Here is a 115,343-nt window from a genome sequence, read left to right on the forward strand (position 1 = left end):
TCTCGATCTCAAGCAGGATCATCGTCTCGCTGCCGAGGAATGCGGCGCTGACCAGGCTGGTCACTTCGGCGGCGGAGAATGGCCCGAGGCCGCCGAACCGCCGCTCCGCCTCTTGCGCCAGTCCGTCCAGCAGTTCGAACCAGCCGCGCAGGTCGCGGCGCACCGCCTTGGCGATCTCGGGGCTCGACAGGCTTGCCGCGATCATCTCGTGCAGGATCCGGACATAGCCGGACGCCAGATCATCGTCGAGGAAATCGCAAGCGCGCTCCCAGCGCTGCCACAGCGGCATCGGTGCCGCAAAAGTCTCCGCCTGGCGTTTCAGCAGGCCCTCGTTCAGATGGTCGAGCAGGGCCAGGAACAGCCGTTCCTTGGAGCCGAAATGGTAATGGATCTGGCTGAGCGGAACGCCGGCGATCTCGGCAACGCGGCGCGTCGACAGATCGGCGTAGCCGCCTCGATGGAGGCACAACTCGGCGGCTGAAATCAGTTCGGCGCGCGTGTCGCGCTTTTGCTTGTTCTGCGGTGGGGTAACGGCTTGGGCAGCGTCCGTCATGCGGTGTGGCTGCCGCTGTTAGCGGTGCAATCTGGGCGGATCATAGCTTCTCCTGTCCGGGGCTGGACGTCCCTCCACTCTATCTCGGTCGAGCGACCGATCAAGTTGACTCGCTAGAAAATTTATGGTTTTTGACGCTGAATTCGGTCGACCGACCGAATCCTGATGCTTGCATGGAGGGCACTCATGGCGGGCGTAATCACCCTTATCTACGGCGTTGCCGCATACCTGATTTTTCTCGGTTCGTTTCTCTATGCGGTCGGTTTCGTCGGCAACATGGTTGTGCCGAAATCGATCGATTCCGGAGTCGCTGGAAGTCCGGTCGAAGCCGTCATCGGCAATGCACTGCTGCTCGGCCTTTTCGCCGCCCAGCACAGCATCATGGCGCGGCCGGTTTTCAAGCGCTGGTGGACACGGATTGTCCCGCACGCGGCCGAACGCAGCACCTATGTGCTTTTGGCCAGCCTCATCCTGCTGCTGCTCTACTGGCAATGGCGGCCGATTCCCGGTCTCGTCTGGACGGTCGAGAACCCGGTCTGGGTCGCCGTCATCCATGGCGTGTTCTGGCTCGGCTGGGCGGTATTGTTGACCAGCACCTTTCTGATCAACCATTTCGAACTGTTCGGCCTGCGCCAGGTTCTCGCCGCTTTGCGCAAGAGCGAACCGGCGCCGCCCGTGTTCAGGACGCCGCTGTTCTACAAATGGGTCCGGCACCCGCTCTATGTCGGCTTTCTCCTGGCCTTCTGGGCGACGCCGTCGATGACATGGGGCCATCTTCTGTTCGCGGCGGGCAGCACCGGCTACATCCTGCTCGGCATCTTCCTCGAGGAACGCGATCTCGTCGCGATGTTTGGCGATCAGTACCGCCTCTACCGCAAGCAGGTGGGAATGCTCATTCCCTGGCGCAAAATGGCTGGATAGGGCCGATGCGTTGCCGACCAGCCGATTAGGCTGGTAGGCCGGGCCTGGGCCATCAAGGCGCGCTGGCCGCAGTGAGGTGTTCAAATCTCACAACAACGTTATTATCCCCCATTCGTTGTCACGCCGAGTGTCTGAATTGAACGCGCGCCCCGTCTGCGCTTGATGCGCCTTTCTGCCTGTGCGATAGGCACTCCAAAGCAGAAAATCTTTCGGAGAGCGCTGACATGGCGGGTGGACAGGGCCTTATGGCCGGCAAGCGCGGCCTTATACTGGGCGTCGCCAACAACAGATCGATTGCCTACGGCATCGCCAAGGCCTGCGTCGACCATGGCGCCGAGATCGCGCTGACCTATCAGGGCGAGGCGTTCAAGAAGCGCGTCGAGCCGCTGGCTGCGGAATTGGGCGCCTTTGTCGCCGGTCATTGCGATGTCACTGATCCGGCGAGCCTCGACGAGGTGTTTGCCAATGTCGCCAAGCATTGGGGCGGCAAGCTCGACTTCCTCGTCCATGCCATCGCCTTTTCCGACAAGGACGAGCTGACCGGACGCTATGTCGAGACGACGCGCGACAATTTCCTGCGCACCATGGACATTTCGGTCTATTCCTTCACCACCATCGCCAAGCGCGCCGAAGCGCTGATGACCGACGGCGGCTCGCTGCTGACGCTGACATATTACGGCGCCGAAAAGGTCATGCCGCATTACAACGTCATGGGTGTCGCCAAGGCCGCGCTCGAAGCCAGCGTGCGCTATCTCGCCGTCGACCTCGGCGGCAAGAAGATCCGCGTCAACGCCATCTCGGCCGGGCCGATCAAGACCTTGGCTGCTTCGGGCATCGGCGACTTCCGCTACATCCTCAAGTGGAACGAATACAATTCGCCGCTGAAGCAGACCGTCACCCAGGAAGAAGTCGGCGATTCCGCCGTCTATTTCCTGTCGGACCTGTCGCGTGGCGTCACCGGCGAGGTGCACCATGTCGATTCCGGCTATCACGTCGTCGGCATGAAGGCGGTCGACGCGCCGGATATTTCGACCGTCAAGGAATAGTTCTGCCGCGGTTTCCGCCCGCCTGTCCTGATTTCCGGAAGACCTGATGGTTCCGCTCGTCTACATCGTGCGCCATGGCCAGACGCAGTGGAATGCCGAGTCGCGGCTGCAGGGCCAGGCCGACACCGATCTCAACGCGCTCGGCCGCGAGCAGGCGACCCGCAATGGACGGCGGCTGGCCGAACTGATCCAGAACCCTGAGGATTTCGACTTTGTCGCCAGCCCGATGAAGCGGACGCGCGAGACGATGCAGCGGCTGCGCTTGGCGATGCAGCTCGATCCCGATGGCTACCGCACCGACCCGCGTCTGGTCGAGGTGCACTTTGGCGACTGGCAGGGCTTTACCTATGCCGAACTCGATGCGCGGATGCCGGGCTCGGCGAAGGCGCGACGACGCAACAAATGGAATTTCCAGCCGCCGGGCGAGGGCGCCGAAAGCTACCAGATGCTGCTCGAACGGGTGAAGCCGTGGTTCGACGCGCTCGACCACCAGACGGTCTGCGTCACGCATGGTGGCGTCGTGCGGACCCTGTTTCGGATGGTCAAGGGTGTTTCCGAACACGAAGCGGCAAACCTGGAAGTGCGGCAGGACCGGGTGCTCAGGCTGCAGGACGGGCGTCTGGATTGGCTTTAGGTTCGAGCAGATAAACAGGACGACTGTCCTGTTTATCCGTGCAGGGCTCCGCCGAGCGGCAAGACCCTGTTCGGCGTCGGTCTTATTCGGTGTCGGGCAATTCCATGTCGGTGACGACGTTCTCGCCATTCGTCACGTCATAGGCAATCACGACATCCATGCCCGGCTTCAGCGAATCGAGATCGGTCTCGGCGTTGAGCTTGAAGGACTTGCCGTCCTCCAGCGTCAGCGTCAGTGCGTCCTTGTCGACCTTCTTGATCAGGCCTTCGGTCTGGCCGGCATAGGCGGCGGTGGAAATCAGCAACATGGCGGCAGCAGCGCCAATCAGGGTACGCATCGTCGTCCTCTTTGTCATTGCGCCTGCACGGATGGCGGCGAGCTTTCAACGGGCGGATGGAAGAGAGCAGAAACCAACCGAATGTGTCAAAACTAAAACCGCCGGATCACAGTTTGACCGCTGTGGAAAACGCCAATAGAACGCACCTTTGATCCGGTCCGCTGCCGGGCAGGGCTAAAATTCATGTCTCACAACACGTTCGGCCATCTCTTCCGCGTCACCACCTGGGGCGAAAGCCATGGCCCGTCGCTCGGCTGTGTCGTCGACGGCTGCCCGCCCGGCATCCGCTTCACACGGGCCGAAATTCAGGCCGAACTCGACAAGCGCCGCCCCGGCCAGTCACGTTTTGTGACGCAGCGCCGCGAACCGGACGAGGTGAAGGTGCTGTCCGGCTTCATCCTCGACGAGGACGGCGAGTCGATGATCACCACCGGCACGCCCGTCTCGATGCTGATCGAGAATGTCGACCAGCGCTCCAAGGACTATGGCGAGATCGCCCGCCAGTACCGTCCCGGCCACGCCGACTACACCTATGACGTCAAATACGGCCTGCGCGACCATCGCGGCGGCGGCCGTTCTTCGGCCCGCGAGACCGCCGCTCGCGTGGCGGCCGGCGCCTTGGCGCGCAAGGTGGTGCCCGGAATGGTGGTGCGCGGCGCGCTGGTCTCGATGGGCGAGAAATCCATCGACCGCGCCAACTGGAACTGGAATTTCATCGGTGACGCCGAAAACCCGTTCTTTACCCCCGATCCGGCGTCCGTTCCCGTCTTCACGCAATATCTCGACGGCATCCGCAAATCCGGCTCCTCGGTCGGCGCGGTGATCGAGATCGTCGCCGACGGCGTGCCAGCCGGCCTTGGCGCGCCGATCTATGCCAAGCTCGACCAGGACATCGCGTCCGGCCTGATGTCGATCAACGCCGTCAAGGGCGTCGAGATCGGCAACGGTTTCGAAGCCGCGCGCATCACCGGCGAACAGAATGCCGACGAGATGCGCATCGGCAATGACGGCAAGCCGGTCTTCCTGTCCAACAATGCCGGCGGCATTCTGGGCGGCATCTCGACCGGCCAGGCGATCGTCGCCCGCTTCGCCGTCAAGCCGACCTCGTCGATCCTGACGCCGCGCAAATCCATCGACAAGGACGGCAACGACGTCGACGCCATGACCAAGGGCCGCCACGACCCGTGCGTCGGCATCCGCGCCGTGCCGATCGGCGAAGCCATGGTTGCCTGCGCCATCGCCGACCATTATCTGCGGCACCGGGGACAGACAGGCCGGGGATTAGGCAGTAGGGATTAGGCAATAAGCCAGCCCGTACTTCCTTCCCTAACTCCTACTGCCCAACCCCTATTCCCTGCGAGCGAAGCGAGCCAATGCCATACGATCAGAAGAAAATCGTCGAAGCCATCCGCGCCTTCGAGCGCGGCGAGATCGTCGTCGTGATGGACGATGACGGGCGTGAGAACGAGGGCGACCTGATCGTTGCCGCCGTGCATTGCAGCCCGGAGAAAATGGCCTTCATCATCCGTCACACCTCCGGCATCGTCTGCACGCCGATGCCGCGCGAGGAGGCCAAGCGGCTCAATCTGCAGCCGATGGTCGCCGACAATGATTCCGCCCACACCACGGCCTTTACCGTCAGCGTCGATTTCAAGCATGGCACCACCACCGGCATTTCGGCCGAGGACCGCACGCTGACCGTGCGCAACCTGGCCAACGGCAATGTCGGCGGTTCGGATTTCGTTCGCCCCGGCCACATCTTCCCGCTGATCGCTAGGGAAGGCGGCGTGCTGATGCGTTCGGGCCATACCGAAGCCGCGGTCGATCTCTGCAAGCTTGCCGGCCTGCCGCCGGTTGGCGTGATCTCGGAGTTGGTCAATGACGACGGCACCGTCAAGCGCGGCCCGCAGGTGGCGAGCTTTGCCGAGGAACACGGCCTCAAGCAGGTCTCGGTCGCCGACCTCATCGCCTACCGGCAGCGCAAGGAAACGCTGGTCGAACGCGTCGCCTGCTCCGAAATCGACACACTCGGCGGCAAGGCACAGGTCTTCACCTACACGCTGCCCTGGGATTCCATGCACCATGTCGCGGTCGTTTTCGGCGACATCCGTGACGGCGAGGACGTGCCGGTGCGGCTGCATTCGGAGGATGTGGTGACCGACGTGTTCGGCACCAGCCACCGGCTCGACGCCATTATGAAGGCGATGGGCGAACGCAAGCGCGGCGTCATCGTTTACCTCCGAGAGGGTTCGGTCGGCGTCGCCCATCAGGAGCGCAACCGGCCGATGAGTGCCGACCGTGAGGACCACGAAGAGGCCCGCCGCCGTGAGAACGAGTGGCGAGAAATCGGCCTCGGCGCGCAGATTCTCAAGGATCTCGGCATCTCCTCGATCAATTTGATCGCCTCGCGCGAACGCCACTATGTCGGGCTTGAGGGCTTTGGCATTCATATCGCCAAGACCGAGATTTTCTAGGGGACAGGGGGCGGTCGGATGAGCTTCGAGGCCTATCTCAATTGCTTTGAAGATGGCGAAGAGAGCTACTTCCCCACATCGATCGTCGAGGATGCCTTCGCGCCGTTCGTCACCAGGCGTGAACCTGAATTCACCTGCTGGGTCGTCGCCTATGACGATGCGTCGTCGGCCGACCTCTATCTCAATTTCGACCCCGGCGATGCCTCGCGATGTTCAGGCTTCACCGTCGCGCGGCCGCCCGACGATCCGCGCCTCTACGAAGCGCTGTGGAAAATCCTGCGTGTCACCAGCTCGGTCGTGTATTGCGCCGGAGAATGTCCGCCGATGGTCGGGCGCGCTGAAACCATACCCCATCTGAACCCGGATATGGTTGAGACACTGGGAAGTCCTGTTGTCGTTCTCGATGGAAACGAGATCCGCAAGAGGCTTGAACAGTCGTAGGGAGCCGCGCTCCTTTGGAGAAGCTGCGTCCGATCCGCGTTCCCGACCGGACGCTTGTGCGTTTATTCCGCGGGAACGGCGGCTGCACCGCAGCCGTCCAGCTCGCAGGCGCGGGTGGCCAGGCTGCGCTGGCCCACCAACACCGTGACCAGTGCGATAGTGCCTGAAACCACCGAGACCCAGAACCCGTTCCTGGCGCCGAACTCATCCACCACCGCGCCGGCGGCAAACGAACCCAGCGCCATGCCGATGCCGATGCCGGTCATCACCCAGGTGATGCCTTCGGTCAGCATCGCTTCCGGCACGTGGCGTTCGATCAGGCCGAAGGCGGTGATGAAGGTTGGCGAGATCGCCACGCCGCTGATGAAAACGGTCAGCGCCAGCAGCGGCACCGTGTCGGCGGTGAGCGGCAGCAATGTGCCGAGCGCAACGAGGGCGACCGCGAGGGCCAACTGGCGCTGCAGCGGCGCTTTCAGGTTGAGCGCACCGACGACGAGGCCGAGCACGAACGATCCCAGCGCATAGACGCCGATGACGAGGCTGGCGGCGCCCGGCTGGCCGAGTTCCTTGGTGATCGCCACCGTGCTCACTTCCGTCGTCGCGAAGGTGGCGCCGACGAAGATCAGGGCGAAGGTGATGATCTGCACCGGCCTGAGCCGGATTGCCGAGCCGCTCGAGACATGATTCACCGGCCGCACTTGTGGTTCGGTCGAACGCTGCAGGATGAAGGCTGCCGAGCCAAGGGCGAGGAATAGCGTGCTGACCAGGACACCGGCTTCCGGGAACAGAGCGGCACTCAAGCCCACCGACAGCGATGCGCCTGCAATGTAGACGAGTTCGTCCGCCGCCGATTCGAAGGCGAATGCGGTGTTCATCTGCGGCCGGCCGCGAAAAATCTCGGTCCAGCGCGCGCGCACCATCGCCGGCATGCTGGGCATGGCGGCGGCCGCCAGTGCCGACACAAACAGCGTCCACACCGGCCAGTCCTGATTGGCTGCGGCAATCAGCACCGCGAAGGCGAGCACGGTGAGGATGGTGGTCGGAACCACGATCCGCGTCTGGCCGAGGCGATCGACCAGCCGTGATATCTGCGGCGCCACGAAAGCGTTGCTCAGCGCGAACGTCGCCGAGACAGCTCCCGCCAGCCAGTATTCGCCACGTGTCTGCGACAGCATGGCCACGATGCCGATCGGCGCCATGGCGATCGGCAGCCGCGCGAGGAAGCCCGCGGCGGCAAACCCCTTGGCTCCAGGGGCACGAAAGATTTCCGAGTATGGGTTTTGCATGGCTGGTTCCTCGACAAAGGCCAATTCGACAATTACATACGGTGCGTATGAATATAGGTAGTCGATACGCCGCGTATGTCAATTGGCATACGAAGCGTATGTGAATAAGGCCAGAACCATGCACAGACCCCGCAAGGAGATGATTGCCGAAACGCGCGCCAAGCTGATCACGGCGGCCCGCCACGCTTTCGGCACGATCGGCTATGCCGACGCGTCGATGGACGACTTCACCGCCTCGGCCGGGCTGACGCGCGGTGCGCTCTATCATCATTTCGGCGACAAGAAGGGCCTGCTGCAGGCCGTCATCGCCGAAATCGATGGCGAGATGGCCGTCCGCATCCATGAGATTGCGTCGCGGGCGCCAAGCCGCTGGCAGCGTTTCGTCGACGAATGCACGACCTATATCGAGATGGCGCTGGAGCCGGAAATCCAGCGCATCATGTTTCGCGACGGTCCGGCTGTGCTCGGCGATCCGGCGCAATGGCCGAACGCCAATGCCTGCGTCGGCTCGATGACCGATCATCTGACGGCTCTGCAGCAGGAGGGGGTGGTCGTCCCCGGCGTCGACCCCGAAACCGCCGCCCGGCTGATCAACGGCGCCAGCAGCCAGGCGGCGCAGCGCATCGCCAATTCGAACGACCCCGAAGCGACGTCGAAGACCGTGGTGGCAGCCTTCCAGCAACTGCTTGAAGGGCTTCTCAAAAAACAGGGTTCGCAGCCGGCCTGAAATCTGGTCGGCCCAGACCCGGCATTTGCCGAGATTGACAATTCCCGGCCCGGGTTCATCCTCGCCGTCCATCTCTGAGGGGAGATTCGGGCGCATGTGGGATTTCGAAATCGGCAGGTCGGTGTCCATCATGATCAGGACATGGCCATTCATCGTCTTTCGCATGATCGTCTATTTCGGCATTACGCTCGCCTATATCGTGGCGACCGGCAGCGGCGCCTCCGTCGGCTATGGCGTCGGCCATATCTCCACCGATCCCGACGGGCCGCTTTCCTTTGCACTGTGGGGCGGCATCGTCGGCATCGGCATCGTTTCGATCGCGCTCTACTGGATCCGCGAATACATCCTCTACGTCGTCAAGGCCGGCCATATCGCCGTCATGGTCCATTTGATCGATGGCCGGGACGTTCCCAATGGGCAGGACCAGATCGCCTACGCCAAGGACGTGGTGAAGGAGCGTTTCGCCGAGGCCAACATCCTTTTCGTGGTCGACCAGCTGGTCAAGGGCGCCATCCGCGCCATCACCGGCCTGATCGGCGGCATCGCCGCCTTCCTGCCCATTCCGGGTCTCGGCGGCCTGATCGCTTTCATCAATACGGTCATCCGCCTGTCGCTGACCTATGTCGACGAGATCATCCTCGGCTACAACATCCGCATCAACTCGTCATCGCCCTTCGAGACAGCCCGGCAAGGCGTCGTGCTCTACGCCCAGAACGGCAAGACCATGGTCAAGAACGCCATCTGGCTGGCGGTCATCATGTGGGGTGTGTCCTTCGTCATCTTCCTTTTGATGCTGGCGCCGGCCGCCGCCATCATGTGGTTCATTCCGGGGCAGCTCGGCGGCTGGGCCTTCGTGCTCGCCATCCTCCTTGCCTGGGCCTTCAAGGCGGCCTTCATCGAACCCTTCGCCATAGCCTGCCTGATGCAGGTCTATTTCAAGACCATCGAAGGCCAGGTGCCGAACGCCGAATGGGACCAGCGGCTGGCCGAGGGGTCGTCCAAGTTCAGGGAACTCAGGGATAAGGCGCTGGCCTCCTTCGGCGGCTCGCGCTGGACGCAGCCGGCGCCCGGGGTGTAATCCCTGTTGAACGTCGGGGCGGTGCGGCGTCAAACCATGGTCAAAGCGGCCGGGCGCGCCTATATCGGGTCATGGTCACCAGGCTCTACACCCATCCGATCTTCCTCGAACATCTGACGCCCCCCGGTCATCCGGAGCGGCCGGACCGCTTGCGCGCTATCGAGCGCGTGCTCGACGACGAGGCCTTCACCGCACTCGATCGGGTAACGGCGCCGCAAGGCGACGAGGCCACAATCCTCTACGCCCACCCCGAGGATTTCGTCGCCCGCGTCCGCGCCGCGATCCCTGAAAGCGGCATTGCCTCGATCGACGCCGACACGAGCGCCAGCCCGAAAAGCTGGCAGGCGGTGGTCACTGCCATCGGTGCGGCCAACGCTGCCGTCGACGATGTTTTCGAGGGCAGCGTTGCCAATGCCTTCGTCGCCGCGCGTCCGCCCGGCCATCATGCCGAAAAGACCACGGCCATGGGCTTTTGCCTGTTCAACACCGCGGCGATCGCGGCCCGCTACGCGCAGAAGAAACACGGCGCCGAGCGTGTCGCCATCGTCGACTGGGACGTGCATCACGGCAATGGCACGCAGGACATTTTCTGGGACGATCCCTCGGTGCTCTATTGTTCGACGCACCAGATGCCGCTCTATCCCGGCACCGGGGCTAAAAACGAAACCGGCGCCGGCAACATCGTCAACGCGCCGCTGGCGCCGCAGACCGGCTCGGACATGTTTCGCGATGCCTTGCTGTCGCGCGTCCTTCCGGCACTCGACAATTTCGCGCCCGATCTGATCATCATTTCCGCAGGCTTCGACGCTCACCATCGCGACCCGCTGGCCGAGATCAACCTCAGCGAGGACGATTTCGACTGGGCGACAGGCCAGTTGCTGGAACGCGCCGGGCGCCACAGCGGCAACCGGCTCGTCAGCCTGCTTGAGGGCGGCTACGATCTGCAGGGACTGGCATTTTCGGTCGCCGCCCATGTCGGGCGGCTGATGAAGGGGTAAAGTATGGCTGGCGAAGCAAATGAAGACGTGAAGGCGATGAGCTTCGAGCAGGCACTCGACGCGCTGGAAAAGATCGTCGATGATCTGGAACGCGGCGACGTGCCGCTCGACCAATCGATCAAGATCTATGAGCGCGGCGAGGCGCTGAAGGCCCATTGCGACCGGCTGCTGAAGGCGGCCGAAGACAAGGTCGAGAAGATCAGGCTGTCGCGTGATGGCAAACCGGTGGGAACGGAGCCGCTCGACGCGGAGTAGTGGAATGGGGCGGGCATAAAGCAGATAGGAGTTCAAGCATGTGCAGAAACATCAAGACCCTGTTCAATTTCGAGCCGCCGGCGACCCATGACGAGATCCGCGACGCCGCCCTTCAATTCGTGCGCAAACTGAGCGGAACGACGCGCCCCTCGCAGCGCAACCAGGCAGCCTTCGACCGTGCCGTCGAGGCGATCGCCGAATCGGCGCATGAATTGCTGCATTCGCTGGAAACCACGCATCATCCGCGCAATCGTGAAGAGGTGGCGGCCAAGGCAAAAGCCAAATCGGCGCTCCGCTTCGCCTGAGGACATCCAGATGAGTTTCTTCCCCGGCAAGGACCCTGAGCCTGGCGATGCCTTCGCCAGCGACCAGATCGAGCTCATGGTCATTCCAAACGCCAAGGACATTGGCGGCTTCCAGGTTCGTCGCGCTCTGCCGACGGCAAAGCGGCGGCTGGTCGGTCCCTTCATCTTCTTCGACCGCATGGGGCCGGCGATCTTGCGCGCCGGCCAGGCGATGGATGTGCGCCCGCACCCGCATATCGGGCTTTCCACCGTCACCTATCTGTTCGACGGCAATATCAGGCACCGCGATTCGCTCGGCACCGAGATGGTCATCCAGCCCGGCGACGTGAATTTGATGACCGCCGGCCGCGGCATTGTCCATTCCGAACGCACGCCCGAAGAACTGCGCGGCGCGCCGATGTCGGTCTCCGGCCTGCAGACATGGCTGGCTTTGCCCGACGGCAAGGAGGAAGTGGCGCCGGTGTTCGAGAACACGGCCGCGCTCCTTCTGCCCGAGATCGACGCCGAAGGTGTTTCCGGCCGCGTGGTGATCGGCGATTTCCAGGGACTGCGCTCGCCGGTAAGAGCCGACACCGAGACGCTCTACGCCGATCTGAGGCTGGCGCCCGGCGCCAGCGTCAAAATTCCCGCCGACGCCGAGGAACGCGCCATCTACACGCTGCACGGCGATGTCTCGGTTTCGGGCGACCGTTTTCCGGCCGAACGGCTGCTGGTGTTCCGGCCTGGTGACGAGATCGTCGTGTCGTCCGAGCGCGGCGCCCATTTCATGCTCTTCGGGGGCGCTTCGCTCGGCTCTCCGCGCCACATCTGGTGGAACTTCGTCTCGTCGTCGAAGGAACGCATCGAACAGGCCAAGCAGGAATGGAAGACGGGCCGCTTCGATATCGTTCCTGGAGATGAGGAAGAGTTCATTCCGTTACCGGACAATTAACGTCAGCATCACCCGCGTCACTGACACGCATTTACATTCCGGCGACGCAGGCATATTTCGCCATGATCGACGCGCATTATAGCTGAGCAGGCCCTTTAACAGTGAACGCAACGCTGCATACGCCGCTTCTCGACAAGGTCCGCATTCCAGCCGACCTGAAGAAGCTTGACGAAAGCGAGCTGCCGCAGCTGGCCTCGGAGCTGCGCGCCGAGCTGATCGATGCCGTCTCGCATACGGGCGGGCATCTCGGCGCCGGCCTCGGTGTCGTCGAACTGACGGTGGCGCTGCACTATGTCTTCAACACGCCGGAAGACCGCGTGATCTGGGATGTCGGCCACCAGGCCTATCCACACAAGATCCTGACCGGCCGCCGCGACCGCATCCGAACGCTCAGGCAAGAAGGCGGCCTGTCCGGCTTCACCCGTCGCGCCGAGAGCGAATACGACCCGTTCGGCGCCGCGCACTCCTCGACCTCCATTTCCGCTGGCCTCGGCATGGCCATGGCGCGCGACCTCTCCGGCGGCCACAACAATGTCATTGCCGTCATTGGCGACGGCGCCATGTCTGCCGGCATGGCCTATGAAGCCATGAACAATGCCGGCGCGCTCGATGCTCGCCTGATCGTCATTCTCAACGACAACGACATGTCGATCGCGCCGCCGACCGGCGCCATGAGCGCCTATCTGGCGCGGCTTGCCTCTGGCAAGACCTATCTTGGCCTGCGCGACTTCGGCAAGAAACTGACCTCCTATCTCGGCAAGCGTGCCGATCGCGCCATCAAGCGGGCGGTCGAGCATGCGCGCGGCTACGTCACCGGCGGCACGCTGTTCGAGGAGCTTGGCTTCTACCATATCGGCCCGATCGACGGCCACAATCTCGAGCATCTGATCCCGGTGCTGAAGAACGTCCGCGACCATGCCGACGGTCCGGTGCTGATCCATGTCGTGACCCAGAAGGGCAAGGGCTACGCGCCGGCCGAGGCTGCGGCCGACAAATATCATGGCGTGAACAAGTTCGACGTCATCACCGGCGCGCAGACCAAGGCCCCGGCCAATGCGCCGGCCTACACCAAGGTGTTTGCCGAAAGCCTGGTCCAGGAAGCCCGCCTGGACGAACGTATCGTCGCCGTCACCGCCGCCATGCCGAACGGCACCGGCCTCGATTTGTTCGGCGAAGCGTTTCCGACCCGGACCTTCGATGTCGGCATTGCCGAGCAACATGCCGTGACCTTCGCCGCCGGCCTCGCCAGCGAGGGCTACAAGCCCTTCGCCGCCATCTATTCGACCTTCCTGCAGCGCGCCTACGATCAGGTCGTCCATGATGTGGCGATCCAGAAACTGCCGGTGCGTTTCCCGATCGACCGCGCCGGTTTCGTCGGCGCCGACGGCGCCACTCATTGCGGCGCCTTCGACACCACCTTCCTGGCGACGCTGCCGGGCTTCGTGGTGATGGCGGCCGCCGACGAGGCGGAGCTTCGCCACATGGTGCGCACCGCCGCCTATTATGACGAAGGCCCGATCGCCTTCCGCTATCCGCGCGGCAATGGCGTCGGCGTCGACATGCCGGAGCGCGGCTCGGTGCTCGAAATTGGCAAGGGCCGCATCGTCAGGGAAGGCACCAAGGTGGCGCTTCTGTCCTTTGGCACAAGACTGCAGGATTGCCTGCTGGCGGCCGAGGAACTCGGCGCGGCCGGATTGTCGACAACGGTTGCGGACGCCCGTTTCGCCAAGCCGCTCGACGAGGATTTGATCCGCCGTCTTGCCCGCTCGCACGAAGTGCTGGTGACGGTGGAAGAGGGCGCTGTCGGCGGTTTCGCCAGCCACGTGCTGCAGTTCCTCGCCCATGAAGGCTTGCTGGAAAGCGGTCTGAAAGTTCGGCCGCTGGTGCTGCCAGACGAGTTCACCGACCACGCCAAGCCGGAAAAAATGTATGCCGATGCCGGGCTCGACGCGGCCGGCATCGTGCGCACCGTGTTCGTCGCGCTCGGCCATTCCGCGCGCGCGCAGCGCGCCTGAATCAAACCTCACGCAGCTGAAGCAGTTGCCTGTGCAAGCTTAACACTTTGTTAACGCTTCTCTTTGGCGTTTCGCTTACCGTCTCTTTTGGCCGTTTTTCAACGCCGCCCTGCTAGAACTGCCTCTAGGCAGGGAGTTAAAAACAATGCGAACGCTTCTGTGCGGCGCGGCCCTTTTGGCCGTCATCGCCGCGCCGGCCATGGCCGAGACGCGCTATGACCGCAAGCTCGAACAGGCGGTGGCAGGCATCGTCGCCCGCAAGATGGGCGATATCAGGGGCGCTTTTTCCTACAAGCAGGTGCCGCAGCTTGTCGTCGTGCCGGACGCACCAGTCGTTGCTGTCGAGCGCCCGCGCAAGCAGGCTTCAGATGACGGAAGCGACGGCCTGATGCCGGCCGTTGAACGGCAGGTCTCACGGACGATCTTCTAAAACCACATATCGCGCACGCAGCGCCCATCGCGCGGCAGGTCGTCATAAGTGTCCAGCCCGTCGAAATGGTCGATCGGCAGGTCGGCGACCGCCTCAGGCGGTGCCAGCCTGACATTGACGGCGATACGCGTGCGGCTGCTGTCGCTGCGGCGCAAACCGCGCCAGGCAAGCACACAGGCACATGTCGGGCAAAACAGGATTTCCAGCGACGGCGTCTCCTTGCCGGCGCGGGTGTAGGACTGCACAGGCCCCGCAAGCCGGATACGCTCGTCGACAAAGTCATAGGCCCAGAGCGTGCCATAGCGGCGGCAAAGCGTGCAATTGCAGGCCGTGATCGGGCCGGGATCGCCTTCCAGCGTCCAGTGGGCGGCGCCGCAATGGCAGGTTCCCGTCAGCATTCGTCTTCCTCCGCATTGCCTGAGCCTCTACATCTTGCCGGACTGGCTGCGCTATTCAACCGGGCGGACTGGCTTGCGGCCCGGGTCTCGACGTCCTCCCATGCCAATGTCCTTGCCTTCGCGGCCGGCTTTCGCCATGAAGGCCGATGAACTCCCCTCTGCCAGCCAGCACACGCCAGCGGCTCGACGAATTGCTCGTCCAGCGCGGCCTGTTTGCGAGCCGCTCGCGCGCCCGCGACGCGGTCGAGCGCGGCACCGTGATGGTCGACGGCGTGGTCGCCCGCAAGCCCGGCCAGACGGTTCTGCCGCGCTGTCTCATCGTCATCGACGACCCGGCGCAGGGTTATGTCTCACGCGCGGCGCTGAAGCTGATCGCCGGGCTCGACCATTTCAGTCTCGATCCCGCGGGCAGTGAAGCTCTCGATATCGGCGCCTCGACAGGCGGCTTCACCCAGGTGCTGCTCGAACGCGGCGCGGCCCATGTCACGGCCATCGATGTCGGCCACGGCCAGATGCATCCCGACATTGCGGGCGACCCGCGCGTGACGGTTATCGAGGGCCTCAACGCTCGCGAGCTCGCGGCTGCCGATCTCGGCGGCCGTATCCCCGATTTCATCGTCTCCGATGTAAGCTTCATCTCGTTGAAACTGGCGATGCCACCGGCGTTGGCATTGGCACGGGACGGCGCTCGTGCGGTGTTTCTGGTCAAGCCGCAATTCGAGGCCGGCCGCGAGGCGATCGGCAAGGGCGGTCTTTTGAAAGACCCTTATGACGCCGCCCGTGTGGCCGGCTTGCTGCAGGAATGGCTCGAAGGCGTCCCTGGCTGGCGTACATTGGGCTTGCACATGTCGCCGATCGAAGGCGGCGACGGCAACCGCGAATTCCTGCTTGCCGGGATCAAGGATGCCGGGACCAAGGATGCCGGGACCAAGGACCGATGAGCACGGGCTTCACCATCAAGAGACTGGGTTCGCAGGGCGACGGCGTCGCCGAGACGGAAACCGGCGAGCTGTTCATTCCCTTCACCCTGCCCGGCGAGACCGTCACCGCCGCGCGCGAGAGGGATCGCGCCATGCTGATGGCGGTATTGGAGACGTCGCCGCTGCGTATCGATCCGGCCTGCCGGCATTTCACCGAATGCGGCGGCTGCGCCGTCCAGCATCTGCAAGCCGACGCTTACCAGCAATGGAAACGCGACAAGGTCGTGCACGCCTTGAAAGGCATTGCCGGCGACATCGGCGCCCTGGTGCCGTGTGCGCCACACACACGCCGCCGCGTCGTGCTTGCCGCCAGGCGCGCCGACACAGGCATGCTGCTTGGCTTCCATCGCCATCTGTCGCCGGAAATCATCCCCATCGAGGAATGTCCGATCTCGCTGCCGGAGATCGTTGCCGCGCTCGATCGCTTGAGGTCGGTCGCCGACCTGGTTTGCGCCACCACCAAATCGTTCCGGATGGCGGTCACTGTGACGGGCTCGGGGCTTGACGTCGCTGTCTATGAGTCGGGCAAGCTGGGCGAGAACCAGCGCCGGGTCGCCTCCAACTTCATCATGGCCAATGGCTTTGCCCGGCTTTCGATCGACGACGAGATTGTCATCGAGCCGAAAAAGCCGGTGGTCATGTTCGGCACCGTCGCTGTCGCCATACCGCCTGGCGCCTTCCTGCAGGCAACGCAAGCCGCCGAACAGACGATGGCCGATCTCGTTGGCGGACATCTGAAGCGTGCCAGGAAAGTCGCGGATCTTTTCGCCGGCTGCGGCAGCTTTGCGCTTCGGCTGGCGGCCAAATCCGAAGTCCACGCGGTCGAAGGCGACGCGGCAGCCCTTTCGGCGCTCGACCGCGGATCGCGCTTCGCCACCGGCCTGAAGCGGGTAACCGGCGAACGCCGCGACCTGTTCCGGCGGCCGCTGACGTTCAAGGAGCTGAATGCTTTCGATGGCGTCGTCTTCGACCCGCCGCGCGCCGGCGCCGAGGACCAGTCGAAGCAGATCGCCCGCTCGGATGTGCCGTTCGTCGCCGCCGTCTCCTGCAATCCGGTGACGCTGGCACGAGACCTGCGCATCCTGATTGACGGCGGCTACATCTTGAAGAGCGTCACGCCCATCGACCAGTTCCTGTGGTCGCCGCATGTCGAGGCCGTGGCGCTGCTGGAGAAGCCGAAACGGCGACGTTAATCCGCCGATTTTCACAAGGCCGTGCTTGAGTTTGCCGCCCCCCGCAAGACGTAGCCGGCTGGCAAACTAGCCTTCGCGAACGCTTTCGTACCCGGCCGCTTGTGCGGCCTTGATGAACTTACGGTCGAAGGACACAAATGCTGAGCAGTGCGAGGACTTGCCCAGATGGAGCGCATCGGCGAAATCCATTCCCGTCTCGGCTAGATCGACCGCGGAAGAGACCATCGCAGCATCCTCTATCTCGACAGTGGGAAGCCCGCCGAACACCCGCAGTGCATTGACGATCGAGGCCTGATCATAACCATAGCCGCTGCGCAGCACCCACTCAGCCTCCAGGATCACCGTGACGGCGACGAAAACGGGCTGACCGTCGATCAGCCGCCGGGCTCGCGGGGACTGCTCGGGATCGTCGTTCGTCAGATACCTGACGACAACGTTGGTATCAATCGCGAGCATGGCGCCGCCGTGCTTCAGCAAGGACGGCCGCGTCCATCTCCTCCAAGGTCTTCGGTCTGCCACTGTGCGGCAGGACACCAAAGACATCTTCTGGTCGTGTCGGGGCAAAGGCAGGCGCCGGTCTCAAAAGTACACCGTCCGGTGTGTCTTCGACCTGCAGGCGCGTGCCCGCGCCCCAGTCCCTCCGTTTGCGGATAGCGCTGGGCAGGATGACTTGTCCCTTGGTCGAGACGGTCGTTATAAGCTTTTCTATTGCACCCATTGCGGTATTACCCTTGTGTAAGACAAAGGTAAGATATCCCTGTGAGGGGAACTATTCAAGCCCGCCGACGTCTCCTCGCTCAAACCCTGGTGCCGCCGACCGTCATCTGGTTCATCCTGAGATGCGGCTGGCCGACGCCGACCGGCACGCCTTGTCCGGCCTTGCCGCACATGCCGATGCCGGTGTCGAGTTTCATGTCGTTGCCGATCATCGACACACGGTGCATGGCGTCCGGTCCGTTGCCGATCAGCATGGCGCCCTTGATCGGCTGCGTCACCTTGCCGTTTTCGATCATGTAGGCCTCGGTGCAGCCGAACACGAACTTGCCTGAGGTGATGTCGACCTGGCCGCCGCCGAAGGATACGGCATAGATGCCGTTCTTGACCGAGGCGATGATCTCATCCGGCTCCATGTCGCCCGCCGTCATATAGGTGTTGGTCATGCGCGGCATCGGCTGGTGCGCATAGCCTTCGCGCCGGCCGTTTCCCGTGGCTTTCATGCCCATCAGCCGGGCGTTCTGGCGGTCCTGCATGTAGCCGACAAGCTTGCCGTCCTCGATCAGCACATTGCGGGCCGAAGGCGTGCCTTCATCGTCGACGGTCAGCGAACCCCGCCGCTCCGGCATGGTGCCGTCATCGACCACGGTAACGCCCTTGGCGGCGACCTGCTGGCCGAGCAGGCCGGCAAAGGCGGAGGTCTTCTTGCGGTTGAAGTCGCCCTCCAGCCCATGGCCGACGGCTTCGTGCAGCATCACGCCTGGCCAGCCGCTGGACAAAACGATGTCGAACGTTCCGGCCGGCGCGGGAATGGCTTCGAGATTGACCAGCGCCTGCCTGAGCGCCTCCCTGGCCGCATGCTTCCAGGCGTCCTCGACCAGGAACTCGCCGAACGCCTTGCGCCCGCCCATGCCATAGGAGCCGCTTTCCTGGCGGTCGCCGTCGCCGACGACGACGGAAACGTTGATGCGGACCAGCGGGCGGATGTCGCGCACGATCTGGCCGTCGGCGCGCACGATCTCGACATGCTGCCAGGACGCCGCGAGCGAGGCCGTCACCTGGCGCACGCGCGGGTCCTCGGCGCGCAGCCATGCGTCGATTTCCTGCAACAGCTTGGCCTTGACCTCGAAGGAAGGCGAGGGGATAGGGTTCTCCTCGCCATAGAGATGGCGGTTGGTGCGCGCGGGTGCCGCGGCAAGCGTGCCGGAATAGCCGCCCTTGACGGTCGAGACCGCGTCGGCGGCGCGCAGCAGCGACGCCTCCGAAAGATCGCTGGAATGGGCGTAGCCGCTGGCCTCGCCGGCCACGGCGCGCAGGCCAAAGCCCTGGTCGGTGTTGAAATTGGCGGTCTTCAGCCTGCCATTGTCGAACATCAGCGCTTCGCTCTCGCTGTATTCGAGGAAGAGTTCGCCGTCATCGGCGCCGTTCAGTGTGTCGGCGACGATCCGCTTGATGCGATCATCTGAAATGTCGAATTGGCCGGTCAGGCTGTTCATGGCAGGTCCGCTCACAGGAGGAATGGTGTTGCCACGATGTAGGCGCGAAGACGCGCCTGCACAATCCGCAATGACGATCCGCAGCCGGACAGTGGAGCGCTAATGCATGTCGCCCAGAAGTGTGCCGCGGTTCTGGGATAACGACATGCATCAAACAAAGACCTAAAGCGCGTCGTATGAATCCGTTTCAGCGCGACGCGCTTTAGGGCCCTACTTCTCGTCCACGAACGCTTTGATGTCGCTGGTCATGGAATCCCAGTTCGAGAACTGCTCTTCGAGGTAGGAGCGGGTAACCCCGCCCCTGAACATGACATCCATCTTGAAGTTCGACCCGTCACCAGAAAAGGCCTTCACCCAGCGGTATTTCTTGTTCCATTCATTGGCCTGGTCGGCCGTGAAGGGGTCGGTATAGCCCGAGGAGAACTGGATCGACTTGCACTTCTCATGGTTTTCGCAGCCATAGAAGTAGATGACATATTTCATGCCCTGAAGCCGGCCGGAGACCATCGGATCGCCGCCGTCGTCCTTGTCCATCTTGGCCGAACCATAGCCTTTCGCAAGCTCGAAAATGACGGCCGGATCGGGCGCCGTGATGATTTCGGTATCCTCGGCAAAGGCGACTGAAACGGCGCCGGTCAGGATCAGACCGGTCGACAAAAGCAAAGAACAAGCAATGATGACCCCCACAGCCAAAAATCAAACCCGTGGGAATTGTGCGTCAGGAAAGACGGTTTCGCAAGCATCAAGCTCAGGGCAGGGCGGCAAAACCGTCGGCGAAGCCCTTGAGGTCGACAGGGATGCCGATGCCTTCTTCCGGCGTCTGGAAGACGATGAAGGTGGCCGACGTCCCGGTCTTCAGCGTGTCGAGCAGCGGCTTTTCGAGAATGACCTCGGCATAGCAGCCGTCCTGGAAGCAGCGCACGAAATAGGCGCGGCCGATATCCTTGCCGTCGACATTGAGGCCCAGGCCATTGGGCAGCAAAACGCCGAGCGGGGCCAGCACGCGCAGGATCTCGGCCTTGTTGTCGGCGGTGCGCAGGACGACGACGGACAGTCCCATTTCCGGGCGATCCTCGGCAACGACGTTCTGCATCATCACGCATTGTTCCGAGGTGGCGCCGGCCGGCGTGTCGCAGATGATCGACCACGCGCCATGCGTTGACTTGACCGTGCCGCTGGGCTGCGCTGCATTGGCGACGCCGGTTGCGGACGAGCCGATACCGATCAGGACGGCGAGAAAAACGACCTTCGCCCCGCTTCTCGAAAGCCAAGCGCTTTTCGAATGCCAGGCGCTCTTCGAATGCCAGGCGTTTCTCGAAAGCCAAGAGGTCATGACGGCTCCATTGCGAATCACGGCACTTTAAGCCGCGCCAAGGCCAAGTAAAGGATAGGGCGACCGCCGGTCAGCCCCGGCAGGCGCAATAATGCGCTTTTCCCTAGCAAATTCGCCCGAATTGCGACCGTCGGGCGCATTACGGACACAAGCCCGCATAGCCTGTCTGTCGACGACCCGCGCGGGCCACGAGGCCGTCGAAACAGCGCGGCAGCACTTGCGCGCAAAAATGCCGCACGGTTTCGCCCGCTCCTTTCTTGCGGAGGGAAATAGAGTATGGTTTGAACCACCCTTGGGACTGTCCGGGATTCCCATCCCGGCATTGTTCGATATTCTTGCGTCGCGATCGCATCGCGAGGAACCGGGAGATGAAGAGGGCGATGAGAAAATTCCCAGCAAGCGCCAAATTGATGGCAACGGCAGGCGCCGCCGCCGCATTTTTCGCCGGTGCCTCCGCCCATGCGGCCCAGCCGCAGCCGTGGGAGATGACTTTTCAGCCGCCGGCGACAGACATGATGCGGCAGATCGAGTGGTTCGGGAACTACACGATGTGGTTCGTCGTCCCGATCACTGCTTTGGTTCTGGCGCTTCTCGCCTGGTGCATCTTCAGGTTCCGCGCCAGCAAAAACCCGGTTCCATCCAAGACCAGCCACAACACGCTGATCGAGATCATCTGGACAGTCGGGCCGGTCGTCGTCCTGCTGTTCATCGCCATTCCCTCGTTCCAGTTGCTGACGGCGCAGTACACGCCGCCGGAAGAGGCCAAGCTGACCGTCAAGGTAACGGGCAATCAGTGGAACTGGGACTATGAGTACCAGACCGAGAACACGCTCTCCTTCAACTCGGCCATCCTGCAGGACGCCGACCGCGCCGCGATCGGCAAGGAAGACCGCAAGGTCTATCCGCGCCTGCTGGCGGTCGACAACGAGCTGGTCGTGCCGGTCAACACCATGACGCGCGTCCTGGTTACCGCAGCCGACGTGATCCATTCCTTTGCCGTTCCGGCCTTCGGCATCAAGATGGACGCGGTTCCCGGCCGCACCAACGAGACGTGGTTCAAGGCGGAAAAGGAAGGCATCTATTACGGCCAATGCTCGCAGCTCTGCGGCAAGGACCATGCCTTCATGCCGATCGCCGTCCGCGTCGTATCCGACGCGCAGTACAAGACCTGGCTGGCAGCAGCCAAGACCGACCTCCCCGGCGCCAACAAGGCGCTGATGGCCGAGGTCGACGGTACCAACAAGGTAGCGGCCGCCGGCAATTGATGCCGCGGGTTTAGCAAGAATTAGGGAACGGAGCCGACCATGGCAGAAGCTGCAGCTCACGACGACCACGATCACAAGCCCTATCATGGCTGGGTCCGGTGGGTGTACTCCACCAACCACAAGGACATCGGCACGCTCTACCTGATCTTCGCGATCTTCGCGGGCATCGTTGGCGGCGCGCTTTCGGTCGTCATCCGCATGGAGCTGCAGGAGCCGGGCATCCAGATCTTCACCGGTCTGGCGCAGATGGTCTATGGCATGAACGGCGATGCCGCCATCGACGGCGGCAAGAGCATGTACAACGCCTTCGGCACCGCGCACGCGCTGATCATGATCTTCTTCATGGTCATGCCGGCGCTGATCGGCGGCTTCGCCAACTGGATGGTGCCGATCATGATCGGCGCGCCTGACATGGCCTTCCCGCGCATGAACAACATCTCGTTCTGGCTGCTGCCGCCGGCCTTCCTGCTGCTCATCGCTTCGGCTTTCATGCCGAGCGCGCCCGGCGCCTATGGCGTTGGCGGCGGCTGGACGCTCTATCCGCCGCTGTCGACCTCCGGCCAGCCCGGGCCGGCCATGGATCTGGCGATCCTGTCGATCCACATTGCCGGCGCGTCCTCGATCCTCGGCGCCATCAACTTCATCACCACCATTTTCAACATGCGCGCGCCGGGCATGACGCTGCACAAAATGCCGCTATTTGCCTGGTCGGTTCTGATCACCGCCTTCCTGCTGCTCTTGTCGCTTCCGGTTCTGGCCGGTGGCATCACCATGCTGCTTACCGACCGCAATTTCGGCACCACCTTCTTCGCCCCGGATGGCGGCGGCGATCCGATCCTGTTCCAGCATCTGTTCTGGTTCTTTGGTCACCCCGAAGTGTACATCCTGATCCTGCCGGGCTTCGGCATCATCAGCCACATCGTCTCGACCTTCTCGAAGAAGCCGGTGTTCGGCTATCTCGGCATGGCCTACGCCATGGTCGCGATCGGCGCCGTCGGCTTCATCGTCTGGGCGCACCACATGTACACGACCGGCCTGTCGCTCGACACGCAGCGCTACTTCGTCTTCGCCACCATGGTCATCGCCGTACCGACAGGCGTGAAGATCTTCTCCTGGATCGCGACGATGTGGGGCGGCTCGATCTCGTTCAAGACGCCGATGCTGTGGGCGCTGGGCTTCATCTTCCTGTTCACGGTCGGCGGTGTCACCGGCGTCCAGCTCGCCAATGCGGGCCTCGACCGCTCGCTGCATGACACCTATTTCGTCATTGCCCACTTCCACTATGTGCTGTCGCTGGGCGCGGTCTTCGCCATCTTCGCCGGCTGGTACTACTGGTTCCCCAAGATGACCGGCTACATGTACTCGCCGGTGATCGCCAACACCCACTTCTGGGTCACCTTCGTCGGCGTCAATTTGATCTTCTTCCCGCAGCATTTCCTCGGCCTCGCCGGCATGCCGCGCCGCACCATCGATTATCCCGACGCGTTCGCCGGCTGGAACATGGTGTCGTCCTACGGCTCCTATATATCGGCCGTCGGCGTGGTGATCTTCCTTTATGGCGTGTTCGAAGCCTTCCAGAAGAAGCGCGTCGCCGGCGCCAATCCGTGGGGCGAGGGTGCAACGACGCTCGAATGGCAGCTGCCTTCGCCGCCGCCCTTCCACCAGTGGGAACAGCTGCCGAAGATCAAGTAAGGCAGCCCGAATACGAAACCGCCGGCCCGCCGGCGGTTTCGGCCAACGGAATGATTGGACTTATGTACGCATGGCCCTTGTCGACGATCCAATGATTGACGAAGCGGGTTTTCGCATGTCGGAAGCCACGTCGGGCGATTTCTTCGCCCTGCTGAAGCCGCGCGTCATGTCGCTGGTGGTGTTCACGGCCTTTGTCGGCATGGTCGCTGCGCCCGTGACCATCAACCCGCTGCTGGCGGTGATCGCCATCCTGGCCATTGCCATCGGCGCCGGCGCCTCTGGTGCGCTCAACATGTGGTACGACGCCGACATCGATGCTGTGATGAGCCGGACCGCCGGCCGCCCGGTACCCTCCGGCCGCATCCTGCCCGGCGAAGCCCTGAGCTTCGGCCTTGTGCTTTCGGTGCTGTCCGTGATGACGCTGGGCGTGCTGGTCAACTGGCTGTCGGCGGCGCTGCTTGCCTTCACCATCTTCTTCTACGCCGTCGTCTACACGATGTGGCTGAAGCGCTCGACGCCGCAGAACATCGTCATCGGCGGCGCCGCCGGCGCCATCCCGCCGGTCATCGGCTGGGCCGCGGTGACCGGAACGGTGAGCCTGGAAAGCCTCGTCCTGTTCCTGATCATCTTCCTGTGGACGCCGCCGCACTTCTGGGCGCTGGCGCTGTTCAAGTCCGACGACTACGCCAAGGCTGGCATCCCGATGATGCCGAACGTTGCCGGCCAGGCCTCGACCCGCCGCCAGATCTTTGCCTACGCCCTGATCCTGGCGCCGATCGGTGTGCTGCCCTGGGTGCTCGGTTTCACCACCGCCTTCTATGGCGTCGCGTCAGTCGCTCTCGGCGCCGGCTTCGTCTGGTATGCCTGGAAAGTGCTGTGCATGACCGATAGCGACCGGGTCATGAAGCCGGCCAAGGCTCTGTTCGCCTATTCGCTGCTCTACCTCTTCGCCATCTTCGCCATCTATCTTGCCGACTGTGTCGTCGGTCGCGCTTTGGCCATCGGTGGAGCATGACCATGATCGACAAGAAGCTTGAACTGGTCACGCTGACCGAAAGCCAGAAGAAGGCGCGGCGCAACCGTTCGGCGGCGATCGGCGTCGCGCTGGCGATTCTGGTCGTCATCTTCTACGTCGCGACCATCGTGAAATTCGGCCATACCGGATGAGGCCGATGATGACCCGCCAGACCGTGACCGATCCCAGGAAGAAGAACACCAACCGCGTCGTCGCCGCCGTCTGCGTCGCCTTTTTCGGCGGCATGATCGGCATGGCCTACGCCGCGGTGCCGCTCTACAAGATGTTCTGCCAAGCCACCGGCTATGGCGGCACGACGCAGCGCGTCGAAAAGCAATATGCCGGCCGCATCCTCGACCGTGACATCACCGTGCGCTTCGACGCCAACACCAACGGCATTCCGTGGCAGTTCCAGCCGGTCGCCCGTTCGGTCACCATCAAGATCGGCGAGACCACGCAGGCGCATTACAGCGCCACCAACAAGTTCGACCGCGCCGTTACCGGCCGCGCCACCTTCAACGTGCAGCCGGAACTGGCGGGCCCCTACTTCAACAAGGTCGAGTGTTTCTGCTTCACCGACACGACGCTAAAGCCCGGCGAGACGCTGGACATGCCGGTCGTGTTCTATGTGGATCCCGATATCGTCAACGTGCCGGAACTGAAGGACTTGAAGACGATCACCCTGTCCTACACGATGTTCCCGGTCCAAAAGAACAAGCCGGTGGCGTCATCGACGCCGGACAGCAGCAGCAAAGTTTCAGATACCGAAGCAAATCTCGGGGGTTGATATGGCAGACGCGCACGCAAAACCACAACACGACTACCATCTCGTCAACCCGAGCCCGTGGCCCTTCCTGGGGTCGATCGGCGCACTGGTGACTGCAGTCGGCGGCGTCGCCCTGATGCAGTATCTCAAGAACGGCGATTTTCCGATTTTCGGCCACAACATCGCCAATCCATGGCTGTTCTTCATCGGCCTCGTCATCGTCCTCTACACGATGTTTGCCTGGTGGTCGGACACCATCAAGGAAGCGCATGAGGGCCACCACACGCGCGTCGTGTCGCTGCATCTGCGCTACGGCATGATCATGTTCATCGCTTCGGAAGTGATGTTCTTCGTTGCCTGGTTCTGGGCCTATTTCGATGCCAGCCTGTTTCCGAGCGAAGTGCAGAATTACGCCCGCACCGCTTTCACTGGCGGCGTCTGGCCGCCGAAGGGTCTCGAAGTCCTCGATCCCTTCCATCTGCCGCTCTACAACACCATCATCCTGCTTCTGTCGGGCACCACGGTGACATGGGCGCACCATTCGCTCATCCATGGCGACCGCAAGGGCCTGATCAACGGCCTGGTGCTGACCGTCGGCCTCGGCATGCTGTTCACCATGGTGCAGGCCTACGAGTACATGCACGCTCCGTTCGGCTTCAAGGATTCCATCTACGGCGCCACCTTCTTCATGGCGACCGGCTTCCATGGCTTCCACGTCATCATCGGCACCATCTTCCTCCTGGTCTGCCTGATCCGCGCCTGGAAAGGCGACTTCACGCCCAAGCAGCATTTCGGCTTCGAGGCGGCTGCCTGGTACTGGCACTTCGTCGACGTGGTCTGGCTGTTCCTGTTCGCATCGATCTACGTCTGGGGATCGGTCGGGGCGGTGATCGAAGGCCACTGACGGCTTTCACCGAACCGACAAATCAGAAGGGCGGTCGCGGCAACGCGGTCGCCTTTCGTCTTTTCGGCGCCGATCAATGGCCAACGGATTCGGCTGGTCGGGCTGGCTGCTTCAATTGGTCGACTGGACCGATGGCTGCATTGGGGTTACCGACTGCGACATGGACCAAATCTGGACTATGGTGCCGGATGGAACGCTGATCGAAATCGAGCCGTAAAGCATGACTATCCATGAGTGAAGATAGGGCGATCTGGCCACCCATCGAGCCGATCTCGGCCGGCCTGCACGGACGCTGCCCGCGCTGCGGCGAAGGACGGCTGTTTTCCGGCTTCCTCACCGTCGGCAAGCGCTGCAACAATTGCGGCCTCGACTATTCCTACGCCGATGCCGGCGACGGCCCGGCGGTGTTCGTCATCCTGATCATCGGCTTCATCGTCGTCGGGCTGGCGCTGTGGGTGGAGGTGACGCTGAGCCCGCCGCTGTGGCTGCATTTCATCATCTGGATACCGCTGGCCGTGGCGCTGTGCCTGACGGCCTTGAGGCTGATCAAGGGTGTGCTGCTGACGCTTCAATACGCCAACAAGGCGGCCGAAGGCCGCCTGGACCAGGGGCAATGAACGAGGCGCTGACCAAGCCCGCCGACCGCTCGCGGCCGAAGACGGCATTGCTGCTCGGCCTCGGCCTGGTGGTGTTCGTCATCCTGCTCGGGCTTGGCACATGGCAGGTGCAGCGCCTGTACTGGAAGGAAGCCCTTCTGCAGACCATCGACCAGCGCACCCATTCAGCGCCGCGGCCGCTGGCAGACGTCGAGAAGGAATTCGCCGCCACCGGTGATGTCGACTACACGCCGGTCACTGTCAGCGGGACGTTCCTGCACTCCGGCGAGCGGCATTTCTACGCCACATGGGACGGCGACGCCGGCTTCAACGTCTATACCCCGCTGGCCCTCGACGATGGCCGCTATATCCTGATCAACCGCGGCTTCGTTCCCTATGATCTCAAGGATGCCGCCAAGCGCCCGCAAGGGCAGGTGACCGGCAAGGTCACGGTCACCGGCCTGGCGCGCAACCCGCTGCCGGGCAAGCCGTCGATGATGCTGCCCGACAATGACGTGGCCAAGAACATCTTCTACTGGAAGGATCGTGATGTCATGGCGGCGAGTGCCGGCCTGCCGGCCGGCGCCGTGCTGGTCCCGATCTTCATCGACGCCGACAAGACGCCGAACCCGGGCGGGCTGCCGGTCGGTGGCGTCACCATCATCGACCTGCCGAACTCTCATCTGCAATATGCCTTCACCTGGTATGGCCTGGCGGCGGCTCTTGCCGCGGTTCTGATCATCAGGCTGCGCCGTCCGGCAAAGACTGAATGATCCAGAGCATCATCCCGAAAAGTGGGAACCGGTTTTCGGACAAGATCATGCTCCAACAAAGAGTTAGATCAGGTTGACCATTCAACCTGATCTCAACTGCCCTTGACAGGGCAGGGGTGCACACCTCATTTCGCGTCACGATACGATCAACCGATCTGGAATCATGCTGCAGACCGCCACAAAACCACCGCTGACGATCCGGCTCTGCCAGCCGCGCGGCTTTTGCGCCGGTGTCGACCGCGCGATCCAGATCGTCGTGCTGGCGTTGAAGAAATACGGCGCGCCGGTCTATGTCCGCCACGAGATAGTGCACAACCGCTATGTCGTCGAGGGCCTGCAAAGCCTTGGCGCGGTTTTCATCGAGGAACTCTCGGAAATCCCGGCCGAGCACCGCAAGTCGCCGGTTGTCTTCTCGGCCCACGGCGTGCCGAAATCGGTGCCGGCCGACGCCAAGGCACGCGAGCTCTTCTATCTCGACGCCACCTGCCCGCTGGTGTCCAAGGTGCACAAGCAGGCGATGCGCCATCAGCGGCTCGGCCGCCATGTGCTTTTGATCGGCCATGCCGGCCATCCCGAAGTGATCGGCACCATGGGCCAGCTGACGGAAGGCGCCGTCACGCTGATCGAGACCGAAGCCGACGCTGCGACCTTTGCCCCCGCCGACCCGGAAGCCCTCGGCTTCGTCAGCCAGACAACGTTGTCGGTCGAAGACACTGCCGGTATATTGCGGGTGCTGCAGGAGCGCTTCCCGCAACTGCATGCACCGGCCGCCGAATCGATCTGCTACGCCACCACCAACCGCCAGGAAGCGGTCAAGGAAACCGCCGCCGGCGCCGATCTCTATCTGATCGTCGGTGCGCCCAATTCCTCTAATTCGCGCCGTCTTGTCGAAGTGGCGGAGCGCGCCGGCGCCACCATGTCGCTTCTCGTACAGCGCGCCGCCGAAATTCCGTGGAATGACATCACAAATATCTCGACGCTCGGCCTGTCTGCCGGCGCGTCGGCGCCGGAGATCATCGTCGACGAGATCATCGACGCCTTCCGCCAGCGCTTCGAGGTGACCATCGACCTGGCGATCACGGCCACCGAAACGGAGGATTTTCCAGTCATGCGGGTTCTGCGCGATGTCGAACTGACGCGGGCCGACATGGCCTTCGTCAACGGAGCCGCGTGAAGAGCCCATGGCGGTCTACACCGACGTCAATGAGGGCGAACTCGGCGCGTTCCTGAGGGCATATCCAGTCGGCGAACTCTTGTCCTACAAGGGGATCGCCGAAGGCACCGAGAATTCGAACTTTTTGCTGCACACCTCAAGCGGATCCTACATAGTGACGCTTTACGAGAAGCGCGTCGACAAGGCCGACCTGCCGTTCTTCCTCGGCCTGATGGGCCATCTCGCCCGCAAAGGCATTTCCTGTCCGCTGCCGGTGACCGCGCATGACGGCACCGTCATCGGCACGCTGGCCGGCCGTCCCGCGGTCATCATTACCTTCCTCGAAGGCCTGTCGCTGCGGCGGCCGACAGCGGCGCATTGCGCGGAGGTCGGCAAGTCCCTCGCCGCACTGCATTTGGCCGCGCAGGATTTTGCGATGACGCGTAACAACGCACTGGCCATCGAGGGCTGGCGCAAACTCTGGAATGCCTCGCGCGACCGAGCCGACGAGGTCGAGCCGGGACTGGCGGCCGAGGTCGACGCGGATTTCGCCGACTTCGGACGCCATTGGCCGCAAGGCCTGCCGGCAGGCATCATCCATGCCGATCTGTTTCCCGACAATGTCTTCTTCCTCGGCGAGAAACTGTCCGGCCTCATCGACTTCTATTTCGCCTGCAACGACCTCTACGCCTATGACGTCGCCACCTGCCTCAATGCCTGGTGTTTCGAGAAGGATTTCTCCTTCAACCTGACCAAAGGCACGGCGCTGCTGGCCGGCTATCAGAGCGTGCGGCCTTTGAGCGAGGGCGAGAAAGCAGCGCTGCCGATGCTTTCGCGCGGTTCGGCGCTGCGCTTCATGCTGACCCGGCTCTATGACTGGCTGACCGTTCCCGAGGGCGGGCTGGTCATGAAGCGCGATCCGACCGAATATATCCGCCGCATGCGCTTCCACCGCGCGATCAGGTCGCCTTCGGAATACGGACTGACATGACCAAGCAGGTTGAAATCTTCACCGACGGCGCCTGCTCGGGCAATCCCGGTCCCGGCGGCTGGGGCGCCATCCTGCGCTTCAACGGCAAGACCAAGGAATTGTCGGGCGGCGAGGCCGAGACGACCAATAACCGTATGGAGCTGCTGGCCGCCATCTCGGCGCTGAATGCGCTGAAGGAGTCGTGCGCCGTCGAGCTTCACACCGACAGCAAATATGTCATGGACGGTATCTCCAAATGGATCCACGGCTGGAAGAAAAACGGCTGGAAGACCGCCGACAAGAAGCCGGTCAAGAACGGTGAACTGTGGCAGGCGCTGGATGAGGCCAATCGGCGCCACAAGGTGACCTGGAACTGGGTCAAGGGCCATGCCGGCCACACCGAGAACGAACGCGCCGACGAACTCGCAAGGGAAGGTATGGCGCCGTTCAAGAGGGGCTCAGCCAAACCTGCGGCGCCGAAAGTGGCGCTGAAGCCGGCGGCATCCGAGAAACAGCCGGCGCCACGGGCACGGCGCTCGACCCAAAGCTATTGAGCTCAAGCTATCGGCAAGGGGATCTCACTCATGCCGATCGTATACTACATCACCCATCCCCAGGTTCAGATCGATGCCAACGTTGCGCAAGGCGATCGAAACCGCCGAGATCCTTGGCAAACACCTCGGCCTCGCGGTCGAGGTGAAGGAGCGCATGCATGAGAACGATCGGTCGGCAACCGGCTTCCTGCCGCCGCCGGAGTTCGAGGCGGTCGCCGACCAGTTCTTCGCCAACCCGCACAAAAGCATCCGCGGCTGGGAGCGGGCCATCAATGCCCAGCAACGCATTGTCAGCGAGGTCGAAACGGTGCTGGGTGCTGCCGATGGCGGCGACATTGCCTTCGTCGGCCATGGCGGCGTCGGAACGCTCTTGCTGCTCTCGCTCAGCGGCCGCGCAATCAGCCGCGCGGCGGATCAGCCGGCCGGCGGCGGCAACTACTTCGCCTATGATGTCGGCACGCGCCGCGTCGTCCACGGATGGCGGTCGATAGACAGTCTGGCGCCGCGCTAAAGCGGATGTCAGGATATCATCGATACCGTAGCCGCGATGAAGCCGCGCGCGACCAACGGATAGAACCCGTCCTCAGCGGATCAGCAGGGCCGTGCCGTAGAGGCCGAGCGCGAACACCGTGTGCGAGATCACGTTGAAGGCGCGGATCTGTATCGCGTTGGGGCGCTTTGAGGCAGCCCAGCCGGCGCCCATGCCGGGCGCCAGCAGGAACCAGCCGGCGCCGATGGTGACCATGCCGAGGATGAAGGCCGGCAGGAAGGTCGGCGCGTCCAGCCATGCCGTGCCCGCCAGCGCCACCAGGATGAAGCCGTAGACGATGCCGGTGACATAGTGGAAAGCCCAGCCCAGCGCCTGCTCATGCGCATAGGGCGCGGCTTGTGCGATGTCGTCGTGGAAAACCTTGCCTTCCCTGAGGTGCCAGACCCAGCGGCCGGGCGGCCCCCAGTTCGGCCGCGGCTGACTGAGCCCCAGATGCAGGAACATCGCCCAGAGATCCATCAGCACCGTGGCGCCGATGCCAATCGCAATGCTGCGCCAGATGATGTCAAACATCGTCGATGTCCCCCAAAGCAGGCAATCCGGCTGGAAGCGCGTGGTCGTCAGGCCATCGCGTTCATGAGCCGAGGCGGCCGCCGCGGTTTAGAGCTGGCTCAGAATGTGAGCGGCACCCGACGTGTCGACTCCTGGCTTGGTCTCGACATTGAGCGCCGTGACCTTGCCGTTGTCGACGATCATCGAGAAGCGCTTCGAGCGCAATCCCATGCCGCCGCTGGAATAGTCGGAGTCGAGGCCGATCGACCTGGCGAAGTCGCCATTGCCGTCGGCGAGATAGAGGATCTTGCCTTGACCGCCGGTGAAATTGGCCCAGGCGCCCATGACATGGACATCGTTGACGGAGACGACGGCGATGGTGTCGACGCCGCGGGCCAGGATGGCATCGTGGTTCTCGAGATAGCCCGGCAGATGATTGTTGCTGCAGGTCGGCGTGAAGGCGCCTGGAACGCCGAACAGCACGACCTTCTTGCCCGCGAAAATCTCGGCCGAGGTGATCACCTTGGCGCCGTCGGCGGTCATTTCCTTGAAGGTCGCATCGGGCAGTTTGTCGCCAACGGCAATCGTCATGATGGTCCTCGTGTGAAAAGCAGGGAAGGTTTCTTGCGATAGCGAAATCGGGCATCTCCCGCAACCGCCGACAAGGCCTGGATCAAGGGAAAGCCCTGATCGGGTTCGGTATCAGGGGAACGGCAGAACGCCCTCGACCGCGCCTTCGGCACTTGTCAGGGTGTAATACAACCCGCCATCGGTCGGTGTCGTCGACGGCCGGTCGAGGATCGGAATGGTAAACACCAGCCGGCCGTCCTTTTCGTTGCGTGCAGGCGCCCCGAACATATAGTCGCGTCCCCCGGCGACGAATAAATCCGCCGCCTCCGGATCTCCGGGAAAAGTCGCCTCGACCATCAGCGTCTCATGGTCGCCCGGCAGCACCTTGATCCCGAAATCGGGCTTGGCAGGCGCGGGCAAAGTGGCGAGTGCAGCCTTCACCAGCGCCGCATCCTCGGCATTGTCGGGATCGGCGCCGGGATCGACGCTCAGCCGCGTCTGCACCGGAATACAGATCGTCTCGCAGATGCCAAGAAAGATGTCGGCATCGATGACGGCCGCATCCCCAGGCGACGACAAAGTGAATGTCACCGGCAGCGAGACCGGATGGTTGTAGCCGGCCCATTTGCCGTAGCCGTCGTCATGGCGCTGCGGCGGCGGGAAGGAAAACGCCGCATCGGTGATGTTGGTGCTGGCCGAAACGTCGATCTGCGGCGGCACGCCGGCGTCGCCCGGATCGCGCCAATAAGTTTTCCAGCCGGGCTTGAGCGCGATGTCGAGCACGCCCTGTATGCGGCCGGCCTCGTCGGCCTTGCCTGTTGTCACCAGCCGCACCTTGCCGCCTTCGCTGTTGTACCAGTCGGAAGACGAGGCGGCGGCGGGAAGGGCTACTCCGCATCCGATGGCGGCGCCGAGCAGCAGGATTTTCAAGCTTTGCATGGCGTTGATTTGATCGTCAGTTCATGGCCGCGCAATGTTTTCATGGCGCTCTGCGTATCATATTTGCGTGACCTTCGGGCAAGGAACAGTTGGCTTCAAGCAATCGGCCGAGTGAAGTTCGCAGTCAAGATTCCGTTGTTCCAACCGTTGGGCTTTGGCCGGATCGCACGCGGCGCATCTTTTCGGCGTCCCGGAAACGCGTTACGCTCCAGTCCATGGACTTGTTGCGCCACAAAAAGACGGCCGGTGGACGCGGCTTTCTTGACGACCAGTTCCTGATTGCCATGCCCGGCATGAAGGACGATCGCTTCACGCGCTCGGTCATCTACATCTGCGCGCACAGCGATGAAGGCGCCATGGGCCTGATCATCAACCAGACGCAACAGATGCTGTTTCCCGATCTTCTGGTGCAGCTCGGCATCATGAACGAGCAGGAGGCGATCAGGCTGCCGGCGCAGGCTCGCGACTTCGTCGTGCGCAATGGCGGCCCCGTCGACCGTAGCCGCGGCTTCGTCCTGCACTCGGGCGACTACCGGGTGGAATCCTCGCTCACCGTCTCCGACGATATCTGCCTGACCGCGACGGTCGACATATTGCGCGCCATCTCGTCCGGCCGCGGCCCGCGGCGCGCATTGATGGCGCTCGGCTATTCCGGCTGGGGCGCCGGCCAGCTGGAAACCGAGATCGCCGAGAATGGCTGGCTGACCTGTCCGGCCACGCCGGAGCTGCTGTTCGACGCCGACATCGAGCGGAAGTACGACCGCATCCTGGCATCGATCGGGATTGATCTGGCGCATCTGAGCCTGGCCGCGGGGCACGCCTGAGGCCTCGCATTCGCCGACGTTCCGCCGAACCTTCGCGACTAGCCGAAGCCGCCCGCCACTTTCGTCATCCTAGGGTCTGCGCCGCGTCGCTGCGCTCCTTGCTTCGCCCTAGGATGACGAAGGCGCGGTCGCTTCAGCTAATTTTCGGGGTTCATTCCAATGTAACCACGCGCCTGCACGACGCATGCCTCACCCGTCACGCCTGCGTCATCGGGTACTGCTCTTTCAACGCCTTCAGCACCTGGTCGCCTGGCATCGGCGCGCCGAACATGAAGCTTTGCACATATTCGCAGCCCATCTGGCGCAATTCCAGCGCATCGCTTTCGTCGGAAATGCCCTCGGCCACCACCGACAGGCCGAGTTCATGCGCCATGTTGACCATGGATTTGAGCAGCACCGCCCGCTTCGGCGTCGCGTCGTCGACGAAGCTCTTGTCGATCTTGATGGTGTCGAAGGGGAAGCGGGTCAGATAGGCGAGCGAGGAATAGCCGGTGCCGAAATCGTCCAGCGACAGGCCGATGCCGAGCTGCTTGAGTTTGGTCAGCACATGCGAGGTCTGCTCTGGATTGTCCATGACCAGCGATTCGGTAAGTTCGAGCCGGAAGCAGCGCGGCTTCAGATTGGCGCGGGCGATGACCGAGCGGACATCGCTGACCAGGTCGCGGCGGATCAGCTGGCGGCTGGACAGATTGACCGACACCGACAGCGGGGTGTCGCCGATCTGCTTTTGCCAGCCGGCGAGGTCTTCGGCCGCCTGCTGCATGGCAAACAGCCCAAGCTGCACGATCAGGCCACAGCTTTCGGCGACCGGGATGAAATCGCCCGGCGGGATCATGCCGCGGCGCGGATGGTCCCAACGCAGCAGCGCTTCGAAGCCGGCAATGCTGCCGTCCTCCAGCCGCACGATCGGCTGGTAGGCAAGGGTGAATTCGCGCCGCTCGATGGCGCGGCGCAGATCGGATTCGAATTGCAGCCGGTCGGTGCCGACGGTGCGGAAGGCCGGCCGGAACGGCTCGATCCTGTCGCCGCCGAAGCGCTTGGCCTGGTGCATGGCAAGCTCGGCGTCCTTGACCATGTCTTCTGCCGAAGTCTGCGCCGAGGTCCAGGTGATCAGGCCGATCGAGGCAGTCAGCACGATCTCGCGCTTGGCGAAGGTGATCGGGTTGTTGATGGCGTGCTTGATGGCGTCTGCCACCGCCGCGATGCGGGAGGGTTCCTGTTCGGAGAGCAGCATCAGGGCGAACTGGTCACCGGCAAAGCGCGACAGCGAATCCTTAGGTTTCAACAGCCGGTGCAAGCGGCGCGCAATGGTGAGCAGGATGGTGTCGCCGGCCGAGATGCCAAGCCCGTCATTGACCTGCTTGAAACGGTCGATGTCGATGACGAAGACGGTGGGGCGCACCTTCTCTTCGGTGCGCGCGATCGAGATGATGGCTTCCAGCCGGTTCATCAGAAGTTCGCGGTTGGGCAGGCCGGTCAGATTGTCGTGAACGGCATCGTGCAGCAGCCTTTCCTCGGACTTTTTCTGCTCGGTGACGTCGACCATGGTGCCGACGCAGCGAATCACTTCGCCGTCCGAGCCGATCACCGGCCGCGCCCGAAGCAAGAACCAGTGGTAGTGCCCGTCGGCGCCGCGCAGGCGGAAATTCTGCGAGACCCGGCCGCGCCGATGTTCGAGCACCACGTCGAGGGTGGTGCGGAACGTGTCGCGGTCGTCGGCATGCAGCACCGGCAGCCAGTTGCGGGCCGCACCCCCCAGGCTGTTGGGCGCCAGGCCAAGCTGGATGCTGACGTCGGGCTTGGTGACGACGCGGTCGCGCAGCACGTCCCAGTCCCACACCGTGTCGCCGGAGCCGGCCACGGCCAGCGCCTGGCGCTCGAGATCGGAGAACAGGCCCTGATGCAGCGCGCCGCCGGCAAAGGCATGCTGCATGACGGTGAAGCCGATCAAAAGGATGATCAGGATCAGCCCGCCGCCCAATGCCGGCTGGGCGATGTCGTTGTCGAGCATGCCGGTGATCGCCATCCACGACCCGCACAGCCATAGCAGCACCATCACCCAACTGGGCACCAGCATGATCGCACGGTCGTAACCACGAAAACCCAGCAGGATGATCAGGCCGAGCCCGGTCAGCGCGGTGGCGGCGAAGGACAGCCGGGCAATACCGGCGGCGACGGCCGGATCGATGATGGCCACACCCGCAATCAGCACCAGGCCGAGGATCCAGACCAGCGCGCCATAGCTGAAATGGCCGTGCCACCGGTTGAGGTTGAGATAGGCGAACAGGAACACCACGAAGGTCGCCGCAAGCGCCACCTCGGTTCCCGCTCGCCACATCTGCTCGTTGCCGGGCGATATCTCTATGATCTTGTTTAGAAAGCCGAAATCTACGCAGATATAGGCCAGAACCGCCCAGGCCAGCGCTGCGGTCGCCGGAAACATCGAGGTTCCCTTGACCACGAACAGAATTGTCAGGAACAGCGCCAGAAGGCCGGCAATGCCGATGACGATGCCGCGGAACAGCGTATAGGAATTGACCGAGTCCTTGTAGGCTTCCGGCTCCCATAGGTAGACCTGCGGCAGCTTCGGCGAGGCGAGTTCGGCGATGAAGGTGATCACCGTTCCCGGGTTCAGCGTCACCCGGAACACGTCGGCGTCGGAGCTTGACTGGCGGTCGAGCGCGAAGCCCTCGCTGGGTGTGATCGCGGCGATGCGGGTGGCGCCGAGATCGGGCCAGAAGATGCCGGAATTCACCAGCCGGAAATGCGGCGCCACGATCAGCCGGTCGAGCTGCTGGTCGGTGGTGTTGGCGAGCGCGAACACCGCCCAGTCGCCGCTCGAGCGCGCGTCATTGGCCTCGACCTCGATGCGCCGCACGATGCCGTCGGGACCGGGCGCGGTCGACACCTGGAAGTTTTCGCCCTGATTGACGTAGATCTGGACGGCGCGCGACAGGTCGAGCGCGACATCGTCGCGGGCAATCTTGATCGGTTCGACGGCGAAGGCCGGGAGCGCCGCGCAAAGCGTGACGACAACCGCCAGAACAAAGGCCAACAGCGACCCGTTTCGCAGGAAATTCGTCAAAAATCAGTCCTTCGTTCCAGCGCCCGGCGGATCGTCCGCGATCCGGGCGTAGAGGTAGTGGTCCTGCCAGATGCCGTTGATCCTGAGGTAGGATCGCAGAAGTCCTTCGCGCCGGAATCCGGCTTTTTCAAGCACGCGGATCGACCGGACATTGTCGGGAATACAGGCAGCTTCGATCCGGTGCAACCTCAGCGTATCGAAGGCGAAGCGGCAGACCACCTTGACCGCGTCGGTCATCAGGCCGCGGCCGCCAAACCGCTCCCCGATCCAGTACCCGACATGGCCGCTTTGCGAGACGCCGTGGCGGATATTGCCGAGCGTAATGCCGCCGGCAAGCTTGCCGCTCGCCTTCTCGAAGATGAAGAAGGCGATGGCTGTCCCCTGCGCATAGTCTTCGCGGTAGCGGCCGATGCGCAGCCGCCAGGCGGTGCGGTCGAGTTCATCGGGCGTCCAGCGCGGCTCCCACGGTTCGAGGAAGGCACGGCTTTCGCCGCGCACCGCTGACCATTCGCGATAGTCGTTGGTGTAGGGCACGCGCAGCATGACCCGGTCGCCTTTCAGTGCCGGCAGGTCACGGCGAAAGAAAGGGAGCGCGAACACCGGCGCTTGAAGGCTTAGACGGCGAGCTTGCGGGCCGTGGTGTGCGTGCCCGCAAGCGAATCGAGAATCGCCTCATAGGGCGCGAGCGTACCCACCGGTCCAACCGCGGTCAGCGTCGGCTTGGTCGAAAACAGCCGGGACGAAAGGTCGGTCAGCCGCTCGACGGTCAGCGCCGACAGCCGTTCCATCAACTCCTCCTTGGCGATCGGCCGACCGAACAGAAGCAGCTGCCTGGCGATCTGCGAGGCGCGGCTGGCCGGGCTTTCAGCCGACATGATCAGGCCGGCGCGATATTGCGCGCGGGCGCGGTCGAGCTCTTCCTGAAGGATATTCTCGCCGGCCTTCTGCAGCTCGTCGATAATGACCGGCACCAGTTCGGCAATGTCGCTCTGCCCGGTCGCGGCATGAACGCCGAAGATGCCGGTATCGGAAAAACCCCAGTGGAAGGCATAGACCGAATAGCACAGGCCACGCTTTTCGCGGACCTCCTGGAACAGCCGGGACGACATGCCGCCGCCGAGGATCATCGACAGCACCTGCGAAGCGTAGAAATCCCGCACATGATAGGCTCGGCCTTCGAAGCCGAGCACGATCTGCGCGTCCATCAGGTCGCGATCCTCGCGGAAATCGCCGCCGACATACTGCGCATATTGCGGCATCGTGCTGTCGGACTTGCTGCGGAAACCGCCGAGCTGCTTTTCGACCTCGCGCACGAAATTGTCGTGCTTAATGTCGCCTGCCGCCACGATCACCATCTTCTCGGCGCCATACTGGCGCTCTATGAAATCATGCAGCTGTTTGGAGGTGAAGGATTTGACGGTTTCCGGCGTGCCGAGGATCGAGCGGCCGATCGTCTGGTGGCGGAAGGCGGTCTCGGTGAAACGGTCGAAGACGATGTCGTCGGGCGTGTCGTGCGCGGCGCCGATCTCCTGCAGGATCACATGCTGCTCGCGCTCCAGTTCCTCTGGGTCGAATTCGGACTCCTGCAGGATATCGGCAAGGATATCCACCGCCAGCGGCACATCGTCGGACAGCACCCTGGCGTAATAGGACGTCGTCTCGACTGATGTGGCGGCATTGATCTCGCCGCCGACATCCTCGATTTCCGAGGCGATCTCGAAGGCCGTCCGCCTTTTTGTACCCTTGAAGGCCATATGCTCGAGCAGATGGGCCATTCCGTGCTCGTCGTCACGCTCATTGCGGGCGCCGGACTTGACCCAGGCGCCAAGGGCAACGGATTCGAGGCTTGGAAGGGTTTCGGTGGCGACTGTCAGGCCGTTCGACAGACGGCTTACCTCAACACCCATATGGCAAGTACTCCCTAACGCGCTGCCCTTGAGTGGCGGCTCACGTAATCTTCCACCATTTTCAGGTCGGATGGAAGTACCGTGTACTTTTCGTCGGCTGACATCAAGGACCCCAGCCATGCGGGCAGGGCCGGCGACACGCCGCAGGCGGCTTCGACCGCGGCCGGGAACTTGGCCGGGTGCGCCGTGCCCAGCACCACCATCGGCACTGCACCGTCAGCCTTGCCGGCGGCGACATGCACGGCCGCGGCCGTGTGCGGATCGAGCAGATAATTGCTGGATTCGAGCGTTGAACGGATGGTGGCGGCAACCTCGTCCATATCAGCGCGTCCGGCGTCGAATTCGGACCGCATCCGGTCGATTTCTGCGGTTTCGATGGTGAAGGCGCCGGATTGCTTGAGGCCGGCCATGTAACGCCGCACCGTCTCTGCGTTACGGTCGCAGGCCTCGAACAGCAGTCGCTCGAAGTTCGACGATACCTGGATGTCCATCGATGGCGACGTCGTCGCAAACACACCCTTGGTGCGGTATTCACCGGTCGCGAAAGTGCGCGCCAATATGTCGTTGTCGTTGGTGGCGACGATCAGCCGCTCGATCGGCAGGCCCATCTTCTTGGCGGCGTAACCGGCGAAAATATCGCCGAAATTGCCGGTCGGCACGGTAAAGGAGACCGGCCTGTCCGGCGCGCCGAGCGAAAGCGCCGAGGAAAAATAATAGACGATCTGGGCCATGATGCGGGCCCAGTTGATCGAATTGACGCCCGACAGCGACACGCGATCACGAAAACCATGATCGTTGAACATATCCTTCAGCAGGCCCTGGCAATCGTCGAAATTGCCTTCGATGGCCAGCGCCTGGACGTTGGTGGCCGTCGATGTCGTCATCTGCCGCTGCTGCACCGGCGAGACGCGGCCATGCGGAAACATCACGAAAATGTCAGTTCGGTCGCGGCCGGCGAAGGCATCGATGGCGGCGCCGCCGGTGTCACCCGAGGTCGCGCCGACGATGGTTGCGCGCTGGCCGCGCTCAGTCAGTACATGGTCCATCAGCCGGGCAAGCAGCTGCATGGCAACGTCCTTGAAGGCCAGCGTCGGACCGTGGAAGAGTTCAAGGATGAACGTGTTGGCGCCGGTCTGCACCAGCGGGCAGACGGCCTGGTGGCGGAAGGTGGCATAGGCTTCTCGCACCAGGCGCTCGAAGACGGGTGCGGCGATCTCGCCGCCGAGGAACGGCGTCAGCACGCGGATGGCGAGGTCCGCATAGGGCAGGCCGCGCATGGCGCGGATCTCGGCTGCCGAAAACTGCGGCCATGTCTGCGGCACATAAAGCCCGCCGTCGCGGGCCAGCCCCGCCAGCACCGCGTCGGCAAATCCAAGCACGGGTGCATCCCCGCGGGTACTCACATAGCGCATCGTCAAGGTCCATTGCTGCCGCCGGTTCATCCACGGCAATTGGTTAATTTTCCGAGCCGGCTCAGTCGCATTTTTGCCGTGGCGTTGCTATACGTCACCAACTTTGCGAGAGGGAAGTGCAGTTTCATGGCGTTTCACAAGTTCAACCGTCGCTTTGTCGCGGGTCTGGCGCTCACCGGCTTTATGCTTGCCGCCGCCGGTTGCCAATCGAGCGACAATGGCATCCTCAATCTCGGTTTCGGCAAGAAGACCGACCCGAATGCGCCAATACCGCCGCAGGATCCCAAGGTTCTCGCCAGCCAGTTGCAGGCCTACTGCCCGAAAGTGACGGTGCGCGATGGCACCGCCTACTTCAATACCTACGCCAAGGGCGCGCCGCAGCCGAGAAAGAAAAAGGCTGATGCGGCACAGGATGCCGAGGCCGCTGCCGCCGCGCAGACGGCGCCTGACGGCTCCATCGTCGATCCGAACAAGGATCCGGCCAAGATCATCTACCAGGCCTCGATCAGCGATGTGAGCCGCGATTGCAGCCGTGCCAACGGCCAGTTGACGATGAAGGTTGGCGTTGCCGGCAAGATCGTGCCGGGACCGCTGTTCGCCCCCGGCACCATCACCATGCCGATCCGCATTGCCGTCATGCACGGCCCCGACGTGCTTTATTCGCAAATTCACCCCTATCAGATCCAGGTCAGCGATCCCTCGACCGCCACCCAATTCGTGTTCACCGATCCCAACGTCGTCGTGCCCGAACCCTCCGCCCGGGATTACACTGTCTATGCCGGCTATGACGACACCGCGCCGGCGGCGGCGGACAAGAAGTCCGGCAAGAAAAAGAAGCGCGCTCCCGCGACGAACTAAGCGCCTGGGCACCGTCGCTGCTGCGACGGTGCCGGTCAACTCTTTGAAAGATCCAAACGATCCGATCGTAATCCTGCAGGCGTGCGCCTGCGGCAGGTCGCGTCTGCGCTTTAATCTCGATCCATTCCGCCAGCGCACTTGACTCATCCATATCCCGGCGGTTATACGTCAATCAATAGCTCGCAGGTTATTGATCCCGATGCCGGACGCCCACGATACTTTGTTCAGAACGCTTGCCGACCCGACCCGGCGGGCCATCTTCGAGCGCTTGTGCCGCCAAGGTGAGCAGACCGTGGGGGCGCTGACGGCGCAGTCCGGGGTCTCGCAACCGGCGGTGTCGAAGCATCTCGGCGTCCTGAAGCTGGCCGGCCTGGTGCGTGACCGCCACGCCGGACGCCAGACCCACTACAGCGCGCAGCCCGAGGCACTTGGTCCGCTGACCAACTGGACAGTTCAAATGACAGGATTCTGGGAGAGCCGCTTCGATGATCTCGAGAACCTGCTGAAAAGGATGGACCAGTGAGCAATCCCGAGCTGCGCACCGTCGTCGTCGAACGTGAAATATCCTGGCCGGCGGAGAAGATCTGGCGCGCGTTGACGCAGCCGCATCTGATGGAGGATTGGCTCATGAAGAACGATTTCAAGCCTGTCGTCGGCCACAGCTTCAATCTTCGCGGCGACTGGGGCGGCGTGCTCGACTGCGAGGTGCTGGCCATCGAGCAAAACAGGACGCTGTCCTACAGCTGGGATTTTGCGCATGAGGATGCCGCCTACAATCTGAAGAGCGTGGTGACGTTCACGCTCACACCCACGAGCTCGGGAACCCATCTGCGCGTCGAGCAGTCGGGCTTCCATCCGAGCCAGAAGCAGGCCTATGGCGGCGCCAGGGCCGGGTGGCAGCAATTCCTCACCAAGCTGGAGCAGGTCCTGGCGAAGCCGGATTGAAGCCTGCCGGTACCATGCCCTGATCGCGGGGCACCGAATGCAAAAAGGAGGAAATCGATGAAGATCAAGCTGACCAGCGTCTATGTGGACAACCAGGACAACGCACTGCGCTTCTACACCGACGTGCTGGGCTTTGCTGTGAAGGCCGACTTCAGCAATGGGGCTTTTCGTTGGCTGACCGTCATCTCACCCGATGAGCCCGAGGGAGCCGAGCTACAGCTGGCGCTCAACGACAACCCGGCCGCCAAGGCCTACCAGCAGGCCATCTTCAAACAGGGACAGCCCGCGCTCATGCTGTTCACCGACGACGTCAAGGGTGATTACGAGCGCATCAAGGGACGCGGCGGTGCGTTCGCCATGGCGCCGACAGAAGTGACCGGCTCGACCATCGCCCAGCTCAACGACAGCTGCGGCAATCTCATCCAGATCACCCAACTGGCGCGTTGGTAGGCGCTGGTTTCAAGAGGAAGTTGCAATGAACTTGAGCAAATGGATACGTCAAACCCATCGTTGGCTGTCGATCATCTTCACGCTGACCGTGGCAGCCAATTTCATCACCATGGCGTTCGGGCAACCTCCGGCCTGGGTGGTCTATTCGCCGCTGCTGCCGCTATTCCTGCTGCTGTTCAGCGGCCTCTACATGTTCGTGCTGCCTTACGTCGCGAGATCGCGTGGCGAGCAGGGCGCGCAAGGGTAGGACATGGCCAAGGCGCCGGGAAAATCGAAGGTCGCAAAACCGGCCCCAGACAAGCCGGAAAAGCCGGTCCTGCTTTCGGGCGGCAACCCGCAGATCCCGAAGGCCTATGGGGACGCTCCGGTGCAGGCGTATATTGCTGCATGCCGGGCTGGAAAAGCGATGTCGGGCGCCGGATCGACGCACTTATCGTCAGCTCCGTCCCCGGCGTCTACAAGGCGGTGAAGTGGAACTCACCGTTCTATGGCATCGAGGGCGAGGGTTGGTTCCTCAGCCTGCATTGCTTCACCAGATACGTCAAAGTCGCCTTCTTTCGCGGCACGTCGCTCGATCCTGTGCCTCCCGGCGGTTTCAGGCAAAAGGAAGTGCGCTATCTCGACATCCATGAAGGCGAAGAGATCGACGAAGCCCGCTTCGCCTCCTGGGTGAAGCAGGCCAGCCGATTGCCCGGCGAGAAGATGTGAACGGAGGCAGACCATGAAGACCAGCGTTTCGAACAAGGACGAAGGAGGCGCCTCTGCCTCCGAGCGGATAGATGCCCGAATCCGGGAGCTGGACGATTGGCGGGGCAAGACGTTGGCCAGCCTGCGCAAGACCATCCTCGACGCCGACCCGGAAATCATCGAGGAGTGGAAGTGGATGGGCAGCCCGGTATGGTCACGAGACGGCATGATCGCCGTCGGCAACGCTCACAAGGACAAGGTGAAGCTGACCTTTTCTCACGGCGCCAGCCTGCCGGATCCCGACAGGCTGTTCAACAACGGGCTCAACGGCAAGGTGTGGCGCGCCATCGATGTGTCGGAGGGCGACGTGATCGATGCGGATGCGCTGAAAGCGCTCGTCCGCGCCGCGATTGCCTACAACAGGGCTAAGAAGAAACCGGCCAGGTCAGCCAAAGCCAAGGACTGATCGGTTCAGGCGTCCGACCACTCCGACAGAGCGGCAATCACACTTTTCAGTTCGGCCCAGCGGCGGATGACGGTTTCGGCTCCGGCTTCGGTCAGCACATCGGCATGGCCGGGATAGCTGTGCGCGGCGCCGGTGAAGCCGATCACGCGCATGCCGGCGGCCCTGGCGCCGGTGACGCCGTGCACCGAATCCTCGATGACGAAGGTGTTTGCCGGATTGGCGTTGAGTTGCTCCGCCGCGATCAGGAACACATCCGGCGCGGGCTTGGTTTTCTTGCTTGGTATTTCCAGCGCTGAAAAAATCCGGCCGGCGAAGAACGGCAGCAGGCCCACTTTCTCCAGCATGAACTCGATCCGCTCGGAGCGTGAGTTCGAGCAGACGCAGCGCGGCGCGGTCACCGCCGCGACCGCCTCGCGCACGCCGTCGATGGCGCGCACGTCGCTGCGCAGTTTGCGGTCGACCAGCTCTTCGGCGCGGTCGATCATCGAGGCCTGGAACGGGATCGCGGACTTCGCCTCGACCCGCATCATGATGTCCTTGAAGGTCAGTCCGGCATAGGTTTCGGCGTATTCCTCGGCCGAGATTTCATATCCGGCCAAGGTCAGCAATTCGGCCTCGACGCGGGCTGCGATGATTTCGGAATCGACGAGCACGCCGTCGCAATCGAAGATGACAAGGTCTGGCTGGGGCATGGCAATCCGAACGAGGGAGGGTGATGAGAGGCCCGGCAAGGCTCAAGCGGCGCGACATACACCAACGGGCCGGCCTGCGCAAATTGACGACGACAGGGCTGCCTGGACCGTTGCGTCCTTCACCGAATATTTACGCTGATCGGTAACCATAACGGGGAGTAAACAGTAACGCGTGCCTTGGGTGTAAAAATGTCTGCCGTGCGTCTTCTCGCCGACCTCTCCCACGCCCCCCAGCAATCCGAGTGGCTGGACACGATCCTCAAGGGCGATTGCGTCGCCGCGCTCGACCGGCTGCCGGAAAAATCCATCGACGTCATCTTCGCCGATCCGCCTTACAATCTGCAGCTCGACGGCGATTTGCACCGGCCCGACCAGTCCAAGGTCGACGCCGTCGACGACGACTGGGACCAGTTCGAGAGTTTCGAGGCCTATGACGCCTTCACCCGCGCCTGGCTCCTGGCGGCACGCCGCGTGCTGAAGCCCAATGGCACCATCTGGGTCATCGGCTCCTACCACAACATCTTCCGCGTCGGCGCCAAGATGCAGGATCTCGGCTTCTGGATCCTCAACGATGTCGTCTGGCGCAAGACCAACCCAATGCCGAACTTCCGCGGCCGCCGCTTCCAGAACGCGCATGAGACCATGATCTGGGCTTCGCGCGACCAGAAGGGCAAGGGCTATACCTTCAATTACGAAGCCATGAAGGCATCGAACGACGACATCCAGATGCGCTCCGACTGGCTGTTCCCGATCTGCACTGGCGGCGAGCGGCTGAAGAACGACAATGGCGACAAGCTGCATCCGACGCAGAAGCCGGAAGCGCTGCTCGCCCGCATCATGATGGCCTCGACCAAGCCGGGCGACATCGTGCTCGACCCGTTCTTCGGATCCGGCACAACCGGCGCCGTGGCCAAGCGGCTTGGCCGCCATTTCGTCGGCATCGAGCGCGAGCAGGCCTATATCGACGCCGCCAATGAGCGCATCGATGCCGTGCGGCCGCTGGAAACCGCCGATCTCACCGTGCTCACCGGCAAGCGCGCCGAGCCGCGCGTCGCCTTTGTCAGCCTCATCGATACCGGGCTTATGCAGCCCGGCGCCACGCTTTACGATGCCAAGAAGCGCTGGTCGGCCAAGGTACGCGCCGACGGCACGGTGGCGATCGGCCACAGCGCCGGCTCGATCCACAAGATCGGCGCCGAAGTGCAGGGCCTGGACGCCTGCAATGGCTGGACCTTCTGGCACTATGAGCGCTCGGGCGGCCTGACCCCGATCGACGAACTGCGCCGCATCGCCAGGCTCGGCATGGAACGGGCAGGGGCTTGAGATTCAAGGTTTAAATTCGGCGCTCTACGACGGCCCCCCTCTGCCCTGCCGGGCATCTCCCCCTCAAGGGGGGAGATTGCTGTCATCAACGCTTTCGCCAATTTTTGATCTTGCAAGGTGAGAACGGCCGCAGCGGCTGCTGATCTCCCCCCTTGAGGGGGAGATGGCCGGCAGGCCAGAGGGGGGCGCCATAGAGCGTTACTTCGGCCCTCCGCGCATTCACACCGCGATCCCATACCCCGCAAGATCTGCCCGCAGCGTTTTTGCATCCGTGAACAGCACCGACTGCCAGCCGGCGGCCCTGGCGCCATCGACATTTCTGGGGCTGTCGTCGATGAACAGCGTGGCTGACGGTTCGAGACCGAACGCGGCGACGTGATGGTCGTAGATGGCGCGGTCGGGCTTGATCTCACGGATATCGGCCGACACGGTCACGCCGCGCGGGCGGCTAAGGAAATCGAAGCGCAGTCTTGCCTCGGCAAGTGTGTCGGCGGCGAAGTTCGTCAGCATGGTCACGTCGTGGCCGCTCTCGATCAGGCCGAGCATGATGGCGACGCTGTCCTCATAGGCATGCGGCACCATGTCGTTCCAATAGCGTCGGAAATTGCGGATGTTTTCAGCATGATCCGGGTAATCCGCGATCAGCAGCGCTTCCGCCTCTTCCCACGTCCGGCCACGGTCCTGCTCGATGTTCCAGTCATGCGTGCAGACATTGTCGAAGAACCACTTGCGCTCTTCGGCATCGGGAATGAGGCGGCTGAACGGAATGTTCGGATCGTAGTGGAGCAAGACGCGACCGATGTCGAACACGATATGGCGGATTTCAGTCATTTCGGGCCTTTCAAAGCGAATGCTAGTCAATCGGGCGGTGTTTTTTGGTTGCGCCCGGTATCGCTGCTTCGATGACCTTTTTCATGACGGTCGGCAGCGCTTCTCCGGAAATGTCATGGGCCAGCGACCAGAAATGCCCTTCCGGCGCATCACTTTTCACTTGAGCGTGAAAAACTTCGAGCTCGAGCGCGAAATGGGTGAAGACATGCGCGATCTCTCCAGCGCGCCGCCAGTCGGCAGGGAAGGGCGCTGCCTCCGAAGTGGTTGCACCGTCGATCCGCGCTGTCCAACCTGTGGTCGGCACCTCGGTCATGCCGCCGAGCAGGCCCTTGTCAGGCCGCTTGCGCAACAGGATGGCGCCGTCGCCGCGCTCGGCGACGAAGGCGGCACCCCGCCTGAGTGGTTTGTCGACCTTGGGCAGGCGGACCGGAAAGCGCTCGGGGTCGCCGGACAGGACGGCGCTGCAATCCTCGCGCACCGGGCACAGCATGCAGCGCGGCCGTCTTGGCGTGCAGATCGTGGCGCCAAGGTCCATCATTGCCTGGGCGAAGTCGCCCGGCCTTGTCTGCGGAACCAGTCTTTCGACGAGCGCGCGGATTTCAGGCTTTGCCTCGCTGAGCGGCGTTGCGATCGAATAGAGCCGCGAGATGACACGTTCGACATTGCCGTCGACGACCGCCGCCGGACGGTCGAAGGCGATCGCCGCGATCGCCGCCGCCGTATAGGCGCCGATCCCCGGCAATTCCCTCAATCCCGTTTCGTTGTCGGGAAAACGGCCGCCCTGGCTCGCAACCAGATCGGCGCAGGCCTTGAGGTTGCGCGCCCGTGAATAATAGCCGAGCCCGGCCCAGGCCTTCATCACATCCTCGGCCGGCGCAGCCGCCAGCGCCTTCACATCAGGCCATTTCTCGACAAAGGCGCGAAAATAAGATTTTACCGCTTCGACCGTGGTCTGCTGCAGCATCACTTCCGACAGCCAGATGCGATAGGGGTCCGGCCGTGCACCGCCGGCCGCGGCGTGCGGCGTGATCCGCCACGGCAGTTCGCGATGGTGCGCGTCGTACCAGGCAAGCAGATGCGCGGCGATCTCTCCCGATAGAGTTGGTTCGGATGCGGCCTTGCGGGTCGGTTCGTGCAGTGCCATTGATCGCGGGCTGGCTCTAGGCTGGTGAGGAGCGTGGCTGGAGAACGTACATGGCAGGGAGAACGCCTTACGGCAATCCCGTTCCGGTGAGCGATCTCGCGACCGCGATCCTCGACCCCGTGCTGCGCAAGCGGGCCGGCATTTCGATCGGGCTGGTGCAGTCATGGGAAGAGATCGCCGGCCCCAGGCTCGCCGGCCATTCGCGCCCCGAAAAAATCCAGTGGCCGCGCCGCATGCATGAGGACGATCCGTTCGAGCCGGCGGTGCTGGTCATCGCCTGCGAAGGCATGGCCGCGCTGCACCTACAGCACGAGACCGGCGAGATCATCAACCGCGTCAATGCCTTCCTCGGCTTCAACGCGATCGGCAGGATCCGGATCGTGCAAAAGCCGGTGCTGAGGGACAAAGCCCGGCCGAAACCGACGCCGAGAGCACTGACTTCTGTCGAAAAGGCCAAATTGTCGGATACCGTCGGCAAGATCGAGGATGAAGGCTTGCGCGCCTCGCTGGAGCGTCTTGGCGCCACAATTCTTGGCCAAAGGAAGCGGCCAAGGTAATCAACCGGTAATCAGTCATGAACGCGTCATCTATCTCGCGCATTCGTGATCCTGCATGTAGAGTTTGGCGATTGGAATGGGGACGGCGATGCCTTAATTCCCGCCAACTCTCGCCTTTTCTAGCCTTTGCGTTGCAAAATCAAACCACAGTCAGGTGATTCGCATGAACCGTAGCTTGTCCCGCAGAAACCTCCTGTCTTCGCTGGCCGTCATTCCGGCAGTGGCTATGCTCGCCGCATGCAGCGATTCAGGCGAGGATGCCAAAGCAGCGGATGTGAAGCCTGCGGCTCCCGCGCCTGCTTCGACGCCTGCCACTCCGGCCGCCGTCAAGGTCCCGGAGTCTTCCGGCAATGTCGACATGGCCGAACTGCTGAAGCCCGGCGCTTTGCCCGACAAGCAGCTCGGCAAGGATGACGCCAAGGTCACCATCGTCGAATATGCTTCGATGACCTGCCCGCATTGTGCGCATTTCGCCGCGACCACCTTCCCTGAGTTGAAGACCAAATACATCGACACCGGCAAGGCGCGTTACATCCTGCGCGAATTCCCGTTCGATCCGAGCGCCGAGGCCGGTTTCATGCTGGCGCGCTGTTCGAAGGACAATTATTTCCCGATGGTCGACGTGCTGTTCAAGCAGCAGGCCAACTGGGTGGGCGTCAACAATACCAAGGATGCGCTGCTGCAGATCTCCAAGCTCGCCGGTTTTACACAGGAGTCCTTCGAGGCCTGCTTGACGGACCAGAAACTTCTGGACGATGTGAGATCAGTCCAGAAGCGCGGCGCCGATGAATTCAAGGTCGACTCGACACCGACCTTCTTCATCAACGGGAAAACCTACAAAGGTGCGATGTCGATTGAGGAAATATCGGCCATCATCGACCCTCTGCTCTGACGTCCAGGCGGCGCCGGAGCGACTGCGCTTCGGCGTCAGCGCACCTTTGTGCCTTCCAGGCAGGCGCGAATGAAGTTTTCGCGCCTTCGCCTCCTCGGCTTCAAGTCCTTCGTCGAACCCGGCGAGTTCGTCATCGAACGCGGCCTGACCGGCATTGTCGGGCCGAATGGCTGCGGCAAGTCGAACCTTGTCGAGGCGATGCGCTGGGTGATGGGCGAAAGCTCATACAAGAACATGCGCGCGTCCGGCATGGACGACGTGATCTTTTCCGGCTCGGGAACGCGCCCGGCCCGCAACACCGCCGAAGTCACGCTGTTCCTCGACAATAGCGACCGGACCGCGCCCGCCGCCTTCAACGACGCCGATGAATTGCAAGTGTCGCGCCGAATCGAGCGCGAAGCCGGCTCGCTCTACCGCATCAACGGCAAGGAAGCCCGCGCCAAGGACGTGCAGCTTCTGTTCGCCGACCAGTCGACCGGCGCGCGCTCGCCTTCCATGGTCGGACAGGGCCGCATCGGCGAACTGATCCAGGCCAAGCCGCAGGCGCGCCGCGCGCTGCTCGAAGAGGCCGCCGGCATTTCCGGCCTGCACACGCGCCGTCACGAGGCCGAGCTTCGGCTGAAGGCGGCCGAACAAAATCTGGAACGGCTGGACGATGTCGTCGGCGAACTGGAGAGCCAGATCGAAAGCCTTAAGCGCCAGGCGCGCCAGGCATCGCGCTTCAAGAACCTGTCGGCCGATATCCGTAAGGCGGAAGCCACGCTCTTGCATCTGCGCTGGACTTTGGCCAAAACCCAGGAGGGCGATGCGCGTTCGGCATTGGCGGTTGCCACAGCTCTGGTCGGCGACCGCGCCGCGGCCCAGATGGCTGCCGCCCGTGAGCAAGGCGTCGGCGCCCACCGGCTGCCCGATCTGCGCGATGCCGAGGCCGCCGCGGCTGCCGCCTTCCAGCGCCTGTCGATCGCCAAGGCTCAGATCGAGGAGGAGGCTGGCCGCATCCGCGCCCGCCAGGCCGAACTGGAGCGCCGGCTGCAGCAGCTCGACGGCGACATCGCCCGCGAGGAGCGCATGGTGCGCGACAATGCGGATATTCTTGAGCGCCTGCGCGAGGAAGAAGCGACACTCAACTCCGAAAATGCCGGCGCCGCCGAGCGCGAAGCCACGACGCGGGCCGCTTTCGAGCAGGCCGGCGCAACGCTTGTCACAAGCGAAGCAAAGCTCGCTGCGCTGACCGCCGAACGCGCGGAGGCTGCCGCCTCGCGCAATCAGATCGAGCGCACGCTGCGCGAAAACGCCGAACGCCGCGACCGCTTTGCCCGCCAGCTGGCCGACGTCGACCGCGAATTGTCCGAAATTGTGTCGAAGGTTGCGGGCTTGCCTGACCCGGCCGAAAAACGTGCTCTGGTCGAGGACGCGCTCGCCCGGCTGGAGGAAGCCGAGGCCGGCGCCATTGCTGCCGAACAGGCGGTCGCCGAGGCGCGCGCCACCGAGAGTGCCGCCCGTCCGCCGCTGCAGGATGCCAGGGCCGAACTCGCCGGCATCGAGACCGAAGCCCGCACGCTGGCCAAGATCCTCAATGCCGCCAGCGGCGATCTTTTCCCGTCGGTGCTGGAGCAACTCAGCGTCGAACGCGGCTATGAGACGGCCCTTGGTGCTGCGCTTGGCGAGGACCTCGACGTGCCGCTCGACCGCAGCGCGCCGGTGCATTGGGGCGAAAGCCAGGTTCAACCAGGCGATGCGGCCTTGCCGGAAGGCATCAAGAGCCTCGCCAGCGTGGTGCGCGCGCCTTCGCAGCTTGCCCGCCGACTGGCGCAGATCGGCATTGTCGACGCGGCTAATGGCCGCCGCCTGCAGACGCTGCTTGCGCCCGGCCAGCGGCTGGTCAGCCGCGATGGCGCGCTGTGGCGCTGGGACGGGCTGACCGCCAGCGCCGATGCACCGACCGCGGCGGCGCAAAGGCTGGCGCAGAAGAACCGGCTGGCCGAGCTCGATGCCGAGGCGGTGCAGGCGACGCAGATGATGCGTGAGGCAGAGGCTGCCCTTGCCCAGGCCGAACAGGCGCTGCGTGAGGCGAGCGAGGCCGAACGCAACGCCCGCCAGGCCGGGCGCGATGCCCAGCACGGCCTGGACGCCGCCCGCAGCGCGCTGGCCGAGGCCGAAAAGGCCGGTGGCGAGCTGGCAAGCCGCCGCGCCGCCCTGGACGAGGCGCGCGCGCGAATCGTCGACAGCCATGAAGAAACGGCCGCCGCCTTCGCCGAGGCCGAAATGCTGCTGCAGGACGCCCCCGATCTCGGCGACCTGCAACTTCAGCTCGAACAGACCGCCGCCAATGTCAGCCGCGATCGCGCAACCTTGGCCGACGCGCGTGCCGTCCATGAAGGCCTGCGCCGCGAAGCCGAGGCGCGCACGCGCCGGCTCGATGCCATCGGCGCCGAGCGCAGCAACTGGCTGCAGCGGGCCGAAAACGCCTCGACGCAGATCGCCTCGCTCGGCGAGCGCAGGGCCGAGGCCGAGGCCGAGCGCGAAACGCTGGCCGACGCCCCCGACGAGATCGACGCCAGGCGCCGCGCGCTGCTGTCGCAGCTGACCGAGGCAGAGACCTTGCGCAAGGCGGCCGCCGACCGCTTGCAGGAGGCCGAGACCAAGCAGGCCGAGCTGGACAAGGCCGCCACCGCGGCGATCCAGTCGCTGGCCGATTCCCGCGAAACCCGCGTCCGCGCCGAAGAGCGATTGACCGCCGCCGACGAGCGCCGGCTCGAGGTCGAGGCGCGCATCCAGGAAACGCTGAACACGCCGCCGCATTTGGTCATCCGCCATACCGGCCTGGAAGCCGACAGCCCGATGCCGGAAATGGCCGAGATCGAGCGCCAGCTCGACCGGCTGAAGGTTGAGCGCGAGCGGCTCGGCGCCGTCAATCTACGCGCCGAGGAAGAGCAGAAGGAACTGTCGGACCGGCTGGAGGCCATCGTTTCCGAGCGCGAGGACATCATCGAGGCGATCCGCAAGCTCAGGCAAGCGATCCAGAGCCTGAACCGCGAAGGCCGCGAACGGCTGCTTGCCGCTTTCGAGGTGGTCAACGGCCATTTCCAGCGGCTGTTCTCGCATCTGTTCGGTGGCGGCACGGCCGAATTGCAGCTGATCGAATCCGACGACCCGCTCGAAGCCGGGCTCGAAATCCTGGCCCGTCCGCCCGGCAAGAAGCCGCAGACCATGACGCTGCTGTCCGGCGGCGAGCAGGCGCTGACGGCGATGTCGCTTATCTTTGCGGTGTTCCTGACCAATCCGGCGCCGATCTGCGTGCTCGACGAAGTCGACGCGCCGCTCGACGATCACAATGTCGAGCGCTTCTGCAATTTGATGGACGAAATGGCCGCGACCACCGAGACGCGCTTCGTCATCATCACCCACAACCCGATCACGATGGCGCGCATGAACCGCCTGTTCGGCGTGACCATGGCCGAGCAGGGCGTCAGCCAACTGGTCTCGGTCGATCTGCAGGCCGCCGAGGCGATGCGCGAGGCGAGCTGACGCAGCATGCTTTGTTGATTTCGTCGGCGATGGCGTCGATCCGACTGTTGCAATAGGACCGTCGCCCTTGCGACCTGCTTGCGACGCGCATTCTGTAAGGTTCGAAGAGAAGGAATTTAAGCGCCACCTGAGAGCGAACGCCAAAGCCCACATGCAAAGCGCCCGGCCAACGCGAAAGCGAGGCCTACAAGGCGCAGATGCCAATAGGCTCCGACCGCAATTCAGCTGCCACGTTTATCGGAAGCCCAGGAAGCTCAGTATCGCAATCACGATAACGACTGCTCCGATGAGCCAGATTATGTTGTTCACCGTATCTCTCCCGAACTAGTTGCTGGGAGTGAACTCGTAAGAGCCTACTAATGTTCCCGCATTTTCTGCGTCGAAACAAAATGGCGGCCATCGCTTCGTCGATTGCCAGACCAAGGTCCGAACAGGGTATGACTGAAGTCCTGACGTCGGAGCCATAGGCCTGAAGGCGGGCAACCTATGCCCTCCCGATACATTGGAACCGGGCTGCCGAGCATGAGTCCCTTCATCGGTGGTCAATCGGGTGCCCGCCATTCCTGAGAGGTTAGCGGGCACCCGATTGTCGTGACACCGCCAACGGCGTGCGTTTCAATAGCGAGGCTAACAGTGACCTTTGTCCAGAGATCTGTGCGTGACGGCGCAACCCGACCCGCAAACGACAACGACAGTCCTGCGGAGGTTTCTTCCGTTCTTGACCTCATACCATCGGCTGACGACGACAAGGTCGCTGAGCTTGTCAGGCGAACAGAGCGCCTGGCAATCGCAGTGGTTATCGGAATCGCGGTTCTGCTGATCTTGGCGCCGGTGGTTTACCTTGCACTTTCTTACGGGATCTGAGACGGCCCGACTTAGGCGATCTAAGATGGCCTGATTGGTCTCGTAAATCTCACAAATTGTGCCGACGGTCTTCCTCGCAAGACGGGTGTTTCCCGTCACAGATCAGGAGATCGAACGCGACGACATAGAAGGGTCCTGTGCAGCGCTCCTTTGTCGAGTGGCGTAACCCTGGTGGTCGGCTTGAAAGAGCGCCTTTACCAGAAGTTGCCAACAGGAGCTGCTGTCGCAACTTCTTCTTTCGATACGCCGTGTTGCACGGGAGCAGCCGTCACTGATCGCGCCCGTGGACCGACGACGCTACTCGGAACCAAAGGGATGGGACGCGGTTATCCCCGCGAAGGGATAATTAGCAGGTGGAGATATTACAATGAAAACAATGATCGTGAGCGCCTTGGCGCTGTTCATTGCCATGCCGACGATAGCTCCGGCAGCCGAAGCTGACGTGGTCATCACGACCCACCATCGACATCATCACAGGAGCGTAAAGGTCATCAATGACCAGGGTCAACGCCTTCATCACCGCAGACACGGCACGGTTGCCTTCTACGACCACGGCCGCAGACATCATCGCCGGGATACGGTCATCGTGACCGGCTCGATCGAGCGCAGCCATCATCGCTATTATCGACATCATCGGCATCATCCCGTCGTCATCCAGGACGACAACGATTACTGATCCTCTCCGCACGGCCCCGGCTCTGTCAACGGAGTCGGGGTCGCGTGGGAGTCAGATAGCTCCTGACGGCAGCCATCGATAAGGTCGGTAAATCATTGATTCCAAAGGCATGTGATTTGGCTGGGGCGCCAGGATCCTCATTCTGCATTGCCGTGTCCAAATTTATGAGTAATAGCAGATACTTAGCTCAGAGTTCCCCTTGCAGTCAAGAATCATTTGGAGCACCTATGTGGTGTCAGCTTGGCGCCAGGCTGCCGCTGACTCAGTCTTGTTTCTAGCTAGGAACTGCTGTGGGGCTCGGCTCACGGAACGACACCTCTCTGGCAAGCGTGCCAATCTTAGCTGTGCATGGTGGTGTTGTTGTTGAGGATGGCCATTTCAGGTCTCCGTGAGTTAGAAGCCCGGACCATTCCGGCGCTTGTACTGACTGAAGCCCACCATCCTGGCGGGCTGGAGAAGTCGAGGCTTTTGGTTGCCCTGCTGCCACCAACCAATGCGTCGTTGCGGAATGAAGTCCACTCGAAAGTTTCCGAACATAGCGGCAGCTTTGCGCTACAGCGGTCTCCCACGCGGACGTGTTGACTGTGACGATTGACCTCAAACCGTGACCTCCAAGGCCCCTGCGCTTGGCACGAGATCCCACAAGAGCAACTCCGATCAGAGCTGCTCGCCGCAGCCTCCTGCCGCGTTCTGACAGCGATCATTCGTGCAGATCACTGCAAGCTTAACTTAGTTCTGCTTTACGCTAGACAGTTTGCGGTGCCAGTTCTATCGACCACAAAGTCGCAAAAGGTGGACTGCTTTTCGAGAGGACCAAGACTGTGGACAAGATGGAGTGGGCGCTCTGGGGCCTTGAATATATGGCAAAGGCGCGTAGCGCCATCCATGATGACTTCAACGAAGCGATGGGCGAGTTGCGAGGTTACACCGGCGCTCATCGAGCCAGTTGGTACAGCAGCTGCAAGAATATCATCACCACCCTCTACCACTTCTCCATGGAGTTTGTGGGAGACACCCATATCCCCAGCGAGCGGTTCGCCTCGCCGGAGATCTTCGAAAACGAGCTCACCAACTATCGGGCCTGGGTCCAAACGATGGCGGAAGAACTCGACCGCGAGGATCAAAAGTACCAAGCCGACAACAAGGTGGATGGGCCCCCTTTCCTCGTTACAGTCGCTCGGCGTCAGGTGGGCAGCACAGCGGCTGCCATAGACTACGTCGCGTCGAAGAAGTCGCAAACACCATCCGCAAACCCTATGGAAGCAGATGTCGACCTGGTGCTCGGTCTGGCCCGACGTTTCCACGAGTCAGTTCTCAGCCTAAAGGACCATCCCCATAATGGTACGGTCTTCATCATTAAGGACGAGTGGGATTGCCAGTATCTTTTCCAGGCTATCCTTGCCGCCTACATTCCGGACGTCCGCAACGAGGAATGGAATCCCTCTGTGGCCGGGTCGTCGGCGCGATGCGAATTCTACCTCAAACCCCTGCGCGCGCTGGTTGAGCTGAAGTACGTCCGTAAGGCTACCGACGCCAAAAAGATAAAGTCCGAACTTGCGACGGACTTCCTTGACTATGGCAAGAATCCACAAGTCGACCATGTCATCTGCTTGGTCTACGACCCTGGACACGCCCTAAAGAACCCGGCCGCGGTTCAAGCGGATCTCTCGGGTCCGAAGCATGGGCTCGCACGGGTTGATGTCGTGATCTCGCCGCCGCGCAGCTGACAGTCTTCAGCAGGGTGTCAACCGAGTGATGGAGGGCTGACCATGGAACGCTGTACCGCGGAGTATGTCACTGCCCTCTCGGTAGGTGTGTTGGGCATGCGTGCGGCGACCGGATGCGTCTGACAAATTGGCTTCGGAATTGCGTTTGTAATCAGTGTCGATCTGGGGTGGCGGGCCTGATAGGGATCGTCAATTCTCACATGAATATAGAGGGTAATCTGCGATCCGCGCTTTGCCAGCGTACGCGATGGACGTAGCGTACGCCGAGCGTGATCCTCCTGAGCCGGGTTTTGATTTGCAATTGTGGTCAGGGTCTGGCTGCCTTTCCCATTGCCTTCGCTCAGATCTCGGATTCAAGTCGGTTTGCGAGGCTCCTGTCCGTTTTCATCATGTCCTCGTCTATTTTCTTGTCGTCACTGGTGCCAAGGCTTCCCGAAATCAGGCGGGCCGCGAAATCCGCTTCAGCCTCGGCACGAAGTCGCGCAAGTCACTGTGCGTATGCGACTGTGCGTTGGGTTGGCTCGCCACGGGCGATCTGCGCCTCGACGAGAGTCAGGCCAAGGACGATACGCAGCTCTGGCTCGGCGGCGTTTGACCGCGCGAGTCGCAGGCTATCCAATGCCCGGACGAAGTCCAGTCGGGGCATGGCCGCGAGCTGGCCAACGCCAACCGCCTGCTCGACGCTGCGGTCACGGGCGTCTCGCGGAAATGATCCCAGCCGATTGATCAAGGTCTCGGTAGTGGCGGCAGGGGCAATCGACTCTGCCTGGTGCATAAGCGCCGGCACAATGTCAGCTCTTAGCGCCGGATCGACTACGTGATGGCGAAGGAACGCGATGTCGCGTGCGGGGAGTTCCCTTGTCCGACCGATCTGCGCCAACGCGACGATCCAGGGGCCGGGCCCAACGATGATGGCAATGCCAGGAAACGCCTGGGTGGAGGAACCAGAACCGCCTGTGTAAGGCTCGGCCTTGAAGGCTTGAGCCTCCACCTTTTCCAGTGTGCCCGGGGGATCAAGCCGGAGACTGCCCAGCGCCGCGAACATTTCCGCCGTGGACATCGACATTTCCGTGACGTTTGCGGCGGCACGCTCGATGAGGGCGAACGCAACTTGCCTATCCGCTTCGGGGACGTGGCTCATGGCGTGCGCCAGGACACGGGCCAGTTCGCTATCTTCGAAGTCGAACTCTGATTTCGCCACGCTTTGGCGCGCCGCGACAAGCAACGTATCGACCAACTGCGGCGATAGTGCGCGAGCGTCGGCGGCGAGGATCAGGAAGTGGGTGAAATAGCTATTCTGAGGATTCGCGGATTTGGCGAAAATATCAGCCACTGCGTCGACCAACTGCTTGGCCTGCGGGCTGGCGTCCAGGCTTGCGACGATCGTCTGAAATGCCGCACCCTGAGCCGGATCGTCGGGCTCGCCATGAAACTGCCCCAGCGCCTTAGTGCCAAGCGCGATGCGGTCGGCGCTGTCCAGATCAACCCTGCTCAAGGCGAGGCCAAGAACATCGCCATAGCCCATGTCGGCCAGACCCTGGATGAGGACGCGATCCTGCGGCTCGAGCGGGGCCAGCCCGCGATCGGTGCGCGCCCGGGTGATGATGCCGAGAACATCCGCGACGCTGTCGCGAACCCTCACTCGTGCGTCTCGACCGCGCTGCGCGTCGGTATTATAGGTAAGCCATTCCTGCGTAACCTTAGAGAAGCCTACATACGCTGGGAACGCGGCGATCGGATCCAGGTCCGCGCCGTAGCCGAGGGCGCGCGCGTAACTCTGCATCGACTCGGCCGTCAGATCCAAAATCTGGAAATCCATACTGTTGATGGGGAATGGTGTCGGCTGCGGCGAAATCCGGTCTTGGCCTGGAATGTGCTTCAGAACGTCTGAAGGCGCGTCGGATTGGGAATCTGCCAAGGCCATCCAGGCCGACTGCTCCACCGCGGCCGGCCCAGGATCTTCGCCCAGGGGTGGGACCGGTATTCCGACAAGTGCGGCGTAGCGGGCCGCCGCTGCCGGCTCGAGGCCGGCTGCAACGGCGTCAAACCAGCCGCGATAGCCTTCTGAGGCTACGTGCGTCCAAATACCGGTCGTATAGCCTGACTGCAAAGGGGCGGCTGCCGCAGCGTTTGCCGATATCTCGGCGATGTCGATCCCGGTGTCGACCCGATTCAGTGGCAGGAGTTTAAGCACCGGTTGCAGCCACCGGGTGCCGTGAAGGACGATGAAGGTACCGCTTTGGCCCGGTTCTACGTAGTAGAGAAGCGTGTAGGCGACCAGGATCATGGCGACGCCCGCGACCGCGAGCCCGGTAGCGAGCTGCCGCAGCCGCCTGAGGGCAGTGCCGAGAGGGGTCCGTTCCCGCAGCCCTCGCGCCAGGCTGGACACCGGCAAGCTCACGGCAGAGATTGAGACACCGCCCTTGACGGGTTCCTGATGGGCTCCACCCTTGTGATCGAGCACATAGAGCGGCACCTGTTCGCACAAAACGGGAAAGAGCTCTGAGTCAACATCCAGCCGGTCCTTGCGGCCGCCTAGTTGAACAGCATTGCCGGTCTTGAGGAGATCAAGCAGATGCGCCGTGAAGACGCCGTGTCCAATCTCATCGTCCTCCCACGTGAGCTGCCGCTCGCGGGAGGAGGCGATGTAGAGACGTGCGGCGCTGTCACCCAAGGCTGAGAAATAGTGCATCTTGCGAACGATGCCCTCGGCGAAGCAACAATCCAGGATCAGGATCGATCTTTCCGCGCGGACCGAGCCAATGCAGCTGTCGAGCGCTGTCGCGTCGAACAACGCCAAGCCTTGTCCATTTGGCTGAACCATGAATCCGGCGTTGGATTCATCGACCAGGCCGTGGCCAGAAAGAAACACGAAGCAGAGCTCAAGGCGACCGAGGGCCGCCAAGCTGTCGAAAGCTTGCCTAATTGCATCCGCAGTCGCCCCGGCCTCCGGAACCCTGGCGACCCTGAGGTCGCCAGGGCGCGGCCAGCAGGTGGTCAGATAGCGCTCAACCTCATCTGCATCGGCCGGCGCATATTTGAGCGGTGGAAGTGTGGTTCCGGCACCCGCTCGGTAGGCGCCAATGCCGACGATCACCGCGCCGATCACTGCGGTGCTACCAGGTGAAGAAGTTACGGATGCTGGCGCTGGGTTTGACCACGACGTTCTTGGCGCCTGCAGCTTGCGGCACGCTGGTCACCAGCTTTTGCAGGATCAGCGGCGTGGAGATACCGACGTGAAAGGCGATTATGCCTTCCGCGTGGCCACCAAAATAGAGCCAAGCAACGAACCCGCCGGCAATGGTCATGGCGACGGTGACGGCCCAGTAGAACGGGCTGCTTCCGTAGGTAGGCAGCTGAGCAGCCTCGCGCAAATTCCACCAATGCAGCAATTCCGCGATGACTCCGCCGGCGCAACCAATGCCAAATACGGTCCAGTCCCCATCGATGACCATCTATCCCCCCTTTGCTCGACTGTCGTCATAGTGCCATAATTTTACAGTTCAGCGCTAGTATCTGATTAAGAAAATCCACCTGCCTAAAGAACGCACGCCGCCCTGGAAAGTTCGAAAAGCGTCATTGCTAACACGGCAGTTTTGCGCGATTATAGCAACAAGGCGGGGAGGGCTTAATAGCCAAGTAAATAATAGGTAAGGGACGCTCTCATAATGTTGTGAGCGCAGCCTTTCGCTTGAGCAGTCGGTGCATGCAAAGAGGAATTGGCATCCTTGCCGGCTCCTCTTGCAGAGCCATCGGGGCAGGACCTGGTTATGTGAGGGACCAACCGGTTCCAGGCTTGAGGGGAATTGGAACGGTCTTCCGATGGAACGGCGGATGGAGGGGAAACATGACAACTCCGGTGAGATGGCCAGTTCTCGATGACGACACGTTACGTCGCTTCGTGATCCAGACGTTTGGTCACGCGCGACGAACTCAGGATAGCCCCATAGCTCCGGATGTCTGGATTGCGCTCATCCGTCGTGCCGAACGCGTTGCAAAGGCGCGTCATGCGGACAAATCACTGCCCGACGACAAGGTCGACATCCTTATTACGCCATGGCGAGGCGCCTCACCGGGGGAAATAGCATCTTATTTGCGCGAGGCACCTCGTGACCGCCATGATATTCACGTCGAAATGGTCGCCCTAAACAGCGGGTTTGTCGTCGCGGCTGTCGATCTTGGTACGGTCATCCAGCTCGTCATACCCATGACGGATTGGTGGCAAGGTCTGTCGGAGCGGTTCTGGACCAACTTGACCGACTACAAATCCTATTCGGATCTAGAAAAATCTGGCGACCCATTGTCCAGGATCCTTAGCAAGTGCCGCAACGACGGCATTCAATATTTCCGGCTGGCAGCAGTCGCCGGCTTCGCTCAGGCTTTGAAGGGAGCCAACGCTGCCGATGCGAGAAAGCTGATCGGCATCATCCGAAAATTCGCGGCGTTGTCGAGACACGGGGGGGCGAGTGAGTTTGAAAATCTCGGTCAGGATCGTTTCGATTTCGCCAGCGTAAAAGAGCCCATGGCCGAGGATCTCATGAGCCTGATCTGGCCGTTTGAGTATGCCTTCGCTGCACCGCTGAGCGGCCGCGCTCAACTACGAGATGACCGCGATTTCGAGTCGTTGTCGCCGTCGAGCGAAAGCCTCAGCCGGAAAGTCAAAAAGGTTTTGAGAGAACCCCAGGTTTACGCCGTCAATCTCAATCGCCCCGCCGCGCCGATGCTGTTCGACTCGAGACGAACTGTAAAGGCGGATGCGGCGCAGAGATTGTTTGAGATCGACACCAGCGCCATGACTTACGCGGTTATCGATGGTGGCATAGATGCGCTTCATCCAGCGTTTCTCAATTGGAACGACCCAGACCTCGAAAAAGGCATTGCGGACGCCAAAGCTAAGGATGCGGTTGAAGAATTTATTCCGACGATCGATCAAACGTGTGGTCCATCCGAGAAGTATGAAAGGCTTAAGCGCTCGCGGATCATCAAGACATACGATTTCACACGTCTGAGGGTCATCCAGAATGCGGCCTATATGCCAAATAACCCCAATCTGCCGCCCGACATCCTCGCGATCCTGAACAATCCGGCATTTGCAGATAATATTGACCATCTACGCAAGCGGGGTGACTTCGCCAGGGATCTCGACTGGGCGATCATCGAACCGTTGATCGAAATTCCACACGATACTGCTGAGGCCTACAAGGTGCCGTTGAGCAGTCATGGTACGCATGTCGCGGGCATCCTAGCCGCGAGACTCGAGAAACCCGAAGACATCAGAACGCCGCTGATTGGCATGTGCCCTGACCTTAGGATTTTGGACCTTCGGGTATTTGACGACGAGGGGCGTAGCGAGGAATTCACCATTCTGAGCGCTGTCGAATTTGTGGGATGGCTGAACCGGAACCGGGACTATCCGGTCGTACATGGCGCCAACCTGTCTCTGGCGTTGCGCCACTACGTCGACAGCTATGCTTGCGGACGGACGCCCATTTGCGAAGCATGTAACCGGCTGGCCGATTCCGGCACTGTGGTCGTGGTAGCGGCTGGCAACACCGGATTCGACAGCGAAGCCAAGCAACAAAGCATGGGTCGTGGATATCGCCAGATAACCATTACTGATCCTGGCAATGCCGACGGCGTGATCACCGTCGGCTCGACCCATCGACGCGATCCGCATGCTTACGGCGTCAGCTATTTTTCAAGCCGCGGACCGACCGGGGACGGTCGCCGCAAGCCTGATCTCGTCGCACCGGGTGAAAAGATCACCTCCAGCGTCCCTGGGGGTAAGACTGAGAGCATGGACGGCACCTCGATGGCAGCTCCGCATGTCAGCGGGGCTGCAGTACTGCTGATGGCACGAAATCCGGAACTCATAGGCCGGCCAGCGCGAATCAAAGAGATACTGATGCGCACGGCAACTGATCTCGGTCGGGAGCGCGACTTCCAAGGCGCTGGGCTGGTCGACGTCCTGCGCGCTCTCCAGTCCATCTGAAAAGGGAAACGCCAAATGGTCATTTTCGAAGCACTCAACGCCCTCTATGGCGACTGCCTGATCTTGCGTTACGACGATCCCAAAAAAGCGAAGCGTGTATGGATTATCGACGGGGGTCCGCGCAACACAGCTGTTGGCGGCAAGACGGTGTCCGTCTGGAAAGATGTTCTTTTGCCACGTCTGCAGCAGATCAGCTCCACCAAGCCCTTCACTGTCGACCTCGGTATGGTTAGTCACATTGACGACGACCATATCAACGGGATTGAAAGGCTTACCGATGAACTCGTACATGCCTTGCCCCACCCTGGGGACGTGGCGTTTCGCCGCTTTTGGTTCAACTCGTTCGACGAAATAGTTGGACCCGCGCCGGCCGGGCAGGTTGAGTCAAGCGGTGCGCTTGCGTTGCAGCTTTCCACTGCGGCGGCAGGCTTATTTCCGGGGGGCGCGTTCAGCCCTGACGGGGAGGCTGTCATCCAGAGTATTCCCCAGGGCAACAAGCTGGCAGCTAGTCTGCGTTCGCTCAAACTGCAGGGCAACGATCCCCTTGGTGGGTTGATCGCTGCGCGTGCGGGACAGATCGGGATCGACATCGACGGGGCGACTGTCACGATCATCGGCCCGCTTCAGAACCGGCTAGATGCTCTGCGCGATGCATGGCGCAAGGCTCTCGAGGCGACCACCGAGTCGGCGCGAGTTGCCGCGCTTCAAGGGCTTTTCGCGACACAATTGGATATCTCTGTTCCCAACCTGTCCTCGATCGTTGTTCTCGTCGAAGTCTCCGGAAAAAGCCTGTTGCTGGCAGGCGACGCACGCGGCGATGACATTGTGTCCGGATGGAAGCAACTCAACCTGCCGGATTCGGCTCGAAAGCTCGATCTGATAAAAATGCCGCATCACGGCAGTTTCGCGAATAGCCCGCAGGAGTTCCTACAATTCTTCGAAGCGGAGCATTATGTCTTTTCAGCTGACGGGCACTATGAAAATCCGGATCCACCGGTTGTAGAAGGTCTAATCAGTATTCATTCGAAGCGTAGCGTTGTGCTCTATTTCACAAATTCGAATATCACCTGGAAGAAGCCCTACAAACTCGCAAAAGGTGGTGCAAAAGTATCAACCCTAACTGACCTGCTTGTCGAGCTTCAAGCTGCATATCCCGGTCCCTGGAAGTGGCAATTTAGGCCATCTAACAGTCTTTCCGTCGAGATTCCGATCGAGTAACGCGATAATCGATGCGCGCTGTGGACTTAGGCATGCGAGCGTCGTTTGGCGGCCATTTACCGGCGCCCAGGCGGCCAAGATCATGCACTCACAGATCGCTCGGCATGTACCGTCCTTCGCGCCGGTCTTGCGAACGTTCGCGACGGAGGCAATGAGCCCGGGCCACCGGAATGGCAATCGGCACGGCGGTGGTAGCGCGTCCGTGCGGCGCGGGCGCACAAACGAAGCGCGGAGGCTCGGGCGTGTCGCATTGGCTTGTGGCCAGAGAGGGGCAGCGCCCCTTGGCTCCCTGGGGCACGCGCACCTCTAGGAATGCAGTTTAGGGCAGCCCGAAACACCATAGTTGTGAAAGGGTATCGCTCTAGTCACAGCGACAATTTCATGTCATGCTATCCTAGAAATAGATTGAATATAGCGCGCTAGCACTTGCAGCATGACATATGCCAGTGTCTGCCGGAGTGCCCAGAAAATACATCCTAGTTTTCTCGTGCAGATGGAGGCGCATTGTGAACAAGTCGTGGTTCGTATCCAACGCTTTTTCACGGGTTGTATATTCGGCTGCCGTGCTGGCGTTCCTTTGCACCTCGGCACATACCCAACAAGATGACCCCGTTGCTTATGTTGGGCATGGCGGGTTTTTCAATAGTCAAGGTCACCAGATATACATCACGAAGTCCTTCATCGATGAGAGCTTGCGCTATTACGAGGAACAGCTGACCAAGATCGCTGGCAGCGATACCGTTGCAAAAATCCAAACATTAAAGAATGAAGTCGACAATATCCCTGCCTCGACACCCCAGGACAAACTGTTACTGCGTACTGCATTCTTGTCATCAATTGCTTCAGCATTGAGCGGTACGGATGCCAAGAAAATAAGAGTCAAATTGCAAGCGTTGAGCGACGCTATGGCCGTCATCGTCCCGGACGCGGATCTGCGTGACGCCAATAAGGGGGTTCTGCCGCCAGTCAGGAGGTTTGTGCCGGACAAGGCTGTCGGCGACTTCCTGAAGCGTCAAGCGCTGCTGTCAAGTCCGATTTCCGGCTTCTCCATAAGCGCGAGTTCTGGTCAAAAGTATCTGGACGAATGTAGTGCCAATGGCGTGCCCATACCTCCTCCTATTGGGAAAATAGATCCGGATGGCAAGATCGGGTGGAAAAGCTTGGGCTTTATACCACCCAATTTACAGTTTATCGTGGGAACGCCGGCAGAGGTGCGGGTTTATAGCGCTGGCAATCCGGAAGGAATGTGCTTTGCGCTTCCGCGCTATAGGGACGATAGCCTCCAAGAGATCATCTTGGACGGTGCAATCTGTATGGGGCAGTTGTCGTCCAAGGTATGCATTTGGGACAACCAAATGCCCATGCTCGACGAGAGCGGAAATACCATCGTACGCGGATTTCCGTTCTCGACTACGGATATGATCCCGATAGGCGTTCCGGATTTGGCCGTGGATCCCCAGGGACGGTTTCAGGCAGGTGGTGCAGAGATTGAGTTCGGCACCGGCGGTACATGCACAAGTTGCCACGCCGGCGAGAACCCTTTTATTGTCCATCCCAAGGTAGATCTCGGTGGAGGTTTGCTTATGGGACGGCTCAACAAGCCTCCGCTCAATCTGCCAACGTTTTCCACCAACCGGTACGATCCCTTGGTTGGTGCGTCGTGGCCCCAGAACAGCGTCTCGATGGCTGCAGCAAAAGTTCCGGGCGATTGTTCCGGCTGCCACGAAAAGGACGGGGCAGCGGGTCGATTGCCTCTGTTGTCCCTTGAGCTAAATGAATACTGCGGAATTCTGAAACTCGCCATTGAGAAGACAATGCCTCCGTCGGCACCGGGTAGTCTGAAAGATTCACCAGATGTTGTCCAACTCCTAAAGCACTGTGACCTCCCGCCGGATACCGCTAATGCGGATCCCACACCGTAAATACCGTGTCATTACGTGCTGAGGGTTGCCTCTTGCGGGATAAACGCCATGGGGCTTAAGGGGGGCTCTCCGACGAGTCGGTGCCCCCGGGGCAATGCCGGAGGCCGTTGCCGTTAATACGATAAGGGCCGCGGCTTTCAGGGGCACCGGCAGGTGGCGCTGTCCTCGGCGGCGGCCTGAATGCATCAACGTCAAAGACCGGCCAATCCTCACATTCACCAGCCACCTGCTGCTCAGCCAGTAAGGCGATGCTCGACTGGGCGCCCATCGCATGGACCCTCGCCAACCTGTGGGACGCGATGCTGGATGCCGGCGACACGACCAGCGATGTGTGTTTCCGGGCGAAAAAGGGCGAGGCAATTCCTTTGAGATCAGCATAACCGCAGTCGAGGATGCCAAGGGCGACATTTCCATCCGGCTTGCCCCCGCGACCCTGAACGCGAACGGCGAGCTGAAAAGCATCAGGGGCAACACCATTGCGGTGACGTTCGTCCCGCACAACTTCGCGAAGCCGTTTCCGCGCCGCCCGCCGGCACCCAAGCCCGGCGACCCCGATGACCAAAACATTTACCGCCGCGGGGCTCAGAAGAGCGGTTAGCCGCCCCGACCACCTCGACGACATTCATTCAAGTTTGCCGGGCGAGAAGACGATCACCGTGCCCGCTCGTAGTTGGGCGTTCTAGCCGATTTCCGGTTCTCCCTCAGGACGCGCATGAGCACGTCTGCTTTTTGGGATGATGGTCTGGTTATCAAACATCTGCGATGAGGCGCAAAGCTCCGAAATCACTTGGTATGAGCGAGGCCCGGAACGTTACGCGACTGTCGATGGATCGATCGGCCGGAGGGTGGCCACGGTGACATGGGGCCAGCTCAGCCCATTAAAGTCCAGGATCACGCGCTGCGTGTACTGTAGCTGCAACAGAGGCTTGCCATCCTTGTCGGCGCCCCTCTCGATCCAGAAGACCGCGCTAACGCGGGGTGTGTTGGCATTGGGTCCGCCGGCGGGCGGCACACCCTTGCCGGCCAGGAAGGCAATATTGGCGGTGCCGCCGCCGACATCCGGCACGGAGCCTGGCAATGTCGAGTCGCTCGACAGGACCAGAACCACGGTTTCGGTAATGGTTTGATCCGCCAACACGTCGGTCAGGAAAAGGTTTGGGTTGTCGAGGTGGGCCTGATCTAGCTCGGCCACCCGCGTCAGATCAGTTCGCGAGTCCGTCGGCGTCGACAGATCCTGCTCGGCAAACGGGAGCAAGTCAGTGACGCCGTCATCGACGCTTCCGATCCGGAATGGCACGATAGAGGTCGGTTCGATCCTCGGCTCCGGTGCGGTGAACGAACGACCCTGCATGTTGATCGTGGTGCCGTGTGGAATAGAACCCATGCGCACTACGGTTTCAGATTCCCCGGGATTTTCTGTCTCGGGCACGTTGTTAAACACGCCGGGTTCGAAATGCTGACCAGTGTTGTCGAAACTATCATTGATCGTCTGCAAATAAGCTACCCCACCCAGGAATATATCTTTCTGCAGCAACCCTCTGTTGGCGATGCCCGTCGGACCGCTTATGTCGGTAAAGGACAGCGTCTCGTCGGTCATGTTTAGCTGCAGAAAGTGCGGCTGGTTGCCAAAGCCGGGGGTCACGTCGGGCTTGTTCGGCCGCCAGATCATGTTGAACCCCGGTCCCTTCCAAGTACGCTGGGCGTTTCCTGCTGGTTCGTCGCCACACAGTTCTCGCAGCAGGCCCAGGAAGTCGACTTCCGATATCGCTTTGGCAGTGGTCTTGGGTACTGCAGGCGCGCCGGAGTGCTTCTGATTGAACTTGAAATCCGTCTGTATGGGCATCTCAACTCCTCATGACACAGCAGGCCAATTTTTTCATAAAGCAGCTTCAGTAGTCGCCTTGTAGACCACTATAGGCTTGGTCAACTTTAATCGAAATGGACCGCTTTTCCCCTAGCGGTAGTCCATAAAATGACAGTAGATTTACGGTACGTCAACAAGATCTCATAAATATTTATCGCGTCGTGCCGATGCTCTATGAGCAGCGCGAAAATCTTCATCTCTATTATGTAATGCAAACCCATAAGTTATTGAAATTGTTTGTTTGATGACCCGAAAATGAGTCGCAGGGTGGTTATGAATCGACAGTTTATTTGACTTGTTTCTGAAGCGGCTGGAGACGCCAACCTGAACACGTGCCGGCAGATAGCGGTCCCGGTTCGCCAAGTCGCTGAAGTCGCTGAAGTCGCAGATGCCGTTGAGCTCCGGTAAGTTCAATCGACGTGCGGTTGCCGAGCTTGTTCACGGCTTCCAGCGGGTGTCTGCGCGCCGCCGGCGAGAGGGCAGCTGAATGTAACTGTCTATATATGCAATTATAAGAATCATATTAGTAACTTAGCTACATAGAATATGCTGAGCGATCTCGCGACTAGCACTCTAGACACAACGTTTGCTTTTGGCGGTAGGGCATTCCGCTGCTTGAGCCGTCGCAACAGAGGATCGGCTCTTCGGCGGCGATCATGACGAGCCAGATGGGTCAGCCTTAGGGGCCGCCGCGTCGGAACGATCGAATTAATACGCGTCGTGGATGCTCCATCACGCCATCTCAAAGAATAATTGACCTCCTTTTTTTAGTGTGATTTGCTAGATTCAAATACTTTGGTGCCTTAAGGGGGCGCAGAGGCTTGTTTGCCGAGCTGTTACAAGGAGAGCCCACCGACACGAGAGCGACAACGATGCATTGTTTCGGTGAGTTGTCGCTTCAGATGTGTATGTATGTGGCGTCAAAAGTTTTGAAGTGGCCAAGAGACTAGGGTAAGAAAGCTGGCGCAGATGCGCTGCATGGGAGGGTGGCATGTCTGAAGATATCAAGCTCGAGTCCTATTCCATTTCGGAGCTGAGAGAAGAACTTCGTTCGCGAGAAATCTTTGCGAAGCTTGCTCCCGGCGCGCAACCAGACGCAAAGGACGGAGCTACCAAATCGGTGCTAGCTTCTGCAGACTCCAAGGCCGTCGTCGCGACACTGTCCGCGAAGCAGAAGGGCATATATGGCGTCGATGACCGCAAGGACTACTATGAGTTTGTCGATGACCTCGAACGCACGCTTGCCGAAAGCGTGGCGGCGTTGTTTAGGGATGCCGGCGTAACATCCAATGGAGACGGGACGTCCAGTCTGTTTACTATTCCTCTTTCCCGATCACAGGGGGTCTGCGGCGGAGAGCGTTTCGCAGAACAGCCAACGGGAGCATTCTGTACGGGATTTCTCGTGGCACCGGACGTGATGGCCACTGCGGGACATTGCATCAACGAGGCGAACGTCGGCACAGTAAGGTTCGTTTTCGGGTTCCGGATGACCGACGCGAACAACACGACGCTGAACATTCCCGACAAGGATATTTACTCCGGCAAGGAAATGATCGGCTGGATGCTCAATACGGGCTCCGGCGAAGACTGGGCGCTTGTTCGGTTGGATCGGGCCGTTCCGGATCGCGCCGTGCTGGGGCTCCGTACGTCGGGGCGCATCGCTGACGACGCGCCTGTGTTCGTGATGGGACATCCATCGGGCCTGCCGCTGAAGTACGCTGATGGTTCGAACGTGCGCGACAACACAGCGCTTACCTACTTCATAGCGAATCTGGATACGTACGGAGGCAACTCGGGTTCGCCTGTTTTCGGCGCCGATGGTGTCGTCGAGGGGATCTTGGTTCGCGGCGGCACAGATTACGTGGCCAACGGGAACTGCTTCGTGTCGCTGGTTTGCCCGACGAGCGGCTGCCGCGGCGAGGATTGTACGAGAATTACCGAGATCGCCGAGGCGTTGTCGGCCTGAGAATCGCGGCTCGACGGCCCAAACTTCAGAGCCCAGTTCAGATCGATTTCCGCGGCGATCCGAAGGATCGTGCGTATGGGAGGGTGTCAATGACGAACGATATCAGGCGTCTCTTCATAACTCCTCCCATGGTGGTCGCCCGCCTTGGCAGCAGTACCTCTGCCGTGGAGGCCTATGCCTGGGCGGATGTGGACGTGCCCCGATACGACGGCAAGACTACGCTCGTTCCTGAGTGGACGCTCGCGGTCGAACCTGACGGCAGTCTTAGACCTTACATGCCGACGGATATCAGTTTTCGCGACGGCGACCGCATCCGGCCAGTCGCTCCTTTCTTTGAGATTTGGTCGAGCACTGGCGCAGAGGGTTCGGCACCGGACACCTGGGTCGATGCACCGCTCTCGGAGAAAATGCTCGGCGACAACGGATTTCAGCTGGCGGACGTCGTTCTAAGTGTCTCGGCCGCCAACCGTAAGGCCGCGAGGCGCGCGGGAAATCCGGCGCTTGTGTTCGGAACCAATACTCCGATGGAACTGACGGGCGCCGATCACGGCAAGCACTTCATCGAAGGACGCTCGCCTCCGTCCACCCGGCCGATGATTCCCGAAAACAAAAGCATTCCATTGGGCCATGTGCAGTTTCTCAGGGCCACGGGGAATGCGGAAGGACACCCTTGGTTCGGCGACGTCGACTTAGAGACGCTGAGGTTCCGCTTTTGGCCCGCGACGGGCAAATTCTACGGTCCGCCGCAGGCCGCCGAGACCCGGCCCGAACTTGGCCGTGATCAGCCTGCGGTTCGCAAGGAGAATGCGTTCCTGGACGATCAAGCGGGTTGGTACGGTGCGTCTACGCTCCCGATCGTGGCTCCTCCTGACACTTACGACTCGATCGACTCGAACACCGGATCCACTGGACCGTCGCTGGGAGTCGTGGACGACACCTGCGAGGTTCACTTCGAAGTACGGCTTGCTGGAGAAGCCGGGGAAAACATTCGGCCGGGACGTGCGGCTGCATTCGTGGCGCCGCCGGATTTCGCGCCGGACCGCAGGCCCTTTCTTTCGGTCGCCGACGAGTTCAACGACCGCTCGGGAGATTGGAAACGACGAAACGACGATATCAACGGGGAGGAACTGGACGCCTGGATCGAGGATTTCTTCGAACGCGTCTACGAAACCGTCTCTCTTTTCAATCTGGACGACTACGTCCTCAGACGAGCGATCGAGATACCGACGGCGGATCTGAAGCCCGACGACCTGGACAAGGGAAATCGGCCGAGACCGGAGTTTGCGCTCGGGGGAAGAGACCCGTTGCGCAATCCGATCTTTTCCCTCCCCGGTTCCACGCAGCAGCTGCCCCTGCCGCTCACCAGTCACGCCAGAATGCGGCATCGTGACCTGGCCGACCTTCAAGGCCTGGAAAGGCTTGTCGGCTCGACGCCAAATCGCATTCTCGACTTGGTGAGACCTCCGTTTTTCATCGGACCGGACGAGAGCCGGGGCGCTTCGTCCATGCAGATGCCTCCCTTTATGCGGCAGTCGAATGCAGAGCCGCTGACCGTCGTAGGCTGGCAGCATGAGCTCTTGAAGAAATGGGTCGCCTATACGCGGACCAAGCCCAAGGGCGTTCCGGCGCCCGTCACGGAGATCTCGGAGAAATCAGCGCGTCGGAAGGAGGCAGTTCTGGCATCGCTTGAAGGCGGCAAGAAGAAGGGATCACCTAGATGAAGATGCATGCCCAGGCAATTTCCGGCGGCCCCGATTACATGCGGTTCCGGTCGTCGGTCGGAGACCACATCCTGGTGGTCCCTTACTCGCGCTTGTTCGACGTGCCTCCGGAGCTGTCCGCTTCCTGGGATCGCGATGCGGAAGGAATCGACGATGTCGTGTCCGCGATGGGGGAGACAACGCCCCTCGAAGAAGAATTGTCGACGATCCCTTTGCCCGAGCCGCAAAGCATATCCCTGAACGTCTCGTCCTCGTGCAATCTGTCATGCGGCTACTGTTATGCAGACCGAGGAGGGTTTTCGGGCAAGCAGACCTCCAGGATGGATGCGGAAACGGCATTCCGGGCGATCGACGGACTTTTTTCACGCGCCGTCCACGACGCCCCGGTCACCATCGGATTTCTGGGCGGCGAGCCGCTGATGAACCGGAAGCTCGTACGCGATGCAGTGCAATACGCTTCGTTCATCGGCGCGAGCCGTGGTCTGGATGTGCGCTTTTCGATTACCACTAACGGTACATTGGTGACGGACGAGGATGTGGCGATGTTCAGATCTCACAGGTTCGCCGTCACGGTCAGCGTCGACGGGGACCGCGAGCGCCACGACGCGCAACGGCCCGACACCCGCGGCCGTGGTTCCCACGAGATCCTGGAGCGGAAACTGGCGCCACTTCTCGACAAGCCGGGTCTGGCTCAAGTCGCTGCACGGATGTCGGTTCGCCGGAACGGAACCGATCTGCAGAGCCAGTTCGATTCGGTGTTGGGAATCGGCTTCAAGGAGGTCGGAATATCGCCGTTGCGAAAGACTGCGGACGACAGCGGTTTCGGAGATGCCGACTATGTGGCTTACCTGTCAGATCTCGCTGGCGTTGCTTCAGGCGAGGTGGTTAGAGCGAAGGCCGGAATGCCGATCAGACTGACCAATCTGGTGATCGCTTTGAGGCAGATCCACCGGGGTTGGGCTTCGCCCTTCTCCTGCGGCGCCGGAGGCGGGTATTTCTCTGTAGGTGCCGACGGCAAGTGGTATGCATGTCATCGCGCCATAGGCGACGACGAGTTCGAGCTGGGCGATTCGTCCGGCATCGACCGAGATCGTAGAGCCGGATTTCTTTCGGCGCGTCATGTCCATAATCAGACCGATTGTCGAAGCTGCTGGGCTCGATACCTCTGTTCCGGCGGATGCCATCAGGAAGCGAGCACGCGAACAGTCGCAAGCTGTGACTTCGTGCGCGATTGGCTGACCTTCTGTCTCAAGACGTACTGCGAACTGACCGCCGCTCCTTACACTCGTTTCGAGCCCGCCTCTATCGGCGTAGTGGAGATCTGAATGTCATTCGACGAAGGCAAACTGCTCCCAAGAAATGTCACCGCACATCGGCGGCTCTCGAATCCCGCTACGGGAAAGCATCGAATAGCCGGAAATCCCGCCTCGTCGCGGCTCGAGTCCGGCGTCGGCAACTGTTATCCCGGGCTCGAATGCGATGTGCGAAATCTGGAGCGACGCTTTGTCCCTTTCATGGAGATGGACGCAGTGGCGGTGGTACGCGAAATTCGCCTGGTGAGTGTTGATCTCGGCGCGGCACTCCAGGCGGCACGTGCGGGCGAGATAACGCGCGAGGATTTCGAAGTGTACCAGACACTTTCCGACGACCTGGGGGATGGCGCGGCTGCTGTTGTCAGCAGGCTGGAGGGATCATTCGGGGTACTGGGGGAGTTGGCGTTCGACCTTTCCCAGCTGAATGACAAGAGCAACGGACCGAACAGAAGGCCTCCCGACAGCTGGACCGCGGTCCGGATGCTGACCGAGGGAGCGCCTCTGAAGGTCTCGTTCACGCGGGGCGACGGAACGGGGGTTACGCTTAATACGAAGCGGGAAAGATACCTCGACGACGAAGGCGCGTTGTCATCGATATTCCTGCCGGGCGAGATGAGCCAGTCGCTCTGTAGCCCGTGGACGCACGATTTCCGGGATTGCGGCTGTCATTATTGGGCAAGCAATCATCCAGATATCGTCCAGCCCGTCTATCCCGCCGGAGGGTCTGGTGCGCAGGACCAGAAGTGGACCGTTTCCGTGCCTTGGCAAAGGGCGGATCGCGTGGTCCGCGACGAACCGCCCCCATCGGCGGGCCCGTTCAGGCCCGATGGCGCGCTCGACCATCACGAGATCAACCACCGTTGGGAGGAATTGCATTTTGTCATCAACACGCGCGAGACGACCTCGCCGTTCCGCCCAGGAGTCGTGCATGGAGCTCCGCTTCCGAATAGAGCCGTGCTACTCAGGCACCTGCGGTACGCCGCCGGCGTCGAACTTGCGGTGGCTCACGAGTATCTAGCGGCCGCGTTCTCGTTCAAGCCTGACGGCGATCCGTCGCTCGCCGGAGACGACGCTCTCGCAGACAGCATACGGGCTGCTCGAGCGGAGATCATGCGTATCGCGATCGGGGAGATGAGACATACGCGGGCCGTCAACGACGTCATCCGCGCCATCAGTCCGCCCGGGGCTTTCAAGCCTGCGCTACAGGTCGCCGATGCGCTGCCGCGTCCCGGGGGCGGTCACCGCCCGGTGGTCCCAAGAGTAGCGTCCCGGGCCGCGATAGACGACTTTATCGATATCGAAGCGCCTTCGGCCGGAGTGGACGGCTTATATATGGACATTCTCGCGACACTGGAAAATCCGCCTTCGGACATGCCGGAGGGCGTCGCGAAGGAATGGGCCGAAGCCGTCAGCTCAATAATCGCGGAAGGCGAAGACCACTTCCAGACTTTTCTCGATATCAGGGAATGGCTGGGCGCTTACCAGGAGGCCAAGTACCTCAGGGACCCCGCGGCCACGCAACCTGATGCTGCTCAGCCTGACCATGTCGCTCTGCAAGCCGCGTATCTCGGCGTGCTCGACGACCTCCACACGGGCTATACGAAAGGTCGCTTCCAGGGTGCTACGGAGATCAACGAAGCGCGCCGGGATATGGTCGGCGCAGGCCTCAGTTCGTTGGCATCGGCTGTCGCGGCGGGGGGCTTCATCGTGGTATTCAACGTCGTAGCGGATCCGCGGTTCGCACCGATCTCGCCTCCATGAGCGGGTGACATGGGCACAGCTCGCAAACTGCTTGTGTTGGGCGGCGGGCCGGTAGGCCTGATGGCCACTATCTGCGCTCGTCGGAACGGAATGGAGGCGGAGGTCCGCAGCTCCGTCTGGCCGTCGCAGGGGGATGCAGCGACGCTCGAAAGCGTTCCGTCGCAGACCATGGCGTTGCTTGTCGAAACCGGCGTCTTCCCACGCTCTGTAGGAGTGGACAAGGTATTTACCGAACAGATGCGCCAATGGAACCGGATCGGCCCTTCGCGGAAGATGACGACGGGGCGCGTTCACCTAAGCCGTCCGGAACTCGATATTGCGCTTCTCGAACTAGCAGAAAGTCTCGGGGTCGTACTCACGACGGAACGGGTCGATCGGAATACAGCGCTGGAACACGCAGAAGACGGAGAGACGGTCTTCGACGCCTCGGGGCGGAGCAGCGTCACCGCTTCGGCTGTCAGCAAGCCGCGCAGACCGATCGTGGGTCGCCAATGGCTCTTTGAGACAAACGAGGCGACGGTCGCCACTTTCGGGATCGGCGCGGGGAAAGGCGGATACTTCTACCGCATGGGCAATGCCCATCGGATCTGCCTAGGCGTCGTCGGCAACGGTGCGTTGATGCGCAGCGCCTGGCCGGAAGTTCGCGCCGAAGTGGCCGAGACCGCGGCATGGCTTGTCCACGACCTGCCTGCGGAGTTCGCTGAAATCGGGCGCTCCGGAGCCACGACGATGCAATGGTCGAACGGCCGTCGGGAACCGCTGCAGATCGGCGATGCCGTCATGGCACAGGACGCATTGTCGTCCCAGGGGCTTGCGGTCGGGCTGGTTGACGCGGTCCAGTCAGTGCTTGCCCATCTCGGCCGCCCGGCGACTGCTTTGCCCGCTGACCGCAGCCGAACGATTTCCAGCGGGCGTTCGCTCGTCGCGGAGATCGTAGCGATGTCATCCTTTGCGGGCGATCCGCTCTGGGTCGAATACCTCGAGTTCTTGGACGGCGACGAATGGAAGATCGGTAATCCGACGCGGACCGGTATGAGTACGGTCTACCCGGGATAAGGCCTTGGCCTGGCCAGCTAGTAGTCTCGGATTCGCGGTCGGTTGCGCCGCTGGGACGCGACGGGCCGGGAGCCCACGGCGATATCAGATAGGGGAGTAGGAAATGGCACCGGTTCACAAGGCGATAGTTTCCAACAATCTAGCCCTTCGGGCCAAATATGGCGCGGCAGGTGCCGCCGCCATCTACATCGCCTTGGGTCGAATGGTCGCTCATGACGCGACGCGGGGACTTACGACGCAAGTCTTTGATATAGACAACCTGGCCCACATGACGGCGGTGCATGGCAAACCGGTCATCGGTCCCAAAGACGAGCGGGGAGCGAAAGAGGCCGTCGATGCCATTCACGGATCTCTCGCGTGCGATTACATCATGCTTCTCGACGGTCCGGACATCATTCCACATATCGAACTCAATCCCATTTCCGGCATCATGGACCGCGACAGAACGATCCCGAGCGACCTGCCGTACGCGTCGCCCAGCCCTTTCAGCAAAGTCGCCGCCAACTTTCTGAACGTGACAAGGGTGGTCGGCCGACTTCCCGCATGTGTCGGCGAAATGAACCATTTGATCCTTGTCGGCCTGATCGACAAATGCATCGCTCACGCGCCTTTGCCCTCACAGACCTTCAGTCCTTTTTTCTCGATAAGTGCAGACATATGGCAGATATCCACCCAACTTAGCCTGAACGCCGTTTTCGGCAGCGCCGCTGGCCTGTACCTGTCCGGACCCAGCGGTCATAACCTTATCGATCCGTCGCTCGTCAGCAAAGCGCACTTCATCAACTGCCATGGAAACTCCGGCGACTTCCGTTTCTACGGCGAAGATGCTGCCGGCGCATTCAGCGATGCGATGGATTCCAGCAAGATACCCCCGGGCGCTATAAGCCCCGGCGCCGTCGCAGCCGCTGAATGCTGTTACGGCGCTCAACTCTACAATTATCTTCTTCTCGGAAGAGCGAAACCGATCTGCATGGATTACATGATGCAGGGGGCCGCTTCCTTTCTCGGTTCGACAAACGTGTCCTACGGGCCCGCTTCGTCGAACGGGCAGGCCGATCTGATTTGCCAGGTCTTTATCCAACGGGTGCTCGGCGGCGCGTCTTCGGGGCGAGCCCTGCTGCAGGCTCGCCAGAATTTCATCCTGACACAAGTGATGTCCATTGCCACCAATCTCAAGACGATCGCACAGTTCCTGCTGCTGGGTGATCCTTCGATATGCCCGGCGACAGCCGAAAAAGCACTGGTGGACGGGGGCGTGGCGGTTCCGAAAACGATGGCCATTCCGGCAGACGAAGCGAGCGAAAGGAAATCGCGCCGGATCGCGCTCGCCAGTCAGGGAGAGTCGATCGCTTCGGCCGCGACCCGCCCCGGAAGACGGTTGAGCGGTTCGTCGCCAGCGGTAGCCCGCTTCACGGAGATCGCGCGCGCACAAGGCATGTCCAATGTCGAGGTCTTCAGCGTCACCGGGGGGCCTGCCTTCCAGGCAGCAAAAGCGGCTATGAAAGGCGACCGTAGAGTCGTCGTGGCGACGAAGGAGACGGTTCACGATGTGAAAGACAAGTTGGACCGAAATTTCGTTACCTATCGCGTGCTCATCGGGCATATAATCGACGACGGCCTATTCAACGTCGAAGAATGCGAAAGCAGGTAGCGATATGAATTTCGAACGCGTGACGATCACTGGGAAAGTGACTTCGGAGCGTACCGATATCGGCTCGAAGAGCGAACGCGACGCCGTCGTTCTGGAGACCGACGAGGGTCAAAAGTTTGTGCTCCAGAGGCAAACCGGGCCTTCTTACGGAGACCACGCACTGGATAAGCTGGTGGGAGAAAAGATTACTACGAATGGCTTCGCCGATGGTGACACGCTTATCATGGAGGATTGGGAGGTGTCGCGTTAGGCCACGTGTCGTCCTAGCTCGAAGCTGGGCGCACTTACGAAGTCGGTCCCGCAATAAGCTTTCGCAGTTCTGCGATACCTGGCGCAAACGCGCAGACTGCGCCGGTGGCATGCACCCAATTGCTGTCAAGCAACGTTCGCACGTGACCTTGATCCGCAACTTTCTCACCAAAGCACGGCCCGGCGCTACACGCACGCCGACCAGAGGATCTATTCTCGGCGACCGCAGCGGAGCGAACGTGGCGTTGTCGTGTAGGAACGGATCGTCGCGCGGATTCACCTTGCGGATATGCGCGAAGTAAGAACAGGAATAGCCTTCTTGATCGCCCGGGCCAGGTCGTTGCTGGCGTAAAGTGGCAACTGGTATTGATGGGCTGCTGCAATTGGATCTACGATGGCGTGACCTTCAACCTCCTTCGCCACACAGGTGGCCGGGGATCGGGTGTGTTGCCTGGCCCCAACCATTAACCGTGAGGCCACTGCCAACAGCAGCTATCATCATCTTACATCAGACAATCGTCTCCTGAGCAGCGGGCGGCAGAGTTGTGAAGACGCAGTTGCCCTTTGCTCCTACTGTGCATAGAAGCCATTTGTGTTGGGGCAAATGTATGAAAATCTGAGTGCGGGGCGCGTGCGGTGGGATCAAAATTCGAAAAACTAAATAAATTGCGAGAGTCTCTGCTGGACGCAAATCACGATTTCCGCGCTACTACCCAATTGTTCAATAGCCTGGATGTCGCGAAAATTGATCGCGAAATGGCTCTCGCAGGTCGTGGAACGCAGCGGGGAGAGGCGAACCAACCTCCGAAGGCGGCCAAGACTTTCGACGATGTTGAGCACATGGTGATCGAGAGGGTCGAGGACGAAAAGAAGGCCGCACACCACACCCTCGAGGACAGCCTACAGCTTCTGTCCGGACGACTGGCTGGCCTCGACTTTGAAGAGCAGTTTGGTCTGATCCGTCAGGCGAACGCCGCCAGTGTTTCCGATTTCAAGGCCTCGATCGCGGTGGGCCTGGACGAACTTCACGGCCTGCGCAAATCGCTCAACGATGCGGAGAAGGAACACGACTGGTTCAAACAGAAGCACGGGCTTGTCCGCGCTGTGAGGGTTCAGCACGGCGCGGCCCATGTTTTCCGAGTCTCCCTGCTAATCTTCCTGTTCCTCATCGAAACGGCGATGAACGGAAACTTCCTTTCGAAAGGAAATGAACAGGGGTTCTTTGGCGGGCTCCTCGAAGCCGCCGCGTTCTCGTTTTTGAACATCGGCGCCGCTCTGCTTTTCGCAATATTCTGTGCACGCCTGGTGACCCACAGATCGTTTTTCGTCAAGCTGATCGGCGCGCTGTCGATAGTGGCCTATATCGGCTTGGCATTGACCATAAACTTGGCGCTTGCGCACTACCGCGAGGTTAGCGGGTCCTTTGTGGACGGAGCTGGCGTCGAGGTCGTGCGCAGCATGCTCGCCAATCCGGCTGGCCTTATGGACGTGAAATCCTGGCTTCTGTTCGGCATCGGTCTCATGTTTTCGATTTTTGCATTTATCGACGGCTGGTTCGTTCTCGACCCATACCCAGGCTATGCGGGTGTCGAAAACAGATTGGTCGCTCGCAGGGAAGACTACATCGAGCGCAAGAGCGAGCTCATCGAGGCTCTGCAAGAGGTGCGCGATGAGCACAACGAGAAGGTGGAGGACATCGTCAAGCGGCTGGGGAGCAGACGCAGGGAGCATCGGGCGATCATCGATCATCGGTCGAGGCTGCTGACGCTCTTTGTGCAGCATCAAGACCAGCTGGAGCGAGCCTGCAACCAGCTTCTCGCAAAGTACAGGGAGGCCAATATCCAGGCCCGCACAGAGCCAGCGCCAAAACATTTTGCCACGCCCTACAGACTCGAGCGCATAAAACCCCTGATATCGTCCGACGATGAATGGAGCGAGAAGGACCTAGGCGCCTCAATTCGTGACGCGCAGGAAGAACTCAACGCTCAGGTGCGGCTCATCGGGCTGGAATGCGAGCGGGGGATCGAACAGTACCGAGATCTCGACAAGCTTCATCCGGACAGCGTGAATGGCTAGGCGGGGCCGCAGAAGAAAGAATGGCAGTGGCGGCACCATTGTGGCAGCAGTTGGATTGGCCGTGCTGTCGGCTGCGATGCTGGCCGGTTTTGTTTGGATGTGGTCGAGATCCGGGAAGGACCAAATCGACGCCAGCACGAATTGCCCGTTGGGCGGTCCTGTAAGCCTGACGGCGGTCTTGATCGACGCCACCGACCCGATTTCGCCAATAACCATGGCCGATTTGAAGAATGAATTCCGTAAGACCATTGGGCGCGTCGAGCCCGGCGGCTATCTGAGGATATTGACGCTGGGCCCGACCCCCGGCGACCTGACTGTCATGTTTGATGGATGCAACCCGGGCGATGGCTCGACGGTCGACAGCTGGACGAACAATCCGTCCCGGCGGCAGAAGAAATGGGAAAATGCATTCGAGGACCCTCTGACGAAGCTTCCCGACCAGATTCCCAATGGAGAATCCGCTAGCCAATCTCCAATCATGGCCGGAATTCAGAAAATAAAACTGTCATTATTCGATAGCGGTTTGGCGAAAGAGAAGACCGCAAAGCGAATAATAGTCGTGTCGGATATGATTGAACATACGGCGCTGTACTCACAATATCGTTCGGGTCTCGATTATCAGAAGTACCTTGATAGTTCGGCTGACAGGACCTACGGGACATCGCTTGATGGCGTGGGGGTTACGATACTCTATGTCGATAGGGCGAAGAAGCCATTTGGCTCTTTCGAACATGCAGAGTTCTGGACCCGGTGGGTTCAAGGTCATCATGGCGAGTTTGAGAAGCTGGTAGGGTTGGAGGGGTTAAACTGATGGCCAAGAAGCGAGGGGAGTCCTTCTTGGGACATCCGAGCCTGCCCCTTGTCGTCTTTGCGACACTAACCCTGGGCGGCTGTGTGTTCATCGCAATAGCCAAGCTGTCGGGCGTAGACCCGATAATGGCGGCGAGCGCACCGGTATGCCTGATGCTCATCTATCTTGCCGCGTCCGTCTTCACCGGCAAGCTGCGGCTCCACGATGAGCAGACTGGCGACAATCTCTACTACATGGGTTTCCTGTTTACGTTGACGAGTCTCGGCGTATCGCTGTTTCAGTTTGGTTCCGAAGGATCCACCGACACAATCGTGAGGAACTTTGGTATCGCGGTGACGTCGACGATCACGGGCATTGCTCTGCGGATCTTTTACAATCAGATGCGCCGCGATCCTGCCGACATCGAACGGACGGCCAGGCACGAACTCGCGGATATGACGCGTCGTGTAAGAGCTGAGATGGAAAGTGTAACCAGGGAATTCGCTGACTTTCGCCGCGTCAGCAATCAGATGTTGGAGGAGGGTTTTGCCGAAATTGCCGTTCAAGCGGAGCGGAACGGAGAGCACATAAGATCGGCGCTGGATAAAATCGCGATGGAATCGATCAAACCGGTTCAGGAAGCCTCGGGAAAGCTCAGCACCGCTTTGAGCGACAATTTTGGGCAGATCGAAAGTCAGTTCTCGTCGATCGCACAGCGGGTCGAGGCGGCAGCCGATCTGCTCGACAAAGCCAACAGCTCAATGTCGTCTTCAGTTGGTAGACTGGGTGAACAGGCCGACAGCGTAGCCACCAAGTTGGAAAAGGTTGTCGTCCCTGATGAGGTCCTTAAGAACGATCTGGCGCCGATGGTAAAACTCCTTGGCAGCGCTGTCGCTCAGTATGCTGTCAAAACAGAGACGGCTTCGCAGGAACAGCAAGCCCGCATGGCTGGCATCGTCGATGCTGTGGCAAAAGTGGCGGCAGGTGTGGAAAGGGCTGTGGCAGCCGCGGAGCAAACAGCGGAGAGCGTCCAAGCGCAACAGCGCTTGACCCAGGCGCTTGCTGCAGTGGTGCAAAAGCAAAGCAAGGACACCGGAGACCTTGTCGCAACCCTGGCAGGAAGAACCCTTCACGCGCCGAAGCCTGCCCCCCCTCTCAACGCACCTATCGCGATAGAACAGCCGCGGACAGATATGGCCGCAAATGACACCGTCGAGAGCGCACCGATCAAGGTCGAGCCTGAGCCCCAACCAGACGCTTTCCAATCTCTGGGAAGCGAGCCTCCTGCAGAACGAACGGAACCGCCTAAGCGAACCAGTTGGTGGGGCAGGTGAGTGACGCTGGCGGGACTTCGGTCGCCTTCGAGCGCAAGGGTTACGGCCGCGGTTTGATACTGGGCCTAACCATGGCCGAGACAATGCTCCTTTTGGTGTTCTGCCTGCTGCTTGCTGCCGGTGCCATCATTGGCAAAAAGCAGAAGGAGACCGATGAGGCGGTGAGAGCAGCTCAATCAAGCAAGGAAAATGCGCAAAAGCTCGATGCTGAAAACAAGCGGCTTCTGGCTCAGATAAAAGCGGTGTTTCAGCCCGCGAGCGGACGAGCCCTTCCCGACGAAGAATGGCGCGAGCTGGTCCTGGCCAAGGATGCTGTTAAGTCGGTCAGGGAAGCAGGGATTTCCCTGGAGGAGGCCGTGCGAAATGCCCCTGTCGCGAAGGTCCTTGCGGACAACGACATAAGCGTTGATCAGGCCAAGGCCATGGTAGATGCGGCGAAGGTCTTGAAAGAATTTGGTTACATTGGCACCGACAAAGGGCTGCAGGATCTGACTGATGCGCTCAAGAAGGCTGCAAAGCCGGCGCAGGCAGCAAAACCTCACGATTGGCCGCCGATCATTAGTCTCAGCGAACTGGATGGCTATAATTTCGATACCGGAAGCGCAGAGCTCTCGGATCCGTTCAAAACAAAGTTGCGCGATCTTTCAAAGACAATCGCGGGCATTGCAACGTCGTACGGTGTCGACGTGATTGAGGTCATCGGACACACGGATGAGCAGGCAATGGCGGGCGAATTCTCCAACATGGACAAGGGGCTCCAACCGGTTTTGTCGGGCAAAGTGGAAATTGGCTCGCTCCATCCAGCAGACAATGCCGGCCTTGGGCTGGCGCGAGCGATTTCCGTGACGAGCATCCTCAGCGACATGCCCGAATTGAAGGGGTTCACGATTCTGCCGATGTCCGGCGGTCAGCTCATATTGCCCGGCGATCATCTCACTGACGGAGCGCAGATGGGCGATGTGAGGGCTCGAAGACGCATTGAGATTAGGGTGAGGCAGCGGTCCAAATTGGCGCCCGTTGGTGGCGCCAAGCCATGAATGGCGATGGAACACTGGCGCTTTAGCCGGTACGGCAGTTGAGTTGGGGGGATTGGCGCATGGGGTTTTACGTTCGAAAATCGATCAGTGCGGGACCATTCCGCTTTAACTTCTCGTCCGGCGGGGTAGGCGCTTCCGTCGGCGTGAAGGGCCTCCGCATCGGCACTGGGCCACGAGGCCACTATATCCACGCGGGCGTCGGTGGTCTCTATTATCGAGGCACCTTAGGCAAGGCCGGCGCGAAGAAGGTAGCCCAGCTCTCTCAAAACCCGCCTGCACCGCAACCCCGTCCACAATCCTCGCCCCCGGAATACGTCTCTGACGGCGTCGTGATGAGAGAAATCGAGTCCCGCGATGTGGTGGAGATGCGGGACGAGACATTTGCCAGTGTGCTCGATGAAATCAATGCGCGGCAATCGCAGACGCGGCTGTCGGTAGCGCTCGCGGTTCTGTTCGGGATAGGAGGCTTCCTCGTGGGAACCAAGATCGGAGGTGCCGCACCGGTTCTGGGCATAGGTGCCTTTGTGCCGGGTATGCTTCTTGGCAAATGGTTTGACAGCTACAGCCGGGTGAGCGTCCTCTACTATGATCTGGAGCAAGACGCGGAGGCTGCCTACGGGCGACTTGTCACCGCCTTCGATACCCTCACTCGCTGCGCAGGAAAATGGCATGTCGCTGCTGGTGGCAAAATAGAGGACCTGACGGCTTGGAAGCGCAACGCCGGCGCGACGATGCTGGTCGACAAAAAGTCGACGACGCTCGAGAGCACATTGCCGAAGGTTGTTCGCAGCAACGTGACGCCACCTTCGCTCCATGTCGGCCGGCAAATCCTTTACTTCATGCCTGACCTAGTCCTGGTGAAGGACGGAAACCGATACGGCGCCGTTGGATATGGAGATCTTCGGACGCAATTTGCTCCGACCAATTTTATCGAGACCGGCAAAGTTCCATCTGATGCTGAGATCGTGAGCTACACCTGGGCTCATCCCAACAAAAACGGCGGGCCCGACAAACGCTTCAAGGATAATCGGCAGATCCCTGTCTGCCTCTACGAAGCCTTGCGGCTTTCTAGCTCGTCCGGACTTAACGAGCTGGTGGAATTTTCCAAGACAAACGTCAGTCAGCCATTTTGCCAGGCTCTATCGGCGCTCGCGCAATTGCATCGAAGCTCCGGCCGCCAATCCATATCGCTAAATGCGCATTCAAGGGAGTGATGGTCGGCGATGGCTCAAAGCACGGCAGGTCAGCAAACGCCTTCGCACGGGATCCCATCGCTATCTCGATCCAGCTTGCTCCCCCATGAGCAGTTGTCGAGATACCAACGCGCTTCTTCGCAGGATGAAATCTGCGTGCAAAAGCGGCGAGGTTGGCATGAGTAGCTCTGTGCTACTTGGCGACGGCTGATAAGTCCAAGTGGGCTTTTGGTTGGGTTCGAAGCTTCGGCATGCTTTTCGCGCCAATCCCAAGGGTTGTCGAAAGTCCCAATCCAGATTCCAACCTTAGCAGTTTCAGCATTAGCTTGCTGTTGCGCATAGGCGCCGTGGCTATAGCGGGGCCAGTCCAAGGCTCGGCCATGTTCGACCATCCAGGACGCGACGCTGACACCGTCCGCGCGCCGGCAATCACCGACGAAGCGACGGTACCGATCCCATGAAACAAATGTGCAGTGGACAGGCCGCGAAGCCGCAAGGAAATTCGCCAGTGCTTCGGCGGCCTGGCGCCCGCAGGGGTATTGATGTCCGCTTGCGTCATTGCAGTATTGGCGGCTTTCGGGTGCATCGATGCCGTTGAAGCGGATACGCTGCCCGTGGATCTCTATCGTGTCTCCATCAACCACCGATGCTATGCCGACGATCGGCGCCGGTGTCGACCCGGTCGAGTTTGCTATATCGAGACCATCTAACTGGTCGCCCGGGCCCGTAAAATAGTGCGCGACGTAAGCAGCCAAGGCTACCACGATCATCAGGATCAGGCGCAACGGCACCCTTGAAAAGAAACGTCTGCGAACGGTTGTTCCCTTGCCGCGTCTGGGTCGCGCGCTGCGACGATGAGAATAGCGATCGCTATTCAATTTCTGATCCTTTGTGAAACGCTGGCCGCATGATTTCTAACGTGCCTTTCCCCTCTTTGCGGGCGCTTTCTTCGGCGCCGCCGCTTTGCGACCGAGGCCCATCGACTTTGCTAACTTAGAGCGAGTCGCCGAATAGTTAGGCGCCACCATGGGGTAATCTTTTGGCAGGTCCCATTTTTGACGATAGGCATCGGGTGTCAGGCCAAAATGTGTGCTCAGATGTCTCTTAAGTGACCTGAATCTTTTGCCGTCTTCGAGGCAGATGATGTAGTCCGGCGTGACCGAGCGCTTGGGGTTGGCTGCAGGAACCTGGGTCGGCTTTTCCGGTTCAACTGGCTGACCGATGCGCGTCAAGGATGAATTTATGCTCGCAATGAGGTCGGGCAGGGCAGAGACAGGCACTGGATTTTTGCTTACGTAGGCCGCAACGATGTCGGCGGTAAGCTCGATCAGTGTGCCGGGGGTATTTTGGATTTCGTCAGCCAATTCATAGCTCCGTAATTTGTCAATATAACACCCCTCTATTACTTATCCGTCGAAAAAACCAGCCGCCTCCAACGAATGAAAGCCCTCCGCATTCAGTGCATCGTCTTCATGGACTACCTGAAGCACTTAAGACGCTAAGGACGCCAGTGGTAGCCACCCTTTTCTTGAACCCGGTTGACGACAGGAAGCGTGCCGCGACCAAGGGCAATCAATCCATGCAACACGCGGTGGCGAGGTTCGCCCAATGTTTGAGAGGCGCTTTCTCTGTATGACCGAGAAAGCGGCTTGAGCGTAGCCGATGGATGGATTTAGAGTTGGAGAGAGCAAGGATCGCAGCTATGACATTTTCGAAAGATCCGCCCAAGGGTAAGCCAAAGGGCGGTGTTGCTGACGGGAAAGGTAAGGGATCGGACCGAGCCCCAACTGCAGGGGCCGTGCGATACCGCAACGGATTCTCCATGTCGGACAAAGACATGATCGACGCAGCTATCTATGGCAGCAGGGAGAGAGAACCCTCGTCAGATAGTGATTAACTAGGTGGTCTGGGCCAGAGCATAATAACTTTTCGCCCATATCGAATGTCACAATACTAAACGTTTTACCGCGTTGACCGCAGTCGTTTGAAGTTGAAAACGGCTGTTTTTTCTTGCGCGACCTCTTACGCAGGCTCTAAGTGGTCCGCCTTGTAAGGGGTGTAAGTGTTGGACGTTAAACAGTCAGTCTTCCAAAGCGATCTCCCTCTAAAGGAGAAGCTCGAGCGCGCCAGGATGGAGTTGCTCGATCTTTCCGCCCGAAATCGACTTTTGAATGTGCCGCGGTTTTCCAAGAGCGCGAAGACGATCGACATCGTCGACGAGAAGTCGTCCGAAATCTATCGATTGCTGGTGACCGAAGGAAAAGCTTTTACCTTCCTGGCCGGCAAGCCCGATAGGCCGAAAGCAGGCCACGACGGAAGCAGCCCCACAGACGAGGAAATCGACTATTCCCCCGTCGCTCTCGCTCAGCCTGAGGACGAGGAAGTCGACAATAGAGGGGTATCCGCGCGACACTCAGACACCAAGCTGCAGACGCGGATGACCCCAACTGGGCTGCAGCGGCGGCTCCTTGATCTCTACCATGATGCCCGCACACTCGAGGAAGAGCAGGGCGTCAATATCCTCTTTCTGGCCCTTGGAATGCTGAAGTGGATTGACCCGAACAACAAAGAAAACATCCGTCAGGCTCCGCTCATTTTGGTGCCGGTTCGGCTTGAGCGAGGGGCCGCTGGAGAAAAATTCCGGCTGCGAGCTCGGCCGGAAGATCTTACCGCAAACCTCTCCTTGGAACTCTATCTCGACCGTATACACAAGCTCGCTCTGCCGCGTTTTGAGGTGGGAGACGACTTCGATGTCTCGGCCTATCTCGATGCCGTTGCCGATGCCGTGGCGACCAAAGAGGGTTGGGAGGTGCTTGCCGACGATATGGTGCTCGGCTTCTTCTCGTTTGCGAAGTTCTTGATGTACCGTGACTTGGATCCGGATCTCTGGCCGGATGGCACAAAGATTATCGAACAACCCAAGATCCGCTCGCTTCTTTCAGACGGTTTCGAAACACGCGATCCGCTGATGTCGGACGACATTGCGATTGATCCGCATATCGCGCCCGCCGAAATGTTGCATATCGTCGACAGTGACAGTTCTCAGACACTGGCGATCCATGACGTCAGGAAAGGTCGCGACCTCGTTATCCAGGGTCCGCCCGGGACAGGAAAATCGCAAACAATCGCAAACATTATCGGGTCGGCCATTGCCGACGGAAAGACCGTGCTTTTCGTGGCCGAAAAAATGGCCGCACTCGAGGTCGTGAAGCGACGGCTTGACACGGCTGGGGTGGGGGACGCCTGCCTCGAGCTCCATAGCAACAAGGCGAACAAGCGCATGATGCTGGAGGAGTTGCGGCGCACCTGGCAACTCGGCTCGCCTCGGGGACAGCTTCCTTCTTCGCTGACTGAGCGCTTGCTGGAGGCTCGCGATAAACTCAATGCACATGCTGCACGAATGCATGTTGCGTTTGGAACGTCCGAACTCACTCCGTACCAGGTTCTTGGCCAGCTAACCCGACTAAGGCAGAGTGGACAAAAACCAGTTGATATTGAACTTGAGGATGCCACCACTTGGACGAACGACGGTGTTTCGCAACGTCGAAAGCTGCTCGATGAGGTCTCTCAGCGGATCAACGAGATCGGCTTGCCGATCCACCACCCATGGCGGGGAGTTGGCCTGGATGTCGTTCTTCCAACGACCATTGAGAGGCTCGTCGCACGCATTGCGTCGTTGCTGGATCAAGCCAAGGCTCTGCACGCCAAATTGGTCGATATTGCTGAGCGGATCGAGGCCGAGCCCCCGCAAGTTCTCAGCGACAGCGGCGAGATAGAAGATCGCGCGGAACTTCTCGCTTCCGCACCTGGGCTTCCTGCTGAGGCGCTAGTCTCGCCGGTGTGGGATGAACGTCCAAAAGACATTTCATCGCTTCTGTGGACAGGAACGGATTTCGCGCGCAAGTCTGAGGAACTGTCGGAGCAGTTGGCGACGACTGCTGTCGACACGCCAATGGAAGGTCTCGAGACAGAGCTTGCAAAGCTTCCCTCGGAATTTCCGAAAGATGGTTTCCATCGTGCGCGACAGCTGACCGTGCTGCTCCCACGCTTGACGGAAGAAGCTGAGCGCCTGAATCAGGAACTCGGATCGGCGATATTACCAGACACGCTTGCGGGACTTCTCAGGCTAGTGGTCACCGGCGAGAGAGTTGCGGCAGCCCCCGATGCAAGCCCTGAGGCATTCGCAGCCACAGTTTGGGACTCCGGGCTTGAACAGGCAGGCGACCTTGCCGACAGCGTAGCGACGCTTGAGGCTGCCAAAGCCGACCTTCAGGGCAAGGTTGTTGACGCCGCGTGGAGCACCGAGGTGGCCGCGGCACGGCAAGCGCTCGCCACACACACCGGGATATTAAAAGCTTTGAACGGCGACTACCGTCGCGCCACTGCACTTGTGCGGACTATTGTGGTCGACCGTAGTGCGCCTGCGACGCAGATAGTGGGTCTCCTCGACCTTTTGATGAAGGGCCAGGCGGCCGCAGTAAGAGTCCGCGAAGGCGACTCCTTTGGCCGCTCCGCCTTCGGGGCAGATTGGCGTGGGGAGCGATCGGCTTCCGCGCCACTGCTGGCGCTAGTGGAGTGGATGCGCACTTTACGAGGGCTAGGCTCGGAACCTCGGATTATCGCCGGCCGGATGGCGGAACGCTCCGAGGCCGGTGCGCGTGCAGCGCGAGTTCGCAAGGTTATCGAAATCGGTCGGCCGATTATCGAAGGTTTCTGGAACGATCTCGGCCATCTCGCGTCATCCATGCTAGGTGATGTGGCTTCCGCTGAGCGGGCCTCACTGCAACTGATGGAAGCGAAGGCGAGCACGGTAGCTCAAGCCGATGATGCGTCACGACAGGTTCTGACTGACGTTCCGGATCTGATCACTGAGCGGGTGGAGCTACTGCGCCGACTAGGCAGACTACAAGCGCTTGCTCAAGAGATCGATGCCGGGGAAAGCCTTGGTAGGTTCGCATTCGGCTCGTCGTGGTTCGGTCGAGGATCGGATTGGGCCGCTCTCACGCAAGCCGAGCTTTGGCTGAGAGAAAATGGCTCAATCCGACATTTGGCTGCGCGGTTACCTGAAAGAAAAGAGATCGCAAACTCGGCTCGTTCAGCACGGGAAGCGACCCAGGCGGCAGCGCAGGAATTGAAGGCGCTTTCAAGCGATTTGAAGGCCGATGCTCCCTCGTTGTTTGGAGTAGACGATTTTCCAGACATCGCGATAGGTGAGGTCGTTTCTCGACTACAGGGTTGGCTCGATCATCAGGAGCAGCTCTCGAAATGGGTTGCCTATGAAGAGCGATCCGAAACAGCTCGCAAGGCTGGAGTGGGACAGTTGATAGACGGTCTAGCCAACGGCCAGATTACAACAGGATCGGCACGATCAGTTTTTGACATGGCCTACTACGAACGAATGTTTCTGGCGATGGCGACCGATGAGCCGGAGCTGGCAAGGTTCGACGGGGAACTGCATTCCAGGGCTGTACGTGACTTCGCAGATCTGGACCGCCAGCGCATCAAGGCCGGCGCCATCGAAGTGGTGACGGCCCATCACCGGAAAATTCCTTCAAGAGACGGCGGAGCTGGACCTGTCGGACTGCTTCGTTCTGAGATGGCGCGCAGACGAGGCCACATGCCCATTCGGCAATTGATGCAGAAGGCAGGGCCCGCCATTCAGGCACTCAAGCCAGTGTTCATGATGAGCCCGCTTTCGGTGGCGCAATTCCTGTCGCCCGGCCGGATGTCCTTCGATCTGCTCGTGATGGACGAGGCATCTCAGATCCAGCCTGTGGACGCGCTTGGCTCGATCGCCAGGGCCAATCAGGTGGTCGTCGTTGGCGACGAACGCCAACTGCCACCCACGACATTCTTCGCGAAGATGACAGGCTCGCAGTCTGACGATGACGAGGGCGAGGGCGCGCAGGTCGCCGACATTGAAAGCATCCTTGGACTGTTCACGGCCCGCGGCTTGCCGCAGCGTATGCTCCGCTGGCACTACCGTAGCCGTCACCAATCTCTAATCGCCGTATCGAACAGCCAGTTCTACGAGAACCGGCTTTTCATCGTTCCAAGCCCCTATACCCAAGAGGCGGGCATGGGGTTGCGGTTTCATCATGTGCCGGAGGGGGTCTTCGATTCCGGCGGAACAGGAACCAATCCGGTAGAGGCGAGAGCAGTAGCCGAAGCAATCATCCGTCATGCGAAGGTGAACCCGCAAGAGACTCTAGGCGTTGCAACATTTTCGGTTAGCCAACGCCGCGCGATCCAGGATGAACTCGAAGCGCTGCGGCGATTAAATCCCGATACGGAGGAGTTCTTCCACGCTCATCCCAGCGAGCCATTCTTCGTCAAGAACCTCGAGAATGTTCAAGGCGATGAGCGCGACGTGATCATGATCTCAGTGGGGTATGCCAAGAATGCGCAGGGATACATGGCCATGCGTTTCGGCCCTCTTGGTGCGGAAGGCGGCGAGCGTCGGCTCAACGTACTCATAAGCCGCGCCAAGCGCAGCTGTGAGGTATTTGCGTCCATCACAGACGAGGACATCGACCTGGAGCGTGGCAAAGGGAAAGGCATCTTCGCCTTCAAGCTCTTCTTGCACTACGCGAGAACAGGGCGAATTTCGCTTGCCCAAGCCACGGTTCGCGAAATGGATTCAATCTTTGAAGAACAGGTAGCCAAGGCACTGATCGAAAAGGGTTATCAGGTTCATGCTCAGGTGGGCATTGCCGGCTTCTTCATTGACCTCGCGGTTGCGGATCCAGAGAGGCCGGGCCGCTATATACTCGGCATTGAATGCGATGGCGCAGAATATCATTCATCTCGCTCGGCCAGGGATCGTGACCGGCTTCGGCAGTCTGTTCTGGAAGACCATGGTTGGATCATTCATCGCATCTGGAGCGCTGACTGGTTCCAACGACCTCGTGAACAGCTAGAGCGAACGATCTTAGCGATAGAGGCTGCGAGAAAAGAACTCGATGAGCGAGCCGAATTGGGGGTTCAGAGAAATCGTGCTGTTGCTGTGCAGGTTGTTACGGTCGACCGAGGGAACGTCACGGAAATCGGTCTCGAAAGCACAAACGGAACCGAGACACCCAATCGAGCCTACGAGGAGACTCAACTAAGGCGACCGGGACTGTTCGAACTCCACGAGACGCCCAGCGGAATCATGGCCGGACTGGTCGAGCAGGTCGTGGCTACCGAAACACCGATCCATCTCGACGAAATAGTTTCGCGTATTCGGGACGCCTGGGGTCTGCAGCGGGCCGGTGGCAGGATTCAGGATGCAATCGAGCGAGGGGTAAGCATGGCACAGAGAGGTGGTGCAGTAGCCCGTCGAGGCAACTTCTGCTTCAAGCCAGGTGCTCCTGTTCGTCTCAGGGATCGCAGTGGGGTTTTCTCCGCTGGATTGCGCAAGCCCGAAATGATTGCGCAGGACGAAGTCGCCCAAGGCGCCATGGAAGTCGTGAAATCCAACCTCGGTGCGACAGAAGAAGAGATCGCCACAGGCGTTGCGAGGATGCTGGGCTTCAAAGCCACAAGCGCACAATTGAGGCAGTTGATTTCAGCTGGGGTCGCCGATTTGGTTGCCAGGGGATTGTTACGGTCCCAAGACGGCTTGTTGGTGGCCGGCGAATCCGCGAGCGAGAAACTAGCTGAAGTGTAACGGGGCGCTGCAGCGCCCTCGTTGCAATTTCTGTCGAAGCTCGGAACACCTCTTTCCCCGGCGGAGGCCGAATGGCATTTCGATTCGTACACACGGCCGATATTCATCTCGACTCGCCGCTTCGTTCGCTGGCGATGCGAAATCCCGATCTTGCCGGGCTCGTGGGCGACGCCAGCCGCCAGGCATTCGTTTCGATAGTGGATCTCTGCCTTGAGGAACGTGTGGACGCGTTGGTCATTGCTGGCGACCTATACGATGGCGATCAGACCTCGATGAAAACTGCGCGGTTCCTGGCAGCGCAGATGACACGCCTGCACCAGGCCGGCATCAGGGTTTTCAAGATCCGCGGCAATCATGACGCCCTGTCGCGGATTTCCAAACAGCTGGTGTTTCCCGACACCGTTACCATCTTTGGCGGTCGTGCTCAGTCGGTATTGCAGACAGCCGGCGGACTTGACGTCGTTTTCCATGGTTTGAGCTTTGCAAACCCTAAGGCGCCGGACAGCCTGCTGACCAAATATCCGGCGGCTCGTGAAGGGGCCGTCAACATAGGCATCATGCATACCAGTCTGGCGGGATCGCCCGGTCACGACGCTTACGCGCCCTGCAGCATCGCTGACTTGCACGCCCACGGTTTTGACTATTGGGGGCTTGGCCACATTCATGTTCGTCAAGTCTATTCCGGGGCAAGCACGGTGGTGATGCCGGGAATACCGCAGGGGAGGGATATTAACGAGGCCGGTGAGAAATCGGTCACCCTGGTGACGGTGCGCGACGACCGTTCGGTGGAGATCGAGGAAAGGCCGACCAGCGTTGCGCAGTTCGAGCGGGTCAGCGTCGACCTTACCGGAGCAGTGGAGTGGCCCGAGGCAGTCGCGCGTGTTCGCTACGCACTCGAGGAGATGCGGGCCGCCGTCCGCTCGCGTCATGCTGTGGCCCGCATTGGCCTGACAGGAACGTCACCATTGTTATGGGCGCTGATCCGCGACAGGGACCTCCTTCTTGCCGAAGCCGAACAGGCTGCGGAACTGCTAGGCCATACGTGGGTAGAGAAGCTCGAGCTTGACCTCGCGCCTCCTCGGGCGGAGACCGCCGAGGATATTGCTGATCCGATTTTCGAACTCGAGCAATCCATGCGCGCCGATGCCACCTCGGAGGCTTTCCGCGCCGAGGCGAGGGCGTTCGTCCAAAAGATGGTCGCTGACCTGCCGGCCGACGGACGCGATTTTGCGGGGAAGGACGAAGCCGGGCTGGAACGGTTCCTCGATGAGGTGCTTTCCAAGGGCGCGGACTTGGTGACTGCCCGCCTTAAGTCTGGTGGATCGTCATGAGGCTGCGGCGCCTTGACCTCATTCGCTATGGAAAGTTCACCGATGGTACGATCGACTTCGGACCCAAACCGGAATCTGGACCCGACCTGCATATCGTGTTCGGCCTGAATGAGGCCGGCAAATCGACGGCGCTTTCCGCCTATCTAGACTTGCTGTTCGGCATCGAGGAACGAAGCCGCTACAACTTCCTGCACGAATACAGTGCCATGCGGATCGGCGGGGTGCTGGAACTGGCCGGCTCCGAGCACACGTTCACGCGTACGAAACAGCGTACTAATTCGCTACTGAACGCAACGGGTCAACCTGTGAGCGACGTGGCAATCACGGCGCATCTCGCCGGTCTGTCGCGTGACGCCTACACGACGATGTTTTCACTCGACGACGAGACTCTGGAAGCGGGTGGGAAGTCGATCCTGGAGTCGCGGGGCGACCTCGGCAAGCTCCTCTTCACGGCCAGCGCCGGTCTTGGGAACGCAAGTGATACGTTGAACGCCCTCGAGGCCGAAGCAGACACACTGTATCGAAAGCAGGCGCATGGCACCGAACTGGCGCTGCTGAAGAAGCGCCTTGTTGACGTGAAGTCGCGCAGGGATGCGATCGACACCCTTGCATCAACCTATGAGGGCCTGGAGGCCGAACGTCTCGACGCAGCGCAGCAGTACGACGGGACCATCAGCGACCGAGCGGTGCTGGCGACCAGGCTGGATGCCATTGCTCGCTACGTGCGGACGGCGCCGATGCTGGCGGATATCCGGCGCAAGATTGCCCGGCTGAATCAACTGCCGGACATCGCCTCCCCAGCCCGCACATGGACGGGTAGTGTCACCGAACTGATCGATGACGATGCCAGCCTCAGAACGCGGCTGTCCGCAAACATCGACGAGGTCGAGCGCCTGACGGCAAAAGTCACCGCGGTCGATGAGGACGAACGGATTCTGTCGATTTCCGAACGCATTCGCGGGCTGGCGGAGAGCAAGGTGCGTCATACCTCGGCTGGCTTTGACTTGCCCACGCGCAGAATGGAGCTGCGGATCCTCAACAACACCGTGGCAAGCTGCCTTGCCGCCTTGGGCCGATCTTCCGAGCCGGACCCTGCCGCACTGCTTCTGCCTGCCGTCACCGTTGGCGTCGTTCGCGCCATGGTCGAGCAAAGGTCCGGGATTGCTACTGGGGTGCGCGCCGCTCGGGACGAGGCCGCGGCAGCAGTCGATGCGCTGCAGACCGCAAGGCAACGGGTCGGCGAGGAAAGGGCGGTGCCCGAACCCGCCAGGGCAAGGCTGGGCTCGGCTTTGTCGAAAGCGCGAGCAAGCGGACACTTGGCAGAGATCAGGGCGGCTCGCGAGGCGCAAGATGCGGGAACAATTCGATGGGAGGCGTCGCTCGCTCGCTTGCGTCCATGGAGCGGAGATGCCCTTGCTCTCGCCAACGTCGCGGTTCCGAGCGCAGGGCACATTGCCGCCTGGAAGACAGTAGCGTCAGAGCGGGCCAGGAGCACCGCCGTACTTGCCGAACGCCTTGCCGAATACGAGGGCAACCATGAGATGCTCGCCGCACGATTGGATGCCCTTCGTGCCTCGGTCGACGTTGTCGACGATGAAGCGGCTGCCGCCCTCCGCCGTGTCCGCGATGATGCGTGGGCAACGCACCGCGCAGCGCTGACCGGCGAAACCGCTAATGATTTTTCCGTTGCATTAGCGCGCGATGACATTGCCAGCGCAGGCCGGCTGGCCGGCGCGGCTGATCTGGCCGAGATCCGGGCAACCGCTCGCGACCTGGCCGAGGCTGCGGCCAACCTGTCACGCAACCGCATGCAACGCACTCAGCTCGACAAAGACGTGGACACCCAATTGTTGGAAATTCGCTCGGCGACCAGAGAGCTGCTTGGAGACGACGTCGAAGCATCGCCTGAGCGCCTGATCGAAAGGATCGAGGATCAGATCAGGGTGCGTAGCGATGCGCTCGCTGCCTGGGAACAGATCGAACTTGCCCGCAGGAAGGCGGAGCGAGCCGCTGACGCGGGTGAGCAGATGCGCTTGGAAATGAGAGGAGCACTGGAAAGCGTCGGCATAGCATCAGCGCCCAGCGACACCCTCGAAGCAATCATGGCCATCGCCGACCTGTTTCTCGATCGGCAGCGCAAGGTAGATGCAGAATATGCCGAGGCGCTCAGAATGGTGAGCTCCAAAGAAGAGAATCTAGCGGCCCGACGGGTTGCCGTAGGTGTAGCGGAGCGTCGCGAGGAGGAATGGCTGGCCGGCATTACCGAAGCGCTCAAGGGAACGTGGCTCGAAAGCGGGCTCTCCGCATCCGGCGTCGGCACTGTGCTAGATCAATTGGCCGAACTGTCAAGAACTCTGCAGGAACGGGACGCCCTGCAGCTGCGTATCGACAAGATGGAGGCCGACAGGGCGAATTTTCTGGTCGAGGTCATCGCCGTTGCGGCTGAAGCCGTCGAGCCAACGAAGGATGGCGAGCCGGAGCAGTTGGCCATCCGCCTTGCCGAGCGCCTGGAGCGCGCCGAGCGGACACGCGAAACGAAGGCAAGCCTCGGCAACGACCTGAAGCGTCTGAAGGAGACGCGCGACATCCTCGACAACGAGATTTCGGCACACGAACGCCGCAAGAGCGAAGTGCTGGGCGTCTTTGGCGTCGCCACCCTGTCCGAGGTAGTCGAACGCGACGAGCTGCTGCGTGAGCGGGATGGCTTGCGCACTACCGTCGCCGAACTTGAGGAACGGATAGTGGCGGAACTCGCGGTCGACGGGTTCGAGCAGGCACGCTCGATCTTGGACGCGATCGATTTCGACAGCCTCGTGGTCGAGAAGGCGGAGGGCGAGCAGCGGCTTCGCCAGTTCGATGAAATCATCCAGCAACAGCTGATCCGGCAGACGCGCGCGGCCGATAGGCTGGACGCCATCGGCGGCGATAGCGAGGTCGCACGCCTGGATGCCGAACGGCGCACAACTCTGCTGGAAATCGAGGAGAAGGCCGTTCGTTACATCGAGCTGAAGCTTGGCATCATGTCGGCTGGAAATGCCTTGCGGATCTACCGTGAGAGCCATCGCTCCGGGATGATGGCGCGCGCATCAGACGCGTTCAAGCTAATGACGCGTGGCCAGTATTCGGGGCTGACAGCCCAGCCCGCAAAAGGCGGCGAGGTGCTCATCGCTGTGCAGGGTGACGGGCAATCCAAGGTCACCGACGCGCTTTCAAAGGGCGCGCGCTTTCAGCTCTACCTAGCGCTAAGGCTCGCCGGCTATTACGAGTTCGCACAATTCCGGCCCTCGGTGCCCTTCATTGCCGACGACATCATGGAAACCTTCGACCATATTCGATCGGAGGAGGTTTTCAGATTGTTTGGAGAGATGGCGAACAAAGGTCAGGTGATCTACCTGACGCACCATAAGCACCTATGTGAAATCGCCAAGGCAGTTGTGCCGGGGGCCGTCATTCATCAGCTTAATTAGGAATTTGTATTTCCTTCAAAACCACCGTTTTCAACCAATCAACTTTCTGACCACCTGAACTGACGGTCGAGTGCAAGGTGAATTTCGGCCCCGAGCGGTCTGCAAAGCAGGACGTGGAATTCGACGTTATGTTCCTCCCTGCTTCGCAACCGGATTGCCAAGCAGTTGGTCCAACTTGATCCGGAGGCGATCTTGCCGAGCGGTATAAAAGGCCTCGAAACCTTCAAGATCGGCTGGCACGCTGCCGAGCTCGTGATTGGTGCAATAGTGCTGCTGGCCCACAGCATCAGGCAAGTGCGCGGTGAGCCACGCAGCCGGTAGGGTTGCGCGCTTCTCATTATTGATCGCCCCATCAAGGAGCTGAAGGTTCGGTAGCATATCGGCGTGGCGGGCCATGATCTCGGCCTGCGCCTCGCCGAATCCTTGGCGTTGCAGCTTGGCAGCCGTGAATCGGGAGATCGGAAACACGTGATCGAGGTGGAACTGATTGCGAAGGTCGACGAACGGGAACAGGAGCGAGAGCAGCGGGAATGTTCGCTTGTCGCCGTACTCAAGATGGAGCAGATCTTCGATCTCAGCTGGTTCAAAGGCGAGTGACTTACCGCGCTGGCTCATCACTTGCCGAAGTTGATCCACCGGGAAAGCTTGTCCACCACTGGATTGGATCACCTCCCTGAGAGCCGTGAGCAAGGTATCGAGGCCACTTCCCCAAATGCCGGAAGCTTTCACAATTGATCTTGCCAACCAGCCTCTGATTGCATTCCGATCGTCGGCGTACTGGCTGTGGGTCACATAGTTTGAGGGCGCGCCACGCTTGTAAAGATAATATGCGATGGGGAGGAGAGAGCTGTCCGCCTTAAGCGTCTGCCCATTCAGCCCGAAACTGGCGGCAAGCTCTACCGTGCGGACCAGCGCACTACGGATGGCAAGCCAATTAGACTCGAGCGCGAGCATGTTGGCGGTGGTGAAATTCTCGACCTTGAAGCCGACGGAAGCGATATCGGCGAGCATGAGGCCGGCTTTCAGAACAAAGTCCTGGCTGAGCGCAAATCCCGTCCCAATCCTATTGAGCTCATCCACCAACTTGTGAATTTCGGCCCTGGCGTCGACCTGCTTCCATTGGGCGACTGCAATACTAAGCAGCAGGTCAGAATACGACAGGATCGTCCCGCCAGAATTCAAACGGATGAAGATGTTAAGAACTCGCTCCAGGTCCTGGGTTTCTTCTTCGTAGTAGTTGATCAGGTTGTAGGAATTCACCACTCGGTGGAGGCGATCCAATATTTCGTAAGCGCCTTCTAATGGATCGCCATCGATGCCGCGCTTCCGCAACGCGGAGAGCATCGACGGTCCATCCTTCATGCCGAGGATTTCAGGCACTGGAAACCAATGCGCGGATTCGTCCCGCGCTGCCTGCGCATCGTCGAGAAACTTGAATCTATACCGAGCCCCGTCCTCGTCGGGTGAAGGCGGAGATAGCAAATCAAGACGGAGCGTCCGGACAGGAAACGCGTCCGGATTGGTCCACCATTTGTTTGGCTGCTTGATCGCCATCGATCCGCGCAGGCCGATGTTCAGCGCAGTTAGTCGTTGTTGTCCATCCAATACCGCCGTAACGGTTTGATGGAAAAGCTTTGGTAGTTCAGGACAGTGTGCGGCGTCTCGCTGATGATAGTTCAGCACGAAGTCATAGAACTTGAACTTGGAACTGGTGGCGGCTTCTACTTTCCAAAATAGAAAGGTACCGAAGGGATAGCCCTGCATGAGACTATCGAAAAGCCGTTCAATCTGTTCTGGTTTCCAGACGAATTCACGCTGAATGGCTGGAAGAACGTAACTCTTCGTCTGAATTCGAGTGAGTGCTTCGGCAATTGTTCCCCCTGGCTTATACAACGGCTACCCCTCCATGTTGGTATAGTGCCTACTTGGTTCGAATCTTCCGGTCAATGAGAGACAAGAGGATTGTTCAACCATTGATTCGATTACTGAATTGGAGAGTCAGCCCAATGCCGAGCGTCTGCTGTGCGCCGCATCTCGGTCATTCCGGGCTCCTTGGCCGCTCGCGAAAGCGGACATTTGTCGTGACGACCGTGACGCGGGGATTTGCGGCAGAAGCGACATCACAGGCTAGTGGCTACGCAAACACGCTGGCCATGTACTGACAATCAACCGCTTGGCATGTAACAGTGCTTGCTAATGTACGATGAGTTGGGAAGGATGCCGCTCGCACTCTTGGTGGATTTTTTGGGGGGAGAAGCCGACATGCAGAGCTCAATCGAAATCGACCTTGCTGGTCGACTCGAATCGGCGAACCGGTACATTGCCGAGCTAGAAGTCGCCAAAGCATCGGCGGCAACCCAACTCAGCCAACTTTCTGCCGAAAACAAGCGTCTGATCGACCTCACCGAGGACCGCGCAAAGGAACTCGCGATACTCAACAGCGTCGGCGAAGCAATGGCCAAGACGTTGAACGTCAAGACTGTCGCACGCATCGTCGGTGACAAGGTTCGGGAGATATTCGGGGAGGACATCACGGAAATACTGCTTCACGATGAGGCCTCTGATCTCATCACCGTCCCGTATTCATTCTATCGTGAGTACCAGGACGTGGAGCCGTTCACTTTGGGCGCAGGACTTACCTCAAAGGTCATTCTCTCTGGAATACCGCTGATTATCGATACGTTTGAACAGTCCCTCAAGTTTGATGTGATCGCACTTACCGAAGCAGAGCGATCAGAATCGTACATAGGCGTGCCGATCATCGCTGGAGGCAGAACTCTAGGCGTTGTCAGCGTGCAGAGTTACCACAAGAACGCCTTTAGCGAAGATCACGTGCGTCTCCTGCAAGCTCTCTCTTCGAGCATGGGAGTTGCCATCTCGAATGCCCGCCTTTTCGACGAAACCCAGCGGCTGTTGAAAGTATCCGAGGACCGCGCAAAAGAACTAGCGATCCTCAACAGTGTCGGCGAAGCAATGGCCAAGACGTTGAATGTCAAGACTGTTACGCGCATCGTCGGTGACAAGGTGCGTGAGATATTTGGGACAGACGTCACCGAAATCCTGCTGCGTGATGAGAAGTCTAATCTGATTACCGTACCATATGCGTTTTACAGGGACTATCAGGACCCCGAGCCATTTGCGATGGGCGAAGGTCTGACCTCCAAGGTCATACTGTCAGGCAAGCCATTGGTTTTGGGCACGACTGAGGAACACGTTGCTCTGGGCGCACTTATACCTACAGAAGATGACAGGACCGAATCCTACTTGGGTGTGCCGATCATTGCTGGTGACAGGATTTTGGGTGTCGTCAGCGTTCAGAGCTACGAGAAGAATGTCTTCAATGAAGATCATGTGCGTCTGTTGCAGGGGCTGTCATCCAGCATGGGCGTCGCCATCTCCAATGCACATCTGTTCGATGAGACGCAGCGCCTGCTGAAAGTGACAGAGGACCGCGCAAAAGAACTGGCGATTCTCAACAGCGTTGGCGAAGCGATGACGAAGTCGCTTAACCTGGACACTGTTATTCGCTTGGTAGGCGACAAGGTGCGGGAGGCTTTCGGCACCGAAGTCAGTGAAATTTTGTTACACGATAGCGAATCCGGCTTGATCCATGTCCCTTATGCATACTTTAGGACCTATAGAGCAATCGATCCATTCCCAATGGGCATGGGAGTAGCTTCGAAAATCATCACAACAGGTGAGCCCTTTGTATTTGGCACCCTTGAGGAAGGAAAGGAGCTTGGCGCCTACTTTCCACACGAAGAGGATAGGACCGCCTCCTACATAGGCGTGCCGATCAAGTCTGGTGAGGGAACACTGGGTGTTCTCAGTGTGCAGAGCTATCAGAAGCATGCCTTCGACGAAAACCACGTGCGCCTGCTGCAGACGGTGGCCTCCAGCATGGGGGTCGCCATCGCCAACGCCCGCCTATTCAATGAAACCCAGCGTCTGCTCAAGGTGACTGAAGCCCGCGCTGCCGAACTTGGCGCCATTGGAACGGTTAGTCAGGCGCTCATAGGGGAATCGGAACTCGACAGCACGATCCAGTTGATCGGCAACCAGATGCAGGAAATCTTTGATGCCGATATTGTCTACGTCGCACTGCTCGATCCGGAAACCAAGCTAATCCATTTCCCCTATCAGTTTGGCGAGGCCTTCAACACACTAACCCTGGGCGAGGGGCTGACAAGCAAGATCATAGAGACTGGCGAGCCGCTGCTGATCAATCAGGATGTGGCGGAACGTGGAGCTCAGATCGGGGCTACCCCCGTCGGCAAGGATGCGTTGTCCTATCTCGGCGTTCCGATCAAGACTGCGCAAGGAACGCTTGGAGTTATCAGTGTTCAGAGCACTACGCGGGAGGGCATATTTACCGATGACTCGCTTCGCTTGCTTTCCACCATTGCCGCCAATGCCGGTGCGGCCCTCCATAATGCGCAGCTATTTACCGAGCTCAAACAGCTTTCCCTGGCGCTGCAGCAGGCAAAGGAGGCGGCCGAGGCGGCAAATGAGGCGAAGAGTTCTTTTTTGGCGACGATGAGCCACGAAATTCGTACGCCAATGAATGGCGTGATTGGAATGAGCAACTTGTTGCTTGGTACAAAGCTTGACGCTGAACAACGCGAAATTAGCGAGACGATCAGCAACAGTGGCGAAGCCCTGCTAACGATTATCAACGACATACTCGATTTCTCCAAGGTTGAGGCCGGCAAGCTGGAGCTTGATCCAAGTCCCTTCGAACTAAGGGAATGCCTTGAGAGCGCTATTGACCTGGTAGCCTCCAAGACCGCGGAGAAGGGGCTCGACCTAGCCTACCTGGTGGAGCCCGGGACTCCCGACGGGATTGTCGCAGACAGCACCAGACTGCGGCAGATTTTGCTTAATTTCCTCAACAATGCTGTGAAATTCACGGAGCGGGGTGAAATTGTACTATCGGTGACGAATGTTCCGCCCGCAGTTGAAGATGCGGAGACAGCCCACCGCGGAAGCGAATTGGGCTTATCCACTCTGCAGTTTGCAGTCCGCGATACCGGTATCGGTATTCCCGAGAGCCGACTGGATCGCTTGTTCAAGTCTTTCAGCCAGGTCGATGCCTCGACGACGCGGCGCTACGGCGGAACCGGGTTAGGGTTGGCGATCAGCAAACGACTGGCAGAACTGATGGGCGGGGAGGTATGGGTGGAAAGTGTTGAAGGGTCAGGGACGACATTCTTTTTCACGATCCGTGCTGCCGTAGCGCCCGCCCCTAGGCAGGCGCAAATGTCTGTGGCCAAAGTTGAACTCGCAGGCAAGCGGTTGCTGATCGTTGACGACAACGCAACCAACCGGCGCATCCTGTCTCTGCAAGCCCAATCCTGGGCGATGGTTCCACACACAACCGAATCGCCCCTTGACGCATTGCGCAGGATTTCGAGTGGCGAAAATTTTGACGCCGTCGTGCTCGACATGAACATGCCAGAGATGGACGGCATAGAACTGGCCAAACGATTGCGCGGGCTTGGTCAAAGGGGTGACCTTCCTCTGATATTGCTAAGTTCCCTCGTCCCTCTTGATGAGAAAAACAAGGCGGCTGTCGAGAGCATCAAATTTGCGGCGATGCTTCCTAAGCCGATCAAGCCCTCGCCGCTCCTCAATGCTTTCATGTCAGTTTTTGCGGTGGCTCCAACGCGTTCAGCCAAGACCGATCAACCCAAGGGGCCATCCCTCGACAGCGAAATGGCGGCAAAATTGCCGCTCCGAATCCTGCTGGTTGATGACAACATCACCAATCGGAAGATTGGATCCAAGGTGCTTGAACGGCTTGGCTACAAGGCAGACTTGGCGGTGGATGGAGAGACGGCAATTTCGTCATTTGCCGAGGGACAACACGATGTAATCCTGATGGATATCGAGATGCCGGACATGGACGGGCTCGAAGCCACAAGGTTGATCCGCGCATCAGGCGCCGGGCATTCGCTGCAGCCTTTCATCGTGGCACTTACCGCCAATGCAATGGCCGGCGACCGCGAGCGCTACCTAGAAGCTGGGATGGATGATTACCTAAGCAAGCCGTTGCGCGTGGAGGAGTTGGTCGCCTCTCTTATACGCGCCCACCAACATAACTGACAACAAAGGTCTGGTCATGGATGTTGCGCAGGACGCTCTAGACAAGCTCCTTGATCTCATAGGGGGGGATCAAGACTCTCTTGCAGAACTCATTGAGAGTTTTCTGGAGGAATCCCCGTTGCTGGTCGAGCAGATGCGCCGGGCTGCGGAATCCGGCGACCGTTCAGGCCTTGGCCGCGCTGCCCATACGCTGAAATCAAGCGCGCGGGACTTCGGCGCCAACCAACTTGCCGCGCTTTGCGCGGCAATGGAACAATCCTGCCGGGACAGTATGCCCGGCGGGGCCGCGACGGAAGTGGAACTCATCGCGGGCGCGTGTGACAGGGCCAGCCGAGATCTAAGCTCGCGCCTTGCCGATCTGAAACGAGGGGGACAACCGAATGAGCATAGAATCGGAGACACAACCACTTGATGCTCGCGCATCTCGGGGTGCGCGCGTGCTCATAGTAGATGACTCAGGCACTGTGCGCCTGAAACTCAGCAAAGCCATCCAAACGCTTGGCCATGAAACAATAGCTGTCGCAAGCGGCAAGCTGGCGCTCGAACAGGTTACCCAGAGCCCATTTGACCTGATACTCCTTGATATAGTCATGCCCGAAATGGATGGGTTCGAGGTGCTCAGGGCGCTTAAGTCCTCGCGAGCCACTCGCGATCTGCCAGTGATCGTCATTTCGGCGCTCGATGAAGAAATGGGCAGCGTGATAAGCGCTATCGAGCTTGGCGCAGAAGACTTTCTGCCAAAGGACTTTGAGCCCGCTCTACTGAAGGCTCGTGTGGACACCTGCATCGAGAAAAAAAGACTCCGCGACGTTGAGACGGAATATCTGCGGCAGGTCACCAAGCTGACCAGGGCGGCCGCCACCTTAGAAACGGGGCGGTTCAATCCTTCGAAACTTGGCATCAGCGATTTGGCAAGCCGTACAGATGGTCTCGGCAAGCTTGCCACCGTGTTCGCGGCAATGGCCCAGAAGGTCTACGAGCGAGAGCGAAAGATGCGGCAGAATATTCGCACGTTTCGTGGGGCTCTATTGCTGCTTGCATGTGGTGGGCTATGGGGCGTCGTCGTGCCACTTTCCAAGATGGCTTCGCTCGTTGAGGCTCATCCGATAGGATTGGCAATCCTCATTGACATTATAGGAGCTGTGTTCTGCATCGGGATCAGTTTGAAGCGACGGACAATGCCGAGCCTCAAGGATCTCACATGGGCGGATCGGAAGTTCATCCTGCGTTTTGCGTTCATTAGCTCGGTGATCAACCAGGTCTTGGTGTATTGGGTGGCAAGCAAGCTTCCAGCTTCGATCGTCTCCATTGTCATCGTGCTTGAGGGATTTGCCGTCTTCTTGTTCGCCGCTTTGATGCGGACCGAAGCTCCGAGTTTGAAGCGCTTTCTAGGTCTTGGATTGGGTCTCGTCGGCATCTTCATTATCCTCCTCTACGGAGAGCCCGGAGAAATGGCCACCAGTTGGGTGTGGCTTGTCATTGCTCTTGTAATTCCCGTCACTTACGCGGCCGAGGATGTCTATCTCTCAGAGTCCAAGCCCGCCAACATCGATAACGTCGCCCTGTTCGGGCTGTCGCTCGTCGTCTCGGTTTTGATGCTGATCCCACTTGCCGCCATTTATCAGGACTTCGTGCCATTTGATCTGTTGACTGGTCGCCTTGGAGTCATCGTCTTGCTGATGGCTGCCGCTGGCAATTTGGCGATGCTGCTTTTCATTCAGTTGATCGCCAGCACCGGTGCTGTCTTCGCAAGCCAAAACGCCTATGCGGGAACGGCAGCCGGCATAGGCTGGAGTATGCTGTTACTTGGAGAGGCGATACCAGTTGTGACCTGGGCCTCGCTGGCGCTGGTCATCGTCGGTCTCCTGATGGTGGAGCCAAAGCAGGAGGCTGAGGAAGAACCCCCGCCTCTTGACGACTCGCTGGAGGGATTCGTGCCGCGGCTTGATCTGCTGCCGTCACCCACGGAATGAAAGATCGGATACCAACCACTGATGTGCCCGACATCAAGGCGACGAGGCGCCCCCTTTCGAAGCGGATTGAAAGCAAAGCCGTTTCACCATGGGGAATTCGAAAGCTTTTGAGGAGATCGCCATGAGCGCTCAAGTCTTGCCCAGCGTTCTCGCATTTGAACGCTACGACCCGACTGACGCCTCGCTGGACTGGCTGCGCGAGCGTGGGGTCAACGTCATTTTCGGCAATGCGCTCTGGGAAATGCCATTCAAGCGCTTCACCGAGGATGAGCTGATTGCCAAGGCACATGGCTGTGTCGCCCTGATGGGGGCAAGCGGCACCCGTATCAACAGGCGCGTGATGCAGGCGCTTCCGGGTCTGCGCTACATTTCAAAATATGGCATTGGCGTCGACAGCATCGACATCGACGCCGCCACCGAGCACGGCATTCTGGTTTCGAGTACGCCGAACGATTTTCAGATCTTCACGGTCAGCGAGCACGCGGTCGCCCTGATGCTAGCGGTTGCCAAACAACTGGGCACGTGGACGCCCGAATTCATGCGGCGTGGCGGTTGGCGCGGCCTGACACATGGCGCGACGCTGCGCGGCGCCACCGTTGGCATCCTCGGCCTAGGCCGCATCGGCCGTGGCGTGGCGCAACGGCTGTCGGGCTGGGAGGCCCGCATCCTTGCCTACGATCCCTTCCTGAAGGAAGCGCCTCCAGGCATCGAACTTGTCGACTTCTCCACCCTGGTCGAGCAATCCGACTTCTTGACACTGCACGCAACGCCGAGCCCGGATAACCATCACATCCTGAACGCTGCCGCGTTCGCGAAGATGAAACCGTCAGTCATTGTCGTCAATACTGGGCGCGGATCGCTGATCGACTACACGGCCCTGCGAGCGGCGCTGGCCAATGGCAAAATCGCGGGTGCGGCGCTCGACGTGTTCGACCAGGAGCCGCCGAAGACCGACGATCCGTTGTTTTCGCTACCCAACGTCTTATGCACCCCACATGTCGCGGCCTGGACGACAGAAGGAACTCAGGCCATCGGCTGGCACGCGGCTAAGAACCTGTGGGCCATGATGAGCGGCGAAGGACAAGCCGATATCGTCAACCCGCAAGCCAGGCAGGGTAGGAGTGCGGTCTCGCTCGGCGGCGTGTGATTTCAGGAGGTTGCCTGAATGCCCAACCGCGTCTGGCTCGATTGTGGGACCTGCAAAGCAATCAATGTGGATCCTGAACTTTGCCTAGGAATAGGTCCGGGCTTCACCAGATTACCGACCGGTCGATCTCGCCGATGCGCGCCCGGCCGGTTAGCGCCATTGCCATCTCGAAGTCACGGCGAAGCAGGTTGACGCAATGAGCTACGCCCTCGGCACCATCCGTCGTCAGTGCGTAGACATAGGGGCGGCCAATCATGACTGCGCTTGCCCCTAGGGCAATTGCCTTCAAAACGTCGGTTCCACGCCTCACGCCGCCGTCAAGGATGATGGGAATCCGCCCGGCCACCCGCTCTGCGATGGCGGGCAGGGCGTCGATGGTCGCCGGCAGGGTGTCGAGGTTACGCGAACCGTGATTCGAGACGACGATGGCATCGGCACCGGTTCCGATCGCCTGCTCGGCATCGTCAGGATCGAGGATGCCCTTCAGGATAAGCGGCAAGGTTGTCAGCGAACGCAGCCAGGCAATATCCGCCCAGGTCGGCATTGCCCGCCGCTGCGCCGTGCCAACTTTGATCACGCCGGTGTTCCGATCCTTGAAGTATGGCGTTGTGAGGCTGTCGGGAATTTTGAATCCTGCCCGGAACTGCCTGCGGCGATCGCCTGGCGTTGGCATGTCGACCGTCACGCTGATCGCCTTTGCGCCCAAGGCCGCCATCCGCGATACGAGTTCGCCATTGAAACCACGATCGCTTTGCCAATAGAGCAGGAACCAAACTGGAGACTGGCTCGCTGCCGCGCAATCCTCGATCGCCGCCGTCGCCGTGGTTCCCAGAGTGAACACCGCTTCTGCCATTCCAGCGCCGCGCGCAGCGGCCACCTCGCCTTCAGGATGCGCCACCCGCTGATAAGCTATCGGGGCCAGGATGATCGGATGCGGCAGACTCTGCCCGAAAAGCGTAATCCCGGTATCAAGTCTTGTTATATCGCGCAGCACGCGCGGCCTTAACCTGATGCGGTCGAATGCGGCTTCGTTGTCACGCTTGGTGATTTCATCGCCTGCACCGGCGGCAATGAACTCGTAAACCGCGTGTGGCAATAGCTCCCGCGCCGCCGGTTCAAAATCCGCCAGGCAGAGAAACCGGGTCTCGATGTCAAGCGGCATGGACCAGTCCGATCAGTATTTCAGCAAAAGTCGGCTATTCGACAGGGAACATTCGTGCAAATCGCCGCTGGCCGCAAGGCGCCGCCGCCTGCAGGGCAGCGAGTTCCGGTCAACGGAGATTCCGGGACATGATGCATATATGTTGGCCCGTGTTTCTCCTCTCCATAAGACATCGGAATCGCCAAGGGTGCCCGCAGCGCGACGTCAGTTTGGCGGCCAACCGCGACGTAGCGGTGCTTTCCGCTCGCTCCCGCTGGTCGGGCGCTGCTTTACAGACAGTTAGGATTACGACGCAGATCTGGCTCTAGCAGGTGACGCGGGAACTTCTGCTTCAGCGCCAATGTCTCCCGAAACCGGACAGTCCGCTTCCGGCCCCAAGGCTGCCGGACCGCAATGCGCCTCACGTCGGCCATTGAAGTGTCCTTGGTCGTCTCCCGAAAGCAGACATTCGGCTCAGGTGGAATTGTGTCCGCGTTCCCTGTTGCCGACCTTCGCGAGGGATACGCCTTCCGTCGGGCAATGGGCAGGCGGGCGATCGCACGCCATGGTCGAAGCCGACCATTCAGTTCTCGCCTGTCGTTCCCAACCGGGCTAGGACCGACTGCGCTTCAGCAGCGATTTCGCGAACTATCTCCGCGGCCGGCTGAATTTTCTTAACCAGCCCGACTCCCTGGCCAGCCCACATTGGCAAAGCGTCGATGTCACCCTCCACGTCGATGACCGGCGCCACCGGTGCGTAGCGCTTGATGTTGCCCCTTGAAGCTGAAACGGCGACAATGGCACCCTCACCGGGCCGTTGTCCAACTGGTGGTCGCCCGGCAACCTCCCATGCTGCCACTGTCTTGTTGCGCAGCACACGCGTGGGCGCATCTTTCCAAGGGCCGCCATCAAAAAGGTTCTCGAGATAGATTGTGTCTGTTTCCGACGCGGCCAGCAGCCGTTCGCGGTAGCGGGCGTGGAAGTTGGCCTCGGCGCTGGCGATAAACCGGGTGCCGATCCAAACACCAGCGGCGCCAAGGGCGAGTGCAGCGGCCATCCCCCGGCCGTCAGCGATCCCGCCCGCCGCAACCACCGGAACAGGCGCGACCGCATCCACCACGGTCGGAACCAAGGCCATAGTCGCGACCGTTCCCCAGACGTGGCCGCCAGCCTCCCAGCCTTGCGCAACGACCACATCGACCCCGCAATCGACGGCCATCCGTGCCTCATCGGCCGAACGAACTGTCTGCATCACTACCGCACCGCTCGCCTTGGCCCGTGGAGCCAGTTCCGACGGATCCCCCCAGAACATAGAGATAATCCGGACACCTTCCTCGAGGCAGGCATCGAGGCGAACGTCAGGATCCAAATCCAGTCGCAGATTGACGGCAAATGGCTTTGTGGTGAGCGACTTCATTTCCCGCACACGGGTCCGCAGCACTCCGAGCTCAGCAAGCCAAAGCGCTATCGTCCCGAGCCCGCCGGCCTCACTAACGGCGGCCGCTAGGGGCGGCCCCGCCGGTGCGCCTAAAGGGGCAATGATCGGCGCGAGGACGATAGGCACCTCGATGCCGAGCAGATCGCAGAGTGGCGTTCTCATAGTTCATTTCCTGCAGGGTTAATCTGTAGCGCTTCGGTGGGGCGGCAGGACGTTCGCAGAACTTCCGTGTTGCGGCACAAGGCTTTCCGACTTCGTTTACTTCACCATTCCATCTTGTGGTTTTTGGTCGCAGCACGCGGTCCTCCGCCTAACGGCCACTCGGCCTCTGCGCGTCGCTGGCTAAGTTAGCCGAACCTGGATGTCTGCAAAGTGAGCGCCCTTGACGCTGGCCCTCCACAGTTCGCTAGACACGGCGGGCAGCGCTTGCGTTAGCGTGCCTGTCGTGACGACTTCACCCGCGTGTAGTGGCTCGCCGTCGTAAAGTGCGAGTTGTCGCACAAGATACCCCAGCGCCTTGATCGGGCTGCCGAGGACCTGAGCACCGCCTCCCGTCGCGTGCGCCCCCGCCGCTTCTGAAAGTGTGACCGAAAACGATTCAAGCTCGTCGGCCCAATGTTTTCGAGTTTCGCCGATTGGGTATCGCGCGCCTAGCAGCAGTGCGACATGCACACCGGTCGCTGCCGCATCGGATACCTTGAATCGCCAATCCGGGAAGATCGAGGTGCAGATCTCAAAGTCAAGGGCGGCCCATTCGATGCAATGCAGAAGATCGATATCCTCCATACTCGGATCGGGTGCTTCACACAGCCCAAGTGCGACCTCAGTCTCCATGCGGACGTTTGGCCAAGCACCGAGTGGAAAGGTGCTTCCCGACTTCAAGTCGATAGTTGATGCGTCATAGAGATAATTCCAAATCGGCCCCGAAATGCCGTAGCCAGCCCATGCGGCAGCGTTGGTGAAGCCAATCTTCCGGCCGATAACGCGCTCACCCCGAGCCTCCCGTCGGCGTCGGATATCGTTGACGATCCGATAGGAATCCTCAAGGCCAAATCCAGGAAATCGCTCAGAGAAAGGCGGCACCTCACGGGGTGCGGTCATTGTATCGAACACCTCATCAGCAATCTTGGCCAATGTCTCGTCGGATACACCCATGTGGCTACTGTGCACTCATTTCGATCTAGCGACAACCATCATGCGATACCGGCCTTGACTGGGAACACTGAACGTCTGTTGTCAGTGGCACACTAGTGGCGCATTGCTGACCGGCACGAACCAAATGGAAGACGGATGCCCAAGGTCAAAGGTGAGAGCGCTCTCGACAAGGAGCGCGCCAAAACAGAGAAGCTCCTCAAAAATGTTGGATACACAGCCTTGAAGGAGGCGGGTGTGGTGTCCAAGCGACCCGACCTCCCAAATCTAAAGATTGAAAAGCGAGGGAATTAGCGCGCCACTCGCGTACTGACCCGCAAACCTAAGCAGTGGCCATTCTCATTTTGAGGAGTCGTCTGCAAATTGGGTTTCACGACGGTGCGCGAAGATCAGAGTTGACGAGTGACCGGCTACTTTCAGATTCAAAACCGCCGGACAGCAATGCGCCTCATCTCGGCCGTTGCAGCCACCTTTGATACCTTCTGAAAGCAGACGTTGACGGCGACCACGCTGGAGTTCGCAGTGCGCACTGTGCGTCACGACGAGTATGAGGTGACCGGCCTAACCGCGTGGTCGGGCGGTCGAGCCGCGGACCAAGAGTTCGACCGGTATGATCACCTGGCTCGGGGCGCCGTTTGCAAACACCGTCGTGGCGGCAAGTCTCCCCTTCCCGACAATGTCTTGAGCCACTGTCGTGAGCGGGGGCGTGGTGCGCGAAGACTCCGCAGTGCCATCGAAGCCGACGACAGACATGTGTTCGGGTATCTTGATATTGCGCCGACGCGCTTCGTCCAGGACGGTGATTGCCTGCCAGTCCGACATAGTCAAGATCGCCGTTGCTTGCGGAGCCCGGTCGAATACGACCGCTCCGGCCGAAGGCTCACCTGGGGTCGTCTCGATGATCGGGACATTGTCGATTGACAGACCGAGCTCAGCCAAACCCTGGGCGAAGCCGAAAAGTCTCTCCTGATCGAGTTGAAAACCGGCAGAGATAGCGCGCGGGGAATTGCCAGGCAAATGGACGATGGGTGACCCCGATGTGCGCCGAATGGAAAGGATTGCAAAACGCCGATGTCCAAGAGCAGCCAGATGCCTGATGGCCGCCAGCGCCCCGCTCCTGCCGTCTATCCGGATAGAATTGACGTCGGGACCGGCATCGCTCTCGAGGATGACGAAGGGCAGCCGCCGGCGACGTAAAGACGCGATCAACTCGATGTCCGCGCTGTGGCCCAGAATGAAGCCGTCAACCAAGGCCTCTCGAATGGTGGAGGTGCGTGTCTCGTCCGTACCATTGACCAAACTCAATGTCGCTCCAGCCTCGTCACATGCAAGCGAAACGCCAAGCACCAGCTCGCGCAGATATGGGCTCCTGATCATATCGGCAATGGCGTATGCGCCCGGGGGGATCAGGCCTATGGCGTTGAACTTGCCGTCGCGCAGCACGCGTCCCCTCGGGTCGGGGCCATCATAACCAAGCTGACGCGCCGCGGCCTCGACGCGCTGGCGCAGATCGGATCGCACCAGATCCGGATGGTTGAATACGTTGGAGACGGTGCCGCGGGAGACTCCAGCGAGCCGGCCGACATCGGCGAGCGTAGGCATTTTAGAAGCGTTCATTTCCCTCAGTTAGACAATTTTTTGGAGCGCTCCAAGTTTTTTCTTGACGCTAGGTCCAGAATGTTGGAACTTGCACTTGGAGCGCTCCAAAAATTGAAAGTAGCAGTTCGGCATCTGTGCCGAGCATCGGCCAAGCTGATTTCGAAAATCATCAAGGAGGATTAGGATGGCTACGACCAATGGTGCTCCGACCTCGCTCGTCGGAAAGACTTTTGATTGCTCATTCGGACAGTTCGTACCGAGGTTGACGGTCCTGTCGCCGACCGAATTGCGGGTGCAGGCGACGATCGGCGCTACCGAGATCGACGAGGTGGTTCAGAGCAATCTGACCGGCGTTCGACCCGGACTTTTCATCATGAGTTGGACCGAGCAAGGCGGCAACTTCGTCGTGCAGGTTCAAGATCACGAGAACCAGATCGTTCATAATTATGCGCGACTGGCGGACGGGCAGCAGTTCTGCGCGCAAGGCACAATTCAACCAGTGACGACGGCGTGAGGGCCGCCTGTCTATCTGAGAGGAGAATTACGCCATGACTATCAAGGTGATCGACCAGACCGACCCTACGCAGTGGGATCCAAAGCTTGACGCCGTTATCGCGGCTCCCGGAAACCATAAGGTGTTGTTTGAGAATGACCGGCTACGTGTGCTTGAGGTAATCCTCAAGCCCGACGAGGAAGAGCCGACACATCACCACCGCTGGCCTTCAGTATTCGTGTTCGATGAGGTGGAAGGCCCTATCCACGACTTCGCGCCGGATGGAACCATGATGCCGCCCAATCGAGATGTCATCCAGGCGGTTCAGGCATGGGACGGTCAAGGCTGTCTCGTGGTGCATATGGCCCCCCAACCAGCGGGCCGCGTGCTCAACGCTTCGAGCAAGACCCTGCATGGTATCCGTGTCGAGATGAAGTCATAAAGCAGACGTGATCCTGGCCACCGGAACTCGCGCACGCTGAACGTCCACTTCTGACGGATTGAAGCCTTAAAGCTGCCAGTTGGCTTGCGGTCCCCAAGGTTGCCCGACAGCTTTGCGCTTCATCTCAGCCGTTGCGGACAGATTTGCCACTGATTGAAAGCGGGCATCGCGGCGACCACGCTGGTCGTCGCTCGCGACTCAGCGCGATCAAAGCTCCCACGGCGAGACGAGGGTCGCACCGTACACCCGATTTGGATTGGGCGTCAGCGCATTGGCAGGATGTTCTGGTTGAGGCGGAACAGATTGTCCGGATCGTATCTGTGCTTGATCTTGGCGAGCCGCGCGTAAGCCTCAGCGCCGAAGGCGTCGCGCACGAGATCCGATCCTTCGCCATGGCCGGGGAAGTTCAGATAGAGGCGGCCGGTCGAGTAGCGCTGCAAGTCCTGCCAGAAGCTGCGAACCCAGCCGATGTTCGCATCGTCCTCGTCAGCGCCTGGCCAGATGGCGTCGAGGCTGAGCATGAAGGGCATGGAGCGGTCGCCGAAGGCAGTCTCATCGGCTGCAACGCGCTGGACGAAACCGCCGAACTTCCAGATCGAGGCGAAGGTCATTTCGGAGGGGCGCTTCGCCATCCAAGCAGTGGTCTCCCCGACGACCTCGTCGTCGAGGCGCGAGAGGTAAGTGGATTTCCAGTAGCAGCGGTCGCGGCCTTTCGGGAACAGCCCGTCATAGAGCGACTGGATGGTGCGATATGGCATGCGGCCGCTGAAATCGACGAGCGGTTCCCCAAAACTGCGCAACGGCGCCACGACCCGTTCGCCCTCGTCGGCCGGTCCGTCATAGACATGCGCGAGCGCCAGGACGCGCCGGCCCCTTGCATGCTCGGCAATCGAGGGGTCGTCGGGCAGGGTGGAGAACTCGGCCAGGCCGCTCAGGCGGTCGGGTGCGGTCTGCATGAAGTCGCGCCAGAGCGGAATGATCTCGTTGGCGCGCTCCTCGGGATAGGCCGGACCGCATAACATCAGTTCCGGTTCGATCGGGTGCAGCTTGAACTCGAAGCTCGTCACCACGCCGAAATTGCCGCCGCCGCCGCGTAGCGCCCAGAAGAGATCCGGGTTCTGCGTCGCGTCGGCATGGATGAGCCGGCCATCGGCGGTCACCAGATCGGCGGCGAGCAGATTATCGACGCTGAGGCCGTGGCTGCCGCGCAGCCAGCCGATGCCACCGGAGAGCGTCAGGCCGGCAACGCCCGTCGCCGAGATGAGACCGCCCGGCGTGGCGCGGCCAAGCGGGGTGGTGGCCGCATCGACATCGGCCCAGGTCGCGCCGCCCTCGACGAGGGCACGGTCGAGGCCGGACGCGACCCGCACGCCCTTCATCAGCGACATGTCGATCATCAGGCCGCCTTCGCAGACGGCGTAGCCTGCAACATTGTGGCCACCCGAGCGGATCGCGATCGCTAACCGATGCTCGCGCCCGAAATTCACCGACGCCACGACATCGGCAGCACTCCGGCAGCGCGCGATGAGGGCGGGACGGCGGTCGATCATGCCGTTCCAAACGACCCGCGTCGCGTCATAGGACAGGTTCGACGGCTCCAGCACCTCGCCGCACAAGATGGAACGGAAGCTATCGATGCTCGATTGTGCAAGGGTAGCGGTGGCGGCCATGTGGCGGTCTCCTCGTGTCATGCACGCTAGCGCGGCGCGGGCACGGCCGCTAAAGTCGAAAATGCTGGAAGGCGGTCATTTCTGCCATGGTTGAACAGGCGAGACCATTGAATGTGGCGATCCTTGCCGCTCCGGAGGCTACCGCCTCCACGATCTACGGCATGTTCGACTTGTTTTCCTCGCCCGGCAGGGATTTCCTGTTCATCACCAGCGGAGCCGCGGGCACGCCACGCATGCGGCCCTATGTGGTTGCCGGGGACGGCAGCCCGTTTCGCGCGGCAAACGGCATCTGGGTGCGCCCAAATCACAGCCTTGCCGATTGCCCGCCACCCGACATCGTCTGTATTCCAGATTTCTTCGTCAATCCGGGCGAAAGCGTTGCCGGGCAGTATGACGCCGAAGCCGCGTGGCTGAAGCGAGCGCATGACGACGGCGCCATGCTGGCCAGCGCATGTTCGGGCGCGGTGCTGCTCGGTGAGGCCGGGCTGCTCGACAATCGCGAGGCCACCATTCACTGGGGCTATGTCGAGACTCTCACGAACAACTATCCCGGCGTGAAGGTGAAGCCGGGCCAGTCGCTCGTGCTCAGCGGCGAGGCCCAGCGCATCGTCATGGCCGGGGGCGGCTCAAGCTGGCAGGATCTCGCCCTCTATCTGATCGCGCGCTTCGTCAGCCTCAGGGAGGCGACAGAGGTCGCCAAGGTCTACATGCTGCAGTGGCACGACATGGGCCAGCAGCCCTTCGCAGCGCTGATGCGCTTTCGCCAGACCGACGACGCGGTGATCAACCGCTGCCAGAAATGGGCCGAACGCAACTACCGGACGCCCTCGCCCGTCGCCGCCATGACCAAGCTGTCAGGCCTGTCCGAGCGCTCCTTCGTGCGCCGCTTCGCCAAGGCCACGGACATGAAGGCGATCGACTACATCCACGCGCTCCGGCTCGAAGCGGCCAAGGAATTGCTGGAGACCGGCGACCTTGCGGTCGAGGGAGTGGCCAATGAAGTCGGCTACGAGGATGCGAGTTTTTTCGGGCGTCTCTTCCGCCGCAAGGTCGGGCTGACGCCGGCGCAATATCGCATTCGTTTCAGTGCTCTCCGGCGAGTTCTGAGCCGCGGTTGAATCTCGGCCGCCGCGGCGCGATGCTTATTCCGCTATGCGCCGCAATTCGGCCATTGGGCCGAGCTCTGCCGCCGATTGAAGCGGACTCTGGTGGCTGGTTGCGCGTAGGCAGGGGTGCCACGTTAGAGCAAACCCAAGTGTAGGGCCGGAGGGGATCGTGGCTCGCCCAGAACGAAAGCTTGTGGCGGTTTTGGCAGCAGAAATGACCGAAGCGCCGTAAGATTGCGGCAATCCTGGTGGGCGGACATCGTCGGGTTCAGCCGTCTGGGGCGAAACGACCAGGATTGTAGGCCCCTTCACGCACACTTCTTGCGCTCAGCCACCTCGACGCTAAGGCGGAAAGCCTGGCCTTCCGCATAGGAGCGTGCGTAGCTTTCTGCCTCGAAAGCGAAGGTCAGCGTGTTGCTATAGGCCGTCACGCGGACGGTCCAATTTCTTGTAGCGGATGATTTCGAAAGCATGCTCGGGCGATTCCATAGTTCCTCCCGCGATCACCGACGAGAGCTCTCAGATAGCGTCGCAAAAATCTTTGAATGCAAACCATCCGACACATCGGTGTCGTATGTTTCAACGTTGCCCAAAGCTCCGCCAGTCCGGCCGGTAACCAAACAGTTCAGGCGGCGCTCCACATCATCAGCGCTTTCGCGACTCCGTCGAGAAGATGGTCAGCGTCAGATTCATGCTCGTAAAGCATGCTGGCCCGGATCGACTCCAGTGGAGTGTAGGATGGCGCGATACGCTTGAGTTCCGAAACGAGCCGCGATACCGCGTCCTGGTTGCCCAACTTCGCCTGTGCCGCTGCCAGCCATGTGAGCCTTACGGCCGAAGTCATGGGCAACATCGACCAACTGACAACGGCTCCCTTGTAGTCTCCCGCCGCGTATTGGGCGAATGCACGGTCGGAATGATACCAGTCTGGATGTATCGGATTGATCTGAACCGCCTTGTCGATCCAGGTCAGGGCTTCGAAAGGCTTGCCCCTGATGGCAAGCAGATATCCGATCTGCGCGATCGTGTCCGCATCGAAGGGATTAAGGTCATAGGATCTTCGAAAGTGCCGCTCGGCGGCATCGTATGTGCGCGTGCACAGCAGTGCTTGGGCAAGAATCCGATGGCAGCGAGGCTCCTCTGGTGCGAGTCCTACCGCGAAGCGGGCTTGCTCTACTATGTCGGCCAGCACCTCCGGAGGAGCCATTCCATAATCGCCGATAATCAGGTCGGCAAATGCAAGGTATGAGCGCGCGAGCGCATAATGCGTATCCTTGGTGACGGCCGCAGCAAAGTAGTTCCGCGCTGCCTGATTATCGTCGGCGCCGTAGCCACGCAAATGCACCAGCCCCTTGAGAAGAAGCTCATAAGCCGCCAGGCTTGCTGGAGGCTTTGGACGGGCGCGCGTCAAGCCCGCATCGTCGAGCCGTGCGACAAGACGGTTCGTCACACGCAGCGCGATCTCTTCCTGCATGTCGAAAACAGCTGAGCCCGATGCTGTGAACTTCTCGCCCCACAAGACCGCGCCGTTTGCCGCTTCGATGAGGTTGACCGCCACCCGTACGGTGCCGTCGCGAAGGCCCATGCGTCCCCGAACCAGGAAGGTTGCCCCGAGTGTCCTGCCGACCTCGGTCCAGTTGCCGGGGTCCTCCGACGCATAGGAAAAGCTTGAGTTACGCGCCAGGACAACAGCAGTGCGAAATCGCGCCAGAGCGTTGACAATGTCCTCGGCAAAACCATCGACCAGAGGCGTGTCGGTCGCATCGCCTTCATTAGTGAAGCGCAGCACCGCTACAGAAGGCAGGTCGGACGGCGGCCTCGCCGGCGCGCCAA

Annotated in this window: 99 protein-coding genes and 2 pseudogenes (2 of these 101 running past the window's edge); 69 read left to right on the forward strand and 32 right to left on the reverse strand. The window is 60.6% G+C overall.

Annotated elements, in window-relative coordinates:
* A protein-coding gene (locus tag NKI37_RS15730; protein WP_023740699.1) for a TetR/AcrR family transcriptional regulator crosses the window boundary here: on the reverse strand, window positions 1-553 show its 5' portion. The gene continues 83 nt to the left of window position 1, outside the view; the window shows 553 of its 636 coding nt (coding positions 1-553); the start codon lies at window positions 551-553; the stop codon falls past the left edge of the window.
* A gap of 186 nt (window positions 554-739) precedes the next feature.
* Between NKI37_RS15730 and mddA the strand changes: the two genes are divergently transcribed.
* The 3 genes from mddA to NKI37_RS15745 all read left to right on the forward strand — a co-directional run bounded on the left by mddA (window position 740) and on the right by NKI37_RS15745 (window position 3,154).
* Window positions 740-1,474 (forward strand): methanethiol S-methyltransferase, encoded by a 735-nt coding sequence (gene mddA, locus NKI37_RS15735; RefSeq protein WP_023723279.1) that lies wholly within the window; start codon window positions 740-742, stop codon window positions 1,472-1,474.
* A 224-nt stretch (window positions 1,475-1,698) separates the two neighbouring features.
* Window positions 1,699-2,520 carry an enoyl-ACP reductase FabI gene (fabI, locus tag NKI37_RS15740; RefSeq protein ID WP_023727494.1) on the forward strand — a complete coding sequence of 274 codons (822 nt, stop codon included), beginning with the start codon at window positions 1,699-1,701 and terminating at the stop codon, window positions 2,518-2,520.
* 46 nt (window positions 2,521-2,566) lie between these two features.
* Complete coding sequence (locus NKI37_RS15745; RefSeq protein WP_023692086.1) at window positions 2,567-3,154, forward strand: histidine phosphatase family protein; 588 nt, start codon at window positions 2,567-2,569, stop codon at window positions 3,152-3,154.
* Between the two features lie 82 nt (window positions 3,155-3,236).
* Here the strand turns inward: NKI37_RS15745 and NKI37_RS15750 are convergent, their stop codons facing one another.
* Window positions 3,237-3,491, reverse strand: a complete 255-nt coding sequence (locus NKI37_RS15750) for a DUF1344 domain-containing protein (RefSeq protein ID WP_023687135.1) — start codon at window positions 3,489-3,491, stop codon at window positions 3,237-3,239.
* Window positions 3,492-3,674: 183 nt separating this feature from the next.
* On the opposite strand from NKI37_RS15750, the gene aroC reads away from it, so the two are divergent.
* The 3 genes from aroC (at window position 3,675) to NKI37_RS15765 (ending at window position 6,406) form a co-directional block, all read left to right on the forward strand.
* Window positions 3,675-4,790 (forward strand): chorismate synthase, encoded by a 1,116-nt coding sequence (aroC, locus tag NKI37_RS15755; protein WP_352789251.1) that lies wholly within the window; start codon window positions 3,675-3,677, stop codon window positions 4,788-4,790.
* Window positions 4,791-4,864: 74 nt separating this feature from the next.
* Window positions 4,865-5,965: a 3,4-dihydroxy-2-butanone-4-phosphate synthase gene (gene ribB / locus NKI37_RS15760; protein WP_023685407.1), complete on the forward strand. Its 1,101-nt coding sequence runs from the start codon at window positions 4,865-4,867 to the stop codon at window positions 5,963-5,965.
* Window positions 5,966-5,983: 18 nt separating this feature from the next.
* On the forward strand, window positions 5,984-6,406 hold the full coding sequence (locus tag NKI37_RS15765; protein ID WP_023685408.1) for a hypothetical protein: 423 nt from the start codon (window positions 5,984-5,986) through the stop codon (window positions 6,404-6,406).
* Window positions 6,407-6,468: 62 nt separating this feature from the next.
* Here NKI37_RS15765 and NKI37_RS15770 read toward each other — a convergent pair whose 3' ends face one another.
* The gene (locus NKI37_RS15770; RefSeq protein WP_023709369.1) at window positions 6,469-7,692 is read right to left on the reverse strand and encodes an MFS transporter; all 1,224 of its coding nucleotides are present in this window, start codon (window positions 7,690-7,692) and stop codon (window positions 6,469-6,471) included.
* A gap of 118 nt (window positions 7,693-7,810) precedes the next feature.
* Between NKI37_RS15770 and NKI37_RS15775 the strand changes: the two genes are divergently transcribed.
* The 8 genes from NKI37_RS15775 to NKI37_RS15810 all read left to right on the forward strand — a co-directional run bounded on the left by NKI37_RS15775 (window position 7,811) and on the right by NKI37_RS15810 (window position 14,431).
* Window positions 7,811-8,419 carry a TetR/AcrR family transcriptional regulator gene (locus NKI37_RS15775; RefSeq protein ID WP_023708733.1) on the forward strand — a complete coding sequence of 203 codons (609 nt, stop codon included), beginning with the start codon at window positions 7,811-7,813 and terminating at the stop codon, window positions 8,417-8,419.
* 94 nt (window positions 8,420-8,513) lie between these two features.
* A complete protein-coding gene (locus NKI37_RS15780; RefSeq protein ID WP_023708732.1) occupies window positions 8,514-9,497 on the forward strand; it encodes a hypothetical protein in 984 nt (327 codons plus the stop codon).
* Between the two features lie 71 nt (window positions 9,498-9,568).
* A complete protein-coding gene (locus NKI37_RS15785; protein ID WP_023685412.1) occupies window positions 9,569-10,495 on the forward strand; it encodes a histone deacetylase family protein in 927 nt (308 codons plus the stop codon).
* Between the two features lie 3 nt (window positions 10,496-10,498).
* Complete coding sequence (locus tag NKI37_RS15790; RefSeq protein ID WP_023668433.1) at window positions 10,499-10,750, forward strand: exodeoxyribonuclease VII small subunit; 252 nt, start codon at window positions 10,499-10,501, stop codon at window positions 10,748-10,750.
* Window positions 10,751-10,788: 38 nt separating this feature from the next.
* Complete coding sequence (locus tag NKI37_RS15795) at window positions 10,789-11,055, forward strand: DUF2277 domain-containing protein (RefSeq protein WP_023668432.1); 267 nt, start codon at window positions 10,789-10,791, stop codon at window positions 11,053-11,055.
* Between the two features lie 10 nt (window positions 11,056-11,065).
* Entirely contained in the window at window positions 11,066-11,986 is a 921-nt protein-coding gene (locus NKI37_RS15800; protein WP_023668431.1) for a pirin family protein, read from the forward strand.
* Between the two features lie 101 nt (window positions 11,987-12,087).
* Window positions 12,088-14,001 carry a 1-deoxy-D-xylulose-5-phosphate synthase gene (gene dxs / locus NKI37_RS15805; protein ID WP_023685414.1) on the forward strand — a complete coding sequence of 638 codons (1,914 nt, stop codon included), beginning with the start codon at window positions 12,088-12,090 and terminating at the stop codon, window positions 13,999-14,001.
* A 145-nt stretch (window positions 14,002-14,146) separates the two neighbouring features.
* Window positions 14,147-14,431, forward strand: coding sequence for a hypothetical protein (locus NKI37_RS15810; RefSeq protein WP_023668429.1), 285 nt, complete (start codon window positions 14,147-14,149; stop codon window positions 14,429-14,431).
* On the opposite strand, the gene NKI37_RS15815 is transcribed toward NKI37_RS15810, so the two are convergent.
* Window positions 14,428-14,829, reverse strand: coding sequence for a GFA family protein (locus NKI37_RS15815; protein WP_023668428.1), 402 nt, complete (start codon window positions 14,827-14,829; stop codon window positions 14,428-14,430). The two genes, NKI37_RS15810 and NKI37_RS15815, sit on opposite strands and share 4 nt — an antisense overlap.
* A gap of 146 nt (window positions 14,830-14,975) precedes the next feature.
* Here NKI37_RS15815 and NKI37_RS15820 point away from each other — a divergent pair, with 146 nt between their 5' ends.
* Window positions 14,976-15,770: a TlyA family RNA methyltransferase gene (locus NKI37_RS15820; protein ID WP_023824247.1), complete on the forward strand. Its 795-nt coding sequence runs from the start codon at window positions 14,976-14,978 to the stop codon at window positions 15,768-15,770.
* Complete coding sequence (locus NKI37_RS15825; RefSeq protein WP_023668426.1) at window positions 15,767-17,002, forward strand: class I SAM-dependent RNA methyltransferase; 1,236 nt, start codon at window positions 15,767-15,769, stop codon at window positions 17,000-17,002. Before NKI37_RS15820 ends, NKI37_RS15825 begins: the two co-directional genes overlap by 4 nt.
* A gap of 66 nt (window positions 17,003-17,068) precedes the next feature.
* Here the strand turns inward: NKI37_RS15825 and NKI37_RS15830 are convergent, their stop codons facing one another.
* The 5 genes from NKI37_RS15830 to NKI37_RS15850 form a co-directional block, all read right to left on the reverse strand.
* A complete protein-coding gene (locus NKI37_RS15830; RefSeq protein ID WP_023687145.1) occupies window positions 17,069-17,458 on the reverse strand; it encodes a type II toxin-antitoxin system VapC family toxin in 390 nt (129 codons plus the stop codon).
* Window positions 17,445-17,720, reverse strand: a complete 276-nt coding sequence (locus NKI37_RS15835) for an AbrB/MazE/SpoVT family DNA-binding domain-containing protein (protein WP_081725433.1) — start codon at window positions 17,718-17,720, stop codon at window positions 17,445-17,447. Before NKI37_RS15835 ends, NKI37_RS15830 begins: the two co-directional genes overlap by 14 nt.
* A gap of 79 nt (window positions 17,721-17,799) precedes the next feature.
* Entirely contained in the window at window positions 17,800-19,212 is a 1,413-nt protein-coding gene (gene tldD, locus NKI37_RS15840) for a metalloprotease TldD (RefSeq protein WP_023738485.1), read from the reverse strand.
* Between the two features lie 210 nt (window positions 19,213-19,422).
* Window positions 19,423-19,869, reverse strand: a complete 447-nt coding sequence (locus NKI37_RS15845) for a YbjN domain-containing protein (protein ID WP_352789243.1) — start codon at window positions 19,867-19,869, stop codon at window positions 19,423-19,425.
* Window positions 19,870-19,960: 91 nt separating this feature from the next.
* On the reverse strand, window positions 19,961-20,545 hold the full coding sequence (locus NKI37_RS15850) for an invasion associated locus B family protein (protein WP_352789239.1): 585 nt from the start codon (window positions 20,543-20,545) through the stop codon (window positions 19,961-19,963).
* Window positions 20,546-20,913: 368 nt separating this feature from the next.
* Here NKI37_RS15850 and coxB point away from each other — a divergent pair, with 368 nt between their 5' ends.
* From coxB to NKI37_RS15915, 13 genes and pseudogenes are all read left to right on the forward strand, one after another.
* Window positions 20,914-21,810, forward strand: coding sequence for a cytochrome c oxidase subunit II (coxB, locus tag NKI37_RS15855; RefSeq protein ID WP_050485823.1), 897 nt, complete (start codon window positions 20,914-20,916; stop codon window positions 21,808-21,810).
* A gap of 39 nt (window positions 21,811-21,849) precedes the next feature.
* A complete protein-coding gene (ctaD, locus tag NKI37_RS15860; RefSeq protein WP_023668420.1) occupies window positions 21,850-23,502 on the forward strand; it encodes a cytochrome c oxidase subunit I in 1,653 nt (550 codons plus the stop codon).
* A 70-nt stretch (window positions 23,503-23,572) separates the two neighbouring features.
* Window positions 23,573-24,517 (forward strand): heme o synthase, encoded by a 945-nt coding sequence (locus NKI37_RS15865; RefSeq protein ID WP_023668419.1) that lies wholly within the window; start codon window positions 23,573-23,575, stop codon window positions 24,515-24,517.
* Window positions 24,514-24,669, forward strand: coding sequence for a cytochrome c oxidase system small membrane protein (locus tag NKI37_RS15870; protein WP_023668418.1), 156 nt, complete (start codon window positions 24,514-24,516; stop codon window positions 24,667-24,669). Before NKI37_RS15865 ends, NKI37_RS15870 begins: the two co-directional genes overlap by 4 nt.
* 8 nt (window positions 24,670-24,677) lie before the next feature.
* Window positions 24,678-25,304: a cytochrome c oxidase assembly protein gene (locus tag NKI37_RS15875; protein ID WP_352789236.1), complete on the forward strand. Its 627-nt coding sequence runs from the start codon at window positions 24,678-24,680 to the stop codon at window positions 25,302-25,304.
* A 1-nt stretch (window position 25,305) separates the two neighbouring features.
* Entirely contained in the window at window positions 25,306-26,187 is an 882-nt protein-coding gene (locus tag NKI37_RS15880; RefSeq protein WP_023668416.1) for a cytochrome c oxidase subunit 3, read from the forward strand.
* A gap of 76 nt (window positions 26,188-26,263) precedes the next feature.
* Complete coding sequence (locus NKI37_RS15885) at window positions 26,264-26,404, forward strand: L,D-transpeptidase family protein (protein WP_023732093.1); 141 nt, start codon at window positions 26,264-26,266, stop codon at window positions 26,402-26,404.
* Window positions 26,405-26,417: 13 nt separating this feature from the next.
* A complete protein-coding gene (locus NKI37_RS15890; RefSeq protein ID WP_023668414.1) occupies window positions 26,418-26,804 on the forward strand; it encodes a DUF983 domain-containing protein in 387 nt (128 codons plus the stop codon).
* Window positions 26,801-27,556: an SURF1 family protein gene (locus NKI37_RS15895; protein ID WP_352789234.1), complete on the forward strand. Its 756-nt coding sequence runs from the start codon at window positions 26,801-26,803 to the stop codon at window positions 27,554-27,556. Before NKI37_RS15890 ends, NKI37_RS15895 begins: the two co-directional genes overlap by 4 nt.
* A gap of 163 nt (window positions 27,557-27,719) precedes the next feature.
* Window positions 27,720-28,730, forward strand: coding sequence for a 4-hydroxy-3-methylbut-2-enyl diphosphate reductase (ispH, locus tag NKI37_RS15900; RefSeq protein ID WP_023830040.1), 1,011 nt, complete (start codon window positions 27,720-27,722; stop codon window positions 28,728-28,730).
* 7 nt (window positions 28,731-28,737) lie between these two features.
* Entirely contained in the window at window positions 28,738-29,700 is a 963-nt protein-coding gene (locus NKI37_RS15905) for a homoserine kinase (protein ID WP_352789231.1), read from the forward strand.
* Complete coding sequence (gene rnhA / locus NKI37_RS15910) at window positions 29,697-30,233, forward strand: ribonuclease HI (protein WP_023702009.1); 537 nt, start codon at window positions 29,697-29,699, stop codon at window positions 30,231-30,233. The genes NKI37_RS15905 and rnhA overlap by 4 nt, the downstream gene beginning before the upstream one ends.
* 30 nt (window positions 30,234-30,263) lie before the next feature.
* Window positions 30,264-30,744, forward strand: a pseudogene (locus NKI37_RS15915) (histidine phosphatase family protein).
* Between the two features lie 72 nt (window positions 30,745-30,816).
* Here NKI37_RS15915 and NKI37_RS15920 read toward each other — a convergent pair.
* The 3 genes from NKI37_RS15920 to NKI37_RS15930 all read right to left on the reverse strand — a co-directional run bounded on the left by NKI37_RS15920 (window position 30,817) and on the right by NKI37_RS15930 (window position 32,784).
* Entirely contained in the window at window positions 30,817-31,296 is a 480-nt protein-coding gene (locus tag NKI37_RS15920; RefSeq protein ID WP_352789228.1) for a DUF2938 domain-containing protein, read from the reverse strand.
* 87 nt (window positions 31,297-31,383) lie between these two features.
* The gene (locus tag NKI37_RS15925; protein WP_023698522.1) at window positions 31,384-31,866 is read right to left on the reverse strand and encodes a peroxiredoxin; all 483 of its coding nucleotides are present in this window, start codon (window positions 31,864-31,866) and stop codon (window positions 31,384-31,386) included.
* A 111-nt stretch (window positions 31,867-31,977) separates the two neighbouring features.
* Window positions 31,978-32,784 carry a protein-disulfide reductase DsbD domain-containing protein gene (locus NKI37_RS15930; RefSeq protein ID WP_352789225.1) on the reverse strand — a complete coding sequence of 269 codons (807 nt, stop codon included), beginning with the start codon at window positions 32,782-32,784 and terminating at the stop codon, window positions 31,978-31,980.
* A gap of 215 nt (window positions 32,785-32,999) precedes the next feature.
* On the opposite strand from NKI37_RS15930, the gene NKI37_RS15935 reads away from it, so the two are divergent.
* Entirely contained in the window at window positions 33,000-33,608 is a 609-nt protein-coding gene (locus NKI37_RS15935; protein ID WP_023668405.1) for a YqgE/AlgH family protein, read from the forward strand.
* Window positions 33,609-33,804: 196 nt separating this feature from the next.
* On the opposite strand, the gene NKI37_RS15940 is transcribed toward NKI37_RS15935, so the two are convergent.
* The 4 genes from NKI37_RS15940 to thrC are packed head-to-tail and all read right to left on the reverse strand — an operon-like array spanning window position 33,805 to window position 40,012.
* Entirely contained in the window at window positions 33,805-36,693 is a 2,889-nt protein-coding gene (locus NKI37_RS15940) for an EAL domain-containing protein (RefSeq protein WP_352789222.1), read from the reverse strand.
* 3 nt (window positions 36,694-36,696) lie between these two features.
* Window positions 36,697-37,293 (reverse strand): GNAT family N-acetyltransferase, encoded by a 597-nt coding sequence (locus NKI37_RS15945; protein ID WP_023668403.1) that lies wholly within the window; start codon window positions 37,291-37,293, stop codon window positions 36,697-36,699.
* Window positions 37,294-37,307: 14 nt separating this feature from the next.
* Window positions 37,308-38,600: a M16 family metallopeptidase gene (locus NKI37_RS15950; protein ID WP_023668402.1), complete on the reverse strand. Its 1,293-nt coding sequence runs from the start codon at window positions 38,598-38,600 to the stop codon at window positions 37,308-37,310.
* Window positions 38,601-38,614: 14 nt separating this feature from the next.
* On the reverse strand, window positions 38,615-40,012 hold the full coding sequence (thrC, locus tag NKI37_RS15955) for a threonine synthase (protein WP_023709657.1): 1,398 nt from the start codon (window positions 40,010-40,012) through the stop codon (window positions 38,615-38,617).
* Window positions 40,013-40,138: 126 nt separating this feature from the next.
* Between thrC and NKI37_RS15960 the strand changes: the two genes are divergently transcribed.
* The 7 genes and pseudogenes from NKI37_RS15960 (at window position 40,139) to NKI37_RS15990 (ending at window position 43,418) form a co-directional block, all read left to right on the forward strand.
* The gene (locus NKI37_RS15960; protein WP_023668400.1) at window positions 40,139-40,870 is read left to right on the forward strand and encodes a hypothetical protein; all 732 of its coding nucleotides are present in this window, start codon (window positions 40,139-40,141) and stop codon (window positions 40,868-40,870) included.
* A 199-nt stretch (window positions 40,871-41,069) separates the two neighbouring features.
* Complete coding sequence (locus tag NKI37_RS15965; protein WP_023698528.1) at window positions 41,070-41,393, forward strand: ArsR/SmtB family transcription factor; 324 nt, start codon at window positions 41,070-41,072, stop codon at window positions 41,391-41,393.
* Window positions 41,390-41,815: an SRPBCC family protein gene (locus tag NKI37_RS15970; protein ID WP_023687161.1), complete on the forward strand. Its 426-nt coding sequence runs from the start codon at window positions 41,390-41,392 to the stop codon at window positions 41,813-41,815. Before NKI37_RS15965 ends, NKI37_RS15970 begins: the two co-directional genes overlap by 4 nt.
* Before the next feature lie 57 nt (window positions 41,816-41,872).
* Window positions 41,873-42,265, forward strand: coding sequence for a VOC family protein (locus NKI37_RS15975; protein ID WP_023687162.1), 393 nt, complete (start codon window positions 41,873-41,875; stop codon window positions 42,263-42,265).
* Window positions 42,266-42,290: 25 nt separating this feature from the next.
* Entirely contained in the window at window positions 42,291-42,512 is a 222-nt protein-coding gene (locus tag NKI37_RS15980) for a hypothetical protein (RefSeq protein ID WP_023668396.1), read from the forward strand.
* Window positions 42,513-42,515: 3 nt separating this feature from the next.
* Window positions 42,516-42,973, forward strand: a pseudogene (locus tag NKI37_RS15985) (DUF1801 domain-containing protein).
* 13 nt (window positions 42,974-42,986) lie between these two features.
* Entirely contained in the window at window positions 42,987-43,418 is a 432-nt protein-coding gene (locus tag NKI37_RS15990) for a DUF1801 domain-containing protein (RefSeq protein WP_352789219.1), read from the forward strand.
* 5 nt (window positions 43,419-43,423) lie between these two features.
* Here NKI37_RS15990 and NKI37_RS15995 read toward each other — a convergent pair whose 3' ends face one another.
* The gene (locus NKI37_RS15995; RefSeq protein ID WP_352789216.1) at window positions 43,424-44,110 is read right to left on the reverse strand and encodes an HAD family hydrolase; all 687 of its coding nucleotides are present in this window, start codon (window positions 44,108-44,110) and stop codon (window positions 43,424-43,426) included.
* A gap of 189 nt (window positions 44,111-44,299) precedes the next feature.
* On the opposite strand from NKI37_RS15995, the gene NKI37_RS16000 reads away from it, so the two are divergent.
* The gene (locus tag NKI37_RS16000) at window positions 44,300-45,433 is read left to right on the forward strand and encodes a site-specific DNA-methyltransferase (RefSeq protein WP_352789213.1); all 1,134 of its coding nucleotides are present in this window, start codon (window positions 44,300-44,302) and stop codon (window positions 45,431-45,433) included.
* Between the two features lie 219 nt (window positions 45,434-45,652).
* Here the strand turns inward: NKI37_RS16000 and NKI37_RS16005 are convergent, their stop codons facing one another.
* Both NKI37_RS16005 and mutY read right to left on the reverse strand, forming a co-directional pair.
* On the reverse strand, window positions 45,653-46,264 hold the full coding sequence (locus NKI37_RS16005) for an HAD family hydrolase (protein ID WP_023687166.1): 612 nt from the start codon (window positions 46,262-46,264) through the stop codon (window positions 45,653-45,655).
* 22 nt (window positions 46,265-46,286) lie between these two features.
* Window positions 46,287-47,408, reverse strand: coding sequence for an A/G-specific adenine glycosylase (mutY, locus tag NKI37_RS16010; RefSeq protein ID WP_352789210.1), 1,122 nt, complete (start codon window positions 47,406-47,408; stop codon window positions 46,287-46,289).
* Window positions 47,409-47,458: 50 nt separating this feature from the next.
* On the opposite strand from mutY, the gene NKI37_RS16015 reads away from it, so the two are divergent.
* From NKI37_RS16015 to NKI37_RS16035, 5 genes are all read left to right on the forward strand, one after another.
* A complete protein-coding gene (locus NKI37_RS16015) occupies window positions 47,459-47,965 on the forward strand; it encodes a DUF721 domain-containing protein (RefSeq protein ID WP_023687168.1) in 507 nt (168 codons plus the stop codon).
* Window positions 47,966-48,128: 163 nt separating this feature from the next.
* Complete coding sequence (locus tag NKI37_RS16020; RefSeq protein WP_023692056.1) at window positions 48,129-48,857, forward strand: DsbA family protein; 729 nt, start codon at window positions 48,129-48,131, stop codon at window positions 48,855-48,857.
* 69 nt (window positions 48,858-48,926) lie between these two features.
* The gene (gene smc / locus NKI37_RS16025) at window positions 48,927-52,385 is read left to right on the forward strand and encodes a chromosome segregation protein SMC (RefSeq protein ID WP_352794495.1); all 3,459 of its coding nucleotides are present in this window, start codon (window positions 48,927-48,929) and stop codon (window positions 52,383-52,385) included.
* A gap of 1,231 nt (window positions 52,386-53,616) precedes the next feature.
* Complete coding sequence (locus NKI37_RS16030) at window positions 53,617-53,925, forward strand: hypothetical protein (protein ID WP_023670691.1); 309 nt, start codon at window positions 53,617-53,619, stop codon at window positions 53,923-53,925.
* 830 nt (window positions 53,926-54,755) lie between these two features.
* Complete coding sequence (locus NKI37_RS16035) at window positions 54,756-55,652, forward strand: PD-(D/E)XK nuclease domain-containing protein (RefSeq protein ID WP_352789257.1); 897 nt, start codon at window positions 54,756-54,758, stop codon at window positions 55,650-55,652.
* A 487-nt stretch (window positions 55,653-56,139) separates the two neighbouring features.
* On the opposite strand, the gene NKI37_RS16040 is transcribed toward NKI37_RS16035, so the two are convergent.
* Window positions 56,140-58,761: a caspase family protein gene (locus NKI37_RS16040; protein WP_352794497.1), complete on the reverse strand. Its 2,622-nt coding sequence runs from the start codon at window positions 58,759-58,761 to the stop codon at window positions 56,140-56,142.
* A gap of 7 nt (window positions 58,762-58,768) precedes the next feature.
* On the reverse strand, window positions 58,769-59,107 hold the full coding sequence (locus NKI37_RS16045; RefSeq protein WP_023692673.1) for a hypothetical protein: 339 nt from the start codon (window positions 59,105-59,107) through the stop codon (window positions 58,769-58,771).
* 392 nt (window positions 59,108-59,499) lie between these two features.
* Between NKI37_RS16045 and NKI37_RS16050 the strand changes: the two genes are divergently transcribed.
* The 4 genes from NKI37_RS16050 to NKI37_RS16065 all read left to right on the forward strand — a co-directional run bounded on the left by NKI37_RS16050 (window position 59,500) and on the right by NKI37_RS16065 (window position 65,382).
* Window positions 59,500-61,644: a S8 family peptidase gene (locus NKI37_RS16050; RefSeq protein WP_023808237.1), complete on the forward strand. Its 2,145-nt coding sequence runs from the start codon at window positions 59,500-59,502 to the stop codon at window positions 61,642-61,644.
* A 15-nt stretch (window positions 61,645-61,659) separates the two neighbouring features.
* Complete coding sequence (locus tag NKI37_RS16055; RefSeq protein WP_352789201.1) at window positions 61,660-62,862, forward strand: ComEC/Rec2 family competence protein; 1,203 nt, start codon at window positions 61,660-61,662, stop codon at window positions 62,860-62,862.
* Between the two features lie 506 nt (window positions 62,863-63,368).
* Window positions 63,369-64,784 carry a hypothetical protein gene (locus tag NKI37_RS16060; protein WP_023808238.1) on the forward strand — a complete coding sequence of 472 codons (1,416 nt, stop codon included), beginning with the start codon at window positions 63,369-63,371 and terminating at the stop codon, window positions 64,782-64,784.
* A gap of 331 nt (window positions 64,785-65,115) precedes the next feature.
* Window positions 65,116-65,382 carry a hypothetical protein gene (locus tag NKI37_RS16065; protein ID WP_023692677.1) on the forward strand — a complete coding sequence of 89 codons (267 nt, stop codon included), beginning with the start codon at window positions 65,116-65,118 and terminating at the stop codon, window positions 65,380-65,382.
* Between the two features lie 213 nt (window positions 65,383-65,595).
* Here NKI37_RS16065 and NKI37_RS16070 read toward each other — a convergent pair whose 3' ends face one another.
* A complete protein-coding gene (locus NKI37_RS16070; protein ID WP_023692678.1) occupies window positions 65,596-66,627 on the reverse strand; it encodes a heme-binding protein in 1,032 nt (343 codons plus the stop codon).
* A gap of 1,012 nt (window positions 66,628-67,639) precedes the next feature.
* Between NKI37_RS16070 and NKI37_RS16075 the strand changes: the two genes are divergently transcribed.
* From NKI37_RS16075 to NKI37_RS16130, 12 genes are all read left to right on the forward strand, one after another.
* The gene (locus tag NKI37_RS16075) at window positions 67,640-68,614 is read left to right on the forward strand and encodes a trypsin-like serine peptidase (protein ID WP_023692680.1); all 975 of its coding nucleotides are present in this window, start codon (window positions 67,640-67,642) and stop codon (window positions 68,612-68,614) included.
* Window positions 68,615-68,703: 89 nt separating this feature from the next.
* The gene (locus NKI37_RS16080) at window positions 68,704-70,335 is read left to right on the forward strand and encodes a hypothetical protein (protein ID WP_023692681.1); all 1,632 of its coding nucleotides are present in this window, start codon (window positions 68,704-68,706) and stop codon (window positions 70,333-70,335) included.
* Window positions 70,332-71,660 carry a radical SAM/SPASM domain-containing protein gene (locus tag NKI37_RS16085; RefSeq protein WP_352789195.1) on the forward strand — a complete coding sequence of 443 codons (1,329 nt, stop codon included), beginning with the start codon at window positions 70,332-70,334 and terminating at the stop codon, window positions 71,658-71,660. The genes NKI37_RS16080 and NKI37_RS16085 overlap by 4 nt, the downstream gene beginning before the upstream one ends.
* The gene (locus NKI37_RS16090) at window positions 71,661-73,409 is read left to right on the forward strand and encodes a ferritin-like domain-containing protein (RefSeq protein WP_155927448.1); all 1,749 of its coding nucleotides are present in this window, start codon (window positions 71,661-71,663) and stop codon (window positions 73,407-73,409) included.
* Window positions 73,410-73,418: 9 nt separating this feature from the next.
* On the forward strand, window positions 73,419-74,465 hold the full coding sequence (locus NKI37_RS16095) for an FAD-dependent monooxygenase family protein (RefSeq protein ID WP_352789192.1): 1,047 nt from the start codon (window positions 73,419-73,421) through the stop codon (window positions 74,463-74,465).
* A 103-nt stretch (window positions 74,466-74,568) separates the two neighbouring features.
* Window positions 74,569-76,116 carry a hypothetical protein gene (locus NKI37_RS16100; RefSeq protein ID WP_352789190.1) on the forward strand — a complete coding sequence of 516 codons (1,548 nt, stop codon included), beginning with the start codon at window positions 74,569-74,571 and terminating at the stop codon, window positions 76,114-76,116.
* Window positions 76,117-76,120: 4 nt separating this feature from the next.
* The gene (locus NKI37_RS16105; RefSeq protein ID WP_023692686.1) at window positions 76,121-76,366 is read left to right on the forward strand and encodes a hypothetical protein; all 246 of its coding nucleotides are present in this window, start codon (window positions 76,121-76,123) and stop codon (window positions 76,364-76,366) included.
* A gap of 635 nt (window positions 76,367-77,001) precedes the next feature.
* Window positions 77,002-78,441, forward strand: a complete 1,440-nt coding sequence (locus NKI37_RS16110; RefSeq protein WP_023692687.1) for a hypothetical protein — start codon at window positions 77,002-77,004, stop codon at window positions 78,439-78,441.
* Window positions 78,434-79,252, forward strand: coding sequence for a hypothetical protein (locus tag NKI37_RS16115; protein WP_023692688.1), 819 nt, complete (start codon window positions 78,434-78,436; stop codon window positions 79,250-79,252). Before NKI37_RS16110 ends, NKI37_RS16115 begins: the two co-directional genes overlap by 8 nt.
* Entirely contained in the window at window positions 79,252-80,565 is a 1,314-nt protein-coding gene (locus NKI37_RS16120; protein WP_023692689.1) for a methyl-accepting chemotaxis protein, read from the forward strand. Before NKI37_RS16115 ends, NKI37_RS16120 begins: the two co-directional genes overlap by 1 nt.
* Entirely contained in the window at window positions 80,562-81,602 is a 1,041-nt protein-coding gene (locus NKI37_RS16125) for a hypothetical protein (RefSeq protein ID WP_352789185.1), read from the forward strand. The genes NKI37_RS16120 and NKI37_RS16125 overlap by 4 nt, the downstream gene beginning before the upstream one ends.
* Before the next feature lie 59 nt (window positions 81,603-81,661).
* Window positions 81,662-82,816 (forward strand): DUF4236 domain-containing protein, encoded by a 1,155-nt coding sequence (locus tag NKI37_RS16130; protein WP_352789183.1) that lies wholly within the window; start codon window positions 81,662-81,664, stop codon window positions 82,814-82,816.
* A 29-nt stretch (window positions 82,817-82,845) separates the two neighbouring features.
* Here NKI37_RS16130 and NKI37_RS16135 read toward each other — a convergent pair whose 3' ends face one another.
* Window positions 82,846-83,673, reverse strand: coding sequence for a thermonuclease family protein (locus tag NKI37_RS16135; RefSeq protein ID WP_196814152.1), 828 nt, complete (start codon window positions 83,671-83,673; stop codon window positions 82,846-82,848).
* A 36-nt stretch (window positions 83,674-83,709) separates the two neighbouring features.
* On the reverse strand, window positions 83,710-84,159 hold the full coding sequence (locus NKI37_RS16140; RefSeq protein ID WP_031210551.1) for a Ros/MucR family transcriptional regulator: 450 nt from the start codon (window positions 84,157-84,159) through the stop codon (window positions 83,710-83,712).
* A 698-nt stretch (window positions 84,160-84,857) separates the two neighbouring features.
* On the opposite strand from NKI37_RS16140, the gene NKI37_RS16145 reads away from it, so the two are divergent.
* The 3 genes from NKI37_RS16145 (at window position 84,858) to NKI37_RS16155 (ending at window position 95,244) form a co-directional block, all read left to right on the forward strand.
* Window positions 84,858-90,446, forward strand: coding sequence for a DUF3320 domain-containing protein (locus NKI37_RS16145; protein WP_352789179.1), 5,589 nt, complete (start codon window positions 84,858-84,860; stop codon window positions 90,444-90,446).
* A 71-nt stretch (window positions 90,447-90,517) separates the two neighbouring features.
* Complete coding sequence (locus tag NKI37_RS16150; protein WP_023692693.1) at window positions 90,518-91,777, forward strand: metallophosphoesterase family protein; 1,260 nt, start codon at window positions 90,518-90,520, stop codon at window positions 91,775-91,777.
* Entirely contained in the window at window positions 91,774-95,244 is a 3,471-nt protein-coding gene (locus NKI37_RS16155) for an ATP-binding protein (protein ID WP_352789176.1), read from the forward strand. Before NKI37_RS16150 ends, NKI37_RS16155 begins: the two co-directional genes overlap by 4 nt.
* 126 nt (window positions 95,245-95,370) lie before the next feature.
* Here the strand turns inward: NKI37_RS16155 and NKI37_RS16160 are convergent, their stop codons facing one another.
* Window positions 95,371-97,137, reverse strand: coding sequence for a DUF262 domain-containing protein (locus NKI37_RS16160; RefSeq protein ID WP_352789173.1), 1,767 nt, complete (start codon window positions 97,135-97,137; stop codon window positions 95,371-95,373).
* A gap of 324 nt (window positions 97,138-97,461) precedes the next feature.
* Here NKI37_RS16160 and NKI37_RS16165 point away from each other — a divergent pair, with 324 nt between their 5' ends.
* From NKI37_RS16165 to NKI37_RS16180, 4 genes are all read left to right on the forward strand, one after another.
* Window positions 97,462-101,349 (forward strand): GAF domain-containing protein, encoded by a 3,888-nt coding sequence (locus NKI37_RS16165; RefSeq protein WP_352789170.1) that lies wholly within the window; start codon window positions 97,462-97,464, stop codon window positions 101,347-101,349.
* Window positions 101,350-101,365: 16 nt separating this feature from the next.
* The gene (locus tag NKI37_RS16170; protein ID WP_352789167.1) at window positions 101,366-101,761 is read left to right on the forward strand and encodes an Hpt domain-containing protein; all 396 of its coding nucleotides are present in this window, start codon (window positions 101,366-101,368) and stop codon (window positions 101,759-101,761) included.
* Window positions 101,730-103,322, forward strand: coding sequence for a response regulator (locus NKI37_RS16175; protein WP_352789164.1), 1,593 nt, complete (start codon window positions 101,730-101,732; stop codon window positions 103,320-103,322). The genes NKI37_RS16170 and NKI37_RS16175 overlap by 32 nt, the downstream gene beginning before the upstream one ends.
* Window positions 103,323-103,410: 88 nt before the next feature.
* On the forward strand, window positions 103,411-104,469 hold the full coding sequence (locus NKI37_RS16180; RefSeq protein WP_352794499.1) for a hydroxyacid dehydrogenase: 1,059 nt from the start codon (window positions 103,411-103,413) through the stop codon (window positions 104,467-104,469).
* Window positions 104,470-104,572: 103 nt separating this feature from the next.
* On the opposite strand, the gene NKI37_RS16185 is transcribed toward NKI37_RS16180, so the two are convergent.
* The 4 genes from NKI37_RS16185 to NKI37_RS16200 all read right to left on the reverse strand — a co-directional run bounded on the left by NKI37_RS16185 (window position 104,573) and on the right by NKI37_RS16200 (window position 109,802).
* Window positions 104,573-105,631, reverse strand: a complete 1,059-nt coding sequence (locus tag NKI37_RS16185; protein WP_352789160.1) for an alpha-hydroxy acid oxidase — start codon at window positions 105,629-105,631, stop codon at window positions 104,573-104,575.
* Window positions 105,632-106,193: 562 nt separating this feature from the next.
* Window positions 106,194-107,210, reverse strand: coding sequence for an NAD(P)H-dependent flavin oxidoreductase (locus NKI37_RS16190; protein ID WP_023746415.1), 1,017 nt, complete (start codon window positions 107,208-107,210; stop codon window positions 106,194-106,196).
* Window positions 107,211-107,390: 180 nt separating this feature from the next.
* The gene (locus NKI37_RS16195; RefSeq protein ID WP_352789157.1) at window positions 107,391-108,203 is read right to left on the reverse strand and encodes a 2-keto-4-pentenoate hydratase; all 813 of its coding nucleotides are present in this window, start codon (window positions 108,201-108,203) and stop codon (window positions 107,391-107,393) included.
* Between the two features lie 558 nt (window positions 108,204-108,761).
* The gene (locus NKI37_RS16200) at window positions 108,762-109,802 is read right to left on the reverse strand and encodes a LacI family DNA-binding transcriptional regulator (RefSeq protein ID WP_023731945.1); all 1,041 of its coding nucleotides are present in this window, start codon (window positions 109,800-109,802) and stop codon (window positions 108,762-108,764) included.
* A gap of 181 nt (window positions 109,803-109,983) precedes the next feature.
* Here NKI37_RS16200 and NKI37_RS16205 point away from each other — a divergent pair, with 181 nt between their 5' ends.
* Together NKI37_RS16205 and NKI37_RS16210 are read left to right on the forward strand one after the other, a co-directional pair.
* A complete protein-coding gene (locus NKI37_RS16205) occupies window positions 109,984-110,313 on the forward strand; it encodes a MoaF-related domain-containing protein (protein WP_023699226.1) in 330 nt (109 codons plus the stop codon).
* Window positions 110,314-110,347: 34 nt separating this feature from the next.
* A complete protein-coding gene (locus NKI37_RS16210; RefSeq protein ID WP_352789153.1) occupies window positions 110,348-110,734 on the forward strand; it encodes a hypothetical protein in 387 nt (128 codons plus the stop codon).
* A 263-nt stretch (window positions 110,735-110,997) separates the two neighbouring features.
* Here the strand turns inward: NKI37_RS16210 and NKI37_RS16215 are convergent, their stop codons facing one another.
* Window positions 110,998-112,404: an FAD-binding oxidoreductase gene (locus tag NKI37_RS16215; protein WP_352794501.1), complete on the reverse strand. Its 1,407-nt coding sequence runs from the start codon at window positions 112,402-112,404 to the stop codon at window positions 110,998-111,000.
* Window positions 112,405-112,517: 113 nt separating this feature from the next.
* On the opposite strand from NKI37_RS16215, the gene NKI37_RS16220 reads away from it, so the two are divergent.
* Entirely contained in the window at window positions 112,518-113,522 is a 1,005-nt protein-coding gene (locus NKI37_RS16220; protein ID WP_352789254.1) for a GlxA family transcriptional regulator, read from the forward strand.
* A 296-nt stretch (window positions 113,523-113,818) separates the two neighbouring features.
* On the opposite strand, the gene NKI37_RS16225 is transcribed toward NKI37_RS16220, so the two are convergent.
* Both NKI37_RS16225 and NKI37_RS16230 read right to left on the reverse strand, forming a co-directional pair.
* A complete protein-coding gene (locus NKI37_RS16225) occupies window positions 113,819-113,941 on the reverse strand; it encodes a hypothetical protein (RefSeq protein ID WP_352789147.1) in 123 nt (40 codons plus the stop codon).
* A 194-nt stretch (window positions 113,942-114,135) separates the two neighbouring features.
* Window positions 114,136-115,343, reverse strand: the 3' portion of a protein-coding gene (locus NKI37_RS16230; protein ID WP_352789144.1) for a winged helix-turn-helix domain-containing protein. The gene runs 265 nt beyond the window's last position; the window shows 1,208 of its 1,473 coding nt (coding positions 266-1,473); its start codon lies off the right edge, out of view; it ends in the stop codon at window positions 114,136-114,138.

This window comes from Mesorhizobium sp. M0626, assembly GCF_040320665.1.
Lineage (GTDB): Bacteria > Pseudomonadota > Alphaproteobacteria > Rhizobiales > Rhizobiaceae > Mesorhizobium.

What these genes read in the sequence shown, in the direction of transcription:
- NKI37_RS15980 (WP_023668396.1), top strand. Translation starts at nt 42,291, where the DNA reads ATGAACTTGAGCAAATGGATACGTCAAACCCATCGTTGGCTGTCGATC.
- mutY (WP_352789210.1), bottom strand. Translation starts at nt 47,408, where the DNA reads ATGGCACTGCACGAACCGACCCGCAAGGCCGCATCCGAACCAACTCTA.
- NKI37_RS16165 (WP_352789170.1), top strand. Translation starts at nt 97,462, where the DNA reads ATGCCGCTCGCACTCTTGGTGGATTTTTTGGGGGGAGAAGCCGACATG.
- NKI37_RS15835 (WP_081725433.1), bottom strand. Translation starts at nt 17,720, where the DNA reads ATGGGTGCAATAGAAAAGCTTATAACGACCGTCTCGACCAAGGGACAA.
- NKI37_RS16205 (WP_023699226.1), top strand. Translation starts at nt 109,984, where the DNA reads ATGGCTACGACCAATGGTGCTCCGACCTCGCTCGTCGGAAAGACTTTT.
- NKI37_RS15825 (WP_023668426.1), top strand. Translation starts at nt 15,767, where the DNA reads ATGAGCACGGGCTTCACCATCAAGAGACTGGGTTCGCAGGGCGACGGC.
- tldD (WP_023738485.1), bottom strand. Translation starts at nt 19,212, where the DNA reads ATGAACAGCCTGACCGGCCAATTCGACATTTCAGATGATCGCATCAAG.
- NKI37_RS16070 (WP_023692678.1), bottom strand. Translation starts at nt 66,627, where the DNA reads ATGCCCATACAGACGGATTTCAAGTTCAATCAGAAGCACTCCGGCGCG.
- NKI37_RS16185 (WP_352789160.1), bottom strand. Translation starts at nt 105,631, where the DNA reads ATGCCGCTTGACATCGAGACCCGGTTTCTCTGCCTGGCGGATTTTGAA.
- NKI37_RS16105 (WP_023692686.1), top strand. Translation starts at nt 76,121, where the DNA reads ATGAATTTCGAACGCGTGACGATCACTGGGAAAGTGACTTCGGAGCGT.
- NKI37_RS16215 (WP_352794501.1), bottom strand. Translation starts at nt 112,404, where the DNA reads ATGGCCGCCACCGCTACCCTTGCACAATCGAGCATCGATAGCTTCCGT.
- NKI37_RS15960 (WP_023668400.1), top strand. Translation starts at nt 40,139, where the DNA reads ATGGCGTTTCACAAGTTCAACCGTCGCTTTGTCGCGGGTCTGGCGCTC.
- NKI37_RS16035 (WP_352789257.1), top strand. Translation starts at nt 54,756, where the DNA reads ATGGAGTGGGCGCTCTGGGGCCTTGAATATATGGCAAAGGCGCGTAGC.
- NKI37_RS16005 (WP_023687166.1), bottom strand. Translation starts at nt 46,264, where the DNA reads ATGACTGAAATCCGCCATATCGTGTTCGACATCGGTCGCGTCTTGCTC.
- NKI37_RS16120 (WP_023692689.1), top strand. Translation starts at nt 79,252, where the DNA reads ATGGCCAAGAAGCGAGGGGAGTCCTTCTTGGGACATCCGAGCCTGCCC.
- aroC (WP_352789251.1), top strand. Translation starts at nt 3,675, where the DNA reads ATGTCTCACAACACGTTCGGCCATCTCTTCCGCGTCACCACCTGGGGC.
- NKI37_RS16200 (WP_023731945.1), bottom strand. Translation starts at nt 109,802, where the DNA reads ATGCCTACGCTCGCCGATGTCGGCCGGCTCGCTGGAGTCTCCCGCGGC.
- NKI37_RS15875 (WP_352789236.1), top strand. Translation starts at nt 24,678, where the DNA reads ATGACCCGCCAGACCGTGACCGATCCCAGGAAGAAGAACACCAACCGC.
- mddA (WP_023723279.1), top strand. Translation starts at nt 740, where the DNA reads ATGGCGGGCGTAATCACCCTTATCTACGGCGTTGCCGCATACCTGATT.
- NKI37_RS16190 (WP_023746415.1), bottom strand. Translation starts at nt 107,210, where the DNA reads ATGAGAACGCCACTCTGCGATCTGCTCGGCATCGAGGTGCCTATCGTC.
- rnhA (WP_023702009.1), top strand. Translation starts at nt 29,697, where the DNA reads ATGACCAAGCAGGTTGAAATCTTCACCGACGGCGCCTGCTCGGGCAAT.
- NKI37_RS15925 (WP_023698522.1), bottom strand. Translation starts at nt 31,866, where the DNA reads ATGACGATTGCCGTTGGCGACAAACTGCCCGATGCGACCTTCAAGGAA.
- NKI37_RS16175 (WP_352789164.1), top strand. Translation starts at nt 101,730, where the DNA reads ATGAGCATAGAATCGGAGACACAACCACTTGATGCTCGCGCATCTCGG.
- NKI37_RS15995 (WP_352789216.1), bottom strand. Translation starts at nt 44,110, where the DNA reads ATGCCCCAGCCAGACCTTGTCATCTTCGATTGCGACGGCGTGCTCGTC.
- NKI37_RS16170 (WP_352789167.1), top strand. Translation starts at nt 101,366, where the DNA reads ATGGATGTTGCGCAGGACGCTCTAGACAAGCTCCTTGATCTCATAGGG.
- NKI37_RS15935 (WP_023668405.1), top strand. Translation starts at nt 33,000, where the DNA reads ATGGACTTGTTGCGCCACAAAAAGACGGCCGGTGGACGCGGCTTTCTT.
- NKI37_RS15950 (WP_023668402.1), bottom strand. Translation starts at nt 38,600, where the DNA reads ATGGGTGTTGAGGTAAGCCGTCTGTCGAACGGCCTGACAGTCGCCACC.
- NKI37_RS16050 (WP_023808237.1), top strand. Translation starts at nt 59,500, where the DNA reads ATGACAACTCCGGTGAGATGGCCAGTTCTCGATGACGACACGTTACGT.
- NKI37_RS16090 (WP_155927448.1), top strand. Translation starts at nt 71,661, where the DNA reads ATGTCATTCGACGAAGGCAAACTGCTCCCAAGAAATGTCACCGCACAT.
- NKI37_RS15765 (WP_023685408.1), top strand. Translation starts at nt 5,984, where the DNA reads ATGAGCTTCGAGGCCTATCTCAATTGCTTTGAAGATGGCGAAGAGAGC.
- NKI37_RS15880 (WP_023668416.1), top strand. Translation starts at nt 25,306, where the DNA reads ATGGCAGACGCGCACGCAAAACCACAACACGACTACCATCTCGTCAAC.
- NKI37_RS16095 (WP_352789192.1), top strand. Translation starts at nt 73,419, where the DNA reads ATGGGCACAGCTCGCAAACTGCTTGTGTTGGGCGGCGGGCCGGTAGGC.
- NKI37_RS16055 (WP_352789201.1), top strand. Translation starts at nt 61,660, where the DNA reads ATGGTCATTTTCGAAGCACTCAACGCCCTCTATGGCGACTGCCTGATC.
- NKI37_RS15890 (WP_023668414.1), top strand. Translation starts at nt 26,418, where the DNA reads ATGAGTGAAGATAGGGCGATCTGGCCACCCATCGAGCCGATCTCGGCC.
- NKI37_RS16100 (WP_352789190.1), top strand. Translation starts at nt 74,569, where the DNA reads ATGGCACCGGTTCACAAGGCGATAGTTTCCAACAATCTAGCCCTTCGG.
- NKI37_RS15745 (WP_023692086.1), top strand. Translation starts at nt 2,567, where the DNA reads ATGGTTCCGCTCGTCTACATCGTGCGCCATGGCCAGACGCAGTGGAAT.
- NKI37_RS16020 (WP_023692056.1), top strand. Translation starts at nt 48,129, where the DNA reads ATGAACCGTAGCTTGTCCCGCAGAAACCTCCTGTCTTCGCTGGCCGTC.
- ribB (WP_023685407.1), top strand. Translation starts at nt 4,865, where the DNA reads ATGCCATACGATCAGAAGAAAATCGTCGAAGCCATCCGCGCCTTCGAG.
- NKI37_RS15885 (WP_023732093.1), top strand. Translation starts at nt 26,264, where the DNA reads ATGGCCAACGGATTCGGCTGGTCGGGCTGGCTGCTTCAATTGGTCGAC.
- NKI37_RS16080 (WP_023692681.1), top strand. Translation starts at nt 68,704, where the DNA reads ATGACGAACGATATCAGGCGTCTCTTCATAACTCCTCCCATGGTGGTC.
- NKI37_RS15990 (WP_352789219.1), top strand. Translation starts at nt 42,987, where the DNA reads ATGAAGACCAGCGTTTCGAACAAGGACGAAGGAGGCGCCTCTGCCTCC.
- NKI37_RS16000 (WP_352789213.1), top strand. Translation starts at nt 44,300, where the DNA reads ATGTCTGCCGTGCGTCTTCTCGCCGACCTCTCCCACGCCCCCCAGCAA.
- smc (WP_352794495.1), top strand. Translation starts at nt 48,927, where the DNA reads ATGAAGTTTTCGCGCCTTCGCCTCCTCGGCTTCAAGTCCTTCGTCGAA.
- NKI37_RS16085 (WP_352789195.1), top strand. Translation starts at nt 70,332, where the DNA reads ATGAAGATGCATGCCCAGGCAATTTCCGGCGGCCCCGATTACATGCGG.
- NKI37_RS15905 (WP_352789231.1), top strand. Translation starts at nt 28,738, where the DNA reads ATGGCGGTCTACACCGACGTCAATGAGGGCGAACTCGGCGCGTTCCTG.
- NKI37_RS16150 (WP_023692693.1), top strand. Translation starts at nt 90,518, where the DNA reads ATGGCATTTCGATTCGTACACACGGCCGATATTCATCTCGACTCGCCG.
- NKI37_RS15820 (WP_023824247.1), top strand. Translation starts at nt 14,976, where the DNA reads ATGAACTCCCCTCTGCCAGCCAGCACACGCCAGCGGCTCGACGAATTG.
- NKI37_RS15815 (WP_023668428.1), bottom strand. Translation starts at nt 14,829, where the DNA reads ATGCTGACGGGAACCTGCCATTGCGGCGCCGCCCACTGGACGCTGGAA.
- NKI37_RS16030 (WP_023670691.1), top strand. Translation starts at nt 53,617, where the DNA reads ATGAAAACAATGATCGTGAGCGCCTTGGCGCTGTTCATTGCCATGCCG.
- NKI37_RS15810 (WP_023668429.1), top strand. Translation starts at nt 14,147, where the DNA reads ATGCGAACGCTTCTGTGCGGCGCGGCCCTTTTGGCCGTCATCGCCGCG.
- NKI37_RS16115 (WP_023692688.1), top strand. Translation starts at nt 78,434, where the DNA reads ATGGCTAGGCGGGGCCGCAGAAGAAAGAATGGCAGTGGCGGCACCATT.
- NKI37_RS15965 (WP_023698528.1), top strand. Translation starts at nt 41,070, where the DNA reads ATGCCGGACGCCCACGATACTTTGTTCAGAACGCTTGCCGACCCGACC.
- fabI (WP_023727494.1), top strand. Translation starts at nt 1,699, where the DNA reads ATGGCGGGTGGACAGGGCCTTATGGCCGGCAAGCGCGGCCTTATACTG.
- NKI37_RS16075 (WP_023692680.1), top strand. Translation starts at nt 67,640, where the DNA reads ATGTCTGAAGATATCAAGCTCGAGTCCTATTCCATTTCGGAGCTGAGA.
- NKI37_RS15895 (WP_352789234.1), top strand. Translation starts at nt 26,801, where the DNA reads ATGAACGAGGCGCTGACCAAGCCCGCCGACCGCTCGCGGCCGAAGACG.
- NKI37_RS15870 (WP_023668418.1), top strand. Translation starts at nt 24,514, where the DNA reads ATGACCATGATCGACAAGAAGCTTGAACTGGTCACGCTGACCGAAAGC.
- NKI37_RS15785 (WP_023685412.1), top strand. Translation starts at nt 9,569, where the DNA reads ATGGTCACCAGGCTCTACACCCATCCGATCTTCCTCGAACATCTGACG.
- NKI37_RS15780 (WP_023708732.1), top strand. Translation starts at nt 8,514, where the DNA reads ATGTGGGATTTCGAAATCGGCAGGTCGGTGTCCATCATGATCAGGACA.
- NKI37_RS15975 (WP_023687162.1), top strand. Translation starts at nt 41,873, where the DNA reads ATGAAGATCAAGCTGACCAGCGTCTATGTGGACAACCAGGACAACGCA.
- NKI37_RS16130 (WP_352789183.1), top strand. Translation starts at nt 81,662, where the DNA reads ATGGGGTTTTACGTTCGAAAATCGATCAGTGCGGGACCATTCCGCTTT.
- NKI37_RS16045 (WP_023692673.1), bottom strand. Translation starts at nt 59,107, where the DNA reads ATGGTCATCGATGGGGACTGGACCGTATTTGGCATTGGTTGCGCCGGC.
- NKI37_RS15790 (WP_023668433.1), top strand. Translation starts at nt 10,499, where the DNA reads ATGGCTGGCGAAGCAAATGAAGACGTGAAGGCGATGAGCTTCGAGCAG.
- NKI37_RS16015 (WP_023687168.1), top strand. Translation starts at nt 47,459, where the DNA reads ATGGCAGGGAGAACGCCTTACGGCAATCCCGTTCCGGTGAGCGATCTC.
- NKI37_RS15795 (WP_023668432.1), top strand. Translation starts at nt 10,789, where the DNA reads ATGTGCAGAAACATCAAGACCCTGTTCAATTTCGAGCCGCCGGCGACC.
- thrC (WP_023709657.1), bottom strand. Translation starts at nt 40,012, where the DNA reads ATGCGCTATGTGAGTACCCGCGGGGATGCACCCGTGCTTGGATTTGCC.
- coxB (WP_050485823.1), top strand. Translation starts at nt 20,914, where the DNA reads ATGAAGAGGGCGATGAGAAAATTCCCAGCAAGCGCCAAATTGATGGCA.
- NKI37_RS16195 (WP_352789157.1), bottom strand. Translation starts at nt 108,203, where the DNA reads ATGGGTGTATCCGACGAGACATTGGCCAAGATTGCTGATGAGGTGTTC.
- NKI37_RS15930 (WP_352789225.1), bottom strand. Translation starts at nt 32,784, where the DNA reads ATGCAAAGCTTGAAAATCCTGCTGCTCGGCGCCGCCATCGGATGCGGA.
- NKI37_RS15800 (WP_023668431.1), top strand. Translation starts at nt 11,066, where the DNA reads ATGAGTTTCTTCCCCGGCAAGGACCCTGAGCCTGGCGATGCCTTCGCC.
- NKI37_RS15770 (WP_023709369.1), bottom strand. Translation starts at nt 7,692, where the DNA reads ATGCAAAACCCATACTCGGAAATCTTTCGTGCCCCTGGAGCCAAGGGG.
- NKI37_RS15775 (WP_023708733.1), top strand. Translation starts at nt 7,811, where the DNA reads ATGCACAGACCCCGCAAGGAGATGATTGCCGAAACGCGCGCCAAGCTG.
- ispH (WP_023830040.1), top strand. Translation starts at nt 27,720, where the DNA reads ATGCTGCAGACCGCCACAAAACCACCGCTGACGATCCGGCTCTGCCAG.
- NKI37_RS15750 (WP_023687135.1), bottom strand. Translation starts at nt 3,491, where the DNA reads ATGCGTACCCTGATTGGCGCTGCTGCCGCCATGTTGCTGATTTCCACC.
- ctaD (WP_023668420.1), top strand. Translation starts at nt 21,850, where the DNA reads ATGGCAGAAGCTGCAGCTCACGACGACCACGATCACAAGCCCTATCAT.
- NKI37_RS16180 (WP_352794499.1), top strand. Translation starts at nt 103,411, where the DNA reads ATGGGGAATTCGAAAGCTTTTGAGGAGATCGCCATGAGCGCTCAAGTC.
- NKI37_RS16155 (WP_352789176.1), top strand. Translation starts at nt 91,774, where the DNA reads ATGAGGCTGCGGCGCCTTGACCTCATTCGCTATGGAAAGTTCACCGAT.
- NKI37_RS16210 (WP_352789153.1), top strand. Translation starts at nt 110,348, where the DNA reads ATGACTATCAAGGTGATCGACCAGACCGACCCTACGCAGTGGGATCCA.
- NKI37_RS15920 (WP_352789228.1), bottom strand. Translation starts at nt 31,296, where the DNA reads ATGTTTGACATCATCTGGCGCAGCATTGCGATTGGCATCGGCGCCACG.
- NKI37_RS15865 (WP_023668419.1), top strand. Translation starts at nt 23,573, where the DNA reads ATGGCCCTTGTCGACGATCCAATGATTGACGAAGCGGGTTTTCGCATG.
- NKI37_RS15850 (WP_352789239.1), bottom strand. Translation starts at nt 20,545, where the DNA reads ATGACCTCTTGGCTTTCGAGAAACGCCTGGCATTCGAAGAGCGCCTGG.
- NKI37_RS15830 (WP_023687145.1), bottom strand. Translation starts at nt 17,458, where the DNA reads ATGCTCGCGATTGATACCAACGTTGTCGTCAGGTATCTGACGAACGAC.